The sequence below is a fragment of the Gemmatimonadota bacterium genome, assembly GCA_041390125.1.
Lineage (GTDB): Bacteria > Gemmatimonadota > Gemmatimonadetes > Longimicrobiales > Gaopeijiaceae > JAGQIF01.
Window position 1 is genome coordinate 1 of record JAWKQN010000003.1, and the last position, 115,343, is coordinate 115,343.

General features: G+C 71.6%; 75 protein-coding genes (1 of these 75 running past the window's edge). 31 read left to right on the forward strand and 44 right to left on the reverse strand.

The window, feature by feature from the left end:
• Positions 1-417: methanogen output domain 1-containing protein (locus R3E98_01640; GenBank protein MEZ4422086.1), on the forward strand; the 417-nt coding region annotated here is incomplete at its 5' end.
• A 17-nt stretch (positions 418-434) separates the two neighbouring features.
• The gene (locus tag R3E98_01645; GenBank protein MEZ4422087.1) at positions 435-2,573 is read left to right on the forward strand and encodes an EAL domain-containing protein; all 2,139 of its coding nucleotides are present in this window, start codon (positions 435-437) and stop codon (positions 2,571-2,573) included.
• Between the two features lie 25 nt (positions 2,574-2,598).
• On the opposite strand, the gene R3E98_01650 is transcribed toward R3E98_01645, so the two are convergent.
• The 10 genes from R3E98_01650 to R3E98_01695 all read right to left on the reverse strand — a co-directional run bounded on the left by R3E98_01650 (position 2,599) and on the right by R3E98_01695 (position 14,733).
• Entirely contained in the window at positions 2,599-3,078 is a 480-nt protein-coding gene (locus tag R3E98_01650; GenBank protein MEZ4422088.1) for a nuclear transport factor 2 family protein, read from the reverse strand.
• Positions 3,079-3,144: 66 nt separating this feature from the next.
• Positions 3,145-4,155: a Gfo/Idh/MocA family oxidoreductase gene (locus R3E98_01655; GenBank protein ID MEZ4422089.1), complete on the reverse strand. Its 1,011-nt coding sequence runs from the start codon at positions 4,153-4,155 to the stop codon at positions 3,145-3,147.
• 25 nt (positions 4,156-4,180) lie between these two features.
• Positions 4,181-5,365 (reverse strand): Gfo/Idh/MocA family oxidoreductase, encoded by a 1,185-nt coding sequence (locus R3E98_01660; GenBank protein MEZ4422090.1) that lies wholly within the window; start codon positions 5,363-5,365, stop codon positions 4,181-4,183.
• Positions 5,366-5,434: 69 nt separating this feature from the next.
• Positions 5,435-7,060: an amidohydrolase gene (locus R3E98_01665; protein ID MEZ4422091.1), complete on the reverse strand. Its 1,626-nt coding sequence runs from the start codon at positions 7,058-7,060 to the stop codon at positions 5,435-5,437.
• A gap of 118 nt (positions 7,061-7,178) precedes the next feature.
• A complete protein-coding gene (locus R3E98_01670) occupies positions 7,179-9,134 on the reverse strand; it encodes an Ig-like domain-containing protein (protein MEZ4422092.1) in 1,956 nt (651 codons plus the stop codon).
• A gap of 99 nt (positions 9,135-9,233) precedes the next feature.
• A complete protein-coding gene (locus tag R3E98_01675; GenBank protein MEZ4422093.1) occupies positions 9,234-10,217 on the reverse strand; it encodes an ATP-binding cassette domain-containing protein in 984 nt (327 codons plus the stop codon).
• Positions 10,218-10,258: 41 nt separating this feature from the next.
• Complete coding sequence (locus R3E98_01680) at positions 10,259-11,263, reverse strand: ABC transporter ATP-binding protein (GenBank protein MEZ4422094.1); 1,005 nt, start codon at positions 11,261-11,263, stop codon at positions 10,259-10,261.
• Positions 11,260-12,126 (reverse strand): ABC transporter permease, encoded by an 867-nt coding sequence (locus R3E98_01685; GenBank protein ID MEZ4422095.1) that lies wholly within the window; start codon positions 12,124-12,126, stop codon positions 11,260-11,262. Before R3E98_01685 ends, R3E98_01680 begins: the two co-directional genes overlap by 4 nt.
• On the reverse strand, positions 12,123-13,076 hold the full coding sequence (locus tag R3E98_01690; GenBank protein MEZ4422096.1) for an ABC transporter permease: 954 nt from the start codon (positions 13,074-13,076) through the stop codon (positions 12,123-12,125). The genes R3E98_01685 and R3E98_01690 overlap by 4 nt, the downstream gene beginning before the upstream one ends.
• Positions 13,077-13,092: 16 nt before the next feature.
• Complete coding sequence (locus tag R3E98_01695) at positions 13,093-14,733, reverse strand: peptide ABC transporter substrate-binding protein (GenBank protein ID MEZ4422097.1); 1,641 nt, start codon at positions 14,731-14,733, stop codon at positions 13,093-13,095.
• A 155-nt stretch (positions 14,734-14,888) separates the two neighbouring features.
• Here R3E98_01695 and R3E98_01700 point away from each other — a divergent pair, with 155 nt between their 5' ends.
• Complete coding sequence (locus R3E98_01700; protein ID MEZ4422098.1) at positions 14,889-16,040, forward strand: DUF819 family protein; 1,152 nt, start codon at positions 14,889-14,891, stop codon at positions 16,038-16,040.
• A gap of 16 nt (positions 16,041-16,056) precedes the next feature.
• Here the strand turns inward: R3E98_01700 and R3E98_01705 are convergent, their stop codons facing one another.
• The 3 genes from R3E98_01705 to R3E98_01715 form a co-directional block, all read right to left on the reverse strand.
• Entirely contained in the window at positions 16,057-17,097 is a 1,041-nt protein-coding gene (locus R3E98_01705; GenBank protein MEZ4422099.1) for a D-2-hydroxyacid dehydrogenase, read from the reverse strand.
• Positions 17,098-17,238: 141 nt separating this feature from the next.
• Entirely contained in the window at positions 17,239-18,426 is a 1,188-nt protein-coding gene (locus tag R3E98_01710) for a hypothetical protein (GenBank protein ID MEZ4422100.1), read from the reverse strand.
• Positions 18,410-20,125 (reverse strand): DUF885 family protein, encoded by a 1,716-nt coding sequence (locus R3E98_01715; protein MEZ4422101.1) that lies wholly within the window; start codon positions 20,123-20,125, stop codon positions 18,410-18,412. The genes R3E98_01710 and R3E98_01715 overlap by 17 nt, the downstream gene beginning before the upstream one ends.
• Before the next feature lie 208 nt (positions 20,126-20,333).
• Here R3E98_01715 and R3E98_01720 point away from each other — a divergent pair, with 208 nt between their 5' ends.
• Together R3E98_01720 and R3E98_01725 are read left to right on the forward strand one after the other, a co-directional pair.
• Positions 20,334-21,671 carry a hypothetical protein gene (locus R3E98_01720; GenBank protein MEZ4422102.1) on the forward strand — a complete coding sequence of 446 codons (1,338 nt, stop codon included), beginning with the start codon at positions 20,334-20,336 and terminating at the stop codon, positions 21,669-21,671.
• A 161-nt stretch (positions 21,672-21,832) separates the two neighbouring features.
• Positions 21,833-22,774: a hypothetical protein gene (locus tag R3E98_01725; protein ID MEZ4422103.1), complete on the forward strand. Its 942-nt coding sequence runs from the start codon at positions 21,833-21,835 to the stop codon at positions 22,772-22,774.
• A 79-nt stretch (positions 22,775-22,853) separates the two neighbouring features.
• Here R3E98_01725 and R3E98_01730 read toward each other — a convergent pair whose 3' ends face one another.
• The 3 genes from R3E98_01730 to R3E98_01740 all read right to left on the reverse strand — a co-directional run bounded on the left by R3E98_01730 (position 22,854) and on the right by R3E98_01740 (position 25,818).
• Positions 22,854-24,038 (reverse strand): hypothetical protein, encoded by a 1,185-nt coding sequence (locus tag R3E98_01730; GenBank protein MEZ4422104.1) that lies wholly within the window; start codon positions 24,036-24,038, stop codon positions 22,854-22,856.
• Between the two features lie 80 nt (positions 24,039-24,118).
• Positions 24,119-25,537 carry a radical SAM protein gene (locus tag R3E98_01735; GenBank protein MEZ4422105.1) on the reverse strand — a complete coding sequence of 473 codons (1,419 nt, stop codon included), beginning with the start codon at positions 25,535-25,537 and terminating at the stop codon, positions 24,119-24,121.
• A complete protein-coding gene (locus tag R3E98_01740; protein MEZ4422106.1) occupies positions 25,492-25,818 on the reverse strand; it encodes a hypothetical protein in 327 nt (108 codons plus the stop codon). The genes R3E98_01735 and R3E98_01740 overlap by 46 nt, the downstream gene beginning before the upstream one ends.
• A 156-nt stretch (positions 25,819-25,974) precedes the next feature.
• Between R3E98_01740 and R3E98_01745 the strand changes: the two genes are divergently transcribed.
• From R3E98_01745 to R3E98_01760, 4 genes are all read left to right on the forward strand, one after another.
• Positions 25,975-27,345: a HupE/UreJ family protein gene (locus tag R3E98_01745; protein ID MEZ4422107.1), complete on the forward strand. Its 1,371-nt coding sequence runs from the start codon at positions 25,975-25,977 to the stop codon at positions 27,343-27,345.
• 85 nt (positions 27,346-27,430) lie between these two features.
• Positions 27,431-28,456, forward strand: a complete 1,026-nt coding sequence (locus tag R3E98_01750) for a peptidyl-alpha-hydroxyglycine alpha-amidating lyase family protein (protein MEZ4422108.1) — start codon at positions 27,431-27,433, stop codon at positions 28,454-28,456.
• 474 nt (positions 28,457-28,930) lie between these two features.
• The gene (locus tag R3E98_01755; GenBank protein ID MEZ4422109.1) at positions 28,931-31,912 is read left to right on the forward strand and encodes a TonB-dependent receptor; all 2,982 of its coding nucleotides are present in this window, start codon (positions 28,931-28,933) and stop codon (positions 31,910-31,912) included.
• A 34-nt stretch (positions 31,913-31,946) separates the two neighbouring features.
• Positions 31,947-33,284 (forward strand): RagB/SusD family nutrient uptake outer membrane protein, encoded by a 1,338-nt coding sequence (locus R3E98_01760; GenBank protein MEZ4422110.1) that lies wholly within the window; start codon positions 31,947-31,949, stop codon positions 33,282-33,284.
• 93 nt (positions 33,285-33,377) lie between these two features.
• On the opposite strand, the gene R3E98_01765 is transcribed toward R3E98_01760, so the two are convergent.
• Entirely contained in the window at positions 33,378-33,989 is a 612-nt protein-coding gene (locus R3E98_01765) for a hypothetical protein (protein MEZ4422111.1), read from the reverse strand.
• Positions 33,990-34,201: 212 nt separating this feature from the next.
• On the opposite strand from R3E98_01765, the gene R3E98_01770 reads away from it, so the two are divergent.
• Positions 34,202-35,872: a serine hydrolase gene (locus R3E98_01770; protein MEZ4422112.1), complete on the forward strand. Its 1,671-nt coding sequence runs from the start codon at positions 34,202-34,204 to the stop codon at positions 35,870-35,872.
• Positions 35,873-35,924: 52 nt separating this feature from the next.
• Here R3E98_01770 and R3E98_01775 read toward each other — a convergent pair whose 3' ends face one another.
• The 3 genes from R3E98_01775 to R3E98_01785 are packed head-to-tail and all read right to left on the reverse strand — an operon-like array spanning position 35,925 to position 38,632.
• Complete coding sequence (locus R3E98_01775) at positions 35,925-37,484, reverse strand: cryptochrome/photolyase family protein (protein MEZ4422113.1); 1,560 nt, start codon at positions 37,482-37,484, stop codon at positions 35,925-35,927.
• 36 nt (positions 37,485-37,520) lie between these two features.
• Positions 37,521-37,949 carry a DUF1499 domain-containing protein gene (locus tag R3E98_01780; GenBank protein ID MEZ4422114.1) on the reverse strand — a complete coding sequence of 143 codons (429 nt, stop codon included), beginning with the start codon at positions 37,947-37,949 and terminating at the stop codon, positions 37,521-37,523.
• Between the two features lie 35 nt (positions 37,950-37,984).
• The gene (locus R3E98_01785) at positions 37,985-38,632 is read right to left on the reverse strand and encodes a hypothetical protein (protein ID MEZ4422115.1); all 648 of its coding nucleotides are present in this window, start codon (positions 38,630-38,632) and stop codon (positions 37,985-37,987) included.
• A 108-nt stretch (positions 38,633-38,740) separates the two neighbouring features.
• Between R3E98_01785 and R3E98_01790 the strand changes: the two genes are divergently transcribed.
• From R3E98_01790 to ppk1, 3 genes are read left to right on the forward strand one after another with little or no spacing between them, the layout of a single operon-like run.
• Positions 38,741-41,884 carry a glycosyl hydrolase gene (locus R3E98_01790; protein MEZ4422116.1) on the forward strand — a complete coding sequence of 1,048 codons (3,144 nt, stop codon included), beginning with the start codon at positions 38,741-38,743 and terminating at the stop codon, positions 41,882-41,884.
• Positions 41,885-41,895: 11 nt separating this feature from the next.
• Positions 41,896-44,823 (forward strand): serine/threonine-protein kinase, encoded by a 2,928-nt coding sequence (locus tag R3E98_01795; protein ID MEZ4422117.1) that lies wholly within the window; start codon positions 41,896-41,898, stop codon positions 44,821-44,823.
• 46 nt (positions 44,824-44,869) lie between these two features.
• Positions 44,870-46,939, forward strand: coding sequence for a polyphosphate kinase 1 (gene ppk1 / locus R3E98_01800; GenBank protein ID MEZ4422118.1), 2,070 nt, complete (start codon positions 44,870-44,872; stop codon positions 46,937-46,939).
• Between the two features lie 9 nt (positions 46,940-46,948).
• Here ppk1 and R3E98_01805 read toward each other — a convergent pair whose 3' ends face one another.
• Complete coding sequence (locus R3E98_01805; GenBank protein MEZ4422119.1) at positions 46,949-48,529, reverse strand: caspase family protein; 1,581 nt, start codon at positions 48,527-48,529, stop codon at positions 46,949-46,951.
• Between the two features lie 199 nt (positions 48,530-48,728).
• Here R3E98_01805 and R3E98_01810 point away from each other — a divergent pair, with 199 nt between their 5' ends.
• Both R3E98_01810 and R3E98_01815 read left to right on the forward strand, forming a co-directional pair.
• Positions 48,729-49,073 (forward strand): PadR family transcriptional regulator, encoded by a 345-nt coding sequence (locus R3E98_01810; GenBank protein MEZ4422120.1) that lies wholly within the window; start codon positions 48,729-48,731, stop codon positions 49,071-49,073.
• On the forward strand, positions 49,070-51,784 hold the full coding sequence (locus R3E98_01815) for an ADOP family duplicated permease (protein ID MEZ4422121.1): 2,715 nt from the start codon (positions 49,070-49,072) through the stop codon (positions 51,782-51,784). Before R3E98_01810 ends, R3E98_01815 begins: the two co-directional genes overlap by 4 nt.
• Positions 51,785-51,826: 42 nt before the next feature.
• Here R3E98_01815 and R3E98_01820 read toward each other — a convergent pair whose 3' ends face one another.
• A complete protein-coding gene (locus R3E98_01820; GenBank protein MEZ4422122.1) occupies positions 51,827-52,627 on the reverse strand; it encodes a DUF4159 domain-containing protein in 801 nt (266 codons plus the stop codon).
• 94 nt (positions 52,628-52,721) lie between these two features.
• On the opposite strand from R3E98_01820, the gene R3E98_01825 reads away from it, so the two are divergent.
• On the forward strand, positions 52,722-52,880 hold the full coding sequence (locus R3E98_01825; GenBank protein MEZ4422123.1) for a hypothetical protein: 159 nt from the start codon (positions 52,722-52,724) through the stop codon (positions 52,878-52,880).
• A 67-nt stretch (positions 52,881-52,947) separates the two neighbouring features.
• On the opposite strand, the gene R3E98_01830 is transcribed toward R3E98_01825, so the two are convergent.
• The 4 genes from R3E98_01830 to R3E98_01845 all read right to left on the reverse strand — a co-directional run bounded on the left by R3E98_01830 (position 52,948) and on the right by R3E98_01845 (position 57,606).
• Positions 52,948-54,231 (reverse strand): VWA domain-containing protein, encoded by a 1,284-nt coding sequence (locus tag R3E98_01830; GenBank protein MEZ4422124.1) that lies wholly within the window; start codon positions 54,229-54,231, stop codon positions 52,948-52,950.
• Positions 54,232-54,294: 63 nt separating this feature from the next.
• Positions 54,295-55,263 carry a WYL domain-containing protein gene (locus R3E98_01835; protein MEZ4422125.1) on the reverse strand — a complete coding sequence of 323 codons (969 nt, stop codon included), beginning with the start codon at positions 55,261-55,263 and terminating at the stop codon, positions 54,295-54,297.
• On the reverse strand, positions 55,260-56,366 hold the full coding sequence (locus tag R3E98_01840) for a WYL domain-containing protein (GenBank protein MEZ4422126.1): 1,107 nt from the start codon (positions 56,364-56,366) through the stop codon (positions 55,260-55,262). Before R3E98_01840 ends, R3E98_01835 begins: the two co-directional genes overlap by 4 nt.
• A 169-nt stretch (positions 56,367-56,535) precedes the next feature.
• Entirely contained in the window at positions 56,536-57,606 is a 1,071-nt protein-coding gene (locus tag R3E98_01845) for a membrane dipeptidase (protein ID MEZ4422127.1), read from the reverse strand.
• Between the two features lie 214 nt (positions 57,607-57,820).
• On the opposite strand from R3E98_01845, the gene R3E98_01850 reads away from it, so the two are divergent.
• Together R3E98_01850 and R3E98_01855 are read left to right on the forward strand one after the other, a co-directional pair.
• On the forward strand, positions 57,821-58,054 hold the full coding sequence (locus tag R3E98_01850) for a hypothetical protein (protein ID MEZ4422128.1): 234 nt from the start codon (positions 57,821-57,823) through the stop codon (positions 58,052-58,054).
• A gap of 118 nt (positions 58,055-58,172) precedes the next feature.
• Positions 58,173-58,595: a hypothetical protein gene (locus R3E98_01855; GenBank protein MEZ4422129.1), complete on the forward strand. Its 423-nt coding sequence runs from the start codon at positions 58,173-58,175 to the stop codon at positions 58,593-58,595.
• 71 nt (positions 58,596-58,666) lie between these two features.
• Here the strand turns inward: R3E98_01855 and R3E98_01860 are convergent, their stop codons facing one another.
• The 6 genes from R3E98_01860 to R3E98_01885 form a co-directional block, all read right to left on the reverse strand.
• Entirely contained in the window at positions 58,667-61,435 is a 2,769-nt protein-coding gene (locus tag R3E98_01860) for a patatin-like phospholipase family protein (protein ID MEZ4422130.1), read from the reverse strand.
• Between the two features lie 24 nt (positions 61,436-61,459).
• Positions 61,460-63,301, reverse strand: coding sequence for an Ig domain-containing protein (locus tag R3E98_01865; protein MEZ4422131.1), 1,842 nt, complete (start codon positions 63,299-63,301; stop codon positions 61,460-61,462).
• Positions 63,302-63,390: 89 nt separating this feature from the next.
• Positions 63,391-65,124, reverse strand: a complete 1,734-nt coding sequence (locus R3E98_01870) for an EAL domain-containing protein (GenBank protein ID MEZ4422132.1) — start codon at positions 65,122-65,124, stop codon at positions 63,391-63,393.
• Positions 65,125-65,129: 5 nt separating this feature from the next.
• Entirely contained in the window at positions 65,130-65,567 is a 438-nt protein-coding gene (locus R3E98_01875) for a response regulator (protein MEZ4422133.1), read from the reverse strand.
• A 91-nt stretch (positions 65,568-65,658) separates the two neighbouring features.
• Positions 65,659-68,082, reverse strand: coding sequence for a PAS domain S-box protein (locus R3E98_01880; GenBank protein MEZ4422134.1), 2,424 nt, complete (start codon positions 68,080-68,082; stop codon positions 65,659-65,661).
• Between the two features lie 179 nt (positions 68,083-68,261).
• Complete coding sequence (locus R3E98_01885) at positions 68,262-68,825, reverse strand: outer membrane beta-barrel protein (GenBank protein MEZ4422135.1); 564 nt, start codon at positions 68,823-68,825, stop codon at positions 68,262-68,264.
• Between the two features lie 306 nt (positions 68,826-69,131).
• Here R3E98_01885 and R3E98_01890 point away from each other — a divergent pair, with 306 nt between their 5' ends.
• Complete coding sequence (locus tag R3E98_01890; GenBank protein ID MEZ4422136.1) at positions 69,132-70,760, forward strand: amidase; 1,629 nt, start codon at positions 69,132-69,134, stop codon at positions 70,758-70,760.
• A 121-nt stretch (positions 70,761-70,881) separates the two neighbouring features.
• Positions 70,882-72,150 carry a 6-bladed beta-propeller gene (locus R3E98_01895; GenBank protein MEZ4422137.1) on the forward strand — a complete coding sequence of 423 codons (1,269 nt, stop codon included), beginning with the start codon at positions 70,882-70,884 and terminating at the stop codon, positions 72,148-72,150.
• Between the two features lie 130 nt (positions 72,151-72,280).
• On the opposite strand, the gene R3E98_01900 is transcribed toward R3E98_01895, so the two are convergent.
• Genes R3E98_01900 through R3E98_01910 form a run of 3 tightly spaced genes read right to left on the reverse strand, consistent with a single transcriptional unit; the run spans position 72,281 to position 74,286 of the window.
• Positions 72,281-72,556 (reverse strand): hypothetical protein, encoded by a 276-nt coding sequence (locus R3E98_01900; GenBank protein MEZ4422138.1) that lies wholly within the window; start codon positions 72,554-72,556, stop codon positions 72,281-72,283.
• An 18-nt stretch (positions 72,557-72,574) separates the two neighbouring features.
• Positions 72,575-73,861: a hypothetical protein gene (locus tag R3E98_01905; protein ID MEZ4422139.1), complete on the reverse strand. Its 1,287-nt coding sequence runs from the start codon at positions 73,859-73,861 to the stop codon at positions 72,575-72,577.
• A gap of 5 nt (positions 73,862-73,866) precedes the next feature.
• Positions 73,867-74,286: a hypothetical protein gene (locus R3E98_01910; protein ID MEZ4422140.1), complete on the reverse strand. Its 420-nt coding sequence runs from the start codon at positions 74,284-74,286 to the stop codon at positions 73,867-73,869.
• 204 nt (positions 74,287-74,490) lie between these two features.
• Here R3E98_01910 and R3E98_01915 point away from each other — a divergent pair, with 204 nt between their 5' ends.
• On the forward strand, positions 74,491-76,716 hold the full coding sequence (locus tag R3E98_01915; protein ID MEZ4422141.1) for an NADP-dependent isocitrate dehydrogenase: 2,226 nt from the start codon (positions 74,491-74,493) through the stop codon (positions 76,714-76,716).
• A 105-nt stretch (positions 76,717-76,821) separates the two neighbouring features.
• Here R3E98_01915 and R3E98_01920 read toward each other — a convergent pair whose 3' ends face one another.
• From R3E98_01920 to R3E98_01930, 3 genes are all read right to left on the reverse strand, one after another.
• A complete protein-coding gene (locus tag R3E98_01920; GenBank protein MEZ4422142.1) occupies positions 76,822-79,935 on the reverse strand; it encodes a hypothetical protein in 3,114 nt (1,037 codons plus the stop codon).
• 91 nt (positions 79,936-80,026) lie between these two features.
• Positions 80,027-83,710, reverse strand: a complete 3,684-nt coding sequence (locus R3E98_01925; protein MEZ4422143.1) for an AAA family ATPase — start codon at positions 83,708-83,710, stop codon at positions 80,027-80,029.
• Positions 83,711-83,753: 43 nt separating this feature from the next.
• On the reverse strand, positions 83,754-87,329 hold the full coding sequence (locus R3E98_01930; protein MEZ4422144.1) for an AAA family ATPase: 3,576 nt from the start codon (positions 87,327-87,329) through the stop codon (positions 83,754-83,756).
• A gap of 365 nt (positions 87,330-87,694) precedes the next feature.
• Here R3E98_01930 and R3E98_01935 point away from each other — a divergent pair, with 365 nt between their 5' ends.
• A complete protein-coding gene (locus R3E98_01935) occupies positions 87,695-88,615 on the forward strand; it encodes an SMP-30/gluconolactonase/LRE family protein (GenBank protein MEZ4422145.1) in 921 nt (306 codons plus the stop codon).
• 61 nt (positions 88,616-88,676) lie between these two features.
• Here R3E98_01935 and R3E98_01940 read toward each other — a convergent pair whose 3' ends face one another.
• Complete coding sequence (locus tag R3E98_01940) at positions 88,677-89,822, reverse strand: aminotransferase class V-fold PLP-dependent enzyme (protein ID MEZ4422146.1); 1,146 nt, start codon at positions 89,820-89,822, stop codon at positions 88,677-88,679.
• Between the two features lie 268 nt (positions 89,823-90,090).
• On the opposite strand from R3E98_01940, the gene R3E98_01945 reads away from it, so the two are divergent.
• Both R3E98_01945 and R3E98_01950 read left to right on the forward strand, forming a co-directional pair.
• The gene (locus R3E98_01945) at positions 90,091-93,570 is read left to right on the forward strand and encodes a TM0106 family RecB-like putative nuclease (GenBank protein ID MEZ4422147.1); all 3,480 of its coding nucleotides are present in this window, start codon (positions 90,091-90,093) and stop codon (positions 93,568-93,570) included.
• Between the two features lie 162 nt (positions 93,571-93,732).
• The gene (locus R3E98_01950) at positions 93,733-94,875 is read left to right on the forward strand and encodes a peptidyl-alpha-hydroxyglycine alpha-amidating lyase family protein (protein MEZ4422148.1); all 1,143 of its coding nucleotides are present in this window, start codon (positions 93,733-93,735) and stop codon (positions 94,873-94,875) included.
• A 126-nt stretch (positions 94,876-95,001) separates the two neighbouring features.
• Here the strand turns inward: R3E98_01950 and R3E98_01955 are convergent, their stop codons facing one another.
• A complete protein-coding gene (locus R3E98_01955) occupies positions 95,002-95,601 on the reverse strand; it encodes a DUF2911 domain-containing protein (protein MEZ4422149.1) in 600 nt (199 codons plus the stop codon).
• A 187-nt stretch (positions 95,602-95,788) separates the two neighbouring features.
• Here R3E98_01955 and R3E98_01960 point away from each other — a divergent pair, with 187 nt between their 5' ends.
• On the forward strand, positions 95,789-96,781 hold the full coding sequence (locus R3E98_01960; protein ID MEZ4422150.1) for a M28 family peptidase: 993 nt from the start codon (positions 95,789-95,791) through the stop codon (positions 96,779-96,781).
• A gap of 25 nt (positions 96,782-96,806) precedes the next feature.
• On the opposite strand, the gene R3E98_01965 is transcribed toward R3E98_01960, so the two are convergent.
• Positions 96,807-97,616: an FkbM family methyltransferase gene (locus tag R3E98_01965; protein MEZ4422151.1), complete on the reverse strand. Its 810-nt coding sequence runs from the start codon at positions 97,614-97,616 to the stop codon at positions 96,807-96,809.
• Positions 97,617-97,981: 365 nt separating this feature from the next.
• A complete protein-coding gene (locus R3E98_01970) occupies positions 97,982-98,542 on the reverse strand; it encodes a YceI family protein (GenBank protein ID MEZ4422152.1) in 561 nt (186 codons plus the stop codon).
• A gap of 187 nt (positions 98,543-98,729) precedes the next feature.
• Here R3E98_01970 and R3E98_01975 point away from each other — a divergent pair, with 187 nt between their 5' ends.
• Both R3E98_01975 and R3E98_01980 read left to right on the forward strand, forming a co-directional pair.
• On the forward strand, positions 98,730-100,304 hold the full coding sequence (locus R3E98_01975; GenBank protein MEZ4422153.1) for a hypothetical protein: 1,575 nt from the start codon (positions 98,730-98,732) through the stop codon (positions 100,302-100,304).
• A 70-nt stretch (positions 100,305-100,374) separates the two neighbouring features.
• Positions 100,375-102,048, forward strand: coding sequence for a peptide chain release factor 3 (locus tag R3E98_01980; protein MEZ4422154.1), 1,674 nt, complete (start codon positions 100,375-100,377; stop codon positions 102,046-102,048).
• A gap of 188 nt (positions 102,049-102,236) precedes the next feature.
• Here R3E98_01980 and R3E98_01985 read toward each other — a convergent pair whose 3' ends face one another.
• Positions 102,237-105,449, reverse strand: a complete 3,213-nt coding sequence (locus tag R3E98_01985; GenBank protein ID MEZ4422155.1) for a glycosyl hydrolase — start codon at positions 105,447-105,449, stop codon at positions 102,237-102,239.
• 187 nt (positions 105,450-105,636) lie between these two features.
• Between R3E98_01985 and R3E98_01990 the strand changes: the two genes are divergently transcribed.
• On the forward strand, positions 105,637-107,037 hold the full coding sequence (locus R3E98_01990) for a deoxyribodipyrimidine photo-lyase (GenBank protein MEZ4422156.1): 1,401 nt from the start codon (positions 105,637-105,639) through the stop codon (positions 107,035-107,037).
• Between the two features lie 72 nt (positions 107,038-107,109).
• Here R3E98_01990 and R3E98_01995 read toward each other — a convergent pair whose 3' ends face one another.
• Positions 107,110-108,804: an amidase family protein gene (locus tag R3E98_01995; protein MEZ4422157.1), complete on the reverse strand. Its 1,695-nt coding sequence runs from the start codon at positions 108,802-108,804 to the stop codon at positions 107,110-107,112.
• A gap of 113 nt (positions 108,805-108,917) precedes the next feature.
• Between R3E98_01995 and R3E98_02000 the strand changes: the two genes are divergently transcribed.
• From R3E98_02000 to R3E98_02010, 3 genes are all read left to right on the forward strand, one after another.
• Positions 108,918-110,981, forward strand: coding sequence for a CocE/NonD family hydrolase (locus R3E98_02000; GenBank protein ID MEZ4422158.1), 2,064 nt, complete (start codon positions 108,918-108,920; stop codon positions 110,979-110,981).
• Between the two features lie 142 nt (positions 110,982-111,123).
• Positions 111,124-114,858, forward strand: a complete 3,735-nt coding sequence (locus R3E98_02005; GenBank protein MEZ4422159.1) for a M28 family peptidase — start codon at positions 111,124-111,126, stop codon at positions 114,856-114,858.
• Between the two features lie 14 nt (positions 114,859-114,872).
• Positions 114,873-115,343: the 5' portion of a trimeric intracellular cation channel family protein gene (locus R3E98_02010; GenBank protein MEZ4422160.1), read on the forward strand. It continues 135 nt past the right edge of the window; 471 of the gene's 606 nt are visible here — the first part of the coding sequence; its start codon is at positions 114,873-114,875; the stop codon falls past the right edge of the window.

Consider the following 115,343-nt stretch of genomic DNA (forward strand, 5'->3'; position numbering starts at 1 on the left):
GGCTACGTCGGGCTCGTGGGTGAGGCGGTCGGGGCTCGGCTGGACGCGGGCTTCCGCGAGGAGCTGGGGGTGGACCGTCTCGATCGGGACCAGGTGGCCGCCGTCCTGGTCGAGCTCAAGCGCCGCATCGGCGGCGGGTTCTCCGTGGAGCAGCACTCCCCGCGCGAGCTGATCTTCCAGAATCATACCTGCCCGTTCGGAGCGCATGTCCGCGGACGCCCCTCCCTCTGCATGATGACGTCGAACGTCTTCGGCACCATCGCGGCCAACCACCTGGGGTACGCGCGGGTCGAGCTGGAGGAGACGATCGCCGAGGGCGCGCCCGGCTGCCGGATCCGGATCTTCCTGCAGCCCGGCGCCGCACCCGACGGGATCCGGGTGCGCGAGTATTTTGGCGCGTCCGCTGTCGAGGGGTGACCGTGGAGCCCGGGCCGTTGCTTCCGCTCGACCTCACGCGCCTCGCCCGCTTCCTGGGGGCGTGCCTGCTGCTCCTCGACGACGACACGCGCGTCCTGGCCGTGGCCGGGGTGCAGGAACCGCTCTCGCTGCAGCCGGGCGACCGTCTTGTTGAATCCGTGGAAGACCGGGCGGGGCTCGCCGTCCTGCTGGGCCGCTTGCGGCGCACCGGCGAGCCCGTGTTGGCCCGCCTGCACATGGCCGGCGTGGGCTGGGAGGCACGACTCCAGATGGTGGACCGGCGGGAGGGCCGGATCCTGGTGCGTCTGGTGCGCGGAGAGCGGACCGCGTTCACCGCGCTCAATCGCCAGCTGCGGGAGCTCCAGCACCAGCACCGGCGGCTGCAGCGGGATCACCGTACGCTGGCCGAGATCGAGGCCGCGACGCGCGACCTGGCCGAGCGTCTGGCCGCCAGCGAGGCACGCTACCGGAGCCTGGTGGAGCAGAGCCCGCTGCTGATCTGCCGACTCGGCCACGACCTCCTGCCCAGCTACGTGAACCGCGGCTTCGAACGCTTCCTGTCCACCTGGGACGGTGCGGAAGGCGGTGCGGAGGCCCCCCTCGTGCCACTGACCCTTCCCGCGCCCCTGCTCGACCAGTTGGTCCCCGTTGCCATCGACGTGCTCTCGGATGGGCGTCCGCGGGACGTGAGCGGGATCGAGCTGGCCGAGCCGACCGGCTCCATCTGGGTCGACTTCCGGGTCGTTCCCGAGCTCGACCAGACGGGACCCGCCACGTCCGTGCTGTGCATCGGTACGGACGTGACGCAGCGCGTGGACTCGGAGCGTCGGCTGGCGGCCATGGCCATGACCGACGGCCTGACCGGCCTTCCCAACCGTATGCTGTTCGTGGACCGTCTCGCCGTGGCCCTGAAGCGCCTGGGTCGGGGCGGGTCGGGCGTGGCCGTGCTGTTCCTCGACCTCGACGAGTTCAAGCTCATCAACGATTCCGCCGGGCACGAGGCGGGGGATCTCGTCCTGCGCGTCGTGGCGGGTCGGCTGCAGGGCACGGTGCGGGACCAGGACTCGGTGGCGCGGATGGGCGGTGACGAATTCGTCGTTCTCGCGGAGGACATCCCCCGCGCGGAGGTGCCCGATCTCTGTCGGCGGATCCGGGAGGCCCTGGTCGAGCCGGTGGACGAGCGCTGGTCGGTCCACGCGAGCGTCGGGTTCGCGTGGACGGACACGCACTGTCCGGGACCGGACCTGATCCGGGACGCCGATGCGGCCATGTACGAGGCCAAGCGGCGGGGGCGCGACCAGGCGGTGGAGTTCACGCGGGAGCTGCGGACCACCGCCCGGGAGCGCCTACGTGTGGAGGGCGAGCTCCTGGAGACCCTGCACCGGTCGAGCTTCGCGTTGCACTTCCAACCGATCGTGGACGTCTCGGCGGAGGCCGTCGTGGGCGCCGAGGCGTTGATCCGCTGGCCCCACCGTGGCCAGATCCTGCCGCCCGACAGCTTCCTGGGCATCGCCGCCGAGTCGACGCTCATCGGCGCGATCGGCACGTGGGTCCTGCAGAGCGCGATCCGTCACCTCATGCGCTGGCGCGAAGACGGATCGGTGGACGAACGCTTCGTCCTGCACGTCAATGTGGCCGCCATCCAGCTGGCGGATCCACGCTTCACGGACGAGCTGGTCGAGCTGCTGGCGGGCATGGGACGCGCGCGGGAGCAGATCTGCCTGGAGATCACCGAGCAGATGCTCCTGTCCGATCACGGGCGCGTCATCCCCAGCGCCATCGATCGACTGGGTGAGATGGGCGTGAAGATGGCGCTCGACGACTTCGGCACCGGGTCGTCTTCCCTGGTGCACCTGCGCCGCTACCCCATCGGCGCGGTGAAGGTGGATCGCTCCTTCGTCGAGCGCCTGCCCGACAGCACCGACGACCGCGCCATCGTGGAGGCCGTGATGGCGATGTCGCGCACACTCTCGCTGGCGGTCGTGGCCGAGGGGGTGGAGTCGCACGCGCAGAGCGCTCTCCTGCGGCGCGCAGGCTGCACGTTGCAGCAGGGCTTCCTGTTCGGGCGTCCGGTCGGCGCCGACGACTTCCTGGCCGCCCACGGCCTGTCCGCCGGTTCCCGCGCCGGCGGACGGGACGGCGCGACGACCGCCTGAGGCTGGCTGCCGAACGGGTGCAGCGTCAGCCGCGCGGCGGGCTCTGCCACAGGACGTGCAGGATCTTCCAGCGTCCGTCCACCTTGGCGAGCTGCAGGTAGTCGCTGCCCCAGAACGCGGTCACCTTCACCGCCGCGGTCTGGTCGAGCAGGTCCAGGATCTCGACCTCCTTGGGTGCGTCCGCCGGCGCGGTGCGCCCGGTGGAGTTCACGCGCTCGGCGTAGTCCAACATCTGCTGGAAGCTCATGGGCTCGCCCGTGTACGTCGACGCGTCCCGGGGCACGAAGTAGCCGTACTTGACCACGTCGGGGCTGATGCCGCGCCGGAGCTTGGCCTCGTCGCCCTCGTAGAAGCCCTCGAGATAGTCCAGCGCGGCCCGCTCCACCGCGGCCCGCTCTCCGTGCGCCGCCTCTTCGTGCGCCTGCGCCACGAGCGGCGTGGCGCCCGCGAGCGCCAGCAGTGCCAGTCGAATCCCCAGCCGGGTCCCCGCCGTCCGTCCCCGCATCCCGTCCTCCCTGGTTCCACCGTGAGCCGGCGCCGGAGGGCCCGGCCGCCCGCGGGCCGGGGCGGACTAGACGTCCACCCGCGCCCCGTTCGCCCGAGCCGATACGTAGAGCGCCTCGATGGCTTTCAGGTTGAGCGCAGCCTCGCGGGCGTCGTAGCGGAACGGACGGCCGTCCCGTACGTGGTCGACGAAGTGCTCCACCATGCGCTGGTATTCGTCCGCGCCCGTGACCAGGTGGTCCGTACGACCTTCCCGGCCCCGGTGCTCCTCGAGGACCACGTCCGCCGTGCCGGGCAGGAACGCCTGCGGGACCCTGAGCCACGCGTCCGTCCCCGCGACCTCCACCTGCTCGTAGCGCTCCAGCGTCAAGGCGCAGTCGAAGCGGGCCACGACCCCGTTCGCGAAGAACAGGGTGCCGGTGAGCGCCTCGTCCACCCCGCGCTCCGTCCAGGTGGCGCTGGCTTGCACCGCCACCGGTTCGGCGCCTGCCACCGTGCGACTCACGTTGACGCAGTAGCAGCCGACGTCCCGGAGCGCGCCTCCGCCCAGGTCCGGATCGAGCCGGATGTTGTCCGCGCTCCGCAACCGGAACGTGAACGCGCTCCGGATCACGCGCACCTCTCCCACCGCTCCCGACCGTACCAGCTCCAGCAACCGCTCCGTCCGCGGATGGAAGCGGTACATGAACGCTTCCATCAGACGCACGCCGTGCGCACGCGCGACGCGGTCCATGTCCAGGCATTCGCGGGCGCCGAGCCCCAACGGCTTCTCGCAGAGCACGTGCTTGCCGGCCTCCAGCGCGCGCACGGTCCACTCCAGGTGCAGGCTGTTCGGCAACGGGACGTACAGCGCGTCCACGTCGGGATCGTCCAGCAGCGCTTCGTAGGAGCCGAGCGCGCGCGGGACCCCGTTGGCCTCCGCGAAGGTGCGGGCGCGCTCCAGGTCCCGGCTGGCGACGGCGGACAGCACGCCGTTGCTGGAGGCGCGGATCGCCGGGATCACCGCCGCCCGCCCGATGTTGGCGGTGGAGAGAATGCCCCAGCGCAGGGGTGGGTCCGCGGAAGGGGATGCCGTCACGGGCGCCTGGTCGGTGGGAGGGGCGTCAGAACGGGCTGGCCGGCAGCGTGCCACCGTCCTCGCCCAGGGGCAGCGGGACCCAGCGATGCTGGCGGTGCGACAGCGCGACCGCGTTGATGATCTCCTGGACGCGCGCACTCTGGGCGAAGTTGCCCTGATTCACGCTTCCCCCGTCCGTGATCTCCTGCAGGAAGTTGTGCACGAGGTTTCCGTAGAAGGCCGCGCCCCACGCGTCACCCTCCTGGTAGCCGGGTGGGAAGTAGCGCTCCGGGATCTCGAACGGCACGAACTCCACGGCATCGGGCTTGGCGCCGTGCAGCGTCTGGATGACGCCGAACTCCTCTACCAGCCGGACGATCAGCGCACCCTCCGAACCATAGATGCGGGCCTCGATGCCCGGGTAGTTGCCGACCGTCACGTACGAGGACTGCATGGAGAAGAGCGCGCCGTTCGCGGCCTCGCCCATGAACATGTCCGCGTCGTCGATATGGATGCGCTCGCGCTCGGTGTCGAGGTTGGTCCGGCGCCGGTAGGGCACCATGTTGGCGAGGATGCCCACCACCTGCGTGAGGTCGGCGCCGACGCACTCGAGCCCGATGTCGATCGTGGGCGCGCCATACCCTTCCAACGACGACACCGTGATGCCCTCCCGACTCGTGTCCGTTCCCCAGGGCGCCTCCCCCACCGGTCGGGTCTTGTGGATGCGCTTGTCCATGGGGTTGTCCGGGTCCAGCCACTGCGAGTTCTGCTCGTAGCCGTTGAAGATGAACGGCTGCCCGATGAACCCCTGCCGGATGAGGTCGAACATGTACATCACCGCGGGCGCATAGCGGAACGTCAGGCCCACCTTGGTCTTCAGGCCCTTGGACTCCGCGAGCTTCTGCGCTCTCCAGACGTCGCGGAAATCGTGGCACACCGGCTTCTCCACCAGGCAGTGCTTTCCCGCCTCCAAGGTGGCGAACACGAGATCCTGATGGTCGCCCCGCGTCACGATGTCGATGACGTCGATGTCGTCCCGCGCGAGCAGGGCTTCGGGGTCGGTCAGGACGTCGGGGATGTCCCACTGGCCGGCGCGCGTGCGGGCCAGCTCCTCGTCCAGGTCGCACAGAGCGACGAGATCACACAGGGGGGAGCGGTGGAAGCCGGGCAGGTGGGCGGTGTTGGACCAGCGGCCGGCGCCGATCACACCGACGCGCAGGCGGTCGGGCATGTTCATCCAGGGTGAAAGAAAGGCGCCGGGCGCGACTGCGCCCGGCGCCTGCGGGGGACCGTCACCGCCTCAGCGTCCGTCCTGTTCGCTGACCGGACGGGAACGCACGGTGGGATACTCGATCCCGAGCTGCTCCAGGTAGCTGGAGAAGCGGGAGGGATCGTAGTAGTACTGCCGCATCTCCGGCCGCCAGCGCGCCATGATGTCCTCGTTGAGCCAGATGGCGGGCTGGTCCGTGGGCGAGATGAACGGGATGTACGTCTGCTCCTTGGTCTGCACGTTGTTGAAGTAGTCCCAGGCGTCCGCGACGATCTGCGGCTGGAGAAGCAGGTCCAGCAGGGTCAGGGCCTGCACCTTGGCACCGGCCAGGGCGCCCTTGTGGGCGATCGGCGTGGCCATGGCGATCCCGTTGGCCCAGTTGTGGCCGGGCCCGCCGGGGATGTTGGATGGATAGCGCAGCGTCACCGTGGGCATGTTCCACGAGATGTCGCCGATGTCGTCGGAGCCGCCGCCCAGGGAGCGCTCCAGGTCGACCGGGCCGTCGAGCGAGTCGATCTGGGTGGCGAGCCCGTCCTCGTCCACGCCCAGCTCGCGCTGGAGGCCGCGGGCCAGGGTCTGGTCGGCCTCGTCCCATTCCGGCAACCCGACGCGCTGGATGTTGCGATAGGTGGCCTCGGCCACCGGCTTGCTGAAGTGGCGGCCCCAGGCGGCCCCCACCGTCATGATGGTGTCCACCTCCGTGCCGGTCATGAGCGCGGCGCCCTCCGCCATCTTCACGGCGGCGTCGTACATGGCCTTGGTGCGCTCGTAGTCCCGCTCGCGGAAGTAGAACCAGATGGTGGCCGTCTGCGGCACCACGTTGGGCTGGTCCCCGCCGTCGACGATGATGTAGTGCGAGCGGGCGGCGGGCTGCAGGTGCTCACGCTTGAACTCCCACGCCTGCGCCATCAGCATGACCGCGTCCAGCGCCGAGCGCCCGCGCCAGGGCGCGCCGGCGGAGTGGGCCGTCTCGCCGCTGAAGCGGAACTGCACCGACCACAGCGCGTTGCCGCCCGCCTGTCCCCACGACATGCCGAAGTTGGAGCCGACGTGCGTGAACAGGTTCACGTCCACGTCCTCGAAGATCCCTTCGCGCACGAAGAACGCCTTCGACGCCACCTGCTCTTCGGCCACGCCGGGCCAGATGAGGAGGGTGCCGGGGATGTTCTCCCGCTCCATGATCTCCTTCACCGCGAGCGCCGCCACGATGTTGACGGCCTGACCGGAGTTGTGGCCCTCGCCGTGGCCGGGTGCCATGGAGACGATGGCCTCGCGGTAGCCGACACCGGGCTTCTGGTTGGATTGCGGGATGCCGTCCACGTCGGAGCCCAGCGCGATCACGGGCTCTCCCGAGCCCCAGCGGGCCGTCCAGGCCGACGGCATGCCGGCCACGCCCAGCTCGATCTGGAAGCCCTCCTGCTCCAGGAGACCCGTCAGGTACTTCTGGGTCTCGAACTCCTGCATGCCCAGCTCGCCGAACGAGTAGAGCATGTCCACGATCTCCTGGACCATCTTGGAGCGCTCCTGCACCAGCTCGAGGGCTTCGTCCTTGAGCCGGTTGAGGCGCCGGTCGGCCCGTTGGGCCGACAGCAGTCCGGGGGTGATCACCATCGCGAGGGCACACAACCACAGAGCCCGCGGGGCGGACGCGCGCATCGAATCTCCTCCGTGAAACGGCGAATGCGGAACCGGGCCGGCGGCGGAGCCGGCCCGGGGGTAGGATGCGGTGGGGGTCCCCGACGGGCAAGCGCGGGCGGCCCGGCGGCGTCGGACCTCAGGAGGGCGGGGGCTCCACCACCAGCGTCACGCGCATCGCACGCGGGCTGTTCACCACCGCGGGCGCGGACGACGCGACGAGCACCCAGGCCTCGTAGCGGCCGGGCGCCAGGCCGCTCGCGTCGGCGGTCACGACCAGGTCGGCCGGGTCGTCCGTGCGCGAGAGCCCCGCGCCCAACCATCCGGCGGCGCCCTGCGTGTGGTGGATCGCGCGCACCGACAGGTCCGCGAGACCGCCGCCCCCGGAGTTCAGCACCCGGATCGTGCGCGAGACCGGTGTGGGGTCGCCCGCGGCCGCCGTCAGGTCGACCTGCGACGGAGACAGCGCGATCCGCGGCGGGCCCGCGACCTCCAGCACCACCGGAACCTCGAGGGGCGGACCCGAGCCGCTCCCCACCCGGACGACGGCGCGGTGGACCCCGGCCGGCAGGTCCCGGGTCACCTCGACGCGCAACACGGATGGGGTCGAGGCGCTCGTCAGGCTCGTCGCGAGCCAGCCGACGGGCCCGGAGCCCCAGTCGAGGTCCAGCGCCAGGTCGCTGACCGGGCTCGCGCTCGAGATCCGCAGGGCCTGAGCCGCCGGGCGGGCTCCGCCCGCGCTGGCGCGGAAGACCACGGAGTCGGGTGTGGCAACCAGCCCGCTGGGGGCCGGGAGCACGTCCAGGTGGACCGGTAGGAGCAGCGGCCCGCCCGCGGCGCCGGGCGAGGAGACCTGCACCACGGCGTCGTACGCACCCGGGCTGAGCGTCGGCGTCGAGATCCGGAGCGACAGCGTCGCCGGCGTGCTCGTGGTCGACAGTGTCGCCGCCACCCACCCGCTGGGCTGCCCTGCTTCGTGCTGGATCTGGACCGCGAGCCCGCCAAGCGTGGCGCCGCTCGCGGTGGCGAGGGCGACGTCGGTGGGGCCGGGCCGCGTCCCGCCGAGGGTCCAGGTCCAGTCCACGGCGACGGGTGCTCCGCGCAGGCGCTCACTCGAGGTCGGGCGGACGGTGAGCACGACCGGGATGCGGAGCGGGCTGTTGGCGGCGCCCTCGGCGTCCAGCCGCACCTGGGCCCTGTGCACCCCGGGCGATAGAGCGCCGGCGTCCGCGCGCAGCGAGAGCGTGGCGGGGGCGGTGGTCGCGGACAGCGTCGCCTCCAGCCAGGCCGGCGCGGTGCCCGTCGCGTCCTCGAGCGTCGCGGAGAGGCCCTCGAGCACCTCGCCACCCGCGTTCGTCACCTCCACCTGGGCCCGTGCCGTACCCCCTTGGTCCAGCGTGAACGCGACGTCGCCGGGCGCGACTGCGAGGAGCGCCGGCTCCGGCTGCACCGAGAGCGAGACGAGGATCTGCGCATCGGGACGATCGGGCGCGCTCACCCGCACGGTGGCGCCGTAGATCCCGGTAGGCAGGGCTTCCGCGGAGGCCCGCAGCACGAGGGTGGTGGGCGTGGCGGACGACGCCAGGGAGGCATCGAGCCATCCCGTGGGCTGCCCCGGCGCATGGACGATCCGCGTCGCCACGAGGTCCACCGGCTCGCCACCGCGGGCCGTGACCGCGAAGCTTTGCGGGCCCGATGTCTGGCCCCGCACGCGGGCGGTGAAGACCGCCGACGTCCGGTCGGTCAGCAGCGCCGGACCCGCGGCGACGGTCACGTCGGCCACGCCCTCCACGCCACCCAGGCGACCGGTGATGCGGGCGGAGCCCGTTCGCACGGCGATGACGGTGCCGTCCGGGGTCACGGGCACCGATGCGGGATCCGAGCTGGTCCACAGGACGCCCGTGGTGGGCAGCGAAGCGCCGTCGCCGGAGCGCACCTGCGCCTCCAGCTGCACCGCGTCCCCGACCACCAGCGCCAGCTCGGCGGGCGAGAGGATCACGGCATCGACGGCGAGCGGTGCGACGGTGACGTCGTCGCACGCGCCGGATGCGAGGCAGGACAGCAGTGCGAGCGGTGCGCGCAGCGATCGAAGCATGAGGCGGTCTGAAGCGGCGAGGCGGGACCGGCGCGCTGCCGGTGCTCGTCTGTGGTACGCCGCGCAGACGCGAACGGATCGTCCGGCCGCGCGCGGGCCTCAGTCCGGATGGTGGCAGGCAGCCTGATGTGCGGGTGCGTCCGCCGTTCCCGAAAGGAGCGGCGTTTCGCGACGACACACGTCCGTGGCCCGGGGACAGCGCGGATGGAACGGGCAGCCCGGCGGTGGGCGCGACGGGTCCGGGAGCTCGCCCTGGACGGCGATGCGCGCCTCGGCCCGTCGGGACGGATCGGCGACCGGGATCGCCGCCAGCAGCGCCTGCGTGTAGGGGTGACGCGGGCGCGCGAAGACCTGTGCGGTGGGGCCGATCTCGGCCAGCCGACCCAGGTAGAGCACCGCGACGCGGTCGCTCAGGTGCCGCACCATCGCCAGGTCGTGCGCGATGAACAGGTACGTGAGGCCGAGCTCCTCCTTGAGATCGGCGAGCAGGTTGACGATCTGGGCCTGGATGGACACGTCGAGCGCCGAGATGGGCTCGTCCGCTACGACGAAGCGGGGCTGGGTGGCCAACGCACGGGCGATCCCGATCCGCTGGCGCTGCCCGCCGGAGAATTCGTGGGGGTAGCGCTGCGCGAACGCGGGGTCCAGGCCCACGCGCGCCAGCAGCTCGGCCACGCGCGCCGTGCGTTGGACGGGCGATCCCAACCCGTGCACGTCGAGCGGTTCCCGCACCGTGGCCCCCACCGTGCGTCGCGGGTTCAGCGATGCCATCGGATCCTGGAAGACGATCTGCATGTCGCGGCGCAGCCGCCGCAGGGCCTCCGCCGCCAACGTCCCGAGATCGATCCCGTCGAAGCGCACCGTGCCGGCGGTGGGCTCGAGCAGACGCAGCAGGGCGCGCCCCGTCGTGGACTTGCCCGAGCCGCTCTCACCCACGAGGCCCAGCGTCTCGCCGGCCGCGAGCTCGAAGCTGACGCCGTCGACGGCGCGGATGGCGCCGACCTGGCGGCGGAGCACGCCGCGCCGGATCGGAAAGTGCACGGCGAGGTCGCGCACCTCGACGAGGGGTCGACCGTGCGGGATGGGATCCTCCCGCGCCGCGGCGTCGGCGGGTCGTGCGCCGCTCACCGGCCCACCTCGTCCCACCGCCAGCACGCGGACGTGTGGGACGGACCCACGTCCTGGAGCGGCGGGCGCTCGGCCCGACACCGCTCCACCACCAGAGGGCAGCGGGGCGCGAACGGACACCCGTCCGGCGGCCGCAGCAGGTCCGGCGGCGCGCCCTCGATGGAGGGCAGCCGTTGCGCGACCGGTCCCTCCAGCGCCGGCAGCGAGCGCAACAGTCCCACCGTGTAGGGATGGCGTGGCGCCGCGTAGAGGCGCTCGGCCGGGGCGCGCTCGACCAGGGTGCCGGCGTACATCACGGCCACCTCGTCCGCGAAGCCGGCGACGAGCGCCAGGTCGTGCGTGATCCACAGGATCGCGGTGCCGAGGTCGGCCTGGAGTCGCTTCACCAGATCCACGATCTGCGCCTGGATGGTGACGTCGAGGGCGGTGGTGGGCTCGTCCGCCACGAGGACCGCGGGCTGACAGGACAGGGCCATGGCGATCATGATGCGCTGGCGCTGGCCGCCCGAGAACTCGTGCGGGTGATCCGCCAGCCGCCCGGACGCGTTGGGGATCCCGACCAGGTCCAGCAGCTCGGCCGCACGGGCCCGCGCGCGGGTGCGGTCCAGGCCCAGATGCACCTCCAGGCCTTCCGTCATCTGCCGCCCGATGGTGAGCACCGGGTTCAGGGACGTCATGGGGTCCTGGAAGACCATGGCGATCTCGCGCCCCCGCACGCGCTGCCACTCCCGCGGGGACAGCCCGAGCAGGCTGCGGCCGCGCAGGTGTACGCTTCCCTCCTCCACGCGTCCGGGCGGCGAGGGGACCAGGCCCATCAGGGCCAACGCGCTCACGGTCTTCCCCGAGCCGCTCTCGCCCACCAGCGCGAGCGAGCGGCCCGCGTCGATGTCCCAGGAGACGCCCCGCACGGCGTGCACGACGCCCGCTTCCGTGTGGAAGCGCACGACCAGGTCGCGCACCTCCAGCACGGGGGCCCGCTCGGGAGCCGGGGCGGTGCTCATGCCGTCCGGCCCGCGGGGTCGAGCGCGTCCTGGAGACCGTCGCCGATGAAGTTCACGGCCAGCACGATCACCAGGATGGCCAGCCCGGGAAAGAGGGTGAGCCACGGGTTGGTGGCCATGGTGGCCTGGGCGTCCTGCAGCAGGTTGCCCCAGGTGGGCGTGGGCGGCTGGACGCCCAGGCCCAGGAAGCTCAAGGACGACTCGAGCACGATGGCGTTGCCCACGGCGAGCGTCGCCCCGACCACGATGGGGCCCACCGCGTTGGGGAGCAGGTGCAGCGAGATGATGCGCCGATGGGTGGCGCCCAGGCTGCGCGCCGCCTCGACGAACGGCATCTGCTTGAGCGACAGCACCTCGCCGCGCACGACCCGCGCGGTGGTCATCCAGCTCAGCAGGCCGATGATCAGCGCCATGGACGTGGCGTCCGCCTGTGTGTAGGAGCTGAGCACGATCAACAGGGGCAGCGTGGGGATGGCGTAGGCCACGTCCGTGGCGCGCATGAGCAGCCCGTCCGTGCGGCCCCCGAAGTAGCCCGCGAGCGCGCCCACCAGGGTGCCGAAGCCCGTGCCCAGCCCCGCGGCCAGCAGCCCGATGAGGATGGAGATGCGACCGCCGTACAGCACCCGCGTGAAGAGGTCGCGGCCCAGGTCGTCGGTGCCCATCCAGTGCTCCGGCGAGGGCGCTTCGCGGATGCTGCCCAGGTCGATGGCGTCGAACGCATAGGGGGCGATCCAGGGGGCCGCCAGGCAGGCCATGCCCACCAGCGCGAACACCGCGATGGACACCCAGGCCAGGGTGTGGCGCCGGAAGCGGCGCCAGGCGCGGGAGCGGGGACGCTCGGGGGAGGGCGCGAGGCCGCTCATTCGTAGCGGATGCGGGGATCGAGCACGCCGTACAGGACGTCCGCGACCAGGTTGAAGACGATCACCATGAGCGAGCCCAGCATCAGGATGCCCATGAGCAGCGGGTAGTCGCGGGCGAACATGGCCTGCACGAACATGCGGCCGATGCCCGGCCAGGCGAACACGGTCTCCGTGATCACGGCGCCCGAGAAGAGGCCGGCCAGGTTGAGCGCCATGACCGAGAGCACCGGGATCAGCGCGTTGCGCACGGCGTGCACGCCGATCACGCGCCCTTCGGGCAGCCCCTTGGCGCGGGCGGTGCGCACGTAGTCGGCGCGCAGCGAGCCCAGCAGGCTCGCGCGCAGGTAGCGCGACCAGCCCGCGATGTAGCGGAACGACAGGACCAGGCCCGGCAGGATCAGGTGCAGCAGGTGGTCGCCGAGCGAGCTCGCGCCCACCGTCTCCGTGCCGGAGACGGGCAGCCACCCGAGCTTGACGGCGAACAGCCACTGGAGGATGAGCGCGAACCAGAACACGGGCATGGCCATGCCCAGGAACGAGAGCGCCGTGCCCAGGAAGTCGACCGTCGTGTACTGGCGCACCGCGCTCAGGATTCCCAGCGCGATGGCGACGACGGCGGCGAAGAGGAAGGAGACGCCCATCAGCTCGAGCGTGGCCGGGAGCCGCTCCAGGATCATGGCGGCCACGGGCCGCGTCGTGGAGAAGCTGATGCCCAGGTCGCCCGTGAGCGCCGCGCCCAACCAGCGCAGGTACTGGATGTGCACCGGCTGATCCACCCCGAGCCGCCGCCGGTAGGCCTCGATGACGGAGGGGTCGATGAAGCGACCGCTCTCGAGCAGCGCGCCTTCCGGTCCGCCGGGTGCGGCCTGGATCACGGCGAAGAGCACGAGGCTGATCCCGAACGCCATCGGGATCATCTGCACCAGGCGGCGCAGGATGTAGGCGCCCATCAGGGGAGCCGGGTCGTCAGGAGGCGGGCGGGCCCAGGGACCATTCGTGCAGGTTCCAGAAGCTGCCGAAGTTCGTCCCACTCCCGCGATAGCCCTGCACGCGCTCGCTCACCACCTCGGGGATGACGTTGTGGTAGAGCAGCAGCGTGTGCGCCGACTCGCCCAGCAGCGTCTGCGCCCGGTCCAGCAGCGGCTTGCGCTGCGCGAAGGAGAGATGGCGGTCGGATTCCTCCATCACCTCGTCGAGGGCGGGATCACAGAACCCGGTCATGTTGTTGGGGCCCCCACACGCGTACAGACCGGTGATGCTGGGATCCGCCGGGAGGAACCAGGCGCTGATGATCCCCTCCCACTGGCTGCTGCGCCAGCGCTGCGTCCAGGCGGCACTCTCCAGCGTCTCGAACTGCACCTCCACGCCCACCTGCCGCAGCTGCGCCTGGATCACCTGCGCGATGGCGATGCGGTCGGTGCTGCCGGCGCGGTTCAACAGCGTGAACGAGAACCGCTCGCCGCCCTTCGTGCGGATCCCGTCCGGCCCCGGGGTCCAGCCCGCCGCATCCAGGAGGCGGCGCGAGCGCTCCGGATCGTAGTCGAAGCCCGGCGCGTCCGCGTTGTGGTAGGGGCTGGTCGGGTTGATGGGGGAGTTCGTGACGCGCACCGTGCCCTGCAGCAACTGGCGCGCGATGGCCTCCCGGTCGATGGCGTGGAAGAGCGCGCGTCGCACGTCGGCGTCGGCGAACAGGCGCTGCCCGCGCTCCGTCTTCACGTTCAGATCCAGGTGCATCACCGAGTTGGAGGGGACCAGGTGGACGCGCATGCCGTCCACGCCCTCCATCTCGGCCACCTGCGTGGGCTGGATCTGCCCCCAGTGGAAGCCCCCGGCCTTGAGCGCGTTGAGCCGGGTGTTGTTGTCCGGGATGAAGGACCAGACGATGCCGGCCAGGGCGGGGACGTCGTCGCCTCGCCAATAGTCCGGGTTGCGCTCCACGTGGATGTATTCGCCGGTCTTCCATTCCACGAAGCGGAACGGGCCCGTTCCGATGGTGCCCGAGCCCCGGTTGTAGGGCTCGTAGTTGACGATCTCCTCGGTGGTCATGTCGCCCAGGACGTGCTCCGGCAGCACCGCCTCGAACAGGCCTGCGTAGTAGCCGTACAGCCCGTTCCAGCGGAACACCACGGTGTGGGCGTCCGGCATGGTGCAGTCGACGATGTTCAGGTACTGGTCGCGGTTGTAGGTCTGCGACCCCGGGCTGGACACGAAGCGCCAGGTGAAGCAGACGTCTGCGCTGGTGAAGGGCTCCCCATCGTGCCAGCGCACGCCCTCGCGCAGGTGCCAGGTCATGTCCACGGTGCCGTCCCCATTCAGCGTGACGCCGCCGTTGTCTTCCGTGGGGATCTCACGCGCGAGCACCGGGATGTAGGTGTTGTGCTCGTCCGTGGTGACCAGCCCCTCCATCATGCTGAACTGGATGTCCACCAGGTTCTGGCTGGTGAAGGGGTTCAGCACGTCGATCTCGCGGGTGTAGGCCACGCGCAGGATGGCCGGATCGCCGGCAGCGGCTCCCGGAGCGGAGCCCGCCGACGCAGGCGCGTCCCCACCGCCGCAGGCCGCGGTCAGCAGGAGAAACGTGCAGGAGGCGCGGCCGGATCGGATCATGAAGCGTCGGGAGGGCGGGGAGGGGCAGAGGGAACCGCCGCAGAGTGCGGCGGGGAGGGGCGCGCCGCAAGGCGTCCGCCGCGCGTGTGGAGGCCCGGCGCAGCTCCCGGAGGCGTCCGCTTGCTGGTCCCGCCCGCTGCCGCCTATCCTCGCGGATGATCTCCAGTCCCCTGGCCGTCCTCTTCGTGCTCGCCACGGTCGTCCTGACGGCCGTCTGGCTGGAAGCGCGGTACCGCACGTTCCGCTCCCTGGGGGCCGCGCTCGTCAGCATCCTGCTCGCGATGCTGCTGTCCAACCTGGGGCTGATCCCCGGCACCTCGCCGGCCTACGACTTCCTGGCCGGGCCGGCCGTGAGCGCGGGGATCGTGCTCATCCTGCTCGCGGTGGATCTGCGGACCGTGGTGCAGGCCGGGCCGCGCATGCTGGGCGCGTTCGCGGTGGGCGCGGTGGGCACCGCCGCGGGTGCGGTCACCGCCGCGCTCCTCCTGGCGGGCGCCATCGGCCCCGAGACGTGGAAGCTGGCCGGTCAGTACACCGCCACGTACACGGGTGGCGGTGCCAACTTCGCCGCCGTGGGCGCCGCCCTCGAGACGAGCGGGGAGCTCTTCGCGGCCGGCATCGCCGCGGACGTCATCGTCACCGCGATCTGGATGGCCACCTGTCTGGCGGTCCCGGTGCTGTGGGGACGGGGGCGCGGCGGCGCGGTGCCCGGGTTGGAGGAGCAGACCCAGGAGCCGGTGGGCTCGGCGGACGCGCTCGACCGGAGGCTCTACGCCACGGTGGGCACGGTGGCGCTCAAGGACATCGGTGGCCTGATGGTCGTGGTGCTGGGCACCCTGTGGGTGGCGGAGCTGCTGGCGGCCCGCACGCCGCTGCCGGGCGTGCTGTGGCTGACCACCATCGCGCTGCTGTTGGCCCAGGTCCCCCACGTGAAGGCGCTGCGCGGCGCCGCGGTCTTCGGCAACTACCTGGTGCTGTGGTTCCTGGCCAGCAACGGGGCCAGCTCCGTGATCGCCAACATCGTGGCGGTGGGGCCGCCCATCTTCTACTTCGCGTTGGTGACCGTGGGCATCCACGGCCTCGTGATCTTCGTGGGCGGGCGCCTGGTCGGGCTCGACCTCAAGACGCTGGCCGTGGCCTCGCAGGCCAACGTGGGCGGGCCGGCCTCGGCCATGGCGCTCGCCAGCGCGCGGGGCTACACGGACCGTCTCCTGCCCGGGGTGGCGGTGGGGCTGCTGGGCTACGCCGTGGGCAACTACATCGGCTTCGCGGTCGCGAGCGTGATGCGAGGCGTGATCGGCGGCTGAGCCGCTGTGCGAGCCCTCAGTACAGACGCTCCGGATCCAGCCGGTTGAGCAGGGGCTCGCCGGCCTTCCAGCGTCGCAGGTTCTCCGAAAACAACTCCGTGATGCGCTCGTTCTCCCGGTCGCTGGTGCTGCCCGAGTGCGGGCTGACCAGCACGTTCGGCATGGACCACAGCGGGCTGGAGGGCGGGAGCGGCTCGTCGGCGAACACGTCCAGGTACGCCCCACCGAGGTGCCCGCGCGTGAGCGCGTCCACCAGCGCGGGTTCGTCCACCAGGGCGCCGCGACCGATGTTGATGAGCGCCGCTCCGGCCGGGAGGGCCGCGAGCTCGGCCGCTCCGATCATCACCTCGGTCTCGTCCGTATGCGGCGCGATGAGCACCAGGAACTCCGCCTCGGGCAGCACCTCCGCGAGCGCGTCGGGCCCGACCATGCGGTGGACGTCCGGGTGGCCCCGGTCGGCGTGCCGGCGCACGCCGATCACCCGCATGCGGTGCGCGCGCGCCAGGCGCGCCACCTCGCCGCCGACGGCACCCAGGCCGAGCACCACCACCGTGCGATCTTCCAGGTCGGTTCCCGCGAAGCGCTCCCAGTGCCGCTGGCCCTGGGCGGCGACCATGTGCAGCGCCCTGCGCGCATGCAGCAGCATGCCCAGCAGCGCGAACTCCGCCAGCGGCACGGCGTGCACGCCCCTCGCCGTGGTGAACACGGTCTGCGGCATCCGCTCCGCGTAGCGCACGCGGCGCACGAACTGGCCGATGCCGGCGCTCGTGGCCTGGATCCAGCGCACCTGGGGCGCGCGCTCGGGCAGATCGTCGAGATGGGTCTGATCGAAGTCGAACAGGATCGTGGCGCGGGCCAGCAGCGCGAGCCAGCGAGCCTCCTCGTCCGCCGTGCGGGCGCGGTCCGCTCCCTTGTGATCGGCGGGATAGCGCGGCGGGCGCAGCAGCTCCGGCGCGTGGAGGATCTCCAGGTCGGGATGGTCGCGTCGCAGACGCGCCACGTGCTCCGGTTCGAGCCAGCTGCAGATCAGGACGGTGTCGGGCGCGGGGACGGGCACGGCGACTCGGGCGGCAAGGATGGAGCGCGGTGCGCGTCACCGCGGGCGAGCCCCAGGGTAGGGGGTCGCCGCGGGGTCCGACAGGAGCGACGGCGGATGGGAGGCGACCGGGAGGCGTCCTCGGAGCGCTGCCCCGCCCGCTCAGGCGCCCGGGAAGGCGGCCACCGTATCCACGCTGTGCATCCGTCCGTGCAGCCACTCCACGAACGCGGCCCGGTCCCGCGCGGCAACCCGCGACCAGGTGGGCAGCACGGACGGCTCTCCCCACCAGTAGGACCAGATGAGCACGGCCCGGGACGGCGCGGCGATGAAGGCCAGGCGATTGTCCACCCAGCCCTCTCCTCCGACCAGGCTCTGCTCGGCCAGCCAGTCGCGCACCTCGTCCCGGGGCCACTCCAGCGCGTGGAGCCGCCAGGCGGCGCCCGTGCCGATGCCGGCCCGGTAGCGCGTCATCAGCGACTGGAAGCGGTCGTCGTCTCCTTCCATCCAGTCGATCATCACCAGCCCGGCGTCGGCGATGCCCTCGAAGACCGAGGAGCTCGCCGTGTTCACCACCGACAACAGCACGTCGGCGGGCGCGCGCCCGGCGCGACCCCAGGTCTCGCGCAGCTTGAACTGCACGTAGTGCCCGGGGCACCCCTCGTGCGCCGTGAGGTGCTTGAGCGCCGGTCGGGTCAGCACGGGCTCGACGTTGATCTCCACGCGGCGCTCGAGGTAGTTGCAGCGCGCGTTGAACGGCACGCCGGTCACCGCCACCGCCCGCATGGCGTCGCTGCGCGGGGCGGGGATCTCCACCAGGCGCTCCTCGGTGTGCGTCCAGGCGGTGTCCATCAGCTCGGCCAGCACGCCCTCCACCTCGTCGGCCGGCACGCGGTTGCGCTCCTCCCAGCGGCGGCACTGCTCGCGCAGGTCGCCGTTGTAGCCCATCGCGTCCAGCAGGGCGCGCATGTCCGCCCGCAACCCGTCCAGCTCGGCGTCCGCCACGGGCGCCACCGGCACGTGCAGGAAGCTCGCGAGCTGCTCCCGGAACGGGAGACCCTCCTCCCTCCACTGCGTGAACGCGATGGACGAGCCGCAGAGCTGGGCGTAGTACCGACGCCGGTCGGGCTCGGGCAGCAAGGCCGCCCGGTCGTCGAGCTCGCGGAAGCGCTCACGCGCCTCCGCGTACGACGCGAACCGCTCCGGTGCGTAGCGGCCGTCCAGGTCGAGGTTCAGGACGGCCAGGCCGTCCCCGTCCGCGCTCTCGGCGCGGTAGAGCGCGTCCAGGCCCAGCAGGGCGGTGATGGCGTCTTCGCCGAAGGCGAGCGTCTCGTCACTCGGGGCGGGCATCGATCCCATTCTCCAGCATCTCTCCGATGAGGCGGACGGGCACGGACCCGAACGCGAGGAAACGGTCGTGGAAATCGCCGAGCGAGAAGGACGCGCCTTCCCGGCGCTCCGCGGCCCGCCGCACGGCATGCACGGAGTCGGTGCCGACCAGGTACATCAGCGCGGCGCCCGGGAACATGCTGTTCTTGACGGCCTCGCCGTGCGCGGCCGCGGCGGACATGCCCGCGGTGCGCTCGTAGAAGGCCTGCGCGTCGCCCAGCGTCATGCGGCCGTGATGAAGCTCCACGTCCACGATCGCGCGCGCGCACATGCGCACCCGCGCCAGGGCCTCGGAGACCTCCTCGTCGGGCGTGAGCGCGCCGGACTCGCGCATGAGGTCCGTCGCATAGCAGGCCCACCCCTCCGCCATGGTGCCGCCGCAGAACATGGCGATGCGCGACGCGCAGTCCACGGCCGCGATGCGGCCGACGCGCGACGGGGACCGGAACGCATGCCAGTTCTGCACATGGTGGCCGATCCCGCCGTGGTGGATCACGTGGTTGAGCTTGATGACGCTGTCGGTCGTCGAGGCCAGCACCGCTTCGCGTTCGGCCGCGGGGACGTCCGACCCCACCGGATGGACCAGGTAGTCGTGCACCGGCGGTCGGCCGAAGGCCGCCGGAGAACGATAGAACAGGAAGTAGAGCGCAGGCGCGGAGGAGCGCACCCAGGCCGGACGCTCCACGTACCGCAACGGGAAGTCGGGCCAGGTCAGGAGCCCGCGCGCGAGGGCCTGGGCCCGCATCGCCTCCCAGATCTCCGTGTGGCGGGCGACGAAGCCCGCCGCCGTGCTGCGCTGGGTCGCCAGGCGCGCGACCGCGTCGGCCACGCTCCCGCCGCTGCGGGCCGCGGCCTGCTCCACCTGCTGCTCGGCCCGCGCGAGCGCGGCGCGCGCCTCGTCCAGCAGCGCATCGGCACCCTCCCCCAGGAAGTGCCCCTCCTCCAGGAGGAGCTGGAAGCGCTCCGCCCCCCACGCCGGAACGTCGGGATCGCCGCCGATGCGGGCCTCGCGCAGGTACGCGCGATGCTCGCTGAAGGCCCGCACCGCCACGTCCGCCGTCTGCAGCAGCCGCTCACCCGCGGGCCCGGCCGCGGCGGCCAGGCGGGCGAGCCCGTCCGCCAGGAACGCCAGCCCGCCTTCGCACTCGCGCAGTGCCCGCTCCACCCAGGGCCCGGGCGCGTCCTGCACGGCCGCGCGCGCGCCGGCCAGGAAGGTGGGCAGCGCCACCATGCGGGCGCGCGCGCGCTCGATGCGCTCGGGCAGGGGCGCGAAGTCGGTGAGGAAGAGCGACAGCAGGCCGAACACCGCCTCCCCCGTGTGCAGCGCCGGATTGCGCCGCTGGAAGTGCGCGGAGCCGTACTCCTCGCACTGGATGCGCAGGAAGCCACGCGCCAGACGACGATCGAGGAGCTGGAAGGGGTCCAGGGGCTCGTGCGGCAGCGCCTCGAGCGCGAGCAGCTCCGCCTGCATCTCGGCGACGGTGTCCTCGAGCCCCTCGGGAGACCAGTCCGGATAGCGATGGTCGTGCTCGTGCCGTCCGATGAACGTGGCGTTGACGGGCCGCTCCGCGTAGTAGCCGGCGAAGAAGCGCTCCAACCAGGCGGAGAACTCGGGAGCGGCGGCGGACGGCTCGGCGGGATCGGGAAGCGGGGTTGGCATGACGGGCTGGCGGAACCGGACGGCGTGGGCGCGGGCCGGCCGCTCGAGGGCCGTGGGGCCCGTGCGCCGGGGTCCGCTACGGTAGGGCGCCGGCGTCGCTCGCGACAGGCGCCGGTCCGCGCCGCCTCCGGGCGCGGCCCGGCCACCCCTGGTGCGCCCTGCCTCCCCGGCCTACGCTGCCGGCTCTCCTCCACCGCTCGAGGCTTCGATGCGTCCATCCGTGCGTGCTGCAGGGCTCGCACTCCTGCTGGCGGGGCTCTCCGTGGCCCCGGCGGCCGCGCACCAGGTGCCGGCGTCCCTGGCACGCTTCCTCGCGGCGCCCGATGCCGAGGCGCGCGCGGCGGCCCGCACGGAGGTGCTGGAGAGCGGCGTCGACGTCGGCACCGCGCTGGCGGTGCTGCGCACCGGCCGCGACTACGACACCGACGCTCCCACGGGTCGCCATGTGTTTGTCCGGACGGACGAGAACGGCGTGCGCTTCCCCTGGTTCGTCCAGGTCCCGTCCTCCTACACGCCGGAGCGGCGATGGCCCGTGCGCGTGTATCTGCACGGCGGCGTCGGCCGCGCGACGTGGGAGGCCGGGGACGGCTCGTGGTGGCGTCAGCCCGACCGCGTGGCCAGCGAGACGTACATCGGCGTCTTCCCGGCCGCGTGGGACGAGGTGCCCTGGTGGAGCCAGGCCCAGCTCGAGAACCTGCGGGAGATCCTGCGGGTGGTGCGGCGCACCTGGAACGTGGACGAGAACCGCGTGGCCCTGAGCGGCGTCTCGGACGGCGGAACCGGAACCTGGTGGGTGGCGTTTCGCGACCCGACGCCGTTCGCGTCGTTCCTGCCGTTCATCGGACACCCCATCGTGCTGCTGAACCCCGCCGTGGGTGCGGAGGGCGAGCCGTACCCCGCCAACCTCGCCGGCAAGCCCTTCCTGGTCATCAACGGCGAGGAGGACCGGCTGTATCCCGCGCGGTCGGTCGATCCGTTCATCCGGGAGTTCGCCTCGTTCGGCGCCCTCATCGAGTACCGGCCCAAGCGGGGGTACGGGCACGAGACGGGCTGGTGGCCCGAAGAGGCCGCACGCATGGACGCCTTCATCGCCGATTGGCCGCGCGAGCCCCATCCGCGCTGTCTGTCGTGGGAGACGGAGTCCCCCGAGGCGGCCGGGCGCACGGCCTGGCTGCGCATCGACGCCCTGGGCGCCACCCCGCTCGACGCGGCTCTGGAGGGGTCGGCGCTGATGGGCGTGGGTGTCCCGTCCGGCCGGGTCGATGCCGTGCGCGACGGCAATGACATCCGGTTGCGCTCGTCCGGTGTGCGGGCACTCACGCTGCTGCTCTCGCCCGACGCGTTCGATCTGCTCCAGCCCGTGCGGGTGACCTGGAACGGCGCCGTCGTGCACGACGCGACGGTCCCGCCGAGCCTGGAGACGCTGCTCCGCTGGGCGGAGCGCGACGACGATCGCACGATGCTGTATGCGGCCGAGCTGCACCTGGAGGCGCCGCGCACGGGTCGTGGCGGCCCGGCGTGGAGGTCCGACGACGCCTGTCGATAGAGGGGGCGGTCATCGGAGCGGATCCCTGCACACGGCCTGGCTCAGGCGGCCGAGCCGCTGCTCCAACGGAGGACGCGTGGATCGAAGGCCGGGCGATCCTCGCGTGAGACCTGCTCGTAGACTCCTGCATCTGACATTCCACCTCCACCCCGAGGCCCGACATGATCCGGTTCCGACGCTGGGGATGTGCCCTGCTGGTTGCCGCTGCCGCGTGCAGCGCGCCTCCGCCACCCCCTTCCGTGGTGGACGAGGTGCTCGCCGAGGATCCGCTCGCGGAGCCCCAGGCGCAGTCGCTCGCCGGCGAGGCGCTCTACGCCCGCCCGGACAGCAGCGGCGCCGTGGCCGCGGCCGACGAGGCGCTGCGCGCCGCGCCCGACGACGTGGAGCGCCTCATCGCCGCCGGGCGGGAGCGCCGCAACGTGTGGCAGTACCGGCAGGCCATGCGGCTCTACACGCGCGCCGCAGAGCTGGCGCCGGAGGACTGGCGTCCCTGGCGCTTCCGCGGACACCGCCATCTGTCCGTCCGCGAGTTCGACGCGGGGATCGCCGACCTGGAGCGGGCGCGGGAGCTGGCCCCGTACAACTGGGACGTGGCCTACCATCTCGGGCTCGCCTACTTCCTCGCCGGCCGCTTCTCCGAGGCCGCCGACGCCTACATGCGCTGCCTGGACCTGGCGGAGGACGCCGAGGCTGCCGCTGCCCAATCGGAGGAGTTCCGGAGCTGCAGCCAGAATCGCGACGATGTGGAGTCCCGGGTGGCCATGGCGGAGTGGGCCGTGCGCGCGCTCGGCCGCGCGGGCCGCACGGCGGACGCGGAACGGCTGCTCGCCGACATCGAGCCCGACTGGACGGTCGAGGAGAATGTCGCCTACTACCACGACCTGCTGTGGCGGAAGGGGCTGCGCACGGAGCAGGACCTGATGGACGGCGTGGCGTCGGGCCTCTACCGCCTGGAGACGGCCGGATTCGCCGTGGCCAACCAACGCCTCGTGCGCGGGGACACCGCGGGCGCGCGGGTCATCCTCGAGGAGCTGGCCGCCGACCCGTGGTGGCCGGGCTTCGGGCGCATCGCCGCCGAGGCCGAGCTGGCCCGGCTGCGCTGACGACCCCACCCCCCGGATGTGCGAAGGGGCGGGAGCCGTGCGGCTCCCGCCCCTTCCTGCGTGGGTTGTCCGGCCGCGGTCAGCGCCCGCCGGGCCAGACCACACCCTGGTTGGCCGCCGCGGTGCCCATGCCCTTGTAGACGAACTTCTGCACGCGCTTCCCTTCGTAGGTCTCGGTCGTGTAGATGTTGCCCTCCGAGTCCGTGGCGATGGAGTGCACCGCGAAGAACTGACCCGGCTGGCGGCCCCCGTCCCCGAAGCTGGTCAGGATCTCCAGCGACTCCCGGTCCAGCACGTAGACCTTCATGTTCTTCCCGTCCGCGACGTACATGAAGCGCTGGTCGGGATCGCGGGAGAAGGCGATGTCCCATACCGAGCCGTCCCCGCGCGTGAGCGGCGCGATGATCTTCTCCTTCACGAACGTCCCGTCCCGCTGGAAGACCTGGATGCGGTCGTTCGGGCGGTCGCACACGTAGAGCAGCCCGTCATGGGTGGGCTCGGCGCAGTGCACCGGCGTCCGGAACTGCTGGGCCAGCGGGGCCTCCGGGTCGTAGGGTCCCAGGTTCTCGTCGCTCGGCACGTTTCCGTATGCGCCCCAGAAGCGCTTGATGGCGCCGGTGTTCATGTCCAGCACGGCCACCCGCTTGTTCAGATACCCGTCGGCGACGTAGGCCTCCTGGGCCTCCGCATCGAACGAGATCTTGGCCACCCGGCCGAAGTGCTCGGTGCTGGTGCTGTTCGCGCCCTGACCCGGGATCCCGTACTCCGCGAGGAAGCGTCCGTCGCGCGTGAACTTGAGGATGTGCGAGTCGCCCTGTCCGTTCCCCCCGATCCACACGTTGTCCATGGGGTCGAGCGTGAGCCCGTGGTTGGAGTTGGGCCAGGTGTAGCCCTCGCCGTCCCCTCCCCAGGAGTTGACCAGGTTCCCCTCGGGGTCGAACTCCAGGATGTTGGGCGCCGGAATGCAGCATTCGCCCGTCGGCGGGTCCGTGGCCGCGCCGATCTCGGTGCGCTCGTTGAACGAGTTGCGGCGGTGGATCACGTAGACGTGGTCGCGGGAATCGACGCCGACCCCGATCGCCGAGCCCAGCACCCAGTGGTTGGGGAGCGGCTTGGGCCAGAGCGGATCGACTTCGAAGAGGGGGACGTCGCCCTCGGCCCCGGTCCCGGTCGCGGCGGTGGCATCGCCACCGGGAGCGGCCTGACAGGCGCCCAGGGCCAGGACGGCGGCGGCGAGGCCGCACATCTGCAACGGTCTACCCACGTCTTCCTCCAGGAGCGTTGGACGGGAGCGCGCGGCGCGCGTGGGGGGAGGCGGCGGCCGGTCGCGAGCAGGGGGGTAGGCTAAGGTTCGCTCCGGTGCGGCGCCAGCCTGTGTGGCTGAGCCCGTCGCCGCCCATGCGCCAGCATCACCAGCTCGGCCGGTCGGAACCGGAACGGATCACACTCCCCGCGGTGGACCCGACCGAGGCGCTCGTACTCCCAGGGACAGCCCCCCATGCATACCGGAAGGGCGGCGCAGTTGGAGCAACCGCCGCGAACGGCGGGGTCGTAGCGGGCCCAGCGGGACTGCTCGCGTGCCTGGTTCGGCACGGGGCGCCCGTCCAGGCGTCCGATCGCCTGCTCCACCGACCCGTCGATCTGGTTCCAGCACTTGAACAGCAGACCGCTCGGCGCTACCACGAATCCCTTCGAGGACTCGACCGAGCAAAGGGGGCCACAGATCGGTCCGGGCAGGGGTGCGGTGGGCAGCAGACCGCGCGCGAGCAGGGCGGCGTCGAAGCGGACCGAGACATCCGCCCGCTCCGCCTCCGTCAACACGGCATCGGCGACGTGGGAGCAGGTCGTCGTGGCATCCACGATGAAGCCCAGCGACGGATGCACTCCGGGCAGCAGGCCCTCATCGCAGAGGCGATCGACCAGCGGCTCCAGCGTGTCGGCGTTGCCGCGGTCGACGTTGATCCGGAGCGAGATCGGGAAGTCCATCTCCAGGGCCGTGCGGCAGTTGGCGATCACCCGTTCCCAGGTTCCCTGTCCGCCGCGCAGGATCCGCCGGGTATCGTGGACGGCGGGGAGGCCGTCGACGGTCACCTGCACCATGTCCCATGCTCCGAGCGCCTGCAGGCGCTCGATCATCGAGCCGGTGAGGAACCAGCCGTTCGTCACGATCGATCGCGACACGGACAGCCCGCGAGCCGCGCCGAGCTCGTTCGTGAACCGCTGCACGCGCTCCAACAGGTCGGGTTGGAGGAGTGGTTCACCGCCGAACCACGTGGTGGTGATGCCCCGCACACCCTGGGCCTCACGGGCGATGAACCGCTGGAGGTGTCGCTCTGTCTCCGGGGACATGACCTCCTGGCGGTGGGCTTCGAAGCAATACGTGCAGCGGAAGTTGCACTGGATCGTCGGTGCGATGGTCAGGAGCAGCCGGTCGGGTGCGGCCAGCGCCGCACGCCGCAATGCAAACAAGGCTGCGCGTTCGTCGAAGGTGCTCGGCACGAGCACTCCCGCATCCTGGAGCCGCTCCCGGAGCGGGAGCGGCAGGTCCGCCGGGGCAGGCCGCCCTCCGCGCCGATCGAGGCGCTCCACATGCCACCAATCGGTCGCATCCAACTCGAGCAGCGACCCGGTGAACGCGTTGAACGCCAGCCAGGTCCCCGGCTCGCCGGAGGGCGTGAACGTGGTGTAGCGGGAGGTGACCCACCCCGGCGCCACCATCAGCCGGTCCGTCCGGCCAGGGCGCTGCCCAGCGTGCGGGCCCATGCCGGGACGTCGTGCCCGGCAGCGCCGAGCTGCTCCGGATCCGGCACTTCGATGTACCGGCGCGGCTTGCAGATCGGCGCGTCCGGTGCGTCGGGATCGACGACGATGTACTTCTTGGAGCAGATCGGTGCGTCCGGAGCGTCGGGGTCGACCTCGATCTCGCGCCTGCGGGGGGACGTGGCCGCCTCCGGGGAGAGCCCCTCGGTGAAGCGTTGGAGGGCTCGACGGGTGGGCGTCGCCGGCAGAACGTCGGATGGCGTGCGTGCGGTGGGGCCGGTCATGGCTGCCTCGGTGTGGAACGTGGACAGGATGCAGCGACGAGCGGGGGGTCTCTTCCCACCTCGCGACAACCACCCCTCCGATCTGGACACTCCGGTCCCTGCTCCGGGTCTCGCCCCGCTCTCGTCAGGGCTGCCGCGAGGGCCCATCTTCGGAACATGGGTCTTCCCTCCGTCACGCCCGGCCGGGCCCCGGCGCGCCTGCTGCGCTCCGCGCTGCTCGCCGTCCTGCTGCTCGCCGCGCTCCCGGGTCGCCCGGCCGCGCACGAGATCCCGAACGACGTGCTCGTCCGGCTCTTCGTCCGGCCGGACGGGGCCTGGCTGCACGTGCTGGTGCGCACACCGCTGGAGGCCATGCGGGACTTCGTCTTCCCGCTGCGCGGCCCCGGCTACCTGGACCTGGAGCAGGTGGATCCGCTGCTCCGGGAGGCCGCGCAGCTGTGGGTGTCGGACTACCTGCGCTTCTACGAGGACGGGCGCCAGCTCCCGGGGGCCGAGCTCGAATCGGTGCGCATCTCGCTGCCCAGCGATCCGTCCTTCGCATCCTGGGAGCGGGCCCGGGCCCACTTCGACGCGGCCCCCCTGCCGGCCTCCACCGAGCTCCCCTGGCAGCAGGCCGCCTTCGACATGCGGTTCCGGGTGCCGATCTCCTCGGACACCGCCGCCTTCGCCCTCGATTCGCGGCTGGCGCACCTGGGCCTGCGCACGGTGACGGTCCTGCGCTTCGCGCCGCCGGACGGCCCCGAGCGGATCTTCGAGTTCACGGGGGATCCCGGGCGGGTCCGGCTCGATCCTCGCTGGTACCACGCGGCGGCCCGCTTCGTCGCGTTGGGGGTCGAGCACATCCTGGACGGGATCGACCACCTGCTCTTCCTGCTCTGCCTGGTGGTGCCCCTGCGCAGCGTGCGGGCCCTCGTGCCGGTCGTGACGGCGTTCACGGTCGCGCACTCCATCACGCTGTTCGCGGCCGCGCTCGGCCTGGCGCCGGACGCGCTGTGGTTCCCGCCGCTCATCGAGACGCTGATCGCACTGTCGATCGTCTACATGGCCTTCGAGAACATCGTGGGCGCCCGGCAGGAGCGGCGGTGGTGGATGGCCTTCGGGTTCGGGCTCGTGCACGGCTTCGGCTTCTCCTTCGTGCTGGCGGAGACCCTGCAGTTCGCGGGCGGCCACCTGCTCACCTCGTTGCTGGCGTTCAACGTGGGTGTCGAGCTGGGTCAGGTGCTGGTGCTGGTCGTCACGGTGCCGGTGCTCGCCTGGCTCTTCCGGCGGGTGGTGAAGGAGCGGATGGGGGTGATCCTGCTCTCCGCCCTGATCGCCCACACCGGGTGGCACTGGATGACCGAGCGCGGCTCCACCTTCCTGGAGTATCCGCTCACCTGGCCCGTGCTGGACGCGGCGTTCCTCGGGATGCTGGCCCGCTGGTCCGCGCTGGCCGCCGTGGTGGCCGCGGCCGGCTGGGGACTCCGTGCCGCGCTGCTGCGCTGGGACGCCCGGCGCCCGCGCGAGTCCACCCCCGCGGCCGGTTGAGCGTCTGGCCCGCGGCGCCCGTGCCCCGGGGCCACCCGCGTGTAGATTGGTCCCTCTCGTTCCCGCTTCCGTCCGGAGGAGCTTCGTGACCCTCGCGCTTCCCCGCATCGGCTTCGCCGGCTCCGCGGCCTTGGCCGCGGCCCTGCTGACGGCGCCCCCCGTCTCCGCCCAGCACGGCAATCCGTACGCGGCCCAGGACGGCTGGGGGACCCTCCCGGCCGGGCGCACCTGGGGCGCCGTCAGCGCGGTCTATCCGACGCCGGACGGACAGCGCATCTGGGTGGCGGAGCGCTGTGGTGCGAACACGTGCATCGGCAGCGACCTCGATCCCGTGATGCTGTTCGAGCTGGACGGCACCCTGGTCCGGAGCTTCGGCGCCGGGCTGATCGCCTGGCCGCACGGCATGCACGTGGACCGGGACGGCAACGTGTGGGTGGCCGACGCGCTGGGCTTCGGTCAGCAGCCGGCGGGTTGGGGCCACGTGGTCTACAAGTTCAGCCCCGACGGCGAGGTGTTGATGACGCTGGGCCAGAAGGGCGTGGCCGGACAGGGGCGCGACACCTTCAACAAGCCGTCGGACATCCTGGTGGCGCCGGACGGGAGCATCTTCGTGGCGGACGGCCACGACGCCGGAGGCAACAACCGGATCGTGAAGTTCGACGCGCAGGGGAACTACCTGCTGGAGTGGGGCACCACCGGCAAGGAGGACGGGGAGTTCCGCGACCCGCACGCCCTGGCCATGGACTCGCAGGGCCGCCTGTTCGTCGGGGATCGCGCCAACTCCCGCATCCAGCTCTTCGATCAGCAGGGGCAGCACCTGGAGACCTGGACGCAGTTCGGGCGGCCGTCCGGTCTGTGGATCGACGAGCAGGACCGTCTGTACGCGACCGACTCCGAGTCCAACAAGGGCCGCAACCCCGGCTGGCTGCGCGGGATCTACATCGGCAGCGCGGCCACCGGCTGGTTGGAGAGCTTCATCCCCGATCCCGAACCCGATCCGGATCGCTCCGCCACCAGCGGCGCCGAAGGGATCGCGGCCGACCACCTCGGCAACCTCTACGGAGCGGAGGTGGGCCCGCAGCAGATGCGGAAGTACGTGATCAAGCGCTGAGGGTCGGGCGGGCCCGGAGCGAGGATCGGCCTCGCGGTCCCACGGGCCGCGGGGCCGATCTGCGACCAGGCCCGGCGTGTCGCCCGGTACACGAGAAGCCGCCGGTCCCCCGCGGGGGCGCTTGCGACTCCGACGTCGATGCCCGCACTATGCGGTTCCCCCCTCGCATCACCCTCGGCACCTCCGGTGTCCGGCCCCCCGCCGGGCACGTGCCGGGATGCACAGACGCATGACCCCGGGACCGGGCAGCCGGTCCCGTGCAGGTTCTGTGGGACCTCCCCCAGGGTTTCCATGAGCCTCGGGCGGTAGCGGTCCGCCGCTCGCCGCTCCCGAGACGGGTCCGACCTCCCCTCAGGACCCGGTGGCGGCGTTCGCCGTGCGCCTCGTGGGCGCCGTGCGCACGTCCGCCGCGCAGCGTGCCGTACAGCGGAGCCGGACCGTCCGGCGCACCCTTGTCCCGCGAGGAGGACCTCCATGAACCAGCCCCGTCCGAGACCCCCGCGCCTGTGCGCGGCCCTGGTCGCCACCGTCGCCCTCTCGTGGAGCGGTGCGCTCCAGGCGCAGAGCACGGGAACCATCACCGGCGTCGTACGCGATGCCCAGTCCCGGCAGCCGCTCGCCGCCGTGCAGATCAGCATTCCCACCACGAACACCGGGACGCTCTCGCAGGCGAGTGGGCGCTACCTGTTGATCAATGTGCCCGCCGGCACGCACGAGATCCGCCTGGAGCGGCTCGGCTATCAGCCCGTCACGCAGAACGTCACCGTGCGGGCGGGTGAGGCCACCCAGGTGGACTTCGAGATCTCCGAGCAGGCCATCCAGCTCGATGCCGTCGTGGTCACGGGCACTCCGGGCGGCACGCAACGTCGCGCGATCGGCAATGTGGTCGCGCAGGTGGACGCCGCCGAGCTGACGGAGATCGCGCCCATCACCACGATGCAGGACCTGCTGGGCGGCCGGGAGGCCGGCGTGGACTTCAGCCGCGGCTCCGGCAATGTCGGAACCGGGTCCAGCATCCGCATCCGGGGCTTCTCCAGCCTCAACGTCGGCAACCAGCCGCTCATCTATGTGGATGGCGTACGGGTGGACAACAACGCCTCCGCCGGGCCCGCGCTGCGCGACGGGGCGCAGGCCTCCAAGCTGGACGACATCAACCCGGACGACATCGAAAGCATCGAGATCATCAAGGGGCCGGCGGCCGCCACGCTGTACGGCACCGAAGCCTCCAACGGGGTCATCCAGATCATCACCAAGCGCGGCCAGCAGGGTGCGCCCCAGTTCTCGATGACGGTGCGGCAGGGCGGAAACTTCCTGATGGATCCGCAGGACAAGGTGCCGGTCGCCTACGGCATCGGCGACAACGGGGAGATCATCAGCTTCAATGTGTGGGACCAGGAGAAGGCGGCCGGCCGTGCCTTCTTCGGGACCGGACACACCCAGGCCTACAACCTCAGCATGAACGGCGGCACCGAGACGGTCCGCTACTACCTGTCCGGGGACTGGGACGACCAGACCGGGATCGTCGACTACAACTGGAACCGCGCCTTGAGTCTGCGCGCGAACGTGAGCGTGGTGGCGCACGAGAAGCTGTCGCTGGATGCAAGCACGGGATACGTGGATGGCGAGACCAGCTTCATGCAGCAGCGCACCTCCTACGGTCTGTGGGAACAGGCGCAGTGGTCGAGCCCGGAGGGGATCGACACCAAGCTGCGGGGATTCCTGCGGGCGCGGCCGGAGAAGATCGAGACCGTGGACGCCATCCGCGAGAACAGCCGCTTCATCGGGAGCCTGACCACCAACTACCGGCCCACCGACTGGCTCACCCAGCGGCTCGTGGTGGGCCTGGACGTGGCCAACGAGGAGAACCGGGTCTTCTTCCCCAAGGACACGGACGGAGACTTCGGCGGGCTCTCGCAGGGGTTCATCCAGGTCGATCGACCGCGGACCCGCTACACGACCTTCGACTTCGCGACCAGCGCCCGCTGGGGATTGAGCGAGAACCTGCGCTTCACGAGCTCCGTGGGGGTGCAGTACTACGCCAAGCGCCTGGAGACGGTGTTCACGGAAGGGCGGAACTTCCCGGCGCCGTCGATCTCGTCCCTGTCGGGCGCGGCCGTGGCCACCTCCAATGAGGCGATCGTCGAGAACAAGACGCTCGGTGGGTATCTCCAACACGAGTTGAGCTGGCGGGACCGCGTCTTCCTGACCGCCGCCGTGCGCGGAGACGACAACTCCGCCTTCGGCTCCAACTACGACGCAGCGGTCTACCCGAAGTTCTCCGCGACCTGGGTCGTGAGCGACGAGGACTTCTGGGGCCTCTCGGCGGTCAACTCGCTCCGGCTGCGTACCGCCTGGGGAAAGGCCGGGCAGCAACCGGACGTGTTCGCCGCGGTGCGGTTGTACCAGCCCGCGGTGGGACCGGGCAGCGCCCCGGTGGTGACTCCGGCGGAGGTGGGCAACTCGGACCTGGGGCCCGAGGTCGCGACCGAGCTGGAGGTGGGGTTCGACGCGGCCCTGTTCGAGGATCGCCTGTCGACCGAGGTCACCTACTACCGGCAGCGCGTCGAGGACGCCCTCGTCTCCCTGCCGGTTGCGCCTTCGCGGGGGTTCCCGGGCACGCAGTTCGTCAACCTGGGGGAGGTCTTCAATCACGGTGTCGAGGTCCAGCTCAACAGCCGGATGCTGCAGCGACGCAATCTGGCCTGGGATCTCGGCGTCGGCCTCTCCTGGAACCGGAATGAGGTGGTGGACGCCGGCGGGCTCCCGCCGACAACCACGGTGCGGGAGGGCTTCCCGTTTCCGGCCTACTTCGCGGAAGTCGTGACCAGCGCGGAGTTGAACCCGAACACGAGACGAGCGGAGAACATCCTGTGCGACGGGGGCACCGGGAAGAACGGCTGGGAGGCCGGGGGAACGCCGGTGCCGTGCAGCAGCGCGTCGGATGCACCCGAGGTGTTCCTCGGGCCCGGCTACTTCCCGTGGAACTGGAAGTTCAACACGACCTTCACGTTGTTCGACGACATCCGCGTCTTCGGGCTCGTGGAGATGCAGCGGGGCGGCAACTACCAGTACATCGAGGACGTCGGGTGCCGGCACACGTGCTTCCGGACCTCGCTGGCGGCCAACGAACGCACGGACCCGATCTTCCTGGCCTACGCCGACACTCCCATCAGCTCCGCGATGCTGGGCACCTACCGGGCCGACTTCGCCAAGCTGCGGGAGATCGCGGTGGCCTACGAGCTCCCGGCGTCCCTGGTGGGCCGCACCGGCGCAGAACGGGCGTCCTTTTCCGTGGCCGCGCGCAACCTGTGGACGCTGTGGACGGCGCAGGACGAGATCTTCGGCTCCCCGATCCCGGATCCCGAAGCGCGCCGCGCCGCCGACGTCGGGACCTATTCCAACTCCAACATGCCACCCACGTCCAGCATCATCGCCACCCTGCGGGTGACGTTCTGACCTGGGCGAGGCACACAACGACGATCCGAACCCGATGAGGACCGAGATGACACGCAATGGAAGTCGAGGCTCGCTGGCGCGGGCCCTGAGCGTGGTGGGGGCCGTCCTGGCGTCCGGTGCCTGCGACACCCTGTTGGACGTGGAGCTGCCCGGGTCGCTGACCGAGCAGGATCTGCTCACGCCATCGCTGGCCGAGACGCTGGTGCTGTCGGCGGTGGCGGACTACGAGTGCGCGTACGCCGAGTTCGCGGCGTCGGTGGCCGGCCTGGAGGACGTCTTCTGGGAGAGCACGGGCTGGTTCACGCGAGCCTGGGCCGAGTACACGGTCTCGTCGCAGAACGGCGCGCTGGACACGACGCCGTGCGGCGAGATCGACACGACCTCCGGTTTCTTCACGTCGTTCCAGTCGGCGCGCTTCCAGGCGGAGCAGGCGCACGCCCAGATCAGCGACTTCGACGCGGCCGAGGTGCCCAACCGGGAGAAGCTGCTGGCACAGGCGGCGACCTACGCCGGCTACGTCTACCAGGCGTTCGGGGAGCACTGGTGCGAAGTCGCGGTGGACCTGGGTCCGCTGATGACCCCCGACCAGACGCTCCAGCGCGGGGAGGAGTGGTTCGACCAGGCGCTCACGCACATCCAGGCCAGCGGCGACTTCTCCACCGCCACGACGAGCAGCATGCGGCAACTGGCGTTGCTCGGCCGGGCACGGGTCCGCTTCGCGCTCGGCGACCTGCAGGGGGCGGCGGCCGACGCGGAGCAGATCCCGATCACGTTCCAGGCGTCCATCACGCGGGACGCGGGCGTGCGCAAGCGTTGGAATCAGGTCTATCAGCACCACACGGTCAACAAGTACTCGACCGTGGCGGGGCCCGTGGAGTGGCAGGGCCAGGTGGTCTCGCAGGGATACCGCAACCTGACGATCGCGCCCAACGGCGATCAGACGGTGGATGACGGGGTGCCCGATCCCCGGGTGCCGGTGGTCAACACGGGTGGGCTCGGGCAGGACGGCGTGACGCCGCACTGGATCCAGACGAAGTACAACTCGCACGGGGACGACATGCCCATGGCGCGGTGGGCGGAGGCGCAGCTCATCCTGGCCGAGATCGAGGGCGGGCAGCAGGCCGTCGACCGCATCAACGCGCTGCGGGACGTGCACAGCCTACCCCACGTCTCGAGCGTGGACCAGGAGACGCTCATCGAGGAGCGTCGCCGCGAGTTCTTCTACGAGGGGCGCTTCCACGCCGACAAGCTGCGCTACGATCTGTGGTTCCCGCGCGCCCAGGGCTTCAACCACAAGAACATCGCGTACGGGCCCGCCACCTGCCTGCCCCTGTCGGAGCAGGAGCGGATCCTGAACCCGAACATCTCCTGACCCCCACCCGTCGAACGAAGGGGCCGGTGCGCGATCCGCGCCCGGCCCCGTTCAACGCCTCGAGCATCCGCGCACGTGCGGGCGCGCGGCATCTCACCCTACGAAGGCGCGTCTCAGACGGGCGGTGAACGACTCGGGCTCGTGGCCTCCCATGCAGGCGGCGGGGTCGGCCATCGAGTTGTGCTCCTCGGCGTTGTCGGCCACCTGCGGGAACTGCGACGCCATCACGTCGTCATCGGTCTCGGTGCCGATGGAGATCACCACCCGGTCCAACGAGCGCACCGGTTCGTTCGACAGGTCGCCGAACAGGCGGCCGTTGCGTACGAACTTGACCGTGCGCCCCTCGCCCGCGAAGTGCTTGACCCCGTCGGGCGTGAACAGGTAGTCGGACCCGGCCGCCATGCCGAGGTTGGCCAGGAGCTGGCCCCAGGTGGAGGCTGGATGGTGGACGTGCACCACGTCGGGGTTGCCGTCGTGCAGGTGGATGCGGTCCTTGGGCTGGATGGCGTCCGGGGACGTGCGGCAGGCGGCCACGTCCTCCATGAAGCGCTCCGCGCTCAGGTCCAGGCGCTGTCCATCCACGAACACCGCCCAGTTGGCATGGTGGTGCGTGACGGCCGGCGGAGGGACGGTCAGGAAGCGGAAGCCGGCCAGCAGGAGCACGCCGGCAGCCACGCCGGCCACGGCCCAGGTCCAGGATCTCATGCGTCTCGGTCGGTGCTCCAGGGGGACAGGGGTATGTCCGGATGGATACGTGGCCGACCGGGTGGGGTTCCGAGCCGCGGCCGTGGGATCGGCCAGATGGGCACCGTGCAGCGCGGCGCGGACGCGCCCCCGGAGGTGACGACCCCGGCGCATGCCACGGCGTGCTCCGCGCCCTACTATGGAGCCATCGTCCACCCGGCTCCGGATCCGCCATGCCCACCGTGCATCCCGTTCGCCTCCGCCCCCTGCTCCTGGTGCTCGCGCTCGCCCCGGCACCGGTCGCGGCCCAGGCGCTGGCCCGGCCCTCCGTGGCCGAGGTCGACGCCGTTTTCGCGGCCTTCGACAACACGCGCTCGCCGGGCTGCGCCGTGGGGGTCAGCCAGGCCGGGGTGCCGGTCCTCCAGCGTGCGTACGGCATGGCGGACCTCGAGCACGACGTGCCCAATCGGCCACAGACGGTCTTCGAGCCCGGCTCCGTGTCGAAGCAGATCACGGCCACGGCCACCATCCTGCTGGCCCTGGACGGGAAGCTCTCCCTGGACGACGACATCCGGACGTATCTGCCGGAGCTGCCCGAGTACCCCGAGACCGTGCGGGTCCGCCATCTGCTCAACCACACCAGCGGTCTGCGCGACTGGGGCTCGGTGGCGGGCATCGAGGGGTGGCCGCGCACGCGGCGGGCGCACACGCATACGCACGTGCTCGACATCCTGTCGCGGCAGCGCTCCCTCAACTATCCGGCCGGCGACTACTACTCCTACACCAACTCGGGCTACAACCTGCAGGCCATCCTGGTGGAGCGCGTGAGCGGCATGCCGTTCGCGGAGTTCAGCCGCCAGCGGATCTTCGAGCCCCTGGGGATGGCGCATACGCAGTGGCGGGACGACTTCAACCGCATCGTGAAGGACCGCGCCATCGCCTACGCGCCCGACGGGGACGGCTGGTCCATGTTGATGCCGTTCGAGGACGTGCACGGGAACGGGGGCCTGCTCACCACCGTGGAGGACCTGCTGGCCTTCACGCAGAACCTGGAGACGGGCGCCGTGGGCGGGCCGCGCTACCTGGAGGAGATGCACCGCCAGGGTGTGCTGACCTCCGGGCAGGTCATCACCTACGCGAGCGGGGTGGTGGTGGACACGTACAAGGGCGTGCGCCAGGTGCAGCACAGCGGCTCGACCGCCGGCTACCGGGGGCACCTGGCCCGCTTCCCGGATCAGGGACTGGCCGTGGCCGTGATGTGCAACACGGCGTCGGGGAACGCGACGCGCCTCCTCTACCAGGTGGCGGACCTGTACCTGGCGCCGGTCCTGCGGGACGAGCCGCCGGCGCCTCCGGCGGGCGTGCGGCGGATGGGCGCGGAGCAGCTGCAGCCCTTCGCGGGCCTGTACCGCGACACGCGCACCGGCGCGCCCCTGGAGATCGCGGTCGAAGGCAGCGGGTTGCGTGTGGACGGGAGCGAGGTCCTCCCGATCGGCGAGACACGCTTCGTGTCGGCCGGTGGCGACGTGACGCTGACCTTCGTCGAGCGCCCGGGCGCGGGCCGTCCGTCCGCGGCCGTGATGGACCGCCCCGACCACCCGGACGTGCGCATCGAGCCGGTCACACCGGTGCAGCCGGACGCCGCCGCGCTCGGCGCCTACGAAGGCACCTACGAGAGCGCGGAGGCCGAGGCGCGCTGGCGCCTCGAGGTCCGGGACGGGACGCTCACGCTCGTCGGCCGGTGGGGCGACACGCTCGCGTTGCGTCCGGCCTACGCCGACGTGTTCACGGGCGGCGGGGGACGTACGTTCGTCTTCCACCGGGGCGTGGGCGGTGCCGTGGACGGCTTCACCTGGAGCGAGAGCCGGGTCTGGGGGCTGGAGTTCGAGCGGGTGGCGCGCTGAGGCGACCTGCGAGAGGTCCGTCCCGCCGGGCTCCGTCGATCGCGCGACCCTCTCAGTCCGCGGGCGGCTCCAGGCGTCCGCCCGCCGCGAGCGCCTCCCGCACGCGCGCGAACGTCTCCGCATCCCCCCGTCGCTGCTCCGCGCTGCGCTTGCGCAGGGAGGCCAACGGCATGCGGAGCCGCGGGTTGTCCGCCAGCGTCTCCCGGTGTCGATCGAGGAACGCCCAGTAGAGCGGGGTGACCGGGCAATTCCGCTTGGGATCGAAGGCGCAGGATCCGCAGTAGTCGCTCATCCGGTCGATGTAGGCGGCCCCGGACACGTAGGGCTTGGTGGTCAGCAGATCGCCGCAGGAGAAGGTGCCCATCCCGAGCACGTTGGGCTCCACGACCCAGTCGTACGCGTCCACATAGGCGATCCAGAACCAGTCGGTCAGCTCGCGCGCCGACGCGTCCAGCAGCAGCGCCAGGTTGCTCAGGACCATGAGCCGGGTGATGTGGTGCGACCACCCCTCCGCCCAGACGTCCGCGACCACCCGATCCAGGCAGTGCAGCCCGGAGGGCGTGCCCCACCACGCTGCGGGAAGCGGCGCTCCTGGTCCCAACACGTCCTGGCGCTCGGGCGGGAGATCCCGGAAGCCGTCCGTGGCCTCGTGCACGTGGCGCATGAACTCGCGCCATCCCAGGACCTGACGGATGAAGCCTTCCTTGGAGGCGAGGGGGATGTCGAGCCCGGCGACGTCTGCGATCACCCGCGCCGGGATCAGACGGTGAAGGTTGAGCAGGGGGGAGGTGCGGGTATGGAACAGCCCGCTCGACGCGACCGACATCGCGTCCTCCCAGGGCCCGAAGCGCGGCAGGCATTCCTCCAGCGCCCAGCACCACAGCCGCTCGGCGTCCGCGGCCGTGGCCGGCAAGGCGCCCAGGTCGAGCGTGCCCGGATGATCCGCGTAGCGGGCCTCGATCAGCGCGCCCACCTCGCCGGTGATCGGATGCACCTCGAAGCGGGGCGGCGCCGGCGCGGGCGGCTCACCGCGCCACGGCTTCCGGTTCTCGGCGTCGAAGCTCCAGCGTCCGCCGACCGGGCGGTCACCCTCCATCAACAGCCCGGTGCGCCGACGCACGTGCCGGTAGAACGCGTCCATCCGCCACGGGGGTCCCCGCTGGCTGTCGTGGAGGTCCTCGGGCGAAGTGAGCCACCCCTCGTGCGGCTCCAGGCGCACGAGCCCGCGCTCCACCAGCGGCGCCAGGTCCTCCCGGAGCTCGCGCTCGGCGGGTCGCATGGACCGGAGCGGTCCCAGCTCGGCCGCGAGCGGAGACAACGCGTGCGCGTAGTCGCCGTGCGAGACCACGTGTCGGACCGCCACACCGCGGCGCGCCTGCTCCAGCGCGAAGTGACGCAGGTTGGCGAGGACGAGCGCCAGCTTCTGCCGATGGTACGGTCGGCGTGCGGCCTTGTCCGGACACTCGACCAGGATGATGCCGGCCTCGGTGGGCGGGAGTCGGGACAACGGACCGATCCGGTCCGTGAGCTGATCGTACGGGACGAAGACCCACGTACGCCCTGCTTCCGATACCGGCTGGAGCGCCTGGAGCGCACGCGCGAAGGCGGACACGGGAAGGTCTGGAAAACGCGCGGGCTCGCGGCCGCGTCAGGGCGCGCGCAGGTACCCGCGCTCGGTGAGCAGCGCGCGCAGCCGCTCCACCCGACGGCCGTTCACGCCCAGGTCGCCCCGCCCCACGCGCGACGCCGAGCGTACGTACAGCTCGTCTCCGGCCTCCGCCGCATAGATCTCCACGTCATCGACGAAACGGAAGAGCAGGCTCGTGGCTTCGGCGTGCAGGTAGCGCTCGTCCTGTCGGACGACCTGCGTGCGGGGCATCGACTCCAGCACCTCCGGGAGGGCGGACCACACCTCCGGGAGCGGGCGCGCCAGCAGGAACGGCGGCGCGCTGCGCGGCCCCGGTCGGCTGGTGTCGACGCAGTTGGGCGTGCCGGGGCAGGGAGCCAGGCCGCCCTCCCGCGGCCCCAACGTCTCCGGCCGCGCCCCGCCGCATCCGAACGCCAGCAGGAGCGTCACGAGCGACAGCGCGCGGCCGGAGGGGGCGAGATGCCTCAGGCGACCCCGAAGCAGTAGAAGAAGCCGTTCCCGCCGGTGGCCTGCAGGTTGGACTGCCCACACCCGCGTGACGCGTGCGCCGAGTTCCACGAGGTCGGATTGGCCCCACCGCCCTGGCGGTCGTGGTGGCCCACCATCGCGCTGCCGGATTCGGCGCTGCTGGTCCAGTTGTCGCAGGTGGTGTCGCCTTCGGCGTCGCTCACCACGCGGCCGTCGAGGCCCGACCCGGTGAGGATGTCGTGCATGTTGGGCGTGTCCCCGCGGCCGTTGACCACGCTCCCTTTCTCGGTGAGCTGGGTCTCCTTGGTCAGGTTGTTGTCGTCGCTGTGGAGCTGGGCCACGTCCGCCGCGATCTGCACGCCGTTGTAGTTGTAGAACGGACCGGAGCCGATGCGGTCCCGGGCGTTCACAGCCGGCTGCCCGGCGCGGGCCACGGTGCTCAGGTAGGCGCGCCAGGTGAGGTCGCCGGCGCCGGCCGCGTAGGCCAGGTCCTGGCAGTGCTGGTCGGCACCCGCCAACCCTCCCAGATCGGCGCCGTCACCCGGGCCCGCGCTGGTCAGGAAGAAGTTCATCCGGGCGCTCTGGGCGGAGAGCGGAGCCGCCGCCAGCGCGAGCAGGGCGAACAGGGACAGGGCACGGGTCATCGGGAGCCTCCGGTGGGACGTGCAGGACGGGGACGACCCGTCCACGATAGCCCGGACGTGCGGGGCGAGCCAGCAGAACCGTTTCCCAACCCGCGCCGGATCGGTACCATGACGCGGCTCCCACACCCCGCCGGAGGCGTCACCATGCTGCGGTTCGGCCGCTCCCCCCTGCTCGCGCTGGCGCTGTTCGCAGGCGCGTCCCCTCTCGCGGCCCAGCAGGCCGATCTGTCGGCCCTGGCCTCCGGGCTCGGGTGGCGGGAGATCGGTCCCGCCATCACGGGCGGTCGGATCTCGGACCTCGCGGTGGACGAATCGAACCCGGCCCGCTTCTACGTCGGGACCGCCACCGGCGGGCTCTGGAAGACCACGAGCGCCGGGATGAGCTGGGAGCCGGTCTTCGACGATCAGCCTACGTCCTCCATCGGGGCGGTGGCGCTGGCGCCGTCCAATCCCAACGTGGTCTGGGTGGGCACCGGCGAGCCCCAGAACCGCCAGAGCTCGCCGTATGGGGCCGGCGTCTTCCGTTCGCTCGACGGGGGACGCACGTGGGAGGCGAAGGGCCTCGTGGAGACCCGTCACGTCGGGGCCATCGTCGTGCACCCGCGTGACCCGGACGTCGTCTACGTGGCGGCGGTCGGACACCTCTGGGGCCCGAACCCGGAGCGCGGCGTCTACCGCACCACCGACGGAGGAGAGACCTGGGAGAAGGTGCTCTACGTCGACGAGGACACCGGCGCCATCGATCTGGTGATGGATCCGGGCGATCCGCGCACGCTCTTCGCGGCGACCTACCAGCGCCGGCGCACCGGGTTCGGATTCAGCGCCGATGGACCCGGCAGCGGCATCCACCGCACCCTGGACGGCGGGGACACCTGGACGGAGCTGACCGAGGGTCTCCCCGACGGCGACAAGGGCCGGATCGGGCTGGACGTGTACCGGCGGGACGGCAACCTGGTCTACGCCATCGTCGAGGGGAAGGACGAACGCGCCCGCGGCATCTACCGCAGCCGTGACCGGGGCGACACCTGGGAGCGCGTCTCCGGCACCAACCCGCGGCCGATGTACTTCTCCATGATCCGGATCGATCCCAACGACCCCGAGCGCATCTACATCGGCGGCGTGCAGCTCGGGATCTCCGACGATGGCGGGAAGACCTTCCGCCCGGGAGACGGCGCCGAAGGCATCCACGTCGATCACCACGCGCTGTGGATCGATCCATCGGACTCCGACCACGTCCTGCTGGGCAGCGATGGCGGCGTCAGCGTGACGTACGATCGGGCCGAGCACTGGCGCGAGATCGACAACCTCCCGATCGGGCAGTTCTACGAGATCGGGGTGAGCGGCGAGGATCCCTACCTCGTCTGCGGCGGGCTGCAGGACAATTCGTCCTGGTGCGCTCCCATCGACACCCGCACCGAGTACGGCATCCAGAACCGCGACTGGATCGACGTCTCCGGCGGCGACGGCTTCTACAACAAGATCGATCCCTCCGACCCCAACCTGATCTTCACGGAGTCGCAGGGCGGCAACATCTCGCGCTTCGACCGCCGCACCGGGGAGAGCGTGCGCATCCGACCCGTGGCGCGTCCCACGGCCGAAGACGAGGACCGCGCCTACCGCTTCAACTGGAACGCGCCCATCCACGTCTCCACGCACGGCAGTGGGACGGTCTACATCGGCGCCAACCACCTGCTGCGCTCGCGCGACCGCGGCACCACCTGGGAGGAGGCCAGCCCCGACCTGACGAAGCAGATCGACCGCGACACCTTGCCCATCATGGGCCGCCCCACGACGGAGAGCACGCTGTCGCGCTACGACGGCATCTCCTCCTACGGGAACATCACCACCATCGGAGAATCTCCCCTCAACGCGCAGGTCCTCTACGTCGGGACGGACGACGGAAACGTCCAGGGCACGCGGGACGGCGGGGCGACCTGGACGGATCTGACGTCCAACCTGCGTGGCGTCCCGGCGCGGACGTACGTGTCGAGCGTCGTGCCGTCGGCGGCCGTGGAAGGGCGCGTCTACGTCACGTTCGACGGCCACCGCAATGACGACCTCAGCCCCTACGTGTTCGTCAGCGAGGACCACGGCCGGACCTGGCGCTCCATCGTGAGCGGTCTGCCGGACGAGTCCGTGAACCGGCTGCGGGAGCATCCGCGCACGCCGGAGCTGCTGTTCGTGGGCAACGAGATCGGCCTGTGGTTCAGCCTGGACCGGGGCGGGAGCTGGCACCGCCTGGACGGCGAGCTGCCCACGGTGCCGGTGGACGACATCGTCATCCACCCGCGCACGAACGATCTGCTCCTGGGCACGCACGGACGCAGCATCTGGGTGCTGGAGGACGTGGGCCCGCTCGAGACGCTGGCGCAGGCGACGTCCGAGCCGGTCCACCTGTTCCCGGTGCGCACCGCGACGATCCAGAACCGACGCGGGGGCTGGCCGTTCTGGGGCGACGAGTTCCAGGGCGGCAATCCACCGGACGGCGCGCTGGTGCGCTACCGGCTGGCGGCGGCACCGGACAGCGGCGCGGAGGCCGAGTTGACGATCCTGGACGCATCCGGCGACGTGGTGCGCACGTTGGAGGCGGAGCCGACCGCGGGCCTGCACGAGGTGGTGTGGGATCTGCGCCTCGAGCCCCCCTATGCGCCCGAGCGGGGCCAGAGCGGGGGCGGCGGTGGGGGCGGCTTCGGGGGTCCGCCGCAGGGTCCGCGCGTGCTGCCCGGGACCTACACGGCGCGCCTCACGGTGGGCGAGCGCACCTCGGAGCAGCGCTTCGACGTGCGCCTGGACCCCCACGTCCAGGTGGCACGGGCCGACCTGGAGGCACGCCAGGAGGCGTTGCTGCAGGTGCACGCGCTGGCGGGTCCGATCTACGAGGCCGGGCGACGGGTACGGGACCTGCTGGAGCAGGTGGGCAACGCCCAGGACCTGCTGGAGGACCGCGAGGACGTGCCCGCCGATCTGACCCAGGAAGCCGATTCGCTCGCCGCGACGCTCGACGGCCTGCAGGACGACCTGCGCGACGTGCAACGCGCGCTGAACCTGCGAGGCGCCCTCGAGGGCGCGTCCGCGCGACCGACCGCCGACCAGCTCTGGCAGATCGAGCAGGCCTGGACGGACGGGACGTCCGCGATCGAGCGACTGAACACCGTGGTGCAGACCCGCATGCCGGCGTTCAACGCGCGACTGGACCGTGAAGGCGTGCGGCCGGATCCGGGGGAGCCCGTGCCGCTCCCGCGTCGGCCGTAGCACCCGGACCCGTGGACGATCCCACCCCCCGGGCTGCGGGCGACGATCGGTCGGACGCCGCGTCGCGTTGGACGCGGCTGGAGACGCTGTTCGAGCGACTGCAGGGCCTGCCGGAGCCGGAGCGCGAGGCGGTGCTCGCCGTCGAGTGCGCCGACGACACGGGGCTGGCGGAGGAGGTCCGTGCCCTGCTGCGCGCGGACGCCGTCGCGGATGGGCGGCTCACCGCCGCCGTGGCCGAGGTGCGCGCGGACGTGCCCGGCGCCGGGGATCCCGCGGCGGCCGGATTCCGGATCGGTGCCTACCAGGTGGTGCGCGAGCTCGGCAGCGGTGGGATGGGCACGGTCTACCTGGCCGAACGGGTGGACGACGCCTACCGCGCCCACGTCGCGGTCAAGCTGCTCCACCTCTCCCTCCCCGGCTCGGAGGGGGAGCGGCGCTTCCTGACCGAACGCCAGATCCTCGCGCACCTGGGGCACCCCGGCATCGCGCGCCTCCTGGACGGCGGCACCACCGATTCCGGGGCTCCCTATCTGGTCATGGAGTACGTGGAGGGTCTGCCCATCACCACGTATGCCCGCGAGACCGGATTGGACCTGGACGCGCGATTGCGGCTCTTCCTGAAGGTCTGCCGGGCCGTCCAGTTCGCCCACGCCCGCCTGGTGGTGCACCGGGACCTGAAGCCCGCCAACATCGTCGTCGATGCGGACGGGGAGCCCAAGCTGCTCGACTTCGGCATCGCGAAGCTGCTCGGCGACGTGGACGAGGCGCTGGGTCCGACGGTGACGCGCACGGGCTCACGGATGATGACGCCGCTCTACGCCAGCCCCGAGCAGGTGCGGGGCGGCGAGATCACGGTGGCCACCGACGTCTATGCGCTCGGTGTCCTGCTCTACGAGCTGCTGACGGATCGGCTCCCCTACGACGGAGACGTCGCGCAGCCGCAGGAGCTGGAGCGCGCCATCCTGGACCGCGAGCCCAGGCGCCCCAGCGATGCCGTGACGGTGCGGGGCCCCGCGCCCGCCGAGCCTCCGGCCCCGGAGCTGACCACCGCACGGCTGGCACGCACGCTGCGCGGGGATCTGGATACCATCGTCCTGCAGGCGCTCCAGAAGGATCCGTCGCGCCGGTACACGTCGGCGGAGGCGTTCGCGGACGACATCGCGCGCTACCTCGACGGGCTGCCCGTGCGCGCCCGTCCCGACTCCTGGACGTACCGGACGGGCAAGTTCGTGCGCCGGAATCGGGGGATGGTGCTGTCGGGCCTGTCGCTCCTGCTCACCATCGCCTTCTTCACGGTGGGCAGCGTGGTGCAGGCCATCCAGCTCCAGCGGGAACGCGACGTGGCCCGTCGCGAGCGGGACCGGGCCCAGGCCGTGGCGGATTTCCTATCCGAGGTGTTCGGGGCGTCGGCGCCGGAGAACGCGCTCGGGACCGAGCCGACCGCGCGCGAGCTGCTCGACCGGGGCGCGGAGCGCATCCGCGCCGACGAGCGGATGGACCCGGAGCTGAAGGCGTCCCTGTCGGCGGTGATCGGCAACGTCTATCAAGGGATGGGCTTGGAGCAGCAGGCCCTGCCGCTGTTCGAGGAGGCCTTGGCCACGCAAAGGGCGACCCGACCCGACCCCGACGTCGAACAGGTCGAGACGGCTGTGAATCTCGGGTATTCGCTCATGCAGCTCGGCGACTTCGACCGCGCCATCCCGACCTTCGAGCAGGCAGTGGCCTGGGCCGAGGCCCTTCCGGAGGCGACACCCCGGCTGCGGATCAACGCGGAGCGGGCGCTCGGGATCGCGTTCACCCGCAACGGCCGCTACGCGGAGGCCCGGGTCCGACTGGAGGAGGCCCTGGCGCGCGCGCGCGCGGAGGGGGACACCGTCCTGGAGCTGTCGGCCGCGAACGACGTGGGTCAGCTGGAGATGGATTCGGGGAACTGGGCCGAGGCGGCGGAGATCCACCAGCGCGTCCTCAACCGGCGCGAAGCCACCCTGGATCCCCTGCATCCCAACGTCCTGACGAGCCTGAACAACCTGGCCATCGCCCTGGAGCAGACCACCCGCTTCGCCGAGGCGGCCGTGGCGTACGACACCCTCTTGGCCCGTTCCGGGCGTCTGTACGGACCGGAGAGCGGCACCCACGCGACGTACCTCAACAACGCGGCGTCCTTCTTCAAGCGCGCGGGTCAGCCGGAGCGGGCCCTGCCCCTGCAGGAACAGGCACTCGACATCTACACCGTGAGCCACGGCGACAGCAGCGCCTACGTGGCCATGGCGTACAACAACCTGGCCAACATCCTCCACGACCTGGGCCAGACGCGCGACGCCGCCGCGCTGCACCGCCGTGCGCTGGCGCTCAACCTCGCCCTGTATGGGGAGGTGCATTTCCGCACGGCCGGCTCCTACAACAACCTGGCCGCCGCGCTCCGCGACCTCGGCGATCTCGACGGCGCCATCGAGAACTACCGGCGCACGCTCGACATCGACCGCCGGGCCTCCGGCGAGGACCACCCGTTCACGGCCACCGATCGCGTCAATCTCGCGAGCGCGCTGTCGGCCCACGGCGTCTGGTCCGAGGCCGAAGCGCAGTTCGACAGTGCCGCTGCGTTGCAGGACCGCGTGCTCGAGCCCATGAACACGGACCGCGCGCTGCGGCTCGTGGAGGAGGGGATCCACGCGATGAGGCGGGGAGATCCCGAGGTCGCGGTCCCGCTCCTGCGCGAAGCTCTCCGCATCGACGAGGCCGGATTGCCGCCCACGTCGACGCAGGTGGCCTACGCACGTACGGCGCTGGGTGCGGCTCTGGTCCGGACCGGGCAGCGTGAGGAGGGCGTGGAGCTGCTGCGCTCCGGGTACGCGCGCCTCCGCGAGGCTGCCGGTCCGCAATCACGGGGCGCGCTGCAGGCGGCGGCCTGGCTGCGCGAAGCCGGAGCCGACCCGCGATGAGCGCCTGCGGCGCGCGGGGCTCCGTTCCACCCGGGCTGGCCCCCCGATGAGCGACAGCGAGCGGCTGCATGACCGCGAGCTGTCCTGGCTCGCGTTCAACGGCCGCGTGCTCCAGGAGGCCCAGGATCCGGGCCGCCCGGTGTTCGAGCGGCTCCACTTCCTCTCGATCGTCTCGTCCAACCTCGACGAGTTCTTCCGGGTGCGGGTCGCGGCGCTGCGCGGCGTGGTGCGGCTGCGCAAGAAGAAGCGGGCGGAGCTGGGGTTCCAGAAGGCGCGCCGCCGGCTTCGTCGCATCCTGGATGCAGTGGTGGCGCAGCAGGAGGAGTTCGGCCGCACGCTGCGCAGCGACGTGCTTCCCGCGCTCGAGCGCGCCGGCATCCGGCTCTGGGATGAGCGGACACTCCCGCCGGGCGCGCGAGCGCACGCGGAGGAATGGTTCGACGCCGAGGTGCGCGCGCATCTGCACCCCCAGCCGCTCGAACGCGACGGGCACCCCTTCTTCCTCGTGGACCGCGCCCTGTATCTGGTGGTCGTGCTCAAGGAGCGCGGAGCCGCGGCGCTGGCCGAGCCGATCTGGCGGCTGGTGGAGATCCCCGCCGGGGCGCTGCCACGCTTCCTGCCGCTGCACGACGCGGACGGCCCCGGCGCCATCTTCCTCGACGATGTCGTGCGCCTGGGTCTGCCGCGATTGTTCCCCGAGCACGACGTGGATGCGGCCTGGTCCGTGAAGCTCACCCGCGACGCCGATCTCGCCGTGGAAGACGAGTTCGCCGGGGACCTGGTCGAGAAGATCCGCGAGGCCCTGGCGCAGCGGGGACGGGGTGTGCCCGCCCGCTTCCTCTACGACGCATCGGCTCCCTGGGCCATCGTCGAGGAGCTGCGGGAGCGGTTGGGGCTCGAGGAGGACGACCTCGTCGCCGGAGGGCGCTACCACAACCTCAACGATCTGTCGGCCTTCCCGGACTTCGGCCGGACCGACCTGCGCCCGCCGCCGCGCGCGCCGGTGCCGCACCCCACGCTGCTCGAACGGATCGACGACCCCTGGACGACGCTGGAGGCACGCGACCACCTCCTCCATTTCCCCTACCATGCCTTCCAGCCCGTCGTCGACGTCCTGGGGGCCGCCGCCGGGGATGTGCACGTGGAGGAGGTGTGGATCGCCCTGTACCGGGTCTCGGCCGGGTCTCCGGTCGCGTTGCAGCTCATCGAGGCGGCGCGGCAGGGCAAGCGGGTGACGGCGTTCGTGGAGGTCAAGGCCCGCTTCGACGAATCGACCAACCTGGAGTGGGCGGCGCGCATGGAGGAGGCCGGGGTGCGCGTGCTCTACAGCAAGCCCGGCATCAAGGTGCACTCCAAGCTCTGTCTGATCGTGCGTCGCACGGACGACGGTCTGCGGCGCTACGCCTATCTCTCCACCGGCAACTTCAACGAAGGCACGGCCCGCTTCTACACGGATCTGGGGCTGTGGACGGCGGATCCGCGTCTCGCGGACGAGGTGCACCGCGTCTTCCGCTTCCTGGCGGACGAGGAGACCGATCCGGACTTCGAGCACCTCCTGGTGGCTCCGTTCCGGCTGCGCACCGAGCTGCAACGGCATGTGGACCGGGAGATCCGGGCCGCACGCGCCGGACAGACCAGTGGCATCACGCTGAAGCTCAACAGCCTCGAAGATCCGGAGATGGTGGAGCGGCTCTACGATGCGGCGGCCGCGGGAGTGCCCGTGCGCCTCATCGTGCGCGGGATCTGCTGCCTCCGGCCCGGTGTGCCGGGGTTGAGCGAGTCCATCCAGGCCCGCAGCATCGTGGGACCTTTCCTGGAGCACGCGCGCGTCTACCTGTTCGGGAACGGAGGCGAGCCGCGCCTGTTCGTCGCCTCTGCGGACTGGATGACCCGCAACCTGGACCGGCGGGTCGAGGTCGCCTTCCCCGTCTACGATCCGGAGGTGGCGGCCCACGTCCACGAGTGGTTGGAGTCGCAGTGGGCCGACACCGTTCGGGCGCGGATCGTCGACGCGGAACAGACGAACGCGTTCGTGACCGGCACCGGCCCGCGCGTGGACTCCCAGCTGGATCAGTACGACGTGTGGACGCGCGCGTCCGGGACGCCAGGGGCGTAGCGCGCGACCTCAGCGGAAGAGGACGCGCGTGCCCGCGACGCCGCCCCGATCCACCACCAGGTGTTGGGCGGTGAGGTGTGGCTCGGCGCGATAGCGGGCATGCAGGTAGGCGATCAGCTCGTCCGCGGTCACGGCGCCGTCCCCATCGGTGTCGGCTGCGGCCTTCCCCACGGCGTCGTAGACGAACTCCGCCAGGTAGCCGCCCGCCCGGTAGGAGGCCGCGACCGCCGACGTCACGTGCTCCTCGCTGGAGAAGACCCCCATCCGCCCCGGTCGCACGATCACGTCCTTGGCGAAGCCGCCGCTGTAGCACGCGTCCAGGATCACCAGCACGGCGCCCGCGCGCGTCTCTGCGAGCGCGTGGGCCAGCTCGTCGTCGCGGAGCGGTCCGTCGTGGAGCTGGATGGCCTCGTCCAGGCCGTCGGGATCGGCGGGATCGTCGGCATCGGCAGGGAGCTGCACGCCGTGCCCGGAGAAGAAGAACACGAGGGTCTCCTCGGGCGTCGCACGCCGGCCTTCCTCGCGGAGCGCCCGCAGCACCTTGCGCCGCGTGGCCTCTCCGTCCACGAGGACGCGCAACCCGTCGGCTTGCGGACCCGCGGCGCCGCCCAGGGCCTGTCGGATGCGCACGGCATCGGCTGCCGTATACGGGAGGTCGGGCACTCCCGGCGGGTAGTCGGAGATGCCGACCGCCACCCCGCGAACGGGCCGCCAGGCCCGGCGCCCCGGCGGGCGCGGATGGCCCTCCGGGGGCGGATCGAAGTCCAGGGTCCAGGGTCCCGAGGCATCGGCGCGGCGCGACGCGATCACGAGTCGCCACAGCCCGCCGTGGAGCACATCGATCTGCAGCTGGGCGCCCTGGGAGGATGCGGCGTGCGCCACGTGCCACGCGCCGTCCGGCGCGATGGCGACCAGGTAGGGCTCGAAGGTCTGGGCTCGAAGCGTCGCGTCCAGGCGTGCCCCGAGCGGCAGCTCCCGCTCGACGATCTCGAAGTATCGCTCCTCGCCCAGGTGCCCCCGGGCGCGTCGGTGCGCGCTCGCGGGGCGTGTGGAGGCGCCGGGTGCCGGAACCACGCGCGGACGGCTCGCGGCGGGTGCGTACAACCCCACGGCGTACCGGCACGCGGAGGTGAGGCACCCGCGCATCCGCACCACCACGTCCACCCCCTCCCGCTCGTGGACGAACTGCACCAGCGGCAGGGCGTCCGCAGAGGTGTCCAGCCCCAGGCGCGAGCCGTCCGGGGTGCGCACCTCCAGGTCCACGTCGTCGCAGCGGTCGTCGCACACCGCCAGCAGCGTCCAGGGGCCCCCGTGGGGGAGGGGGATCCGATGCGTCCGGGATGCTCCGGCGCCCAACGCACCCTCGACGCTCCAGATGCGTCCGCCGGCCAGGGAGCCCGATCCCAGGGCCGCCGCGTCCAGGTGGGCGGTCAGCCAATGGGCGCCGTCCTGGCGGGGAAGGGCCGCGGCCGGTGCGCCCGGCCCGCAGGCGAGCCAGGCCAGCAGGGCGGCCCCCAGGCGCCGGCGCCACCCACGCGCGACCGCCGCCACGGCGGCCTCCGGGGATCGGACCTCGAATCGCGTCTGCATGCTCCTCATCCTCGATCTCCCGGCGGAGATCCCACCCTCGTCCCGCGTCCCTCGTGCCCCTGAGGAATGGCGAGGCGCGCCGCGCGCGGGGCTCAGGGTCGCCGCCTCGAGGCTTGACCTACGCTCGACCCGGACCGAATCTTATCCCTGAACAATTCAGGGGTCATGCGTTTGGGGGTGGGGCATGGACGGTGGGGGGATGCGGCTGCTGCAGGGAACGCTGGACCTGCTGGTCCTCAACGCGCTCGCGACGGGCGCCTCGCACGGATACGCCGTGGCGAGCTGGATCCGGCAGACCACGGACGAGCGCCTCCAGATCGAAGACGGCGCCCTCTACACGGCGCTCCACCGGATGGAGAAGCGGGGCTGGCTCGAGGCGGAGTGGGGACGGACCGACACCAATCGCCGCGCCCGGTTCTACGCGCTCACGCCGGTCGGACGGAAGCGCCTCGAGCAGGATGCGCGCAGTTGGGTCGCGTACGCCGAGGCCGTCTTCGCCGTGCTGGGAGCGTCGGGACGCGCGCCCGCCCGGGAGGGTGCGTGAGCGTGCGCGGGAAGGGGCCCGAGCGGCGCAGCGCCTTCGACCTGCGCAATCTGCGGCGGGACGTGGACCGCGACCTGGATGCCGAGCTGGATTTCCACTTCGAGCAGACCATCGACGCCCTGATCGAGGCGGGGTGGGCTCCCGCGGAGGCCCGGGCCGAGGCGGCGCGGCGCTTCGGGGACCGCGCCCGCTACGTGTCGCGGCTGCGCCGCACGGACCGGGGCACGGTCCGGGCGCAAGCCGGCCGTCGCTTCCTCGGCGACACGCTGCAGAGCCTACGCGTCCTCGTGCGCGGTCTCCGGCGCGCCCCCGCCTTCGCTCTCACCGCCGCACTCACGTTGGCGCTCGGCATCGGGGCCAACGCCACCATGTTCGGCATCGTCGATCGACTCCTGCTCCGCGCGCCCGATCACGTGGACGCGCCGGACCAGGTCAAGCGCGTGCTCGTGGGACGGCACTGGATGGACGGCGACGAGCGTCTGGGCGATGCCCACGCCTGGCCCGACATCCAGGACTGGACCTCCGCCCGCACCATCCAGGCCCTGGCCGCGTGGACGCCGTGGGGCGATGTCACGATCGGGCGGGACCAGGACGTCACCCGGGCGCGGGCCGCGCTCGCCCAGGCGGAGTTCTTTCCCCTGCTCGGCGTGCGGCCCGAACGGGGCCGGTTCTTCGCCACGGACGAGGATCGCATCGGCGGTCCCCAGGTTGCCGTGCTCGGGCACGCCTTCTGGGTGGAGTCCTTCGGCGCCGATCCGGAGGCGGTGGGCCGCACGCTGGCCGTGGGTGGGCGTCCCTTCACCGTCATCGGCGTGGCGCCCCCCGGATTCGGGGGCCTGGAGCTCGCGCGGGTGGATCTGTGGCTGCCCTTGGAGAAGTTCGGCTTCGAGATCGCCGGCAACGCCACGGACAGCCGGAACGACTGGTGGTTGAACGCGGTCGTGCGGATGGCGGACGGTGTGAGCGTCGAGCAGGTGGAGACGGAGCTGACCGCCCTCCACCGGGCCGGACGCCTCCAGGCGAATCCGTCGTACGATCCGAGTGCCCGCGTGGTGGCGGCGTCGGTGATCGCCGCGCGCGGTCCCGAGGGCTCCACGCCTGCGACGGTGTCCGCCTGGCTGGTCGGCGTGTCGCTGATCGTGCTGCTGATCGCGTGCGCCAACGTCGCGAATCTGTTCCTGGCCCGGGGAGCACAGCGGCGGCGCGAGATCGCGGTGCGTCTGTCCCTCGGCGTCTCCCGACTCCGCCTGGCGGCGCAGGTGCTGGTGGAGAGCCTCCTCCTGGCCTCGCTGGCGGCCGTGATGGCCACGGCGTTGGCGGTCTGGGGTGGGGCTGCCGTCCGCCGCCTCCTCCTGCCCGACGTGGATTGGGGGTCGGGCCTGGACGGCCGCATCGCGCTGGTGACGCTCGCCGTGACGCTCGCGGCGGGCCTGGCCGCGGGTCTCGTACCGGCGCTGACGGCCACGCGGGTGGACGTACAGGACGCCCTGCGGGGTGCGGAGCTGCGGGTCAGTGGCCGGCGGGGGCGCCTGCGCACGGGTCTGCTGGTGCTCCAACCCGCCCTGTGCGTGGTGCTCCTGGTGGGCAGCGGGCTGTTCGTGCGCAGCTTGCGCGCCGTCCAGGGGATCGATCTGGGCTTCGACCCCCGCAACCTGTACGCGGTCATCCTGGAGCGGACGGATCAGACGGCCCCGCTCGATCGCCCCGACGAGCCGACGCGTCCGCTGTACGAAAGCGCCCGCGAGCGGGCGGTCCGGCTGCCCGGCGTGCAGTCCGCGGCGGCCGCCTTCAGCATGCCCTTCCGCGACAGTTGGGCGGCCGAGTTCCGCGTGCCGGGGCTCGATTCGCTGCCGGACTTCCCCACCGGGGGTCCCTACCTGAACGCGGTCTCCCCGACGTACTTCGCCACCATGGGCCTGGAGGTTCGGCGCGGACGCGGCCTCGAATCGGGCGATCGGTCGGGCTCGATGCCGGTGATGGTCGTCAGCGAGTACCTGGCGGCGCAGCTCTGGCCGGGCGAGGACCCCCTGGGCCGCTGTGCCTGGGTCGGGAAGAGCGAGACGTGCACGACCGTCGTGGGTGTGGTGGAGGATGCGCATCGGCAGCGCATGGTGGAGGAGGATGCGGAAGCGCTCTACTACCTGCCGTCCGCCCAGCACGACGACGACTTCCCCCCGCGACTCCTGCTCGTGCGTGCCAACGGAGACCCGGCCGCCGTGCGGGCTGCGCTGCGCTCCGAGCTCGAGGGCCTGGACAGCCGTGTGCGCTACGCGGCCGTGCGCGCCTACGACGACATCCTGGGGGCACAGGCGCGGGCCTGGACGCTCGGCGCCACCATGTTCACGCTGTTCGGGCTGCTGGCGCTGCTGGTGGCCGCCGTCGGCATCTACAGCGTATACGCCTTCGAGGTGGCGCGGCGCACGCCGGAGATCGGGATCCGCAGCGCGCTCGGGGCCACCCGTACGTGGATCGTGCGCCTCGTCCTGTCGGACGTGGGTCGGGTGGCCGGCATCGGTCTGGCGCTCGGGCTGGTCGGGGCGCTGCTGGCGGCGCCCCGTCTCGCCCCGCTGCTGTACGGCGTCTCCCCGCGCGACCCGCTCGTCCTGGTCGGCGTCGCGCTCGTGCTCGGTGCGGTCGCGCTGGCCGCGGGAGCCATCCCGGCCTGGCGGGCCACCCGCGTGGATCCGAACGTGGCACTCCGGGCGGAATGACCGGCCCGTACACCCGCGCTGCGGTGGCCGGCGCCGCGGTGGTCAGTGCGTCAGGGAATAGATGATGAAGTTGACGGCGAGCTTGTAGGCGTACGAGGAGATCTCGAACGGATACTCCGGGCGCTCGGACCACTCCCAGGCGTCGCCCAGGTCGCTGTTCCAGTTGACGACGACCATCAGGCGGCCGGTGTCGTCGTGGATGCCGCGGATGTGCGGGTCGAACCCGTCGCGCTCGTAGCGTCGGTAGATGTTGCCGTACGCGGGGACCTGCATCAGCGCGTCGATATCGTAGAAGCTGTTGAAGAGCTGGTGGCTGGTGTCCAGCTCCACGATGGGGAACTCGGGGAAGACGCGACGCATCTCGTACTCGAAGTTCTCCCATTCGTACGTGCCCCAGAAGTCGTCGACCACCAGGAAGCCGCCGGACAGCAGGTAGTCGCGCAGGCCCTGGACCTCCGAGTCCGTCATCTGCATGTATCCCACCTCCAGCATGTAGAGGAAGGGGAAACGCCGCAGGTCGGGGTCGTCCAGGCGAACCGGGTTGACGCCCTGATAGACGTCGAGCAGCTCCAGCGTGCGGTCGATCACGATGACGAACTGCTCGTCCGCCTTCGGGAAGTCCGTCGCCCAGGAGCCGCGCCGGCGGAAGCCCCGACCCAGCCCACTGGAGTAGACGGCGCGGGTGAAGTAGAAGTCGAAGCCCGGTGGGGCGGCTTCGAACCATTCCTGCACGCTCACGGGCTCGCCGGGCGCTGGCACGGGCGTGGCGCGCGGCGGAGCCAGGGCCAGCGCTCCGAAGAGCGCAGCGCCCAGAGGCACGCGGGCGAGAAGCGACGAGGGCATGATCCTTGGATACGCCACAGGGGGAAACGGGTGCCCGGGGGCCCCCGCGCCGGCGGCCGCGCCTCTGCCGACCACCGCCGCGATGTTCGGGGGCGTGCCGACCCTGAGCGCCGGCGTGCACGTGGGACGCGTCGCGGTCCTGGCGGACGGCCTCACGCCCGACGCCGATCCGTTGCCGCCAGGCGGCGGAGCCGACGCCCGCGAGCGGTGGAGCGCCGGATTCGTGGTCGGCGCCGGCATTCGGGTGCGCTGAGGCCACCGGACGCCCGGCCGGTCGGGGAGCGGCCGGGCGTGATCCCGCCCCCGGTGACGTGTCCGCCTCAGGGGTGCGCGTCCCCCTCCGCGGGGGGATCGGCCCGCCGCACATGGCGCAGCGATCCCGAGCGGCTGCGTTGCCGCAGGTGGGCCCGTTGCTTGGCGTACTTGACGTCCGTGGCATCGGGCGCGCTCTCCTGCAAGCGGACGGAGAGGCGCTGCAGGTCGTCCATCTCCTCTTCCATCTCGGCGTCGAACGCCCCCGCCTCCCGCACGCGGTCCTGCCAGTCGGGGAGCAGGCGCGCGGTGTAGCCGCCATCGCCGTGCTCGCGTGCGCGCAGCGCCTGCTCGCGCAGACGGGCCGCCTCGAGCAGCAGGACCTCCTTGCGGACCTCCGGGATGGCCCGGCCGCCGTCGACCGGGTGCAGCGTGATCGGGATGTCGATGTCGTGCCGCTCGAGCCCGCCCCCGGCGGTGACGACATGCGCGGTGACGGTGAGGTGCGCGATGCGGGCCGCGCCGTCCTCGACGGGATCGACCAGCAGCTCCAGCAAGACGCGCCGGGGCTCGCGCGCGTACAGGTCGCCCACCTCCAGCCACAGCACATCGCCCTCCACCTGGGAGGGGTAGTCGTGCAACACCTTCACCGCCTCCGTGTCGGGGCCCGCCGCGACGCCCACCCGGACGTTCTGCGCGCACAGCTCCAGCAGCCCCTGGACCTCCTCCGCGAACAGGGTCGGGGCCTGGTCCGGCTGCTCGATGTACCAGGTGTTGCCGCCGCCGGCGTCGGCCATCGCTCGTAACAGCTCCTCGTCGAAGTCCGCCCCGAATCCAAACGTGCTGGTGCCGATGCCGGCGGCGGCGCCGACGCGGCAGAGCCCGGTCAGCTGCGCCGGGTCCGTCAGGCCGGCGTTGGCCTGCCCATCGGTGAGCAACAGGATCCGGTCTACGCTGTCGTCCGTGCGTGCAGCGGCCAGCAGGTCGCGCGCCCGCAACCACGCAGCGCTCAGGTTGGTGATGCCGCCGGGCTCGATCCCTTCCAGGAGCAGGGGCAGGTCCTCCTGATCCGCTCCGGTCCCGGGCCAGGCCACCACGTCGGCGCGCTCATCGAACGCCACCACGCTCACCCGGTCGGTGGGCGCCAGCCGCCGCACCAGGCCGGCCGCGGCGCGCCGCGCGGCGTGCAGCTTCTCCCCCGCCATGGACCCCGAGCGGTCCAGGACCAGGCACAGGTTGAGGGGCGGGCGCTCCGACTGCAGACGTGCCTCGCCTTCCAGGCGCAGCAGGGCGTGGACCATCCACCCCCCGTCCGCCACGGGCTCGTGATCGAGCAGCACCAACGTCTTCAAGGCTCCCTCCGGTCCGGGGATCGAGGAGGGCCAAGCTAGAAAGGGGGTGCGACAGCCGGACGCTCAGTCCGCCAGCCGCTCCAGCGTGTCGAGCACCAGCGCGCGCACGTCCGGCGGTCCGAGGATCTCGGCCTCGGCACCGTAGAGGAGCGCGTGCCGTACCGCCCAGTGGGGATCGGCGACCCGGTGGCGCAGCACGAGCGCCTCGCCGTCCTCCTCCCAGGAATGACCGTGGCTACCGGCCCACTCGCGCACCCAACGCGCCACCCGCGCGCTGTAGCGCACCGGCACCTCGATCTCCTGGCCGGGGCGGAAGACCCGGCCTTCCTCGACCCAGTCGTGCGGGTCGAAGTCGGGCGGGACCTCGAAGGAGTCCGACGTGGGCGCCGCCGCGACGATGCGGTCGAGCCGGAAGACGCGGGGCTGCGCCCGGATGGTGCAGTGGCCGACGACGTACCACGAGCCGCCGGCATGGGTCAGCGCGTAGGGATGGATCACCCGCGCGTCGAGTTCCGCCGCCGACGCCTTGGCGTACTCGATCGCGCACGCGTGCCGTCCCCGTGCGGCCTCCAGGAGCACGTCGCGGATCCCGGCCGGGTCCGGCTCCATCCCGGGGAGGATCGGGTGCGCGCCATTCTGCGGCAGCGTGCTGCCCAGGAACCGCTCGGCCCGGTCCAGGAGGTCGGTACGCCGGTGCGGTTCGGGCAGACGGCTGCCCGCGCGGTCGCCGCGCAAGGCGATCGCGAGGCACAGCGTCTCCGCGGCCGTGAGACGCAGGGGCCGTTCGAATCCGCGCGCGTGGGGGACGCTCACGCGGTCGGCGTCCACCAGGATCTGGAGATCGTCGGGCCAGCCACCCGGGTGGTAGTAGGCGCGCTGGGTCACCTCGTCCAGGTCGCGCAGGATGGTGTGCTCGTCCGTGCCGAGCTCCCGGGCCAGCGCGCGGAGGGAAGCCCCGCCCGGACGTCGCGCGGCGGGCAGCACGTGCAGGAGCCGCAGGAGTTGCGCCTGGGCCGTACGAGGCGCGCTCACGGCCTCGGCTCCGGGTCCACGGCGTACCGCTCGCGTGCGGCGCCCGCCAGCGCGCGGAAGGCGTCCCGGAGATCGGGCGGGTCCACGACCCGCGCGTCCCCCGCCAGGCTCAGCACCCAGCGCAGGAACGGGTCGCGGCGATGGACGTCGAAGCGGCGCAGCTCACCCCCGTCCTCCAGCCCGTCCACCCGCGTGCCGTGGCCGTTGCGTTCGGCCCAGACCGAGCGTGGGAAGCGGAACGCGACGGTCGCGCTCACCGAGCCCTCCGGATCGTCGCCGAGCTCCCAGGCGCTGCGTCCCGCGAAGGTGCCGAGGTCGAAGTCGGCCGGGATGTCGTAGGCCTCTGCCTTCGCCTCCACCACGACCTCGGTCATCCGGCCGACCCGGAACATCCGCAACGCCTCGCGCTCCTCCGCCCACCCCACCAGGTACCAGCGCCCGTGCTGGAAGACGAGACCGTAGGGACGAGCGCTGCGCTGTGACTCCTCGTCGGAGTGCATGGCGTGGTAGCGGAAGGTCACACGGCGGCGCTCCAGGAGCGCGTCCGAAAGGGCGCGCAGCGTGTCGGCGATCCCCTCGGCCTCGGGGTCGGGCGCGTAGAGGACCGGTGCCTCGACGTCGGGCAGGGGATCGAGATCGAACGCCAGCTTCCGGTACGCCGACCGTGCCTCGGTGGCCAGCGGGAAGCCGGGAAGCTCGGCGAGGGCGCCCAGCCCCTCGAGCGCGGCCGCCACCTCGGACTCCTCCACGGTGAACTCGGTGGACGCCGGTGCTGCGGGCCCCGCCGCGCCCGCCATCTCGCCCACGAGGCGCAGGTACGGGAGATGGAAGTCGCGCGTGGCCAGCCGGTAGCCCTGGGTCGGCTCGGCCTGGTTGACGGAATAGGAGACCGTGTCGATGGGGATGCCCGCTGCGCGCAGCTCGCTCTTGTCGCGCTCGAAGGCGCGGCGCACCGACTCCTGCGTGCGCGGGTCTGCCTCGAGGCCGCGGGTGTAGGCCGGCACCGCCTGCCAGATCTGGTCCACCGTGACGGGGAAGTGACGGGCGGCGAGGAAGGAGATCAGGTCCAGCCAGCGCTGGAGCTTGGAGATGCGGTCGGGCATGTCGGCAACCTGGCGAACGGACGCGAGAGCAGCAAACTAGCGGCGGTCGGTGACGGTGGTCGTGGCGGTGACGGTGACGGGGCGGGTCACGGACCGGCGCGGACGCGGACCCAGCGCCGCCCGGACCCAGCGCCGCGCGGACCCGCCTCGGGAGCCGCTGCGCGCGCGCCTACCCGATCACGTCCCGGTAGAGCCGATACACGTTGCCTCCCATGATGCCTTCCACCTGATCCTCGGAGTACCCGCGGTCGACCAGCCCGTCCCAGACGACCTCCATGCGGCGCGGCCCGTTCAGCTCGTCGATGAAGTACGGGAGCTCGCTGGTCTGCACCTGGCTGCCTTCTTCGGCGCGCAGCTCCGCCTCGTACTCCGGTGTCATGACGATCACGCGGTGATCGCGGTCGGAGCCGATGCACACGTGCTCGAGGCCCGCCACGTCCACCGCGTGGTCGATGTGGTCGAAGAAGGCGTGCAGGTTGTCGCGCTTCTTGGACGTCAGGAAGGGACGCAGCTGGCAGATGCCGACGACGCCCCCGCGCTCGGCGAGCGCGCGCAGGTTGGCGTCGGTGGTGTTGCGTTCGTGGGGATAGACGGCGTCACAGCCCGTGTGCGAGACGTGGACCGGGACGCGCGAATGCGCGATGGCGTCCGCCATGGTGCGCATGTTCGCGTGCGACAGGTCGATCAGCATGCCGGTGCTGTTCATGGTCTCGATCAGGGCCCGCCCGAAGTCGGTCAGGCCTCCGGGATCGTCGGTGGCCCGGCAGCCCACGCCGGCGCGGTTGCGCTCGTTGTAGGTCAGTTGGCAGCTGCGCAGCCCCAGGCGGTAGAAGGCTCCCACGCGGTCCAGGTCGTCACCGAACTGCTCGGAGTTCTGATAGAGATAGAAGACCGCGAGCCGGCCGCTGCGACGTGCCTCGTCCACATCGGCGACGCGGGTCGCCTTCACGAAGAGGTCGGGGTGGCGCGCGAGGTACCGGTCGTAGTCCAGCAGCCCGTCGAGCGCCAGCTCCAGCGCTTCGGCTCCGAGCGGCTTGGGGTCGCAGAGTGTGACGGTGATGGCGTCGAGGCCGCTCGCGAGCATCTCCCGCACCAGGTCGGGCTCGTAGAGCGTGCGCAGCTCGCCCATGGCGTCGATGATCAGGGCGCGGGGCTCCGCGTCGGGATGGGGCCGCCCCGGCACCCAGGGCAGGGCGAGGGCTGCACCGGTGGCCCGGCTGAGGAAGGCTCGTCGCTCCATGGCGCTCTCCGCTGGGGACGGGGCAGGGTAGGGAGCGGGACGGGTCGCACGCAACGGTGACGCGGCGGATGCGTGGTCGGGGCACGGAGGTCGCGGAGCGCATCGTGCGGAAGGCCCGGACCCGGCCAGGGCAGGCGCTGCGCGCCCTCGACGGACCGTCGCAGGGCACGGAATCTGCTCTGGATCTCCTTCGCCCGCTTCCCCCGGAGGATCCATGCGTATCCTGCTCGCTCTCGCCCTCACCGCTGCCCTCCTCGGTGCGGCGTGTCCCGGTTCGGAGGAGACGGCGGCCGTCGACGAGCCCGCCAGCACCCTGACGCGCCGGCAGAAGGACTCGCTGGTCTCCACGCTCCCGCTCCCCGGCGCGCGCGGCGTGGGAACGGCCTTGCGTGCGCAGGACGCCGCGGCCGAACGCGCGCGACGGCTCGACGAGGAGTCGGCGCGCTGACGCCCCTCCACCCGGAGGCAGCGCGGACGGTGTCGCGGAGCCGTGCCCGCGCCCCGTCCTGACCGGACGCGCCCGACTCCTGCGCCTCTCCTGGGACCCCACTTCCCGCGAGGCGCCCATGCTGATCGAGCACCCCATCCAGGTTCGCATCCTCGCCGAGGACGTGCGTCCGTGGCGGAAGGGCTTCAAGGGCACGGTGGCGTTGGCGCTCACCGCGCTGTCGCCCGAGGAGAACCTGGCCTTCCAGACGCGACTCAACCGTCTGTTCGGTGCCTGTGGCTGCCGGACCGGAGCCGTGGGATCGCTGGCCGCGCTCGCCCTGGTCGTCATCGGCGCCGTGTCCGGATCGGACCTGGGCACCGCGGCGACCGTGGGCATGGGGTCCGTGGCCTTCCTGGCCGGCGGCGCCCTGGGCAAGGGCGTGGGGCTGGTCCACGCCCACCTCCAGCTGCGCCGGACGCTGGCGGAGCTCTACGGACGGGTGACGCCGCGCCGACCCGGGCGGGAGTCCCGCATGCCGTTGGTCCTGGTCCCCGAGTAGGTCCCGGCCTCGGGAACCGCGTCCCGGACGCCACGGCGCCGGCCTGATCGCGACCGCGTGGCCGCGCACGGCTACCGGAGCGCGGCCCGCAGCGCGTCCCAGACGACGGCGTGCGGGTCCGTCCGCACGGCGGGGCGGCCGGGGCCGGTCTCGCGCTCCACGCCCGCGATGGCGTTCCAGGTCCGTCGCACGTCCCCGGACAGCGCCTCCGGCGCGGCATCGTCGTCGGCGCAGACCGGCAGCGGCGTCGTCTCCGCGGAATGCAGGGCGAAGATCACGTCGCGCACGGCGAGCCCGTCGACCACCGTGCGCGCGTCGGCTCCGGGCCCGCCGCGCGGTGCGCGCGCCAGCGTCACCCGCTCGGGCAGCATCCAGTGGGTCCCCAGACCGCCTTCCACCCGGAGCACCGGAGGCATCTCCAGGTAGTGCAGCCGCACCGCCTCTTCCGGGTCCTCCGCCCCCAACGCGCCGTAGAGGCGCCGGATCTCCGTGACCAGCTCCTGCATCAATTGACTCGCGAACTGCGCCGGAGCGCCGAAGCGGCTGCCCAGCCCGCGGTCCTGGTTGTAGTTGAGCGACCCGGCGGAGGCCTCCGCCACGACGATCTCGAGCGGCGGCAGGGTGCGGCCGACCGGCGAGGGGTCCGCCAGCTCGCGGGTGAGCGCATCGCGCAACGCCAACAGCAGGGAGATCACGCCGCGATTGTCGGTGGCACCGCCGTCGGTCACCCAGAAGCGTTCCCGGGTCGTCCAGGAGTCGACGGGCGCGTTGGGAAAGAAAGGCGGGAAGTTGGCGGCCAGGCCGGCGGCGCCGGCGAGCGGCACCGCGCCGTCGGCGAAGACGACATAGTCCAGCGCGTGGCCGGGGACGGCGGACGTCCGACCGGGAAACGCGGATGCGGGCGTCAGGTTCGTGAAGATCAAGCGACCGCCGGCCAGGCTGGACGTCGTCTCCCGCTCACGCAGCTCCGCGCAGGGCGGGAAGCCATCGGGATCCGTGAACGTACACACGGAGGCCGTGTCCTCTCCCGCGATGCGCAGGCTACCCGCCAACGCGGTGTTCAGGATGAAGGCCTGATCGGTGGGCAGGTCCGCCACCCGCGGGCGCGGACCCTGGAACCGACGTCCGAAGCTCTCGGCCAGGAGCTGCCCCAGGCGGGTCCCCGCCAGGATCCGCCATTCGGGCGCGCCCTCCAGCACGTCCTCGATGAACGGGTCATCCATCGTGCAACGGAATCGGGCCCAGGCGGAGTCCACGCCCGCGTCCAGGGCCTCCCGATGCGCCAGGTAGTACGCGAGCGCGGCACCACCCCCGGAGACCCCGGACAGCAGCACCACCTGGTCCAGCGCCTCCTCCCGGTGCAGGCCCTCCAGCAGGGACGTCGCGTAGAGCGCCGCCCGTGTCCCCCCACCCGACAGGGCCAGGAGCACACGGGGCGCGTCTCCGCGCGCGGGATCCCGGAACAGCAGCTCCCGCAGATCGACCGGACCTTCCGCGGTCCGGTCCGCCTGCACGACCGACGACTGCACGCCGCGTGAGAGCCACAGAGCGCCGACCACGGCCATGCCGATCAGCAGCAGGTTGGTGACGGTGAAGTACGTGCGCATGCGGGAGCGCAGCGCGGTGAGCGCATCGGGAGCGGCCCGACCCAGTCGGTCGAACAGGTCACCGCGCTCGTAGAACTGGAAGGGCGTGCGTCCGGAGGGGAGTGCCGGGCCCAGGACCACGTAGCGCGCGCCGCCGTGGATCTGCAGCACGCGCTCGCCGTCCGGCACGCGGGTCGGCGTGGGCCCGGTGAAGGGGTAGGGAACCCGTCCGACGGGGCCGCGGACGTCGGGATCGCGCAGCAGCCGGAGCAGGCGTGCGCAGAGCAGCCAGTTCAGCCAGTACTCGTAGAACCAGAAGAAGGCGTAGGCCGCCAGCAGGAACAGCGCGAGCGTGGAGCGGCGGCTGGACTCCAACACGTCCGCCACGTAGTGCACCCCTACGAAGCGTGCCACCGCCAGCGTGATCAGGGCGAGCGTCACCACGAGCTGGCCGCCCCGGAACAGGACGCGGTCCAGCAGCGACACCATCGCGTCCAGGCGAGGATGGACCGTGGCGAGGGCCAGGAAGAGCTGGGACAGCAGGAGCGCCAGGAGCCCCACCGTGCGCGGGTCCTGTCCGCGATGGAACACGACCAGCGCCAGCGAGGGCAGGAAGAGCAGCAGGAGGGGTTTCTGCAACGCCGCGTTGATCTGCCCCCGCAGGACCTCCAGCCATCCGATCTCCGGGTAGACCGGCATCGCGAACAGCTCCGTGTCCGTCAGGGCTTCGCGGAACGGTGAGGGTTCGGACGGCGGACGGAACAGCACCCGGGTCAGGCCGAACGCGACCGCGATGGCGGGAAGCAGGGCGAGCGGCGTGAGCCCCACCACGATGTGCCGGTAGAGCGTCGCGTCCACCGCGCGGGCCTCGGGCCCGGCGAGGATCCAGACGACGGCGCACAGGAGGGCCATCCACAGGAGATGCCACGCCAGGAGGCCCCGCTCGGACGCGAGGCGGCTTCCGAGCACGAGGAGCCCCACCGCCAGGCCGTACAGGGCATATGCGCCCGCGCCCCGTTCCCCCAGCCCGGGGCCGAAGACGACGAACAGCCCGAGCAAGGCGGGGAGGAGGAGCACGACGAACGGGTGCCCTTTGGGACCCAGGACGGACTCGGCCGGCCCGCCGTAGGTGCGGTTCAGCCGGAAGTCGGAGAGACGCCAGCGGCGGTCGATCGCGACCGGGAGGCAGATGAGCAAGCGCGCGAGCGCGCTGCGGTGCGCGTTCTTGGTCTGACAGTCCTGCCAATCGTACATGCCGGGCGCCTGCGTGCCTGCGGGTCAGTGGACCACGAGCGTGAAGGTACGCCGGGCCGGCGCCACGCAGCAGCCCACGAAGTCCCAGGCCTCCAGCTCGAACGTCCAGCTTCCCGCAGTGACCGGTGTGCCCGCGAGCACCACGGGCAGGCCCTGGAGGGACAGCCCCGGGGGCAGGGGGCCACTCGACGGCGTCAGCGTGAAGGCGTGCACCGGATCCACACGGGGGTCCCCGCCCACGGCGTCCAACGCCACGTGATACGGCACGCCCACGACCCCGTTCGGGAGGGAGTCGTTGAGGATCGTGATCGGCGTGCCGGTCGTAGCGGAGTCGACGCCCGTCCGGACGGTTCCACGGGCGTAGGTCAGCACCCATTCGAACCAATAGCGGCTGGAGGGTTCCAGGCCGCCGAGCTCGTGCTGGAACGCCGGCTGACTGCCCCCGGCAAACCCGCCGTAGCCGGCTCCGAAGGGGTACACCGTGCCGAGCGCGGGCGTGGGCCCGTACTCGAGACGGAGATCGAACATCCCGATGTTGCCGCCGACCTCGTCTCCGTGGAGTTCCACGAAGAAGCTGGTCGCGGTGATGGGGCTGTTCGAGGGGGGTCCCCACGTACGGCCGCTGAAGGTGCCGCCCAGCACCGTCACGGCGACGGAGGCCGTATCCGCCAGCCCGCCCGGATCGGTGGCCACCACCTCGATCGAATACGAGCCCGCCTCGTGCTCCTGCGGAGTCCAGGTCACGTCCGTTCCCGTGCCCAGGACACCGCCGAGCGGAGGATAGCCGCGCCAGCGCCATTCGATCTGCGCGCCGGCCAGAGGTCCGGTCTCCGGATCCAGCGCGTCCGCGCGCAGCCGGATCGGCGTGCCCACCGCGAAGGTCTCGTTCACGCCAGGCTGGAGGATCCGCACCGTGGGAGGCGCGGGGGGCGGGGGAGGAGGGGGTGCCGCGAGGATCTCGAGCTGCACGGGCAGATCACGGCCGGTCGCGGCGTCCGGGGCGCCCACGCGCACGACCGCCGTGTACAGGCCCGACGCGAGGCCCGACGTGTGCGCCCGCAGCGCCAGGGTGGTCGGCGTCCGCGATCCCTCGAGGCGCGCGTCGAGCCAGGGGACGGGAGCCACCGTCTCCACCACCAGCCCCTCGACCACCGCGTCGGGAAGGGTCGCGACGAGCACGTCGGCGGCGAGGGTGTCCGTGGAGCCGTCGGCCGTCTGCCACGTGATGGCTCCGGGGTGCAGCACGAGTGCCGGGCGCGGCTGCACCGCCACTGCGGTCGCGGCGCTCCATCGGCCCGGGCGTCCTGCGCTCGTGCGGCCTCGCACCCGTACGCGCCACGAGCCGCTCGAGTCGAAGGCCAGCGTCGCGGAGGGTCCGCTCACGGAGGAGGACCGCCCGTCGGCGAAGAGGCTGTCCCGACCCCAGACCCAGTCGTAGGTCCCGGCACCGGGGAGCGGGGGCACCGTGAACGAGGCCGAGCCCCCTTCCGTGGGCACGTCGGACGGGGTCGGTGCAGCCGGCACGAACGACGTCAGCACGAGCGTCACGTCGGTGGGGATGCCCGCCCCGACATCGACGTCGGTGCTGCCCAGCGCCCACACGGCGTCGTCCGCGTCCCAGGCCTCGGCGTGCACGGCGTAGCGTCCCGGTCGCAGCCCCGGCACCGTCGTGGCGGTGGCGCCGTCGAGCGGTCGCGTCCGGTCGGAAGGCCCCCGCAGCACCAGCTCCCCGCGGTCGGGCGCGATCGCACCGGTCTCGGCGGCCAGGCGGACGAGCAACGTCCCCGTGTCGGGGGCGGTGCTTCCACGGTCGCATGCGCCCAGCGTGGAGACGATCAGCGCCGCGGGGAGGGATCTGGAGCGCATGGACGTGTCCGGGGCCGGAGGAGTGCCAGACGAGAAGGCCTGCCTCAGTCTAACGCCTCCGTGCGACGGCGCCCGCGCGTCGCGAGGGTTCAGCTCGGGGCCGGCGGCTCCCCTTCCTCCAGCAGTACGGGAAGGCCGGTCCACGATGCCATCCAGGCAGAGAAGGCGCCCGGGGGTTGCGGGGGCGCGATGAGATTGCCCTGTACCGCGTCACACCCCAGCGCCCGCAGGCGGTCCAGCACCGGCGCCGTCTCCACGCCTTCCGCGACGACCCGCAGCCCGAAGTTGTGGGCCAGGTCGATCACGGCCTTCACGATGAACTCGTCGGTCCCGCGCTCGACGTCCACGATGAACGAGCGGTCGATCTTGAGGACGTCGATGGGGAGGCGCGACATGTAGGTGAGCGAGGAGTATCCGGTGCCGAAGTCGTCGAGCGCGATGCCGACGCCCATGCCGTGGACGCGCGCGAGGACCTCGCTGCCTCGGGTGGCATCGGCCATCAGCACCGTCTCCGTGATCTCGAACTGCAGCCAGTCCGGGCGTGCACCCGCATCGGCGAGGATCCGTGCGACCTGGTCGGGCAGGTCGTCCTCCAGGGAACGGGCGGACAGGTTGGCCGACAGGCGCAGCGGCAAGCCTGCGGCCCGCCAGGCTGCGCACTGGCGCAGGCCGGTTCGCAAGACCCAATTCGTCAGCTGCCGGATCGAGCCGGTCTGTTCCGCGATCTGGACGAAGCGCTCCGGCGCCAGCGGCCCATGTTGCGGGTGGGCCCACCGGGCGAGCGCTTCGACCCCCAGCACCGCTCCCGTGCGCAGGTCGACCAGCGGCTGGTAGTGGAGTTGCAGATCGTCGGAGGCGATCGCCTGCACCAGCTCGGCCCCCATCGAGAGCCGGAGCGGGCTGTGGCGATCCAGGTGCGGCGCATACACCGAGGCTCCGCTCCGTTGCTCCTTGGCCAGATACATCGCGACGTCGGCGCGTTGCAGCAGCGTGTCCGGTGAGGCGCCGTGCTGGGGATAGAGCACCACGCCGAGGCTGGCCCGCACCTCCAGGCGCTGGCCTTCCACGGCGATGGGAGGCTCCAACGCCTCGAGCAGCTTCCGGGCGACCACGTCCGGACCCTCCTGCGCGAGAGAGGGGAGGAGAAGCGCGAACTCGTCTCCGCCCAGGCGGGCCAGGGTGTCCGATTCCCGGAGCACGGCGCGTAGGCGGGTCGCCACCTGCTTGAGCACGAGATCCCCCGCGTGGTGTCCGAGGGTGTCGTTGATCTCCTTGAAGTGGTCCAGGTCGAGCACCATGAGCGCGAACGTGCGCTGCTCTCGCCGCGCGAGCGCGAGGGCCTGCTCGAGTCGGTTGCGGAACAGGGCCCGGTTGGGCAGGTCGGTCAGCTCGTCGTAGTAGGCCAGGTACTGGATGCGCTGCTCCATGTGCCGGCTCTGCTTGCGGACCGAAGCCTCCCGCAGCTCGCGCTCGATGGCGGGCACCAGGCGCCGCAGGTTTCCCTTCATCAGGTAGTCATGCGCGCCGCTCTTCATGGCGTCCACCGCGGTATCCTCCCCCAGGGTGCCGGACACGAAGATGAACGGCAGATCCAGCCCCCGAGCCGTCACCAGACGCAGGGCCTCGGTGCCCGTGAATCCCGGCATCGAGTAGTCGGCGATGATGAGATCCCAGGCCCGGCGATCCAGGGCGTGGACGAGACTGTCGGCCGAGAAGACGCGTTCCCAATCCACGTCGAACCCGCCCTTGCGCAGCTCCCGGATGACGAGCAGCGCATCGTTCTCGGAATCTTCGACCAGCAACAAACGGAGCGGTTGGGCCATGATGTCTAGATCGGCGGAGGCTCGTTGAGGGACAGCCAGTAGGCGGAGAGCTGTCGGATCACGTCCAGGAACTCGTCGAAGTCGACGGGCTTGCGGATGTAGCTGTTGGCGCCGGCGAGATAGCCTGAACGGCGATCCTCCTCTTCCCTGGAAGAGGTCAGGATGACGACCGGGAGCAGGCGGGTGCGGGTGTCCTGACGCAGGCGCCGCAGCACGTCGAGGCCACGGATCTTCGGCAGGTTGAGGTCGAGCAGGACCAGGGAAGGCAGGGGGGGCAGCGCCTCTTCGGGCTCCCGACCCGGCCCCAGCAGATACGCCAGGGCAGCGGCCCCGTCCCGGGCCACCGTGACTTCGGCGGTGATGGCGTTGCGACGCAGGGCCCTCATGGTGAGCTCCACGTCGTTGGGCTCATCCTCCACGAGGAGGATGCGCACTTCGTTCATCCGCGCCCTCCGCAATGCGAGGGGATGCCCGGGTCCTGGAGGGACGTCCGGAACGCTCGAAGAGGGGGGATCGGACGCTCGCAAGATAAGGCTACGCTCCGTTGGAAGCCAACGCGGTCGAAGGACGCATCGCGTCGTCCGAGCTCCCCGCCCCGGTCGGGAGCGTGAAGAAGAAGGTGGCGCCTACGTCCGGTTCTGCTTCCACCCAGATGCGCCCCCCGTGTCGGGCGACGATGCGGCTGACGGTGGCCAGGCCTACACCGGTGCCCGGAAACTCGGTATCGGGGTGCAGGCGCTGGAAGGCGCCGAAGACGCGATCGGCGTACGCCATGTCGAAGCCGACCCCGTTGTCGCGTACGAAGTAACGGTCGCCCTCGGTGGTCTCGACCACGCCGAATGCGATCCGTGCGGGGGAGCGCTCGGAGGAGAATTTCCAGGCGTTGCCGAGCAGGTTCTCGAGCGCGATGCGCAACAGGGGCGGGTCACCGAGCGCCTCCACCCCGGGTTGGATGTCCACGAGGACCTCCCGCGCGGGCTCGTCCTGGGCGAACGCTGCAGCGATCTCCATGGCCAGGCGACTCATGTCCACGACGTGCCGGTGCAGGGGCGTCCGCGTCACGCGCGCGAGGGCAAGGAGCGCGTCGATCAGTTCACCCATGCGCTGGGTGGAGGCCCGGATGCGGTGCAGGTGTTGCTGCGCCTCGGGGGGCAAGTCGCGGAGGTGATCCTCCAGGAGCGCCACGCTGAAGCCGTCGATGTGGCGCAGCGGCGCACGGAGGTCGTGGGAGACGGAGTACGAGAACCGCTCCAGCTCCCGGTTGGCCAGCTCCAGCTCGTTCGTTCGCTCCTGGACCCGCTGCTCCAGACGAGCATTGAGGTCCCGGATCTCCTGTTCGCTCCGCTTGCGGAAGGACAGGTCGAAGACCGAGCTGAGCACCAGCAGACCTTCGTCCGTGTCGATGGGGCTCAAGCCGATCTCGACGGGGAACTCCGTTCCGTTCTGTCTGCGCGCGTACAGCTCGCGACCGGCCCCCATCATGCGGGGTTGCGGCTGACGCGTGTAGCCGTGACGGTCCTCCTCGTGGTAGCCGCGGAAGCGGTCCGGAACCAGCACCTCGATGGGCCGGCCGACGAGCTCGTCCTGCCGATACCCGAACATGCGCTCGGCCGCCGCGTTGAGCGAGGCGACGGTGCCGTCGCGCCACGTGGCGATGATCGCGTTCGGAGCCTGCTCGACGAGGAGGCGGAACCGCTCCTCCGCCCGTTCGCGCTCGCTCAGGTCGGACAGGAAGGCACTGTAGGTGCCTCCGTGCGTGGGACTGGCCCGGGTCAGCACCAGCTCGACAGGGATCTCCGACCGGTCCCGGTGCAGCGCCCGGACCTGCACCCGCCGATCCAGGAACGGCGTCGGGTCGTCACGGAGCGCGTCGACAACGGCAGCGGTCTCGGGGTCCGTCGGAGCCTGGGGGAGCAGGAGCCGGCCCAGCGTGCTGCCGAGCGCTTCCGATCCGGCCCACCCGAACAGGCTCTCCGCACGAGGATTCCAGTAGGTGATGGCCCCTCGTGCATCGAATCCCACCACGGCGTCGAGGGCGCCGTCCAGGATCGAGCGCATGTGTGCTTCGCGCTGGCGGAGCGTCTCGTCCGCGAGGCGCCGGGCCGTCTCCGCCCGCTGCAGGCGACGCGCGCTGATCAGGATCACGGTCGACAGCACCACGATGGTCGCGATCGCCATGAGCGCAACGCCGAACTCGGTGTTCCACCAGCCCAGGCGCTGGCCCCACAGCCGCAGCCATCCCACGCCGACCGGCACGAGGACGGTCGCGACCAGGAGGCCGCGGATCGCCTTGTTGCCCGCGGCGTCGCTCATCAGCACGCCCGAGACCAGGTTGCTGCGGTCCGCCAGGAGGAGGCCGAGCGCGAGCAGGAAGTGCAGCAACGCCGTGTGCACGGCCATCGCCGAGTGGGAGCCGATCGAGTAGAGGGAGCCCAGGTCGTAGAGGTACGCGATCAGCGTGACGCCCGACAGCAGGAGCGCGACCGTCGCGAACGGCCAGACGAAGAAGCGGGACCTGCGGCCGAGCAGGAGCGACACGCCGATGCCGAACGCGAGGAAGCAGGTGGCCGTGAGGGGAGACATCCGGCCGGGTGTGCCGGAGATCAAGACGTCCCGGTCCGGGACCAGGAGCTCATCCAGGCCCAGCGTGGTCCCGAGCACGTCCTGGCTCACGGTGAGGAGCGCCAGGAGCACGACAGCGCCGGCGAGCGTCGCCACCAGCGCGGCCCGGAAGCGAGGGCGGGCTCCGACCGCGACGAGCGCCGACCCCGACAGGATGAACCCGAGGGCGGTGTTCGCCTTCATGGACGCGACCCCGGGGAAGGGCGCGCGCAGGACGGGAAGATCGGCGAACCAGGCGACCAGGACGAGCCCGCCACCCAGCGCGACGAGGGCTCCCAGGGCCCGACTCAGGGGTTCGAGCCGTCGAGCCCGAGGGCGCGGGGGATCGGTGGTCACCACGTGGACTCCAGCACCGAGGGGGTACGGAACCCCCGCGGGGCGGATGGTGCGGATCGGTTCAGCCTGGCCAAACCCACAGAGAAAGAGCTATCGGCTCCGGGAACGGATTTCAAGGGACTGTGCATCGGAGTGGGGGCGGCCGCCCGAAGATGGGCGAACCGCCGCCACACCCGACGCTAGAAGTGGATGTGTCCGCCCAGATCCACCACGAAGAAGCGCATGGTGGCGTCATTCTCCTCGTCGGCGAAGTCCGCCTCGTAGCCGTACAAGCGGAAGCCGGGGACCAGCGAGAAGCGAGGCGAGAGCGCCAGGTCGACGCCGGCGCCTACCTCGAAGCCCGGCGCCCAGTCCGAATCGGAATCCTCGATCTCCGTCTGGTGCAGGATGACACCTCCGCGGATCCAGGGCAGGGCGCTGCTTCCTTCCTGCGCGAAGCCCAATTTCACACCCGCATCCACTCCGCGACCGCTGCGGTCGCCGACACACGCGTCGCCGTCGCAGTTGAACCGGTACCAGGAGCCACCGGCGTAGACGCTGGCGGAGCGTGCGAACGCGTACATGACGTCCGCGCCGGCGGACAGGCCGGCGGTTTCGTCGTTGTCCGAGATGTCGCCGATGGGGATCGCCGCACCTACCCGTCCTTCGATGGACCAGGGGTTGACGATCTGGGCGGCGGTGGGAGTGGCGAGGCCGGCGGCCGCGCTCGCGGAGCAGCACAGAGCCAGGATCGCTCTGGTCATGGTCGGGTCCTCCCGTCGTTGAGGGGCCTGCGATCGATCGGCCGAAGCCCGGGGGGCGGCGTGACGGCCGGAGGAAGACAGGGGCAGGGCCGGTGCCCGACGGCCCGGCTGCGTCCCGCGGGGGCCCCGGAGCGGCCGGAATCGGCGCCGCGACGCCAGATCCGGCGGTTCGACCCCCGCTCCGGGGCCGGAAGAACCTTCCGGGTCCGACGCGCGGGTCGGGCCGGAGTGAAACACGGTGGGATGGCTGCGGAGCCCGACCACCGGGACTACGTTGATCTCGACCCGCATCCAGGAGGATCGACCATGGAACGTCGGCGTTTCTTCGGCACCACCGTCGCAGGAGGCGTGGGGATGGCGCTCTCCACCACCGGCTGCGGACCGGCCCCGACCCCCGCTCGGGGGGGTGCCCCCGCCGCGCAGACGGTTCCGCCGTTCGAACTGGACGAGGTCACCGTCGACCAGCTCCAGCGCGCGATGGACAGCGGCGAGCGCTCGGCGCGCAGCATCACGCAGCTGTACCTCGAGCGGATCGAGGCGCTCGATCGCCAGGGCCCGGAGCTCGGGTCGGTCATCGAGGTGAACCCGGAAGCGCTGGAGATCGCCGAGGCCCTCGATGCGGAGCGTCGGGAGCGCGGTCCCCGCGGTCCGCTGCACGGCGTTCCGGTCGCGCTGAAGGACAACATCGACACACACGACCGGATGACCACCACCGCGGGCTCGCTCGCGCTCGAGGGCTCCATCGCGCCGCGCGATGCCTTCATCGTGGAGCGGCTGCGCGCCGCCGGCGCCATCGTGCTCGCCAAGCTGAACATGAGCGAGTGGGCGTACTTCCGCGGCGAGCGCGCCACCTCGGGCTGGAGCGGCAGGGGAGGGCAATGCCGCAATCCGTACGCGCTGGACCGCAATCCCTGCGGATCCAGCTCGGGCTCGGGCGCGGCTGCGTCCGCGAACCTGGCCGCGCTGACCATCGGCACGGAGACGGGCGGGTCGATCATGTGTCCGTCCTCGAGCAACGGGGTGGTGGGCATCAAGCCCACGGTGGGCTTGTGGAGTCGGTCCGGGATCATCCCCATCTCGCACTCGCAGGACACGGCGGGTCCCATGTGCCGCAGCGTGCGGGACGCAGCGCTGCTTCTCGGCCCGCTGACGGGTGTCGACCCTCGGGATGAGGCCACCCTCGCCAGTGAGGGGCGCTTCCACGCGGACTACACGCAGTTCCTGGACGCGGGCGGGCTGCGCGGGGCGCGCATCGGCGTCGCGCGCAGCTTCGGGGGCTTCGACCCACGCATCGTCACCCTGTTCGACGAAGCGATCGAGGCGATGCGGGCCGAGGGTGCGGTGATCGTCGATCCCGCGAACCTCGAGCAGTCCAACTGGAACGACAATCTGCCGTTGCTGCTGCTGGAGTACGAGTTCAAGGCCGATCTGAACGCCTACCTGGCCACGCTGGGCCCGGAGGCACCGGTCCGGACCCTCGCCGACATCATCGCCTTCAACGAGCGCAACGCGGACCGCGAGATGCCCCACTTCGGGCAGGAGCGCATGATCGCCGCCGAAGCGCGCGGCCCGCTCACGGACCGCGACTATCTGGACGCCAAGCGGATCATCCAGCGCGCGAACCGCGAGGACGGCATCGACCGCCTGATGGATCAGCACGGTCTGGATGCGATCGTGGCGCCTACCCGCGACCTCCCCTGGCCCACGGACCACATCAAGGGCGACCGTTCCGACGGAGGGAGCTCCGCGGGCCCGGCCGCGATCGCGGGCTATCCGGACATCAGCGTCCCCATGGGCTTCGTGAAGGGCCTGCCCGTCGGCATCTCCTTCTTCGGCAGGGCCTGGAGCGAACCGGTCCTGCTCCGCATCGCCTACGCCTACGAGCAGGCCACCCACCACCGTCGCGCCCCGACCTTCGCCCCGACCCTGGGCTGAGCGAGCGGCGGTCCACGCCGTGCTTGCGCCTGGCTCCCAGGCATGGCAGCATAGCCGCATCTCTGTGTATGGTGCGACACGCGGGGTGTCGGTCCTGGGATTGCGCCAAGGAGGAGCGGTGGTGCCGGGTAGGTCGGAGGGGCTACGACGTAGTGCGGCGACCCTGCTGCTCGGCGCGGTGGCGGCCTGTGGCGGCGTGGAAGGGACCGCCGATTCCGGCGCGGGGGTGCGCGTGACGGACAGCGCCGGCGTGGCCATCGTCTCGAACGAGGGGCCGCTCCTCACCGGTGCCGACCGCTGGGTGGTCGACCTCGGCGAAGAGGGCCGGTACGGCTACGGGGACGACCCCGACGAGGGGCTGATGTTTCCGATGGCCGCGCGCAGCCTGTCCGACGGCCGCGTCGTGGTCGGCGACCAGGGGACCCGACAGCTCAAGCTCTTCTCCCCCGACGGCCGCTTCCTGCAGTCGGTCGGGCGCGATGGCGAAGGGCCCGGGGAGTTCCGGAGCGTGTTCGGGCTCTGGGTCACCGCGGGAGACACCCTGGTGGTGTGGGACATCGCCTTGGCGCGGCTCACGCGCTTCGACGCCGCCGGCCGGCACATCGCCTCGCGGGCGCTGCCCGGAGACCCGACCCCGCCGGTCCTGTTGGGTCTTCTCCCGGATGGTTCGCCGGTGGGCACATTCCCGGCGGAGGACGCGTTCGAAAGCGCCATGACGCGACCGCCCGGTACGCGGATCCAGACGCAGGACGCCCTCGCCCGCTTCGACGGGGCAGGCCGCGCGCCGAGTACGATCGCGAGCAGGCCGGGGGACGTGCTGGAAGTGACGCGCTTCGAAGGCGCGCCCGCGATCGGGTCTCCCCGCTTCAGCCCGCAGCCCACGTGGGCACTCCACGACGCGCGGATCTTCTACACGCCGGCCGCATCGTTCGAGGTGCAGATGCTGGACGGGAACGGTGCGCTGCAGTGGATCACCCGCCGCCCGGAGGGAGACCTCCGCATCACGGACGAGATGATCGCGGCCTACAAGGCCTGGGCGATCCGGTTGGAGGAGGCCAATCCCGACCGGTTCCGAGGCACCCGCGCCCGGATGGAGGACGCCGTCTTCCCGGAGCGCAAGCCGTCCGTGGGCACCCTCCTCGTCGACGCGCGCGGCAACGTCTGGGCCCGCCCGGTCGATATGCCGTTCGACTCCCTGGCGGACTGGTCCGTCTTCTCGCCCGAGGGCCGCTGGATCACGGACGTGACCGTGCCAGGGATGCCGTGGACCATCCTGGAGATCGGAGATGCGCACCTGCTCGCGCGCACCACGGACGCCTTGGACGTCCCGTACATCGTGCGCGTGCCGCTGCGCAAGCCCGGCGGCACACCGAGCGCGGGAGCTCGCTGAAGACCGGTCGTACCGGACGGCGCTGCGGAGCAAGGGGTCGGACCCGGACGGCGTGGTGCGGTCGCCTCCGCGCGACCGGGCGTCCCGCTCGAGGTGTCCAACCAGCATCTGCCGGTGCTGGAGGCCGGTCCTACTTCCCGTCGGTCAGGCGCGCCGCCAGCGTGCCTCCGTCGCCCGGGAGCAGGACGACGGCCTCGTTCGCGGGCACCGAGCACTTCACGGCCATCGCGGGCGCGCCCGCCGCCACCGTATAGAACCGCGTCGGTTGATCCTCCGGACGCGCGATGGCCATGCGCCCGTCGGCGCCGTGCGCGGCCAACCAGACCATCACGGTCTCGGCGGCACCCGTGAGGTTCACGTAGAGCAGGGTGCGCGCGGACGCGATGCAGAGCGGCGTGATCTCCATCGTGTGGACCCGTCCTCCTTACTTGGTGGCGTCGGTGGGATCGACCCGGAAGTCGGGCTTGAGCGTCCAGCCGAGCACCAGGTGGGTGTTGAGGCGCGAATAGGCGTCGAGGACGTCGCTCTCATACGCGACGGCGGGCCAGCCCAGCTCGCGCAGCAGGCGGAAGCGCTCCAGGTCGATCCAGCGGATCATGGTCTCCCGTAGTCCGCCGAGCGCCACCAGCACGGACGCGTAGACCAGCCGTGCCAGGAGGGCTGCCGCGATCAGGAGCAGCAGGGGCCGCAGGTCGAAGGCGAGCGTGGCCGGCCCCAGCGCGCCCAGGGCTTCGTGCAGCTCGGCGGCCACGATCCACACCATCACACCGACAAGCGCCGCCAGCACGTTGACGAGGGCATCCACGGCGTGACGCGCTTCGGCGACCTCGGTGCGGGCCTTGTCGGACAACACACCCCACAGACGCGTCCAGAGCGCTGCGGTCGGCATCCCGAAGCGCCGCTCGGCGTAGTCGTCGAGCGCCGCCAGACGATTGCCGAAGCGGGTCGGCTGCATCCAGCTCAGCTCCTGCGGATAGGCGCTGCGTGCGCGGCGGGCGCGGGCCATGCGGCCCTCCGCGATGCCCTGCGCGACATCCAGGATGCGCTCCGTGCGCGGACTGGCGCTCCACTCCCGCCACCACACCAGCTCCGCCTCCAGATCGGCATCGTGCACCTGCGCCGGGGTGTCGTCCTCCGGCGCGGGCACGAGCGAGGCCCGTTGCAGGGGCAGGAGCGCGTCGGCCAGCCCCGCCACCCAGTCCGGGTCCAGGTCGCGTCCGTCCGCCTGCGCGGCCAGCACCGCCGACCGCGCCCGGGCTGCGGACGCCTTCCACTCGGGCGCGGCCCCGGGCATGCCCTCGACGGGGATCGCGACGAACCGGCCGTCCGGGCTCCACTTCAACGCCGTGTGGCGGTCGGACCACCGCTGACGTTCCGCTTCGAGCGCCTCGGCCCGGGCCACCGAGCGGGTGAGCAGCGCGTCGTGGACCGGGCCGAGCGGGACCTCGGCCAGCAGGTACTGGAGCCCGCCCTTGGCGGCCAGGAACAGGAAGGCCAGCACCAGGATGAGCAGGACCGGCCAGGTCGCGGCGGCCCAGGAGGCGGTGAACGCCGTGACGGTGGCGCCCAGCCCGTCCAGACCTCCGAACCCGGTGCGATAGAGGTGGATCCCCCCGGCGAGGATGAGCGCCGGCGCCAGTCCGGCCGCGAGGAAGCTCCGGTCGATGAGCTTGCCGACGGCGCTGGTGACGGATTCCAGGATCGCGTTCACGCGGGTCAGACTTCGTGCAGCGAGCAGGGGTTCTCATCGGTGAAGTGACCCACGACCGAGCACCAGTGCTGCCGGTGCCGCTCACCCCAGGCGACGATGGCGCGCTCGATCACGTCCTCCACTCCGGCGCGCCGCAGGTTGCCCAGCAGCAGCCGGACCGGGACCCGGGCCAGGGCGATCCCGGTCGGGCCCCGCAGCTCGACGAGCTGTCCGGGCGGGCGGGCGACGGCGGCCGCGACGGCCTCGGCCATCCGGCTCCCCGCCGACAGGACGGTCGGCGCATCGGGTGCGGGCTCCTGCCAGCCCTCGAGCTCGGCGCGCGAGAGGCCGAGCGCGCCCCCGAGCGTCGAGGCGAGATCCGGGTCGCCCTGGTCGGGTCGGCGGATCGGAACCTCGAACCCCTCCGCGTCGCGCGCTTCGCTCATGATCGCTCCAGCGTCCGAAGTGGGGGCCGGGCCTGCGGCCCGTCGCGGGCCGGACGCGGGGGAGGGTAGGGAGGGAGGACGGGCCGTCGCAACCGACATCCCTCCACCCGGGATCCTCGAGACCCGCGCATCGCCTTGTCGCCCGCCGCCCCGCCGGGGCATGTTGGGCGCCGGAACCGCTCCCGCCCTCTGGACCCGGACGCCATGAGCACGACACCGCCGATCCTGTACACCTGGACCGATGAGGCCCCGGCCCTGGCCACGTACGCCTTCCTCCCCGTCATCCGGGCCTTCGCCGGTGCCGCCGGCGTCCCGGTGGAGACGCGGGACATCTCGTTGGCCGGGCGCATCCTGGCGGTGTTCTCCGACCGGCTCGAGCCGGCCCGCAGGGTCCGCGACGACCTCGCGGAGCTGGGCCGCCTGGTGGAGACGCCGGAAGCCAACGTCATCAAGCTTCCGAACGTGAGCGCGTCCATCCCGCAGATGAAGGCGTGCATCGCGGAGCTGCAGGCGAGGGGCTACGCGCTGCCCGACTATCCGGACGAGCCCTCGACGGACGAGGAGCGCGACATCCGTGCGCGCTACGACAAGGTGAAGGGGAGCGCCGTGAACCCCGTGCTGCGCCAGGGCAACTCCGACCGCCGCGCACCCCGGTCGGTCAAGGAGTACGCGCGCGCCAACCCGCCCCGCATGCGGGCCTGGCCGGAGGACTCGGGCACCCACGTCGCGACGATGGGGAGCGGGGACTTCCGGAGCAACGAGCGCTCCGTGACGCTGACGGCGGCCACCACGGCGCGCATCGAGCATGTCGCCGAAGACGGGAACGTGACCGTGCTCAAGGACGGACTGGCGCTGAAGGCCGGCGAGGTGCTCGACGCCACCTTCATGAGCAAGCGGGCGCTGGTCGCGTTCCTGACGGAGCAGGTGCAGGACGCCAAGGCCCGGGGTGTGCTGTTCTCGCTGCACCTCAAGGCCACCATGATGAAGGTCTCCGACCCCATCCTGTTCGGTCATGCGGTACGGGTCTTCTTCGCCGATGTCTTCCGTGCGCACGGCGCGACGCTGGAGCGGATCGGTGCCGACCCCAACAACGGCCTCGGCGACGTGCTGGGCAAGATCCGCCAGCTTCCCGAAGACCAGCGGTCGGCGATCGAGGGTGCGATCGCGCAGGCCTACGCGGACGGGCCCGCGCTCGCGATGGTCAACTCCGACAAGGGCATCACCAACCTGCACGTCCCGAGCGACGTGATCATCGACGCCTCGATGCCGCCCCTGATCCGCGACTCCGGTCGGATGTGGAACGCGGCCGGCGCGCTCCAGGACACCAAGGCGGTGATCCCGGACTCCAGCTACGCGGGCATCTACGACGCCGTGGTGCGGGACTGCCAGGCGCATGGGCAGTTCGACCCGTCCACCATGGGCAGTGTCCCGAACGTGGGCCTGATGGCGCAGAAGGCCGAGGAGTACGGGTCGCACGACAAGACCTTCGAGATCGCGACCGCGGGGACGGTGCGCATCGTGGACGCCGAGGGGCGCACGCTGCTGGAGCACGCCGTGGAGCCCGGCGACATCTGGCGCGCGTGTCAGACCAAGGACGCGGCCATCCGCGACTGGGTCAAGCTGGCGGTGACGCGCGCCCGGGCCAGTGGCGCCCCCGCCGTGTTCTGGCTGGACCGCGCGCGCGCACACGACGCCGAGCTCATCACCAAGGTGGAGCGCTACCTGGCGGACCACGACACGAACGGCCTGACGCTCGAGATCCTCGCGCCCGTGGACGCCATGCGCTACTCGCTCGAGCGCATCCGCCGGGGAGAGGACACCATCTCCGTCACCGGCAACGTGCTGCGCGACTACCTGACGGACCTCTTCCCGATCCTGGAGATCGGAACGAGCGCGCGCATGCTGTCCGTCGTCCCGCTACTCAACGGCGGAGGCCTGTTCGAGACGGGTGCGGGCGGCTCCGCACCCAAGCACGTGCAGCAGTTCCAGGAGGAAGGGCACCTGCGCTGGGATTCGCTCGGCGAGTACATGGCGCTGGCCGCGTCGTTCGAGCATCTGGCGGATGGGTTCCAGGCCCCGGGGGCCCGGGTCCTGGCGGACGCGCTGGATGCCGCCGTCGCCGACTACCTCCGCCACGATCGCTCGCCGGGTCGCGACGTGGGTCAGCTCGACAATCGCGGAAGCACGTTCTACCTGACCCTCTACTGGGCTCGGGCGCTCGCGGCCCAGACGGAGGACGCGGCGCTGGCGGACCGCTTCCGGCCCGTCGCCGAAGCGCTGTCCGCCAACGAGGCACGGATCGTCGAGGAGCTCAACGCCGCACAGGGTCGCGCCGAGGATCTCGGTGGCTACTACATGCCCGATCCCGCGCGGGCGGACGCGGCCATGCGGCCCAGCCCGACGCTGAACGGGGTGCTGGAGGGGGTGTAGCGGGCGCGAGGCCCGGCCTCGTGGCCGGGCCGAAGCGTCCGGATACGACGAGGGGGCGGCGCGGTGGCCGCCCCCTCGCGTCGTATGGGGAGAAGGTGCGCTCGCTCACCCCCCCACCGGCCGCACCGGCTCGACCGGCGGGCCGTGGATGCCGTTCCGGGCCAGCAGGTCGTAGAGCTCCGGCAGGGTCGTCTCGATGGCCGTGTTGAGATCGGCCACGACCGCGTCCAGGTCGGGTCGGATGCCTTCGAAGGTCTCCTGCTGCTGTGCCGTCGGGGGCGACTGCGAATTGATCATCTGCGACTTGAGGCCGTTCAGCCGGTTGCGCACGGGCGGGAGGGAGGGCGCCTCCTCCTCGTCGTCGTTCCCGCCGGGGCCACCCAGCAGGCGCCGACGGAGCTCCGCCACCTCCGCCTTCACGGCGTCGGTGCGCTCCTTCACGGCGGCCGGTGCGTCCTCACGCTCCGAGACCCACTGCGCGGCCGCGTCCACGCGGTCACGCAGGGCGTTCACGGCGTCGGCGGCATCGGCCGCCGTCTTCTGCAGGGCCGTGAGCGACACCAGCATGTCGTAGCGGCGCCGCCGGTCGGCGTCCGCCACCGTCACCCTCGCGTCTCCACGCACCTGCACGGTCGTGGTGTGCTCGGCACTCCCGGTATTCAGCGTCACCCGGTACTCGCCAGGGATCACCAACGGTCCCAACTCGGAGAGGTTGAGCGCACCGGCGAGTCCCTCGCCCAGCTCCCCGAACGGTTCTGCGCGCAGATCCCACACCACGCGGTGCAGCCCCGCGTCGGCGGAGCCCTTCAGCTCGCGCACGGTGGCGCCGGAGCGGTCGGCGATGGTCAGCGTCACCGAATCGTCCGTCGCGCCTCCCAGCCAGTAGTCCAGGTAGGCGCCGAACGCGGGGTTCTCGGCCCGATAGTCGCGGCCCCCGAGGAACCAGCCGTTCTCGTTGGGGATGAACTGCCGCGCCGGGCGCGGATCGAACAGGTGGCTGCCGGCGGCCAGCACGGTGGGCGACATCTGCTGCAGCGAGGAGATGTCGTCGTACACCAGGAAGCTCCGACCATGGGTGGCCAGCACCAGGTCCCGGTCCCGCGGATGGACCACCAGGGCGTAGACCGCGACGGTGGGCATCGTGGGCCAGGCTGTCCAGTGCGCGCCGCGGTCCAGCGAGGAATACAGCCCGAACTCCGTGCCCAGGTGCAGGAGGTCGGGGTTGAAGGGATCCTCCTCGATCACGTAGACCGGTCCCCGCTCCAGGTTGGAGGCGATCGAGCGCCAGCTCTGGCCGTAGTCCGTGCTCACGAACACCCAGGGACGGAAGTCGTTGCTGCGGTGTCCGTCGAAGCTGGCGTACACGGTCCCTTCGGAGGCGCGCGAAGGCGTGAGACGGCTCACGTACAGCAGGGGCGCCACGCCGCGGATCCGGTCGGTCAGGTCGGTCCAGGTGGCACCGCCGTCGCGGGTGACGTGCACGGTGCCGTCATCGGTGCCCACGTACAGGAGGTCGGCGTCCAGCGGCGACTCGGCCAAGGCCGTGATGTTGCCGAAGGACGCCATGCCGTCGTGGCGGGACAGCGCGATGTCCTCCCCGCGCACGCCCATGATCTGCAGCGTGTCGCGGTCCAGCGCCCGGGTCAGGTCCGGGGAGATGGGCGTCCACGAGTGCCCGCGATCGGTGGAGCGGAAGACCCGGTTGCCGCCGGTGTAGAGCGTCGTGGAGTTGTGGGACGACACGACGATGGGCGTCGTCCAGTTCCAGCGCAGCTCGCCCTCCTCGGGCGGGACCTGCGGCATGATGGACGTGCGTTCGCCCGTCCTTCGATCGTAGCGGACGATGCGCCCGTTCTGGCAGTTCGTGTACATGGTCTCGTCGTCGCTCGGATCGACCGCCACGAACATCCCGTCGCAGGCCAGCATCTGGTACCAGTGCTCGTTGGCGATGCCCTGCCGGTCGCGCACCGCGCTGGGCCCGCCCCAGGTGGCGTTGTCCTGCATGCCGCCGAAGATGTGGTAGGGCTCCTGCATGTCCACGGCGACGTGGTAGAACTGCCCGATGGGATAATTGTTCAGGTGCTCCCAGGTCGCCGCCTTGTCGCGGCTCACCCAGATGCCCCCGTCATTGCCGTCGATGAGGTGTCGGGAGTTGGAGGGATCGATCCAGAACGCGTGGTGGTCGAGGTGCACGCCCGGCGCGCCGTCGTCCCGGAAGGTCCTGCCGCCATCGTCCGAGATGTGGAGCTGCACGCCGCCCACGTAGATCCGGTCGTCGTCGTTGGGGTCGACCCGGATCTGCGAGAAGTACATCGGCCGCGGGTTGAGCGGGCTCATGCGGGTCCATGACCCACCCTTGTCCTCGGAGCGATAGACGCCGCCGTCCTCCTCGGCCTCCACGATCGCGTACACGACGTTCGGGTCGCTCCGGTAGATGTCGAGCCCGATCCGCCCGGTGGCTCCGTCCGGCAGCCCGTTCGTGAGCTCTGTCCAGGTGCGACCGCCGTCCACGGTCTTGAAGATCCCTCCGGCCTCGTTGCCGCCGTTGAAGCCCCAACCGGTGCGCTGCCGCGCGTAGGCGGCGGCATAGAGCGTCTTCGGATTGAGCGGGTCCATGGCCAGATCGATGGCACCGGTGTGCTCGTCGATGGCCAGGACATGCTCCCATGTGCGACCGCCATCCATGGTGCGGAAGACACCGCGCTCGGGGTTGGGGCCCCACAGGCGGCCCACGGCGGCGACGTAGACGATGTCGGTGTCGAGCGGATGGACCACGATCCGCCCGATGTGGTGCGTCTCGGCCAGCCCCATGTGCGTCCAGGTACGGCCGCCGTCCGTGGACTTGTAGATGCCGTCCCCCCAGGAGGAGCTTTGCCGGTTGTTGGCCTCGCCCGTGCCCACCCAGACGATGTCGGGGTCGTTCGGATTGATGGCGACGTCTCCGATCGAGACCGTGTTCTGTCGGTCGAAGACGTTCTCCCAGGACGTGCCGCCGTTGACGGTCTTGAGCAGCCCGCCGGATGCCGAGGCCGCGTAGAAGATGGACGGATCCGCCTCGTAGACCGCGAAGTCCACCGTGCGGCCGCCCATGGTGGCCGGCCCGACCGCGCGAGGCGTGTAGGCCTCCAGGACGGACTCCGGGATCTGTGCCGCGGCTGGAGTGGCCAGGGCGGCGGTAAGGACGAGGGGCGTCAGGCGCGTGCGGAACGGCGCGGACATCGTAGGGCCTCCGGAAGGGTGGACGCCCGGCAGATTGGACGGGAGGCGGGGGAGGGGCAAGAGGAGGGGCGCTTGCCACGCCCTCCGGGCGTCAGGACGGCCCGTCCGGCACTCCGTCCGTGCTGTAGCGGATCCCCTCCCAGAGGGTCACGTCACGCACGTACATCTCGGTGTCGACGGCATGGCCGTGGATCCCCACCCGCCAGTCGAGATCCGCCCGGATGGGGAAGGCGTCCCGCGTGACGAGCACCACCTGGCGGTCGACGACCACGCTGGTCTCGCCGTCCGCGCGGACCTGCAGGGCGACGTGGTGCCACTGGTCGTCGCCGAGGTCGCCGGTGTCCGCGATGCGCGGCAGGAGGCCCTGTCGGCTCAGCCCGGCTCGCGTACTGTCCCATTTCGCAAGCTCGCCCAGGGGGTAGACGAGGCAGCTGTACCGTTCGGCCTGGAGCACGATCGTGTCCGCGTCCGAGGAGAGGAGGCAGAGTTCCCAGCGCTGTCGGTCGCGCCGTGTAGAGCGATACCGGATGCGCATCTCCAACGTGAACCCACGGGCCAGGCGAAAACGCTGCCGGGAGATGATCCCATCCGAGTACCGACCGTCCCCGAGCAACCTGAGCGCCGGCCCGTCGGCGAGAGACACGGCCCGGGGCTGCGGGTCGCCGCGCTCCTGCCACTGTGCGAGAGAGGCATCCGTGAACCGGTCCAGCAGCAGCACGTCCTCCCGAGGCTCGCCCCGCACGTCCACGACGACAGTGTCGTTCAGCCAGGAGGCATAGTCCGCCACGATCCCGGTCCGCCCCGGTCCGTTGCCCGAGATGCGTCCCAGGCTGTCCACGGACGCGATGTTGGCATCGAGCGAACGCCACTGCACCTCCTCAGGGACCCATTCCTCTCCGACCCACGAACGGAGGCGCGCTGTTGCGTTGACCGAGTCGCCCCATGGGATCACGACCGAGTCGGGAAGGACGGCGAGAGAAGCAGGAGCCCGGGGTGCGCGGACCGGGAGCCAGGAGAGGTTTCCGGAATTGGCGGCTGTCCCCGAGATGCGCGCGAGGACGAGATTCGCTCCGCGGCGCAGATCGCGGATCTCGATCTCGGGGAGCCCGGTCGTCCCGCGTGTGGTTCCTGCGACGGCCACTCCGTCGCCGAAGCATACCACCGGTGCCGGCATCCGCTCCGTGGACAGCACCTCCCACTCGCCGGTGTCGGTGTCGACAACGATCCACCCACTCTTCCAATGGTCGAACACACCGACCACCGCATGGCGGGAATCGGCGCACCAGGCCGGCGCTGTCGACGTGGTGAACGGCTCCACGGCGCGGCTCCAGAGCCGCGTCCCGGATGGACTGAGCAGCACAAGCGAATCGACCGCAGCCGTGAGTACCGCGAGGATCCGTGTCCCGTCCGGCGACCATGCCCCAGCGATCTTGTCCGTCCCCGTCACCAGCGGACGGACGGCGCCGTCCTCGCGTACGAGCTGGAGGTCCAACGCGTACGGATCGCGGACGCCGTTCTCGCTCGCCACCAGCAGCGTGTGTCCGTCCGCGGATGCGCCCAGGGCCGCGTCGTCGCCCTCCGAGTCGTAGCGCACCGCCGTGCCCCGAGGTGTGAGCTCCACCGCCGCGGGCTGCAGCTCCTGTCGATCCCACGTCGCATACCACCGCACACCGTCCTCCGGCGTCCGCACCGCCCGCACGTGCCGGAGCAGGGGATCGAACGCCGGTGCCCACCCCAGCACCTCCTCCGCGGGCTGCACGACCCACGGACCCCCGTCCCGCTCGGGCGCGCGGATGGCCAGGACGCCGTCCGGTCCGTAGGCGATGAGATGCCCCTCGCCGAACGGGAAGGGGGGTTGCGCGTTCTGCCAGCGCACGAAGCCCAGCCACCCGAACACCAGTGTGGCCAGGACCACGATCCCGGCCAGACGGCGCAAGGCGGAAGCCTCGGAGCCGGCGGGGCGCCCCGCGTCCTGGGCGCGCAAGGCCACCTCGCGCAGGCTCTCGTGGACGAACACGAGGCGGCCTCCCTCCGTGCGTTCGACGAGCCCCCGCTCGAGCAGGTCCTGCACCACCCGTTCGAACTCCGCGGGCGCGACTCCGAACGACGCCGGAGGATCATCGGCGGCCGCTGAGCCTCCGCTGGCGAGCGTGGTCGCCACCTGTCGGGCCTCCGCGGAGAGCCGTCCGAATCGTTCGGTCAGGAGGTCCGCCAGGGAGCCCAGCTCCACGCCCGCGCGTTCGATCTGCCGCGCGTCCAACACCCACCGATCTTCCCGGCGCGCGATCCAGCCGCGCTCGCGCAGCGCCCGAAGAGCGGCTGCCAGGTGGAGCGGCAGGCCCGCGGTCAGCCGGTGCAGCTCCTGCGCCACCCGCGGGTGGGTGTCGGGAGGATCGACGTCCATTGCGCTGTCCACCGCCTCGGCGACCTGGTCCAGGGTCAGAGGCCGCAACCGGACACGGGCCACCTCCTCGCCGTCCAGGAGCCCGCGCAACGCGTCCAGACCGCGGCGTTCGAGCGGATCGGCGGCCGACAGGAGCAGCAGGCAGCGCGCGTGCGTGAGACGTAGGAAGGTGCGTCCGAAGACCGCCTGCGAGTCGGGATCCATCCAGTGCACGTCGTCGATCGCGACGACCAGCGCGTTCTCGCCGGAGACCGCATCGATGAGGTCGCGCAACGCACCCGAGAGGGGCACGCTCTCCAGGGCGGCCAGCTCCGAGGATCGCGGCGACCCCGGCAGCAGGATGCGGAGCAGCTCATCCGACGCGGCGTGGATGCCGGCTGCGCCGGGCAGGGCCAGGAGCGCCTCGGCCAGGTCCGCGACCGCGCCGAAGCGGTGACGCTCATCGCCCGCGTGGAGACGCAGGCCCAGCCAGGTCGCGGACCCGGCGAGGGAGCGGCGCGCCTCGGCGAGCAGGCGACTCCGTCCGATCCCGGGCGGGCCGGCCAGCAGGCCGACGCGGGTGATGCCTCGCCCCGCATCGCGGGACAGCGCCAGGAGCTGCGCCAGGTCCGTGTTCCGGCCCACCAGAGGCAGCTCCGGCGCGCCGTTGGATACGCTCGCGCGGGCCTGCGTCGACAGGGAGATGCGCCGCTCAAACTCGCGCGCCTGCTCGCGCGCCTCTCCCGTCGGCTCGAGGTCGCGGAAGAGGTCGGAGAGGGCCTGGCGCGCCTCCTCCACCCGACCCTGATCCAGAAGCGCTTCGATCAGCGACAATCGCACCGGTTGCGACTCGGGATGGATCCGGGCGGCATGCCCCAGCAGGAGACTCGCGCCTTCCACGTCGCCGGCCGCCCGCGCGCCGAGCGCCTCGTCGTGCAGTGCGCGGGCCAGGCGGCGGGCCAGGTCCAGGCGGCGCTCCTCCACCCAGTCCATGAAGGGAGCGGCATCGGGGAGCGAGAACCCCGCGAGAAAGGGACCGCCGTAGAGGTCCAGGCACGCGGAGGGACGCCCATGCGAGAGGCAGTGTTCCAGGGCCTCGAGGTCCACGTCCTCAGGAGTGAGCGCCACGCGCACCGGATCGTCGCCGAGGACCACGTCCGGGCCGAAGCGACTCCGCAGGTGATACAGCGCCTGCCGGACCGACTGGCGCGCGCGGGACCGCTCGCTCGCCGGCCACAGGAGCTCGGCCATCTCGTCGCGCGCGACATCACGGCGCTCGACGGCGAGGTACAGGAAGAGCGCGAGCGGCTTCCCGGCCAGCGTCTGGTCGGCGCCCGGGGCTCGGGCCTCCGCGCCCCCGAGCGTGCGGATGTGCACCCTGGGCGGCGTCACCGCCCCCCCTCCGCCGGGGGCGCCGTCCGGCGTGGCAGTCGTCTCATGGCTCACCGACCTCGCGGGGGATCACGCCGTCGACGCCGTAGCGGATACCCTGCCAGAGCACCAGATCCCGCACGTGCAGCTCCGTGTCCACGGAATGGCCAGCGATCAGGACCCGCCAGTCGTGTTCGCTCCCCACCGGGAAGCGGTAGCGTGCGGTCCGGCGGACCCGGCGATCCACGACGGCGCTGATCTCGCCGTCGGCGCGCACCTGGAGGGCGACGTGGTGCCAGTCGCCGTCGGCGAGCTCAGGGGCGGGAACGAACCTGGGCTGCCCGGACTGATGGCGGACCGTGGCATGCAGGTCGTCGAACTTGCTGAGCTCATCCGTCGGGTACGTGAGGCAGACCTGGGCATCCGTCGGCGCCGGGGCGTAATCCGGCAGCAGGCATAGCTCCCAACGCTGGCGGTCCCGCCGGGTGAGGGGCAGACGGACACGCGCTTCCAGCGTGAGGCCCCGCGCGCTGCGGAAGGATGAGCGGCTCCGCATGCCGTCCGTGTAGCGTCCGTCTCCCAACATTGCCAACGCGGGCCCGTCCGGCAGCCTCTGCGTCTCGTGGGCCGGATCGCTTTCCATCACCCAGAGCGTCAGATCCGGATCGAAGAACCGGTCCACCAACAGCACGTCCGCACCCGGGCCGCCCCCGACCTCCACGAACGCCGTATCGGCGAGCCAGCCTGCGTACTCCGCAACCAGGAGCGTGTGGCCAGGCGTATTTCCGGAGAGGCGACCCTGTGGGTCCACGGACGCGATGTCGGGATCCGCCGTGCGCCACTCGATCGTCGCCGCCGGATCGACCCTTCCTCGCGCATCGAGGAGGCTCGCCTCGACCACTGCGCTGCCACCCCAATCCAGGCGGATCGAATCCACGCCGAGCAGCAGCTCCCGGGGCGTGGGCGGGCTGCGATCGGGGATCCACGAGGTGCTGGGCAGGAAGGGAAGCGGACTGCGGAACAGGACGGGGTGCTCGGCCGACCGGAGATCCCGGACGACGAGGTGCGTCTGTCCCCTCGCGTCGGCTTCGAGCAGCGCCAGCGCTGCGGCAGGACCGAAGCAGCCCACGGGCGTCCAATCGCCGCGCAAGATCTCCCACTCGCCCGACTCCGCGTCTCCCATCAACAGCGCATGATCCTCGAGTCGGATCGCCCGTGCCACGAAGTGACGCGCATCCGTGCACCAGACGATCTGGTACAGGGTCTGGAACGGATCCACGGCGCGTGTCCAGAGTCGCCGGCCCGAGGGACTCAGCAGCGTCAGCGAGTCCGTGGGAGCGGTCAGGACCGCGAGGATCCGTTCACCATCCGGAGCGAGCGCCCCGAAGCTCTTCTCCGGGGCCGCCAGGACGCGCCGGAATTCGTCCGCCTCGACGTTCCAGAGGAGCTGGTCGACCTGATAGGGATCCGCGTGCGTCCCACGCTGGGTGGCAATGAGGAGCGTGCTGCCCGGTCCCACCGACTGGAGCGTCTCATCTGCGTCTGCGTCCGCAATGAGGCGCTCTGCCAGCGGCGACAACTCCACCACACCGGGGCCCGTCTTCTCGAACTGACGGGTTGCGAACCAGCGGATCCGTCCCTGGGAATCGCGCGCCGCCTTGATATGCCGCAGCAGCGGGTTCGGCTGGGGCACCCATCCCAGGGCCGGCTCCGCGGGCAGTGTCCGCCACGTCCCACCTTCTCGCTCCGGCGGGCGCAGGAGCGCGGCGTCGCCGTCTCCATAGAGGAGGAGGAGCCCTTCGCCGTAGGGGAAGTCAGCCGCGGGCTCGGGTCCTCCATGGGATCCCGCCCAGGCGAGGAGCACCGCCCCCGCCACGGCGGCCAGAGCGGCTCTTCTGCCGTGAACGGACGAGAAGCGCGTCGGGGCGTGCAGCGACTCCGCCTTGAGCACCGCCTCCCGAAAGCGATCGTGTGCCAACAGCAGCCGACCGTCGTCCGCGCGCTGGATCCAGCCGCGTTCCACGAGATCCGCGACCACAGCCTCGAACTCGGCGGGAGCGAAGCCCAGCGCCAGGCGCAGCGCTTCTGCTTCACCTCCGGTGCCGCTCGCCAGATCGGCGGCCAGACGGCGCCCCTCCTCCGGGAGACGCCCGAACTCCTCACGGAGCATGCGTTCGAGCGATCCCAGGGCCGCGTCGTCGCCGGCAATCCGCTGCGCCTGCATCCGCCAGCCGGAGGGCCCGCGATCGATCCAGCCTCGATCCCGCAGCGCACGAACGGCCGCGGCCAGATGCAGGGGGAGGCCAGCAGAGAGGTGGTGCAGTTGACGCGCCACCTCTGGTGTCGCCTCGGGGGGCACCACCTCCACCGTCGACTCCAGGACCTCCCGGACGGCATCGGCCGTCAGCGGCCTCAGCCGGATCACCGTGGTCTCCGCGCTCTCCAGTAGCGGGAGCCCCACCTGGGCGGTCGCGCCTTCCTCCATCTGCGCCACCAGCGCGAGACAGCGAGCGTCCGCCAGTCGCAGCAGGGCTCGCACCAACACGGCCAGAGAGGGCGCATCCGCCCATTGGACGTCGTCGACCGCCAGCACCACGGGGTGCTCCGCGGTTACCGCCTCGATCAGGTCGCGGAGCGCGCCGGCGAGCGGGACGATCTCCAGGCTCGCAAGCGTCGCCCCTCCACCGGGAGAGCCGGTAAGGAGCAGCTTCAACAACTGATCGGAGGACGCGTGGATGCCCGCCGCGCCCGGCAGCCCCGTCAACGTCTCCACGAGATCCGCCAGCACACCGAAGCGGTGCGATTGCGCCCCACGGTGTGCACGCAGGTCCACCCAGGTGGCGCCGGCCCCAAGGGAGCGGCGCACCTCGGCGAGCAACCGGCTCTTTCCGATGCCCGACGGTCCCTGGACGACCGCGATGCGGCTGGCCCCGCGCTCCACCTCGCGAAACAACGCGAGCAGTTGGGCCAGGTCGGTTCCACGGCCCACGAACGCCGGCTCCAGCGGGGCGCGCGCCTCCACGGCCCCGGCCGCCGTCGACCGGGCGATCCGCTGCTCCAGCGCCCGCGCGGCCTCGCGTGTGGCGCCTGTGGGCTCCAGGTCGCGGAAGAGGTCGCCCAGCGCCTGGCGCGCCTCGGCGATGCGGCCCCCATCGAGGAGATGCTCCACCAGCGCCAACCGCACCGGCTGCGACTCCGGATGCACGCGGCTGGCGCTGCGCAGGAGGCGGCCCGAGTCCTCGAAGTCGCCCGCCGCGCGGGCGGCGAGGGCTTCGTCGTGGAGCGAGCGGGCAACCCGCCGGGCCAGGTCCAGGCGGCGCTCTTCGACCCAATCCGTGAACGGCGGGGCATCCGTCAAGGACAGCCCCTCCAGGAAGGGACCCGCGTACAGGTCCAGGCATTCCGAGGGCCGCGCGCCCGTCAAACAGGCCTCGAGCGCCTGGAGGTCGCTGGTGACGCCCTCCGGGTGGACCTGGACGGGGTCATCCCCCATCAGGACGTCGGCGCCGAGGCGGGACCGGAGGCTGTACAACGCCTGCCGGACCGATTGTCGGGCGCGGGCCCGATCGCGGGTCGGCCACAGCAGATCCGCAAGCTCGTCCCGTGTCACCGGCCGTCGCTCCACGGTCAGGAAGACCATGAGGGCCAACGGCTTACCCGCCGGCAGCGGTGCGGAAGCCGCCGGTCCGGCGACTTCCGCGATGCCGAGCGTTCGAACGTGAACGGTCAAGTTCGGCCTATGCTGCGGGTGGGTGGGGGGACTGCGGTCAGGATGGTAGGTGTCAATGCGGACGGAAAGGGTAGGCGCACGGCGTCAAGCAGGCGTCAACGCGCAGGGAACCCCCCCGGATTCGCGCGTCGGCCGACGCGGGACGCCGAAATCCCCGCGTCGCTCGCCCGTAGGAAGGACGGACACGGAGCCACGTCTTCCCGGCCGATGGCGTCGGTTCCGCCACCCGCCGCGGGCGACCCGCGCCCGACCTCACCGGTATGGAGATGCGCCTCATGCGTCCACAGCCTGCCCTCCTCGGCGTTCTCGTGCTCCTCGTGGCGTGCGGAGGGGAGGGGGAGCAACACGGTACCGGGGCAGGAGAGGCGGGTGATCCGCCAGCGGCGGAGCAGGCGCCGGCTCGGGTCTACAGCATCGAAGGCCTCTCCGGCCCCGAGGCGGTCCGCTACGACGCGGACCAGGACGTCTGGTTCGTCTCCAACTTCGGGCCCGGCAGCGAGGATCGGGACGCCGACGGGTTCCTGAGTCGCGTGGATGCCGGCAGCGGGGCCATGGTGGCGTTGCGGTTCGCGATGGGTACCGCCGAGCACCCGCTGCACATGCCCCGGGGCATGGCGCTGAAGGCCGATACGCTGTGGGTGGCGGACGTCGACGGCATCCACGGATTCGACCGCCAGAGCGGGGCCCACCTGGCGTTCGTGGACTTCACGTCACACGCCCCGGGCTTCCTGAACGACATCGCGGTGACACCGGACGGCACGCTGTACGTCACCGACACCGGGCGCTCGGCGCTCTACCGCGTGGACGGGGGGAGGGCGGTGGAGGTCTGGCAGGATCCGGCCGCCGGGGCACCGAACGGGATCACGTGGGACGGCGAGCGCCGGACCTTCGTGCTCGCCCCCTGGGAGCCCGGGACCCCCGTCCACCTCTGGGCGCCCGGCGAGGCGGCACCCGTCGCGCTCGGGGAGCCGACGCCGGGGAGGCTGGACGGGGTGGAGCGCACGGGCGTGGGTCTGCTCTTCGCCAGTCAGACCGATTCGACCGTGCAGATCCTCGGCGCCGACGGCCGGCGTACGGTGCTGATGCGCGTCGCGGGGGCGCCTGCCGATCTGGGCGTCGACACGCGACGGAACCGGCTGGCGGTGCCGTTCATCGGCCTCGACCGCGTGGACATCTGGGCCCTTCCGGACGGCTGAGCGGCGGTGCGCCCCCTGCGGAGCGCCCTTCCGCCAACCCGCGGAGGGGCCCCGCTGCCGGTCAGACGCCCGAGCGGCTCGCTGCGACCCGCTCCAGGGCCGCCTCGAACGTGGCCACGGTGCGGTCCACGTCCTTGAGCTTGTCCAGTCCGAACAGGCCGATGCGGAACGTCTTGAAGTGGTCCCCCTCATCGCAACGGAGCGGAACCCCCGCGGCGATCTGCAGGCCCTGCTCGGCGAACGCCCGGCCGGTGCGGACCGCGTCGTCGTCCGTGTAGCTCACCACCACGCCTGGCGCCTGGTAGCCCTCGGCCGACACGCTGGGGAAGCCCGCCCGCACCAGGGCGTCGCGCACGCGCCGGCCCAGCTCGAGCTGACGCTCCCGCGCGCGCTCCAGGCCGAAGGCTTCGGTCTCGAGCATCACGTCGCGGAAGACCCGGAGCCCGTCCGTGGGCATGGTCGCATGGTAGGCGTGTCCGCCCTTCTCGTAGGCCTCCATGATCTGGAGCCACGTGCCGAGGTTGCAGGCGAAGCTGGTGCTCGTGGTCTCGGCCACCCGTCCGCGCGCCCGCTCGGACAGCATCACCAGCGCGCAGCACGGGGTGCCCGTCCACCCCTTCTGCGGCGCGCTGATCAGGACGTCCACACCGCAGGCGGCCATGTCCACCCAGAGGGCACCGGACGCGATACAGTCGAGCACGAACAGCCCGCCCACGGCGTGCACGGCCTCCCCGATCCGTTGGAGATACCCATCCGGGAGGATCATCCCGGCCGACGTCTCCACATGCGGCGCGAACACCACGGCGGGGCGCTCCGCCTCGATGGCCGCCACGACCTCCTCGATGGGAGCCGGCGTGAAGGGCGCCTGTGGATCCCCGCTCACGCGCCGCGCCTTCAGCACCGTGTGCGCCGACGCGATGCCTCCGGCCTCCAGGATCTGCGTCCAGCGGAAGCTGAACCACCCGTTGCGTACGACCAGGCAGCGTTGCCCGGTCGCGAGCTGCCGCGCCACGGCTTCCATCCCGAAGGTGCCGCTGCCGGGGACCACCGCCACGGCCGCGGCGCCGTAGACCCGCTGGAGCGTGCCCGAGATGTCGGTCATCACCTCCTGGAAGGCGCGCGACATGTGGTTGAGCGAGCGGTCCGTGTAGACGACGGAATACTCGAGCAGGCCGTCGGGGTCGACATTCGGGAGCAGGCCGGGCATCGATTCGAAGCTCCAGGAAGTGGCATATGCGTGCAGGACCCGCCGCCACCGCGACGGACGCCGCACGATGGGGTGGGGAGCCTGCGGCCCGCAACCGCGCACGGCGGAGGCGAAACGGCACGCCGCGTCGCGCCGGTTGCCCGCAGCCGCTAGGATGCCCCCGCGCGGCGCCTGCGGAGTGTCACACCCCCGGGCCAGCTTCCTCCTCTCGAACCCGCCCGCCTGTCTTGCGGCCTGCGGCGGGTCTCGCTCCCCCAACCCCCTCCGCATGCGACTCGACGACGACCGGCTCGGCTTCTCCCCCACCGACCTCGCCGCCTTCGCCGCCTGCCCGCAGCGCACGCTCCTGGACCGGCTCGCGGCCCGGGGCGAGGTGGAGCGCGTGCGCTACGAGGATCCCCGTCTCGACCTCCTCAAGCAGAAGGGGTTGGAGCACGAAGACGTGGTGCTGCAGGCCCTGGCGGCCGAGGGGAAGCGGGTGCAGCGCTTCGAGGGGCTGACCCGCGAGGAGCGGACCCCCGACGGCTACCGGCGGCGCGCGGCCGAGACGCTTCGTGCGATGCAGGACGGCTACGACGTCATCTACCAGGCCACGCTGCACGAAGGCCCCTGGCTCGGGTTCGTGGACTTCCTCCTGCGCGTGGAGACGCCCGGCGCGCTGGGAGACTGGTCCTACGAAGTGGCGGACGCGAAGCTGGCCCGCGAGGCCAAGGCGACCGCCGTGCTGCAGGTGTGCGTCTACTCGCGGTTGCTCGAACGCGTGCAGGGCACACGGCCCGAGCAGATCCACCTCTTCCTGGGCGGTCCGGATCCGCGGCGGGAGTCGTTCCGCCTGGCCCACTACGCCGCCTACACGCGCAGCCTCGACGAGCGCTTCCTGCTGCACCTCGAGGCCGCGCCCGCCGTGCCGCCCGTGGCGCCGGAGCCGGTGGAGCTCTGTCGGATCTGCGACTGGCGTGCGCGCTGTCAGGCGGAGCGCAGGGAGGTCGACCATCTGGCGCTCGTGGCGGGGATCCGGCGCGATCATCGTCGAGCCCTGGTCGAGAACGGTGTGACCACGCTGGCCGCGCTCGCGGAGCTGCCCGCGGAACCGGTGCCGGAAGGGCTGCGCGGGACCGGCTTCGAGCGCATCCGGGCGCAGGCGCGGGTCCAGCTGCAGGGCCGGCAGCGGAACCAGCCCGTCCACGAGATCCTTCCGCCGGAGGAGACCGGGGAGGGGAGGTCCGTGGGACTCGCCGCGTTGCCCGCTCCCTCTCCCCACGACTGGTTCTTCGATCTGGAGGGGGCCGACTACGCGTTCACCCACGGAATCGAGTACCTGTTCGGTGTCTCCGACACGGACGATCGCTACAAGGGGGAGTGGGCGCTCACGCCGGAGGCGGAGAAGGCTGCATTGCTCCACTTCCTCGAGCGCGCGCTGGCCCACGTCGAGGCCCACCCCGATGCGCACATCTACCACTTCGGCCACTACGAGCCCACGGCGCTGAAGCGCCTGGTGGGCCGCTACGGCGTGGGCACCGACGCGCTGGATGCGCTCCTCCGGAGGGAGGCGTTCGTGGACCTGCACCGGATCGTGCGGCAGTCCGTGCGGGCCTCCGTGGAGCGCTACTCCCTGAAGCCGCTGGAGGCGTTCTACGGGTTCGAGCGCAGCGTGCCGCTCGCCGAGGCCAATCCCGCCCGGATGCGTCTGGAGTACGGGTTGGCCCTGGGGGAGAGCGGCGAGCCGATCGCAGCGGACCGCCCGATCGTCGAGGGCTACAACCGGGACGATTGTGTCTCCACGCGCGCGCTGCGTGACTGGTTGGAGGGCCTGCGGACGGAGTGGGAGAGCAGACACGGCGCCGCGCTGCCCCGCCCGGTCGTGCAGGAGAAGGAGGACAAGCCAGACGACCGCGCGCAGCAGGTACGCGAGCACATGGAGGCGCTGCTCGCAGGCGTGCCCGACGACCCGGACGCGCAGACGCCCGACCAGCGCGTGCGCTGGCTGCTGGCGCACGTGCTGGAGTGGCACCGTCGCGAGGACAAGAGCGCCTGGTGGGAGTACTTCCACCTGCGCACGCTCTCGGATGAGGAGCTCATCGAGGAGAGCCGGCCGCTGGCCGGGCTGGAGTACGTGGGGGTGATGGCAGAGGTGGACCGCTCGCTGATCCATCGGTACTCGTTTCCCGAGCAGGAGCACCGGATCGAGGAGCACAAGCCGGCGGTCGACGCGCACACCGAGACGCGGACCATGCGCACGGTCGTCGCGGTCGACGAGATAAGCCGCACGATCGATCTGCGGATCGGCAAGCCGACGAAGAGCCGGTCCGTGGATGTCCAGGCCATACGGGCCCTGCTTCCCAACGACATCGTCCCGGCGGACGCGCAGCGCGACCGCCTCCTCGCCACCGCCGCGCACCTGCGCTCGGGTCCACCCGCGCTGGAGGCGTGGAGCCCGGCCTCGCTTCCGCTCCTGCAGGCGCAGCCGCCGAGGTTCGAGGGCGGACGCTCCCTGCCGGAGATCCTCCCGGGTGCCAACACCCTGGATCGGGCACGCGCCGCAGTGCTGGCGCTGGAGCCTGGTGTGCTGCCGGTGCAGGGCCCCCCCGGCACGGGGAAGACCTACACCGGCGCGCGGATGATCCGCGCGCTGCTGCGTGCGGGTCGGCGCGTGGGAGTGACGGGCCCGAGCCACAAGGTGATCACGAACCTGCTGGACGAGGTGTGCAAGGCGGACGCGGACGACGCCGCGACGCCGATCGAGGGACTCCAGGTGAGCAAGGAGGCGTGCACGGACCCGCGGCTGGCGGCCGTGGGGGGAGCGGGCGACGCCCGCAAGGCCATCGCCGCCCGCGCGGAAGCCGGCGAGCCGCCGTTCAACCTCGTCGCGGGGACCGCCTGGCTCTGGTCCGCGAGCGGATTCGAACGCGCCGTCGATGTCCTGTTCATCGACGAGGCCGGGCAGTTCTCCCTGGCCAACGCGCTCGCCGTGGCACCGGCGGCCACGCGGCTCGTCCTGCTCGGCGATCCCCAGCAGCTCAACCAGCCCCAGAAGGGCATCCACCCTCCCGGTACGGAGGTCTCCGTCCTCGAGCACCTGGCCGGCGTCGACGGCATCGTCGCCGAGCAGCAGGGGCTTTTCCTGGGGGAGACCTGGCGCATGCGGCCGGAGATCACGGCGTTCACGTCCGAGCTGTTCTACGAGAGCAAGCTGCGCGCACGAGCCGATCTCCAGGAGCAGCGCGTCGTGCTAGCGGACGGAAGCGAATGGGGCGGGCTGGAAGTGGTCGAGACCCCGCACACCGGAAACAGCCGCGAATCCGCCGAGGAGGCGGAGGTGATCGCAGCCCGGTTCGAGCGGCTGCTGCGACCGGCGGGCGTGTTCATCGACCGGCAGGGCACGCAGCGGGCGCTGACGCAGGAGGACGTGCTGGTGGTCGCGCCGTACAACGCGCAGGTGGCGCGCATCCGGGAGCGGCTGGCCGCGGCCGGATTCCCGGAGGCGCGGGTGGGCACGGTGGACAAGTTCCAGGGGCAGGAGGCCCCGGTGGCCTTCTATTCCCTCGCCAGCTCGAGCGCGGAGGACGCGCCGCGCGGGATGGACTTCCTGTACGCGCTGGACCGGCTCAATGTGGCCACATCCCGGGCGCGCTGCCTCACGGTGGTGGTGGCCTCTCCGGCGCTGTTCCGGGCGGAATGCCGCCGACCCTCACAGATGCGCATGGTCAACGCCTTCGTGCGTTTCGTGGAGATGGCGGAGCGGCGCTAGAGGCGCGGGGCGGCGGCGCGCGAGGGCGACCCGCCTCGCCCCCCCCACCGCTTGACCGCGCCTCCGCCGCCCCCGACGTTGCCCGGACCCCCTTGCTGTCCCGGCCCGGTCGTCCGCCCGCGCCGTCGGTCCCTGTCCACCTGTCCTTCGGGAGGGCCTCCGATGTCCCGCTCTCGCCTGCCTCGATCCCTGCGGGTCGCCTGCGCTGCCGCCGTGCTGGCCGGCTGCACGTCGGCCGCCGCCCGTGACACGACCCAGGAGGGCGCTCCTCCCCATCTCGGCAACCCGATCACCGGTGAGGGGCTGCCCAACCCCGCACCGACCGTGGTCGCCAACTGGGGACAGCTCCCGGAAGGCCGCACCTGGGGCTCGACCGCCGGTATCGACATCGATCCGCTGGACGGGCACATCTGGGCCTACGAGCGCTGCGGTGCCGGGAGCTTCGGAGAGGGTGCGGCGGTGGACTGCGAGAGCAATCCCGTCGCGCCGATCTTCAAGTTCGACCGCAACACCGGGGAGGTGCTGGCCAACTTCGGCGCGGATCTGATGGTGACGCCGCACGGGATCCACGTGGACAGCGTGGGCAACGTGTGGGTGACGGACTTCGCCGGGAACGAGGCCGGCACGCGCGGCCACCAGGTCTTCAAGTTCAGTCCCACCGGCGAGGTGCTGCTGACGCTGGGGACCGCCGGGCAGCCCGGGAGCGGCCCCAACCAGCTCAACCAACCCAACGACGTCATCACCGCGCCGGACGGCAGCATCTTCGTGGCGGACGGACACAACGGTCAGAACGCCAATCCGCCCGAGGGCTCGACCGCCCGCATCCTCAAGTACGCCGCGGACGGAACGTTCCTGAAGGAATGGGGCCAGATCGGTGCGCGGCACGGGGAGTTCCGCACGCCGCACGCGCTCGCGTTCGATTCACAGGGCCGTCTGTTCGTGGCCGACCGCGGGAACCATCGGATCGAGATCTTCGATCAAGAGGGCAACTACCTCGATTCGCGCTACATGTATGGCCGCATCTCCGGCATCTTCATTACCGAGGACGACATGCTGTACGCGATCGACTCCGAGTCGAGTCCGCAGAACCATCCCAACTGGGTGAACGGGGTGCGCGTCGGCCACGTGGACGAAGACCGCATCGTGGCCTTCATCCCGCCCTTCGAGCGCGAGAGCCGTCTCTACCAGGGAACGGCCGGCGAGGGTGTGGCCGTCGACGCGGACGGCAACGTCTACGCCGCGGAGGGACCCAACTCGCTCTCGTGGGCCGGTGGCGCCTTCACGAAGTACGAAGCCCGCGACTGAGACGTCGGTCCGTAGACGCACGGCGGCCGGTTCCCGAGCGGAACCGGCCGCCGTTGTCCTGGGGGCCCGCCGAGCGTCACGCACCGCTCGCCGGAACCGCCCGCACACGAGCGGGCGTCCCGCGGATCAGTGCCCCATGCCGGCCTTGTGGATGGGCACCTCCACGCGCGTGTTCTCCCACTCGAGCACCAGGTGTCCCATCCCGGCTCCGTGGGCCGCCCAGGCGATGGTGAACGTCTCCACGGGCGACTCGGTGCGGGTGGCGTTGCGGGTGAAGCTGCCCACGTCCTCGGCGCGCACGGCGTCGTCGATCGGCGCGCCGTTGCGCTGCCACGCGCGATTGACCACGAACTCCCACTGCTCGCGCCCCGGGATCGCGTAGAGCGCGTAGGTGCCGGGCTCCACGGCGACGCTGCCGATGGTGGCGGCGAAGGGCAGATGGATGGCCGTGGCCTCGTTGGCGCCCAGGCGCCAGGGGGTATCGAAGGGGACGAGCTCGCCCATGATCACGCGGTCGCGCATGGAGGGCCGGCTGTAGCAGAGGGTCGCTTCGGCGTCCCCCATGGGGATGGCCACGACGCCCAGCGGGCTCGGGCGTTCGGCGGCGGCGGCAGGAGTGGCGTCCCCACTCAGCCAGCAGGCATCGGTGTTCTGCGCCTCGAGGGCGGTCGGTGCGGCGGCCCCTGCGACGAGGAGCAGCAGCGCGGCGGTCCGGGAAGCGGTCATGGTGTCGGAGTCCGGGAATAGGGAGACCAGGAGCGATGCGCGGATCCGGGATCGGATCGGCGCGGACGCACGGGGTACCCGCTCGGACCGGCGCCGGGTCCCCGGCCGGGCCCCGGACGCTCCCGAAACGTCTGCCCGTGTCCCGGAGTACCTACCCTCCCTCGTCCCACAGCCCCGACCTAGATCCATGCGAACCCCTCCGCTCCGCTTCCGCCTCCTCGCCGTCACCGTTCTGCTCGGGTGCGCCCCCGCGGCCCCGGCGTCCGAAGAGGCCCCGGCCCGCACGGCGCCCGCTCCGCCCGCGCGCGCGTCCGCGGCACTCGCCATCGATCGGGACGCGCTGCTGCACCACGTGCAGGTGCTGGCGGCCGACTCGATGGAGGGCCGGGCGCTCGGCACCCCCGGAAACGCGCGGGCCCGGCGTTACCTCCTGGAGCAGTTCCGTTCCATCGGGCTCGAGCCCTTCGGCGGCTCCTTCGAGCAGTCGTTTCCCGTCGAGGGGTCGGGTGGGTCCGCGACCGGGGTCAACCTCGTCGGCCGCGTGGAGGGTTCGTCCGGTGCAGGGCCCGTCCTCGTGCTGACCGCCCATTACGATCACCTCGGGGTGCGCGACGGACGGATCTTCCCCGGCGCGGACGACAACGCCTCCGGGACGGCGGCGCTCCTCGTCCTCGCCGCATGGTTCGCCGAGCACCCGCCCACGCACACCATGATCTTCGCGGCGCTGGACGGAGAGGAGGGCGGGCTGCGCGGGGCCCGCCACTTCGTGGAGGAGCCGCCCGTGCCGATCGAGCGGATTGCGCTCAACGTCAACCTCGACATGGTCAGCCACAGCGACAGCCTGCTGTTCGCGGCTGGGACGCACCACTATCCCTTCCTGGCACCGTACGTGGAGGAGGTCGCGCCCGTTCCTCCCGTGGTGCTGCGTCTGGGGCACGACCTGCCGGGCACCGGATCCGACGATTGGACGGATGCCTCCGACCACGGGCCGTTCCACGCCGCGGGGATCCCCTTCCTGTACTTCGGCGTGGAAGACCATCCCGTCTACCATCAGCCGGGCGACACCTACGACAGCATCGTTCCCGGCTTCTTCGGCCCCGCCGTGGAGACGATCCGCCGCATCCTCGTGCAGCTCGACCCGGCGTTGCCCCGGATCCTGGCGGCCCGCGGCGGCGCGTAGAGCACGGCCTTTCTTCGGACCCGCGCTACACCGACAACGCAGGCATCAGCAGCGCGCACCAGTCCTCGACCAGCAGCAGCGCCAGCGCATCGAGCAGGCGGCGGCCCGCCTCGGGCCACGATGCCCGTGTGCGAGGCGCTTGGTCCCTCGGGCGCGCCGTCGCCTCCCCATCGGTCCGGACCTCGCCCTCGGCGTGTGCGTGGATGTGCCGGTGGGCGATCTGCCGCGAGTCGAGCCCGAAGTCGGTGACGGCGAAGGTGGCAGTGCCTCGCGCAGCCCCGACGGCTGCGGGCACCACCTCGACCCTGTCGACGGCGTTCGCTTCCAGGTTCCGGCGTAGCAGCGCGTGGAACACGGGCTCGAACGATACGATGCGACCGCGGCCCGCCATGCGCTCGGCCAGCAGCAACGCCGACGTGCCCAGATTCCCGCCGAGATCGAGCACGACATCGCCCGGGCGGGCGGTCGTGGCGTCCTCCATGAACTCCGGCGTATCCACGAGCGCCTCGTCGATCATCCACAATGCACCCTCCAAGGGACCTTCGTTCTCCCGCGGCACGTGCTCCGGGTGGAAGTACAGGCGGACGTCGCCCAGGTCGAAGAAGGGTGCCTGCCCGTCTTGCCGGAGCCGACGCAGCATCCAGGCGCGCAACTCCGCCACGTCGCTGCCGCGGCCGAGCATGGCCCACCGCTCGCGTAGGGGAGTGGCCGCCGCCTCTTCGAGCAACGCGGAGCGCAGGCCGGGTCGCTGGATGTGATCCCAGCGGTCTGCGAGGAAGCCGGCGGGATCGCGGAGGAAGCGCGCGCGCCAGGAGAGCTTGCGCAAGACGTGCATGATACGGACCTCGGCATCGGTGGACGCGCGGCCGTCGGACCGCGCGGGCATCGGAGCCGGGGAACCGAGCTGCTCCGGAAGAACGGAAGGATCACGGAGGATCGCGCACGTGACGCCGCAACGTGCGTGCCCGCTGCGAATCGGCGGTGAGCACGCAGTGTGCGCGTGTCCGGGCCGTGCGGTCGGATCGAATCGGGTCGCGGGTGTGCGCGGGCGACCGCAAGGAGGGTGAGCCAGCGACCGCGCACACTGTGCGAGCCGCGTGGAAGTGGCACATTCCAGGCGAACTGCGTGGGGCGATGCAGCGAGCCCCGCCCGCAGCAGCGGACGGGGCTCGCGTTACCCACCGGGCCGCTCGCGCCGGTTCACGACGTGGTGGCCGTCTCCTCCACCTGAAGGACGGCCTGCACCTGCAGCGAGATCTTCACGTCGGTGCCCACCAGCACACCACCGGCCTCGAGGGTCTGGTTCCAGGTGAGACCGAAGTCACGCCGGTCGATCACCGCATGCGCGGTGAACCCACTGCGCGTACCGCCCCACGGATCCGTGCCGCTGCCGTCATAGGTGCCCTCCAGCACGACCTCGCGGGTCACGTCGCGGATCGTGAGCTCGCCGGTCAACGTGAGCGCGCTGTCGGCCTCCAGGGATCCGCTCACGCCCGTGGAGCGGAAGCGCATCTGCGGGAAGGTCTCCACGTCGAAGAAGTCCCCGGAGCGCAGGTGCTGGTCGCGCTGCGCGACGCCCGTGTCGATGCTCTCCACGTCGATGGTCACCTCGACGGACGAGTCTTCGGGTCGCGCCTGGTCCAACCGCACCTGCCCCTCGAAGGATGAGAAGCGGCCACGAACGGTCGTGAACATCATGTGCTTCACGGCGAACTCGATCTGGGTATGCGCCGGATCGAGCGCCCACAGGGTCTTGCTCATGTGGAAACGGCTCCTTGGGCGAGGCGGGATCATCCCTCTGCGGCGGGGCAGAGGCGGGATCGATTATGATTCAATATTAAATAGATGACGCATGATAGATCAAGCCCGGGGCGGAAGGAGGACGGTGATCCCGCCCGGGCGGGCCGCGGGCTAGGGACGCATACCCTACCTCCACCGGAGACTCCTCATGCCCAGGTCCCTGCCCATCCTCCCGCGGGCGACGCGGCTGCTCCTGGCCGCGCTGCTGCTCGGCCTGCCGCCCCTCACGCCTCCGCTGCTGGCCCAGAAGGGCTCCCCAGCGGATCCCGAGACCGCGGCCCGCGAACTGCGGGCCGCGCGCGTCCCGGCGACCGAGGCCGCCAGCACGCTCTCCACGACCTATCGCCAGAGCGGGGAAGCCGTGATCCAGCTCCTCGCCGCGGCCGGATGGCCCCACCCCGAGGTGGCCCTGGCCTCCGTGACCACGCTCCGGATGGACGCGCCGAAGGCGGCGATGGGGCTGCGCGCGGCGCGGATCGGGGCCCGCGACGTGGCCACCGGCTTCGTGCAGGGCAGGGTGGCCAGCGAGGCGTTGGTGCGTGGTCTCCGGGAGGCGGCCTATTCCGCCACCGAGGCGGGTCGGGCCGTCCTGGACGTGGCGCGGCTCTCTCCCGGGCGCGCCTGGGAGCTGCTGCGTGCCGCGGGCTACACCAGCGGCGAGCTGCACGGCGCGGTGACGGAGCTGGGCATGGCGGTGGAGCTGGGCTGCATCGATCCCCAGGGATTTCCCGTGCCCTGCGGCAACTTCGGGAACGGCTCGGGCACGCCCCCGATGGGCCAGGTCACGTGGACCCCGCAGGGGAGCGGGGCCACAGGCAGCATGGTCGTGTTCGAGGCCACGGACATCCCGCCCCTGACCGTCCTCCTGGGAACCCTGCAGCTCGAGACCGAGTGGACGCCCACCCGCGTGCGTGCGGTCCTGCCGAGCCATCCGATGGAAGGCGTGCTGGCCTTCCGGCGCAGCTCCGATGGGGTGGTGGGCGTGATCGAGGAGAGCTTCAGCGTCCTCTCCGGACCCGTGGCCGATCCGTGGATGCATCAGGATTGGACGGGCGCCGCGGCGGCCGCCCTCGCCGGTGCGCTGGCGGACGCGGACGCCTGGATCGCCGCGTCCCGTCTCCGCGATTCGCATTGCACGGTGCAGGCGGTCTCCGCGATCGGAACGCCGGGCGTGCTCTGGAACCCCCTGCCGCTCGCCGGCCACGTGCGGACGAAGCTACTGGAGGCGGGGATGCCCTCGGCGCTCGCCGATGCCTGGCAGGGCGCCTTCGACGGCGCCTTCCGGGAGTGGGCGGACAACGTCACCATCCCGGGCCTCCCCTGGTTCCCCGGCTTCGCGTCCTTCCCGGCCGCCGAGGCGCCCGCCATGACGAACGTGCCCACGCCGCTGGGTGCGCTCGTGTCCACCGGCAGCGAGGCGCTGCTCCCGGCGGCGCTCGCCCAGCGGCTGGTCGCCTTGCTCCCCGGCACGCAGTGGCCACAGGCGCAGGCGTCCATCGCCGCGTTCGCCACGGATTTCTCCGCCAGTTTCACGCTGTTCCTGGCCACCGCGCACGTGATGAACGTCCTGGGCGAGGGCCCCGTGCCGAGCTTCAACCCGCTCTATGCTCCGGCCGGCCCCGTGGTGGGGGGTCGCTGCTGGACGCCGGGCCCCTGGGCGACCCAGCTGCCGTCCGGCACCAAGGTGGACCTGCCGGATCTGCTGCCGGGCGCAGACCGATAGGGCGTGAGGGATCCAACACTGGCGAGCGGGGTGGAGGGGCCTGCCTCCTCCACTCCGTCCCGCCGCATCCATGAACGAGCCTTCCCCGGTCTCCACCTCGCCTGCCTCCGACCCGGGGGGCGAGGCGCGCCGCTCCCGTGCCGAGCTCGCGCGCGAGGTGGCGCGCCGCCGCACGTTCGCGATCATCAGCCATCCGGACGCGGGCAAGACCACGCTCACCGAGAAGCTCCTGCTCTACGGCGGCGCGCTCCACCTGGCGGGGTCGGTCAAGGCGCGGCGCGCGGCGCGGCACGCCACGTCGGACTGGATGGAGATGGAGAAGGAGCGCGGGATCTCGATCACGTCCTCCGTGCTGCACTTCGACTACGAGGGCTTCCGCATCAACCTGCTGGACACACCCGGCCACCAGGACTTCTCGGAAGACACGTACCGCGCGCTCACGGCGGCCGACAGCGCCATCATGCTGCTGGACAACCGCCGGGGCGTGGAGACACAGACCCGCAAGCTGTTCGACGTCTGCCGCCGACGTCGACTTCCGATCTTCACCTTCGTGAACAAGTCCGACCGCGAGGGCGAGGACCCGTTCAAGCTGATCGACGACGTGCAGTCGGATCTGGGCATCCGTTGCTTCGCGGCCACGTGGCCGGTGCGGCAGGGCGGTCGTCTGGTGGGGATCGCCGACCGTCGTGAGCGGCTCGTCCACCTCTACGACCGCAACGAGGACCACGGCGGCACGCGCCTGGAGGAGCACCGGTACGCCTGGGACGACGCCCGGCTCGAGGAGCTGCTGGGTCCCGCCGTGCTGGGTCCGCTGCAGGAGGAGTTGGAGCTGCTCGAGGCCGCCGGCGAGGCGGCCGACCCGGCGGAGGTCGCGGCGGGAGAGGCCACGCCGGTCTACTTCGGGAGCGCGCTGACGAACGTCGGCGTGGAACTCCTGCTCTCCCGCTTCCTGGCGCAGGCGCCGCCTCCGGTGCCGCGCACGAGCCACGGCGAGCCCGTCGATCCGGTCGACGCACCGTTCTCCGGATTCGTGTTCAAGATCCAGGCGAACATGGACCCCAAGCACCGGGATCGGGTGGCGTTCCTGCGGGTGTGCTCCGGCGTGTTCGAGGCGGGCGTGGACGCCACCGTGACACGGAGCGGTCAGAAGATCCGCCTGAGCGAACCCCAGGAGTTCCAGGCCCGGCAACGCACGCACGTCGCCACGGCGGTCGCGGGGGACGTCGTGGGCCTGCACGACCGCGGCAGCCTGCGCGTCGGGGACACGCTGGCCACCTTCGACGTCGAGTACACCGGCGTCCCGCGCTTCTCCCCCGAGGAGTTCGCGCAGGTGCGCCTGGAGGAGCCGGGCCGCCGCAAGCAGCTGGACACCGGCCTGCGCCACCTGGCCGAAGAGGGCGCGATCCTGCTGCTCTACTCGGACTCGCTCACGGGCCCGATCCCGCTGGTGGGTGCGGTGGGGCGGCTGCAGTTCGAGGTGCTCGTGGACCGGCTGGCGCGCGAATACGGCGTGGACATCTCGCTGCAGCCGCTCCCCTTCCAGAGCGCGCGCTGGGTGACGGGGGAGCCGGCGGATCTCAAGCGTGCGGCGGGCCTGTACGGGCGCCGTCTGGTCGAGGACGCGGACGGCCACCCCATGCTGCTCTTCCAGAACGAATACGCGCTCGGTCGGGTCGATCCCGCCGAGGAGCGCATCACCTTGCACGCGGTGCAGCCGGCCCGGGTGGAGAAGCGGCGGCGCTGACGGTGCGCCGCTCCGGGACCCGGAGCCGTGGAGCCGAGCCGGGGCTGCACCCTGCCGACCGGAGCCCGGAAGCCGTGGAGCCGAGCCGGGACTGCACCCTGCCGACCGGAGCCCGGAAGCCGTGGAGCCGAGCCGGGACTGCACCCTGCCGACCGGAGCCCGGACGCCGGGGCCCGGCCGGTGCCGGCTCAGCTCACCGGGCGTCTTCCCCCCACCTCCACCGCCTGCACGCCCAGGCTCTCCAGAAGCTGGTTGAAGGCGCCGACCCCTGGTCCCAGGATCCAGTCGATCCGGGAGCGGTAGGTCCGCCATTCCTCCGTGAGCTCGCGGAACTGGTCGAGCATCCCCTGCGTGGGCGCTCCGGGCATCCCGTCGATCGCGCTGCGCAGGTAGATGAAGAACTGGTTGAGGCGGGTGGGGAAGACGGTGGGGTCCTGGCCCGTGGTCCAGTTGCGATTGACCAGCATCGAGTCCACCGCCTGGATGCTGTCCTCCAGCATGCGGGCCGCGGCCTGGATGGTGTCGTGGCGGGGATGCTCTCCCGTCCGCTCCACCGCGTCGTCGAGCTGACCGCTCACGGACTGCAACGTGCTCACGCTACCGTGCAGCGCTTCCAGCTCCGTGCGGACCTGGGCGGTGAGGCGATCGCGCGCCTGGTGGTCGGCGGCCGTGATCTCGGCGGCGACCTGCGGGACGTCGCGCACCTGGAAGGCGCGTTCGATGGTCTCCTGGCCTTCGACGGTGAGGCGCACACGGTACTCACCGGGCGGGACCATGCGGCCGGCGAGCGAGCCGAACGTGTACAGCCCCTCCACGTTCGGAACCGACTCATGGCGCAGGTTCCACCCCATCCGGTTCATACCGGGCTCGACCTGCAACCGCGTCGGGGCGCCGGGCCCCTCGCCCGGACGGCTGCTGTACGTCCGGATCACCGCGCCCTGGGCGTCCAGGAATTCCAGCGTGACCACCGGTGCCGCCGCCTCCTCCGCCGACAGCGCGAACTCGGCCACCTTGAAGTGCACCTGGGCGCCGCCCGGGGGATTCGAGGCCGCGTCGGCGGCACCACCCCCGAACCCGCCTCCGCCTCCGAACTGCCGGTAGACCGCGGAGGGCGCGAACAGCCACACCGGCGCGGCTGCCACGGCCTGCCGCTCGGCATGCAGTTGCCGCAGCGGCCCCAGGTCGTCCAGGACCCAGAAGGCACGGCCCTGCGTCGCCGCCAGCAGGTCGCCCTGGTGGACCTTGAGGTCGGTGATCGGCGTGAGCGGCAGATCGAGCTGCAGGCTCTGCCAATGGGCGCCGTCGTCGAAGGACACGAACATCCCGAGCTCCGTGCCCAGGTAGAGCAGGCCGCGCCGCTCCGTGTCCTCGCGGATCACCCGGACCCAGTGATCGGCCGGGATGCCGTCGGCGATGGCCGTCCAGGTGCGTCCGAAGTCCGTGGTCTTGTACGCCATCGGCGTGAAGTCGTTGAACTTGTAGCGCGTCACCGCGATGTAGGCGGCGCCGGCTTCGTGCGGGCTGGCCTCCACGGCGTTGATCATCGCCTCGGGCAGCGCGGGTGTGACGTTGGTCCACGTGGCGCCGCCGTCCCGCGTGACCTGGACCAGACCGTCGTCGGAGCCCGTCCAGATGACGTCCCGGTCCACGGGGGAGGGAGAGATGGTGTAGATGGTGCCGTAGACCTCGCCACCCGCGCCTTCATTCGTGATCGGCGTCCCGCCCGGCCCCTGCTTGGATTCCTCGTCGCGCGTCAGGTCGGGGCTGATCTCCTCCCAGGAGTTGCCACGGTCGCTGGACATCAGCAGGTGGTTGCCGCCGTGGTAGAGCACGTTCCCGTCGAACGGGCTCACGACGATCGGCGCGTTCCAGTTGAAGCGATACAGCATGTCCTTGGGCTGGATGGAGGCGGGCATGCCCGGGCGCACCTGCACGTTGCGGCTGGTCTGCAGCAGATCGTCCACCTCGTTGATCTGCCCCAGATAGCAGCCGCCGTATTGGAAGCGCGGATTGTCCGGATCGAACGCCACCCAGGCGCTCTCGCAGCCCGCGGAGGAGCGGTAGTCCTCCGGTCCGATGCTGCCGTCGAAGTCACGGCTCTTGATGGCCACGCTGCTGTTGTCCTGCTGGCCGCCGTAGATCCAGTACGGCACGCGGTTGTCCGCGTTGACCCGGTAGAACTGCGCGGTGGGTTGGTTGTAGATGCTGGACCAGCTCGTGCCGCCGTTGAACGTGACCTCGGCGCCGCCGTCGTCCGCCAGGATCAGGTTGTCCGGGTCGTCCGGGTTGATCCACAGGTCGTGCGTGTCCCCGTGCCCGACGGAGATGGACTGGAACGTCCGGCCGCCATCGATCGACTTCCAGAACGGCGCGTTCAACGCGTAGACCGTGTTCTCGTCGCTGGGGTCGGCGAAGATCTCCATGTAGTACCAGGGCCGCGAGCGCAGGCCGCGCACGCTGTTCACCCGACGCCAGGACTGCCCGGCATCATCCGAACGGAAGACCCCGCCGTCGGGTTCGGCCTCGATGATCGCGTACACGACATCCGGGTTCGCACCGGAGACGCTCACGCCGATCTTGCCCATCAGATCCGGGAGCCCGTTCTCCAGCTTCGTCCACGTCTCCCCGGCGTCCGTGCTCTTCCAGAGGCCGCTGCCCGGACCGCCCGAACGGACCTCCCAGGGCTCGCGCACGTGGTCCCAGAACGCCGCGTAGAGGATGCGCGGGTTGGTGGGATCCATGCTGAGCTCGCTGGCTCCGCTGGTCTCGCTGACGTAGTGCACCTTCTGCCAGGTGGCCCCGCCGTCGCGGGAGCGGTAGATGCCGCGCTCCTCGCTCGCCCCGTAGGGCGCGCCCTGCGCGGCCACATACACGACGTCCGGGTTCGTCGGGTGGACCACGATGCGGCTGATGGCACGCGTGTCGTCCAGACCCAGATGCGTCCACGTGCGGCCCGCGTCCGTGGAGCGGTAGACGCCGTCGCCGTGGCTGGTCGTCACCCCCCGCGGCGCGTGCTCACCCATGCCCACGTAGACCACGTTGGGATCGGAGGGCGCGACCGCGATCGCCCCCACGCTGGCGGTCTGGATCTGACCGTCGCTCACGTTGGTCCAGGCCTGGCCGGCGTCCGTGGTCTTCCACACCCCGCCGCCGACGCCCCCGAAGAAGTAGGTCCGCGGCTGACCGGCCACCCCGGCGACGGCCACCGAGCGCCCGCCGCGGAAGGGGCCCACGAGACGCCAGTCCAGCGTGGCGTAGAGGGCCGTGTCGACCTGGGGCGCCGCGTTCCGGGGGCGCTGGGCCAGGGCGGGAGCGGGGAGGACGGCGCCACCGGCGAGCAGACCGGTCGCGACGAGCAGCGGGGCGCGCCGGAGGCGCGGGGAGGAGCACGAAGCGATCACGGGACAGCGATCCTGGAGCGAGGGACGGCGGCGGAGGCGAAGGCCGGTCCGGACATGGAAGCGCCCGGCCGGGCGGGCGAACGTGGGCATTCTGCGAGGCCGGACCGGGACGGGCAACGGGCCCCGGGGGGAACCGGACCGGCCGGGCGGTGGATGGGAACGGAGCAACCCCTCTTCGGGAGACGGCATGGCGGGCATCGACGACGCGCGGATCCAGCGCCTGAACGAACACCCGGCGGACTCCGCGGGGCGCTACGTGCTCTACTGGATGCAGCAGTCACAGCGCGCGGACTCGAACCCCGCGCTCGAGCACGCCGTCCGGGAGGCGGAGGAGCGCAATCAGCCCGTGGTGGTGGGCTTCGGCCTGACGGCGGACTACCCGGACGCCAACGCCCGCCACTACGCCTTCCTGCTGCAAGGGCTCGCACACGTGCAGGACCGCCTGCGGGACCGCGGCATCAAGCTCGTCGTGCGGCGCGGGTCTCCGGATCAGGTGGCGCTCGAGCTTGCCGCGGATGCCTCCCTGGTGGTGTGCGATCGGGGCTACCTGCGACACCAGCGCGCGTGGCGCCGACGCGTGGCGGAGGAGGCGGGCCGCGCCGTGGTCCAGGTGGAAGGGGACGTGGTGGTGCCGATCGAGGTGGCCTCGCAGAAACGGGAGTACGCGGCCCGGACGCTGCGCCCGAAGATCGAACGGGTGCGGGACGGCTTCCTCACGTCGCTCACGGAGGCACACCCGACGAAATCGTCGCTGAGGCTGCGGGTGACGGGAGACGTCGATCCCTCCGATCCGGAGCGTCTCCTGCGCGCGCTGGAGGTCGACCGGGAGGTGGCGCCGGTCGAGTCGTTCGTCGGCGGCACGGACGAGGCGCGTCGCCGGCTGACCCGCTTCCTGCGCAGCGGGATCGGCGGCTACGCGGAGAACCGGAGCGAGCCCGCCGCCGAGCAGGTATCGGGGCTCAGCCCCTACCTGCACTTCGGTCAGATCTCTCCCGTGGAGGTGGCCCTCAAGGCGCGCGCGTCGAAGTCGGCCGGGCGCGAGGATCTGGCCACATTCCTCGAGGAGCTGGTCGTGCGGCGCGAGCTCTCGGCCAACTACGTCTACTTCGCCGAGGACTACGATCGCTATGGCGCTCTCCCGGAATGGGCGCGCAAGACGCTGGAGAAGCACAAGGAGGATGCCCGCCCCGCGCGCTACACCCGCGACGAGCTGGAGGCGGGGAGGACCCACGACCGCTACTGGAATGCGGCCATGGCCGAGATGCGCGAGACCGGATACCTGCACAACACGCTGCGGATGTACTGGGGCAAGCAGATCATCCAGTGGACCAACACGCCCGGATACGCGTTCGACACCGCCCTGTACCTGAACAACCGCTACTTCCTGGATGGGCGTGACCCCAACTCGTTCACGAACATCGCCTGGTTGTTCGGTCTGCACGACCGGCCCTGGCAGGAGCGGGACGTCCTGGGCACCGTGCGCACCATGACGCGGGGCGGGCTGGATCGGAAGTACGACATGGACGCCTGGATGGCGCAGGTAGAGGAGCGTAGCGGGCCGGTCGGGCCGGACGCCCCGACCGCCTGATGGGATCGCCTTCCGCGGGAGGGGCGCGGCCGTGCCGCCCGTGCCCGTCTCCCGACCGCCGTGGTGGGTCCGTCAGTGGATCCGCTCGCCCGGGAGCGGAGGCGTGAGCACCGGATCGCGCCGCGCCTGCGTGCGCTGCTCGAACGCGTAGCCCAGGGCCAGCAGCCGCGGCTCGCTGAAGGGACGCCCCAGGAAGGAGAGCCCCACGGGCAGGCGGTCGCTGGTGAACCCGGCGGGGACGATGAGGTCCGGGAAACCGGTCAGATTGGCGAGGTTGGTGGCGGACGGACCCCCACCTCCTCCGCCGACGCCGACCAGCCCGGGCCGGGTGGGGGACGTCGGATAGACGATCGCGTCGAGGCGCTCCTCGTCCATACGGCCTTCGAGCAGGGCGCGCAGGAGCGGCAGCGCGTGATCGCGCACCGCGAGGTATTCGGCGTCCTCGAGTGTCCCGCTGCGCTCTTCCTGCAGGAAAAGGCCCCAGCGCGTGGGGTTGGGCTGCTGCCCGTCGGCCGTGGGCGAAGTCAGACGTTGCGAGCGCTCGATCATCTCGGCCAGCGTGCGCGGATAGCGTTCGTCCAGCGTCGCCAGGTACGCGGGGATCTGCGCCCGGAACTCCCGCCACCGGACGGTCGTGTACCACTCCTCCTTGGCGTCCAGGACCCACCGCGGGAGCCGCACGTCGACGACGGTGGCCCCCGCGTCGCGCATCGCCTGGAGGGACGCGTCCAAGATCCAGTCCACTTCACCATCCTGGCCGACGAAGTCGCGGGCCACCCCGATGCGCGCGCCGCGCAGCGCATCCGCGTCGAGGAAGGAGGTGAACCCCACCCCGCTCAAGGAGGCGCCCGTCTGCGTGATGGGATCGGCCGGATCGACCGCCGTGACCACGTCCAGCACGGCCGCGATGTCGGCCACGGTGCGTGCCATGGGACCCGGCACGTCGAACGAGAGCGCGAGCGGCACGATCCCGTCCCGGCTGAGCAGGCCCATCGTGGGCTTCAGACCCACGATGCCGTTCGCGGTCGAGGGGCCCCGCACCGAGCCCCCGGTATCGGTTCCGAACCCGATCGGGGCGTAGGCCGCGGCGATCGCCACGCCGGTTCCGCCCGACGAGCCCGACGGCGAGCGCGCGGGATCGTGCGGGTTCTTCATCGGTCCAGCGACCGAGCTGAGCGTCACCCCGGAGGCGAGCTCGCTGAGGTTCACCTTGGCGAGCACGATGGCCCCTGCGGCGCGCAGGCGCTGGACCAGGAACGCATCGTCGGGCGGGATCGAGCCGAGGAGCAGGGAAGATCCCGCCGTGGTGGGCAGGTCGGCGGTGTCGATGTTGTCCTTGAGCACGACGGGGATGCCGTGCAGCGCCGAGCGCGGCCCTCGTTCCCGACGCTCCCGGTCCAGCGCCCGAGCGGTGGCCAGCGCATCCGGGTTCAGCCAGAGCACGGCACCCAGCCCGGGACCGGCGGCGTCGTACGCCTCGATCCGCGCCAGCGACATCCGCACCAGACGCTCGGACGTGAGCGTGCCGGCGTCGAAGGCCTGGTTGAGGTCGGCGATGGATGCGGCCGCGAGCCCACCGGTGCTCTGCGCCCGGAGCGGGAGCGCCCCGGTGGTCAGGAGCGTAAGGGCGAGGGCCAGCGCCCATACGCCGGCGCCCATCTCGCGGGCCGGTCCCCGCGACGCCGCCGGAGCGGGCCGCTCGTCCGGGCGGGCGCGGACCCGTGCGCTCGGCACGCCGGCGAGGAGAGGGGCAGCGCTTCGGCTCATGGGGTCGACCTCCGGGTCCGGGATCTGGCGGAGCCGCACTATACGCGGGGTGCGCCGCCGGGCACGAGGGCAGGCGGGGCCCGGGGGTGCCAACCGCGGGCCCGACGTGCAAGTTGCACGACGCCGGCACCCCGCGCGGCGACGTCCACGTGCCCGGTCACGGGCCCATCGGATACGGATTCCAGATGCGCGTGTCGATCGACGAGCTCCTTTCCCGACGCGAATTCCATCGACGCCTGGGTCTGGCCGGCGCCGGGTTGTGGCTGCTCGGCCCCGCGGCCTGCGCGCGCGCGGGAGCCGACACGCCCGTGGACGATCCGGGCTACGACGCCTTCCGCGAGCTCGACGTCATGGTGTCCATGCGCGACGGCGTACGCCTGGCCACGGACGTCCATCGTCCGTCCCGTGAGGGGGTGCCGTTGGAGGGCCCGTTCCCCGTGCTGCTCGAACGCACGCCCTACGGGAAGCACCTGCCCAGCCGCTCCGAGGTCCGAGCCGGCGATGTCGACACCCCCTGGTCACGGGCGCAGGTCGCCGACTACTTCGTGCGCCTGGGCTACGTGGTGGTCTACCAGGACGTGCGGGGTCGCTACGGCTCCGAGGGCGCGTACGTGAAGTACCTCGATGATGCGGCCGACGGCTACGACACGTGTGCCTGGATCCTGGAGCAGCCGTGGTGCGACGGACAGATCGGGACCAAGGGGCTGTCGTACGCCGCGCACACGCAGGGCGCGCTGGCCAGCGCCGGCGCTCCGGGTGTGGCGGCCATGTTCGTGGACTCCGGCGCGTTCTCCAACTCCTACCAGGGCGGCATCCGCCAGGGGGGCGCGTTCGAGCTGAAGCAGGCCACCTGGGCCTACACGAACGGCCTGCGCGATCCCGCCGTGCAGGCCGACCCCGCACTCAAGGCGGCCGTGGAGGCGGAGGACATCCGCGCGTGGTTCCAGCGCATGCCGTGGGCCCCGGGCGACTCGCCGGTGGCGCGGATCCCGGAGTACGAGGCCTATCTCTTCGAGCAGTGGACGAAGGGCGACTTCGACGAGTACTGGAAGCAGCCGGGCATCTGGGCCGAGGGGTTCTGGGACGAGTGGCCGGACTGTCCGCAGATGCATATGAGCAGCTGGTACGATGCGTATTCCCGCACCGCCACCGACAACTTCGTGGGCCTCAAGGCGCGCAAGCGGGCGCCGATCCGCCTCATCATGGGTCCGTGGACGCACGGGGACCGCTCCGAGACCTTCGCCGGTGACGTGGACTTCGGTCCGGCCGCCACGGTGGACGGGAACCTCGCGGCGGACTTCTGGGAGCTGCGGCGCCGCTGGTTCGACCATTGGCTGCGAGGCCTGGACAACGGCGTGGGTGCCGAGCCCACGGTGCGCTACTTCCGCATGGGTGGCGGCAGCGGACGCCGCAACGAGGCCGGGCGAATGCAGCATGGCGGCTCCTGGCGGACCGCGGACGACTGGCCGCTCCCCGGCACCGCCTTCACGCGCTACCACCTCCACGCGGATGGGCGCCTGACCACCGATGCCCCGGAGGCCGGCCCCGCGTCGCGGACCTACGACTACGATCCGCGCGATCCGGTCCCCTCCATCGGCGGGACGATCACGTCGGGAGCGCCCGTCATGTACGGAGGCGCCTTCGATCAGCGCGAGACCGAGACGCTGTATGGAGCGCGCGCGCCCTTCACGCGCCTGGCGGACCGACCGGACGTGCTCGTCTTCCAGACCGAGCCCCTGGCGGAGGACGTGGAGATCACCGGCCCGGTGGAGGTGCGGCTGTGGATCTCGTCGGATGCGTCCGACACCGACTTCACCATGAAGCTGGTGGACGTCTACCCACCGAACGCGGACTACCCGGAGGGCTTCGAGATGAACATCACCGACGGCATCCTGCGGGCGCGATACCGCGACTCGTGGGAGGAGCCGACGCTGATGGAGCCGGGCACCGTCTACGAGCTGGTGATCCAGCCGTTCCCGACCAGCAACCTGTTCGCACGCGGCCACCGCATCCGGTTGGACATCTCCAGCTCGAACTTCCCGCACTTCGACCTCAACTTCAACACGGGCGAACCGGAGGGGCAGGCCACCCGCTCCGAGATCGCGCGCAACACCATCTGGCTGGACGCAGCGCATCCTTCCCACGTGGTCCTTCCGGTGGTCCCGGCGGCCGATTGAGGGAGGCCGCCCGCGTCCGCGGGCCGACGCGGACCGGTCCCCTCCGAAGGAACCCGGACCGGGGGGTCCCGCGTAGGGGGAGTGCGAAGACCCCCGGCATCCACGCCGGGGGCGCGCCCGCGAGAGAAGGAGCGCTCCCCGCGTGAGCAAGGACGACGGGATCCCGGATATCCCCTCCTGGGAGGAGCTGGGCATCTCCCCGGAGGAGCTGAAGGAGCTCGAGGAGGAGCTGGCGCGCGAGGAGCGGGGTGAGCCGCCGGAGGACGCTGCGCCCACCCGGACCGGCACACCCGCGCGGATCGAGGAACCGGGTCCGGCCGCACCGCCTGCGCGGAGCCCGGGGAAGACCCCGTCGTCCAGCGCTCCTCCCGCGGGCACGCCGCCGCCGGGCAGCGCTCCCCCGTCCCGGGATGCGGCGGCGGGCGCCGGCCGGCCTTCCTCCGGCGCGGCCGCGCCGCCGGATGCGGGCGCGAAGCGGCGGTTCGGGTTCTTCCGTCGCCGGAAGAAGGACCGGGCGAGCCCTGGCTCGACGGGTAGAGGCTCGACTCCCGGCGGATCCAAGACGTCCGCGCCTCCGGCCGCGGCGGCACCGGTGCCCCCGGCGCGCCCGCCCCTGCCGCCGGCGACCCGGTGGCGGGGCCCGCTCACGGTGGTCCTCCTGCTGCTGGTGGCCTGGCTCTCCAGCTCGTGGCGCGGCATCCCGCGTCCCGTCCCCGCCGACGCGCCCGATTCGCTCTTCTCGGCCGAACGCGCCTGGGTCCACCTGGAGCGCATCGCGCGCGCGCCCCATCCGCCCGGCAGCCCCGAGCACGCCCGCGTGCGCGAACACCTGCTCGCGACGCTCGCGGGATACGGGCTCGATCCGCAGGTGCAGACCACCACGCAGGTGATCGGGCGCGGGTCCGTGGCCCGAGCGGTGACCGTGCGCAACGTGCTGGCGCGGATCCCGGGGAGCGAGCCCGGACGTGGCGCCGTGTTGATCACGGCGCACTACGACGGTCGCGAAGTCGCGCTCGCGGCCGGGGACGACGGTGCGGGAGTGGTGACCCTCCTGGAGGCGATCCGCGCGCTGCGGACCGGACCCCAGCTCCGTCACGACGTGATCGTGCTCCTCACCGATGCGGAGGAGCTGGGACTCGTGGGCGCACGGGCCTTCGTGGACCAGCACTCCTGGATGGACGACGTGCGGCTCGTGCTCTCCTTCGAGATGCGCGGCGGCGGGGGGCCGTCGCTCATGTTCGAGACGGGCGCGCAGAACGGCTGGGTGGTGCAGCAGTTCGCGGAGGTCGCGCCCTATCCGCACGCCAACTCCTTGAGCGTCGAGATCTATCGGCGTCTCCCCAACGACACCGATTTCACGCCGTTCCGGGAGGCCGGGCGCCAGGGGCTCAACTTCGCGGCGATCGGTCGCGCCCACGTCTATCATCAGGCCTACGACACACCCGCCAACCTCTCCCGCGCCACCGTGCAGAACCACGGCGTGCAGGCCCTCGCGCTGCTCCGCCATTTCGGGGATGCGGACCTGGACGCGGTGACGGCCCCGGACCGCGCGTACTTTTCGATCCCGTACGTCGGCGTGTTCACCTATCCGGGATGGGTGTCCTGGGTGCTGAGCGTCGTGCTGGTGTTGGGGTGGATCCTGCTGATCGTCCGGGGCCGGGCGGCCGGGCTGCGGGTGGGCGGCATGGTGGTGGGTCTCCTCGTCGGGGTCGGCCTCGTGGCCGGGTCCGCCGGCGCCGGGGTGCTGCTGCTGCGCACCGTGACCGGGCTGCATCCCGAAGCGGGTCGGCTGCACGGCAGCCTCCTGCACGCGGAGTGGCCCTACGTGCTCGCTCTGGTCGCGGCCGCCTTCACCTCGGCGACCGTCGCCCTGCTGCTCACGCGTCGCTGGTTCCGGCTGGGCGCGCTCGCGCTGGGGGCGCTCACCCTTCCGCTGCTCGCGGCCGCCGTGATGGGCTTCCTGGTGCCGCTGGGCGCGGCCAACCTGCAGGGGCCGGCCCTGGGCGGTCTGCTGGCGGCCGCGGTGGCGTTGGGGGTCGAGCCCACGCAGCGCCCCGGCCACGTACGCTGGGTGCTCTGGCTCCTCCTGGCGGTGCCGGTCCTCGTCTTCCTGGTGCCGCTGACCGAGCTGCTCTGGTTGTCCCTCAGCCTGGGCCAGGCCGCCCTGGTCGGCGGTCTGGCGGCCCTCATCGTCGTGTTGCTCCTCCCGCTCGTCGATGTCGCGCGCGAGCCCAACGGGTGGGGCGCGAGCGTCCTCGGTCTGATCGTCACGGCGGTCTTCGTGGGTATCGGGCTCGCGCTCGCGCGCCCGGGCGAGACACGGCCGCTGCCGTCCACGCTGGTCTACGCGCTCGACCGGGAGGACGGCTCGGCCGTGTGGGCGCTCGATCCCGCCGTGCTGGAGGCGGACGCCGCCGACCGGGCGGATCTGGCCTGGGCTCGGGAGCGGGCGGGGACCCCCGATACCGTTCGGACCGTGGCGGCGCTGGCGGCCGGCATGTCGTTCGCGGTCGCTCCCGCGCCGCGCGTGGCGGCCGCGCCGCCACGGTTGTCGGTCGCGACGGACAGTGCCTCGGCACTGGCGGGCGCTCCGCTCCGCGTGCGCGTCGCGTCCGCGTTCGGCGCGGAGGCGCTGCGCTTCACGTTCCCCGACGGGGGTGCGCGCCCGGTCGCCATCAACGGTCGCCCTCTCGGCGCGCGTCCCGAGCTCCAGATCGTGGAGCATTGGGGCGAGCCCGAGGGAGGGGCCGTGGTCCTCGATCTGGATCCCGCCAACGCCGGCGACACCGTGCGTTTCGACCTGGTGGAGACCACGTTCCGTCCCTCCGAGCTGGTGGGTCCGGACGTCTTCCGGCGACCCGCCGGGCTCGCCCCCGATATCCGCCGCCTGTCCGATCGGGCGGTCGTACGCACCCCCGTCGCGATCGACGTGCGCAGCGGGACCGTCGCGCTGGGGATCGCAGGCCTCGCCGAACCCGCGCCCGCGGGTGCGACCTCCGGTCCCGGAGACACGCTCCCCACAGGGGCACCGGCCGACAGCACCGATCTCGCGGCCGTCGAGCTCTTCGCACCGGGGGTCGTCTCCTCGGCGGCACCTGAGTTCGCGATCACGTTCACGCCGGACGGGCGCACCGCGTTCTTCAACCGCGGGACGGAAGACCGGAGCGCCTACCGGATGCTCGCATCGTTGCGGAGCGATACGACCTGGGGGTCGGCCGAGGCGGTGCCGTTCGCGAGCGCAGGCATGGACGTGGATCCGTTCGTGAGCCCCGACGGCAACCGGATCTGGTTCTCGTCGGACCGGCCGCGCGCGGGCGCGCCCGCGGGATCGATCTCGAGCTGGTACGTGGAGCGGACCGCCACGGGGTGGAGCGATCCGATCGACCCGGGTGCACCGTTCAACTCGGATTCGGCGGACATCTTCGTCTCGGAGGCCCGGGATGGCACTGTGGTGTTCCGCTCGGAGCGGGACGGCCGCCGACGGGTCTACGCCACGCGCCGCGGAACGGAAGGGTGGGAGACCCCGGTGGCGCTGCGCTTCGGAACGGTGGAGGAGGCGTCCAATCCCATGCTGCACCCGAGCGGTACCTGGATCGTCCTCTCGCTGCCGGGGCCGGGAGGAGAGCCCGACCTCTACGCGAGCTGCCGTACGGCGGAGGGAATGTGGGGCGAGCCGTTCGCGCTCCCCGCCGCGATCAACTCGCCGTTCGCGGAGTTCGCACCCGCCTTCCATCCCGACGGTACGTTGTATTTCACGTCGGAGCGGCCGGGGGTCGTAGGCACCCAACCCGACGGCACGCGTCCGCCGGGTGACATCTACCGCGTGCGTCCGGGTGCACACGTCGCGTGCGACGGTACGGCGGTCCCCCTGGGCTGACGACCTCCATCTCCATGTTCGATCTGATCGAGCTCTTCGCCGTGCTCTCGGCCGGCCTGTATGGGGTGCTGTTGGCCCGCAAGAAGGGGATGGACCTCGTCGGCGTCTTTTCCGTGTCGTGCATCATCGCGTTCGGAGGCGGCACGCTCCGCGACCTGTTCCTGGACCGCACGCCGCTCTTCTGGATCGCGAATCCACACTATCCCGTGCTGATCTTCCTCATCTCCGTCGTGGCCTCCATCGTGCGCTTCCCCGAAGAGGGACGGGTGCTCCGTCTGCTCTACGTGCCCGATGCGCTGGGATTGGGTCTGTTCAGCGCGCTGGGGGCGGGGTTCGCGCTGGCCGAGGGCACGTCGCTGTTCGTGGCCTCCCTGCTCGGCGTGATCACCGGGACGTTCGGAGGGGTGCTGGGCGACATCGTCTCGAACGAGATCCCGAGCCTCTTCCGGTCGGGCACCACGCTCTACGCCACGTGTGCCTTCCTG

What these genes read in the sequence shown, in the direction of transcription:
- R3E98_01875 (MEZ4422133.1), bottom strand. Translation starts at nt 65,567, where the DNA reads ATGAACGAAGTGCGCATCCTCCTCGTGGAGGATGAGCCCAACGACGTG.
- R3E98_01955 (MEZ4422149.1), bottom strand. Translation starts at nt 95,601, where the DNA reads ATGACCGCTTCCCGGACCGCCGCGCTGCTGCTCCTCGTCGCAGGGGCC.
- R3E98_01860 (MEZ4422130.1), bottom strand. Translation starts at nt 61,435, where the DNA reads ATGTACGATTGGCAGGACTGTCAGACCAAGAACGCGCACCGCAGCGCG.
- R3E98_01890 (MEZ4422136.1), top strand. Translation starts at nt 69,132, where the DNA reads ATGGAACGTCGGCGTTTCTTCGGCACCACCGTCGCAGGAGGCGTGGGG.
- R3E98_01745 (MEZ4422107.1), top strand. Translation starts at nt 25,975, where the DNA reads ATGGGTCTTCCCTCCGTCACGCCCGGCCGGGCCCCGGCGCGCCTGCTG.
- R3E98_01885 (MEZ4422135.1), bottom strand. Translation starts at nt 68,825, where the DNA reads ATGACCAGAGCGATCCTGGCTCTGTGCTGCTCCGCGAGCGCGGCCGCC.
- R3E98_01810 (MEZ4422120.1), top strand. Translation starts at nt 48,729, where the DNA reads ATGCGGCTGCTGCAGGGAACGCTGGACCTGCTGGTCCTCAACGCGCTC.
- R3E98_01960 (MEZ4422150.1), top strand. Translation starts at nt 95,789, where the DNA reads ATGCGAACCCCTCCGCTCCGCTTCCGCCTCCTCGCCGTCACCGTTCTG.
- R3E98_01770 (MEZ4422112.1), top strand. Translation starts at nt 34,202, where the DNA reads ATGCCCACCGTGCATCCCGTTCGCCTCCGCCCCCTGCTCCTGGTGCTC.
- R3E98_01945 (MEZ4422147.1), top strand. Translation starts at nt 90,091, where the DNA reads ATGCGACTCGACGACGACCGGCTCGGCTTCTCCCCCACCGACCTCGCC.
- R3E98_01975 (MEZ4422153.1), top strand. Translation starts at nt 98,730, where the DNA reads ATGCCCAGGTCCCTGCCCATCCTCCCGCGGGCGACGCGGCTGCTCCTG.
- R3E98_01845 (MEZ4422127.1), bottom strand. Translation starts at nt 57,606, where the DNA reads ATGGAGCGACGAGCCTTCCTCAGCCGGGCCACCGGTGCAGCCCTCGCC.
- R3E98_01920 (MEZ4422142.1), bottom strand. Translation starts at nt 79,935, where the DNA reads ATGTCCGCGCCGTTCCGCACGCGCCTGACGCCCCTCGTCCTTACCGCC.
- R3E98_01940 (MEZ4422146.1), bottom strand. Translation starts at nt 89,822, where the DNA reads ATGCCCGGCCTGCTCCCGAATGTCGACCCCGACGGCCTGCTCGAGTAT.
- R3E98_01690 (MEZ4422096.1), bottom strand. Translation starts at nt 13,076, where the DNA reads ATGGGCGCCTACATCCTGCGCCGCCTGGTGCAGATGATCCCGATGGCG.
- ppk1 (MEZ4422118.1), top strand. Translation starts at nt 44,870, where the DNA reads ATGAGCGACAGCGAGCGGCTGCATGACCGCGAGCTGTCCTGGCTCGCG.
- R3E98_01965 (MEZ4422151.1), bottom strand. Translation starts at nt 97,616, where the DNA reads ATGCACGTCTTGCGCAAGCTCTCCTGGCGCGCGCGCTTCCTCCGCGAT.
- R3E98_01970 (MEZ4422152.1), bottom strand. Translation starts at nt 98,542, where the DNA reads ATGAGCAAGACCCTGTGGGCGCTCGATCCGGCGCATACCCAGATCGAG.
- R3E98_01725 (MEZ4422103.1), top strand. Translation starts at nt 21,833, where the DNA reads ATGATCCGGTTCCGACGCTGGGGATGTGCCCTGCTGGTTGCCGCTGCC.
- R3E98_01995 (MEZ4422157.1), bottom strand. Translation starts at nt 108,804, where the DNA reads ATGAGCCGAAGCGCTGCCCCTCTCCTCGCCGGCGTGCCGAGCGCACGG.
- R3E98_01650 (MEZ4422088.1), bottom strand. Translation starts at nt 3,078, where the DNA reads ATGCGGGGACGGACGGCGGGGACCCGGCTGGGGATTCGACTGGCACTG.
- R3E98_01790 (MEZ4422116.1), top strand. Translation starts at nt 38,741, where the DNA reads ATGACGCGGCTCCCACACCCCGCCGGAGGCGTCACCATGCTGCGGTTC.
- R3E98_01785 (MEZ4422115.1), bottom strand. Translation starts at nt 38,632, where the DNA reads ATGACCCGTGCCCTGTCCCTGTTCGCCCTGCTCGCGCTGGCGGCGGCT.
- R3E98_01980 (MEZ4422154.1), top strand. Translation starts at nt 100,375, where the DNA reads ATGAACGAGCCTTCCCCGGTCTCCACCTCGCCTGCCTCCGACCCGGGG.
- R3E98_01760 (MEZ4422110.1), top strand. Translation starts at nt 31,947, where the DNA reads ATGAGGACCGAGATGACACGCAATGGAAGTCGAGGCTCGCTGGCGCGG.
- R3E98_01700 (MEZ4422098.1), top strand. Translation starts at nt 14,889, where the DNA reads ATGATCTCCAGTCCCCTGGCCGTCCTCTTCGTGCTCGCCACGGTCGTC.
- R3E98_01685 (MEZ4422095.1), bottom strand. Translation starts at nt 12,126, where the DNA reads ATGAGCGGCCTCGCGCCCTCCCCCGAGCGTCCCCGCTCCCGCGCCTGG.
- R3E98_01900 (MEZ4422138.1), bottom strand. Translation starts at nt 72,556, where the DNA reads ATGGAGATCACGCCGCTCTGCATCGCGTCCGCGCGCACCCTGCTCTAC.
- R3E98_01680 (MEZ4422094.1), bottom strand. Translation starts at nt 11,263, where the DNA reads ATGAGCACCGCCCCGGCTCCCGAGCGGGCCCCCGTGCTGGAGGTGCGC.
- R3E98_01855 (MEZ4422129.1), top strand. Translation starts at nt 58,173, where the DNA reads ATGCTGATCGAGCACCCCATCCAGGTTCGCATCCTCGCCGAGGACGTG.
- R3E98_01735 (MEZ4422105.1), bottom strand. Translation starts at nt 25,537, where the DNA reads ATGGGCCCGCACGCTGGGCAGCGCCCTGGCCGGACGGACCGGCTGATG.
- R3E98_01670 (MEZ4422092.1), bottom strand. Translation starts at nt 9,134, where the DNA reads ATGCTTCGATCGCTGCGCGCACCGCTCGCACTGCTGTCCTGCCTCGCA.
- R3E98_01720 (MEZ4422102.1), top strand. Translation starts at nt 20,334, where the DNA reads ATGCGTCCATCCGTGCGTGCTGCAGGGCTCGCACTCCTGCTGGCGGGG.
- R3E98_01820 (MEZ4422122.1), bottom strand. Translation starts at nt 52,627, where the DNA reads ATGCCCTCGTCGCTTCTCGCCCGCGTGCCTCTGGGCGCTGCGCTCTTC.
- R3E98_01755 (MEZ4422109.1), top strand. Translation starts at nt 28,931, where the DNA reads ATGAACCAGCCCCGTCCGAGACCCCCGCGCCTGTGCGCGGCCCTGGTC.
- R3E98_01710 (MEZ4422100.1), bottom strand. Translation starts at nt 18,426, where the DNA reads ATGCCCGCCCCGAGTGACGAGACGCTCGCCTTCGGCGAAGACGCCATC.
- R3E98_01935 (MEZ4422145.1), top strand. Translation starts at nt 87,695, where the DNA reads ATGCGTCCACAGCCTGCCCTCCTCGGCGTTCTCGTGCTCCTCGTGGCG.
- R3E98_01765 (MEZ4422111.1), bottom strand. Translation starts at nt 33,989, where the DNA reads ATGAGATCCTGGACCTGGGCCGTGGCCGGCGTGGCTGCCGGCGTGCTC.
- R3E98_01840 (MEZ4422126.1), bottom strand. Translation starts at nt 56,366, where the DNA reads ATGCCCGACCGCATCTCCAAGCTCCAGCGCTGGCTGGACCTGATCTCC.
- R3E98_01715 (MEZ4422101.1), bottom strand. Translation starts at nt 20,125, where the DNA reads ATGCCAACCCCGCTTCCCGATCCCGCCGAGCCGTCCGCCGCCGCTCCC.
- R3E98_01665 (MEZ4422091.1), bottom strand. Translation starts at nt 7,060, where the DNA reads ATGCGCGCGTCCGCCCCGCGGGCTCTGTGGTTGTGTGCCCTCGCGATG.
- R3E98_01695 (MEZ4422097.1), bottom strand. Translation starts at nt 14,733, where the DNA reads ATGATCCGATCCGGCCGCGCCTCCTGCACGTTTCTCCTGCTGACCGCG.
- R3E98_01805 (MEZ4422119.1), bottom strand. Translation starts at nt 48,529, where the DNA reads ATGCAGACGCGATTCGAGGTCCGATCCCCGGAGGCCGCCGTGGCGGCG.
- R3E98_01870 (MEZ4422132.1), bottom strand. Translation starts at nt 65,124, where the DNA reads ATGGCCCAACCGCTCCGTTTGTTGCTGGTCGAAGATTCCGAGAACGAT.
- R3E98_01990 (MEZ4422156.1), top strand. Translation starts at nt 105,637, where the DNA reads ATGGCGGGCATCGACGACGCGCGGATCCAGCGCCTGAACGAACACCCG.
- R3E98_01930 (MEZ4422144.1), bottom strand. Translation starts at nt 87,329, where the DNA reads ATGGTCTTCCTGACCGTGGAGCGACGGCCGGTGACACGGGACGAGCTT.
- R3E98_01740 (MEZ4422106.1), bottom strand. Translation starts at nt 25,818, where the DNA reads ATGACCGGCCCCACCGCACGCACGCCATCCGACGTTCTGCCGGCGACG.
- R3E98_01915 (MEZ4422141.1), top strand. Translation starts at nt 74,491, where the DNA reads ATGAGCACGACACCGCCGATCCTGTACACCTGGACCGATGAGGCCCCG.
- R3E98_01865 (MEZ4422131.1), bottom strand. Translation starts at nt 63,301, where the DNA reads ATGCGCTCCAGATCCCTCCCCGCGGCGCTGATCGTCTCCACGCTGGGC.
- R3E98_01910 (MEZ4422140.1), bottom strand. Translation starts at nt 74,286, where the DNA reads ATGAGCGAAGCGCGCGACGCGGAGGGGTTCGAGGTTCCGATCCGCCGA.
- R3E98_01950 (MEZ4422148.1), top strand. Translation starts at nt 93,733, where the DNA reads ATGTCCCGCTCTCGCCTGCCTCGATCCCTGCGGGTCGCCTGCGCTGCC.
- R3E98_01850 (MEZ4422128.1), top strand. Translation starts at nt 57,821, where the DNA reads ATGCGTATCCTGCTCGCTCTCGCCCTCACCGCTGCCCTCCTCGGTGCG.
- R3E98_01660 (MEZ4422090.1), bottom strand. Translation starts at nt 5,365, where the DNA reads ATGCCCGACCGCCTGCGCGTCGGTGTGATCGGCGCCGGCCGCTGGTCC.